General features: G+C 39.1%; 101 protein-coding genes, 2 tRNA genes, 9 pseudogenes and 3 other annotated features (1 of these 115 running past the window's edge). Of the genes and pseudogenes, 17 read left to right on the top strand and 95 right to left on the bottom strand.

The annotated features are described in order from the left end of the window. The 8 genes and pseudogenes from JCM9152_RS07140 to ilvD form a co-directional block, all read right to left on the bottom strand. A protein-coding gene (locus tag JCM9152_RS07140) for a tetratricopeptide repeat protein (protein WP_052015690.1) crosses the window boundary here: on the bottom strand, positions 1-885 show its 5' portion. Its footprint begins 147 nt before the window's first position; only the first 885 of its 1,032 coding nucleotides appear in the window; it begins with the start codon at positions 883-885; its stop codon lies beyond the left edge, outside the window. A gap of 250 nt (positions 886-1,135) precedes the next feature. Beyond that, positions 1,136-1,711 carry a 3-isopropylmalate dehydratase small subunit gene (leuD, locus tag JCM9152_RS07135; RefSeq protein ID WP_035342621.1) on the bottom strand — a complete coding sequence of 192 codons (576 nt, stop codon included), beginning with the start codon at positions 1,709-1,711 and terminating at the stop codon, positions 1,136-1,138. Between the two features lie 12 nt (positions 1,712-1,723). Then, a pseudogene (gene leuC / locus JCM9152_RS07130) lies at positions 1,724-3,141 on the bottom strand (3-isopropylmalate dehydratase large subunit). A gap of 84 nt (positions 3,142-3,225) precedes the next feature. Next, entirely contained in the window at positions 3,226-4,311 is a 1,086-nt protein-coding gene (gene leuB, locus JCM9152_RS07125; RefSeq protein WP_035342619.1) for a 3-isopropylmalate dehydrogenase, read from the bottom strand. Between the two features lie 207 nt (positions 4,312-4,518). Next, positions 4,519-5,520, bottom strand: a complete 1,002-nt coding sequence (gene ilvC / locus JCM9152_RS07120) for a ketol-acid reductoisomerase (RefSeq protein WP_035342617.1) — start codon at positions 5,518-5,520, stop codon at positions 4,519-4,521. Between the two features lie 59 nt (positions 5,521-5,579). Beyond that, entirely contained in the window at positions 5,580-6,101 is a 522-nt protein-coding gene (ilvN, locus tag JCM9152_RS07115) for an acetolactate synthase small subunit (protein WP_035342615.1), read from the bottom strand. Next, a complete protein-coding gene (ilvB, locus tag JCM9152_RS07110; protein ID WP_081727934.1) occupies positions 6,086-7,840 on the bottom strand; it encodes an acetolactate synthase large subunit in 1,755 nt (584 codons plus the stop codon). The genes ilvN and ilvB overlap by 16 nt, the downstream gene beginning before the upstream one ends. A 122-nt stretch (positions 7,841-7,962) precedes the next feature. Next, positions 7,963-8,215: a binding site (T-box leader), on the bottom strand. Between the two features lie 3 nt (positions 8,216-8,218). Beyond that, positions 8,219-9,885: pseudogene (gene ilvD / locus JCM9152_RS07105) on the bottom strand (dihydroxy-acid dehydratase). 305 nt (positions 9,886-10,190) lie between these two features. Between ilvD and JCM9152_RS07100 the strand changes: the two are divergent. Continuing rightward, complete coding sequence (locus JCM9152_RS07100) at positions 10,191-10,592, top strand: hypothetical protein (protein ID WP_035342613.1); 402 nt, start codon at positions 10,191-10,193, stop codon at positions 10,590-10,592. Between the two features lie 82 nt (positions 10,593-10,674). Here JCM9152_RS07100 and JCM9152_RS07095 read toward each other — a convergent pair whose 3' ends face one another. From JCM9152_RS07095 to JCM9152_RS07075, 5 genes are all read right to left on the bottom strand, one after another. Beyond that, on the bottom strand, positions 10,675-11,865 hold the full coding sequence (locus JCM9152_RS07095; protein WP_235715651.1) for a Ger(x)C family spore germination protein: 1,191 nt from the start codon (positions 11,863-11,865) through the stop codon (positions 10,675-10,677). A 16-nt stretch (positions 11,866-11,881) separates the two neighbouring features. Further along, positions 11,882-12,433, bottom strand: a complete 552-nt coding sequence (locus JCM9152_RS23650; protein WP_035342609.1) for a GerAB/ArcD/ProY family transporter — start codon at positions 12,431-12,433, stop codon at positions 11,882-11,884. After that, the gene (locus JCM9152_RS23645; RefSeq protein ID WP_035342606.1) at positions 12,430-12,984 is read right to left on the bottom strand and encodes a GerAB/ArcD/ProY family transporter; all 555 of its coding nucleotides are present in this window, start codon (positions 12,982-12,984) and stop codon (positions 12,430-12,432) included. The genes JCM9152_RS23650 and JCM9152_RS23645 overlap by 4 nt, the downstream gene beginning before the upstream one ends. After that, on the bottom strand, positions 12,971-14,578 hold the full coding sequence (locus JCM9152_RS07080) for a spore germination protein (protein WP_081727932.1): 1,608 nt from the start codon (positions 14,576-14,578) through the stop codon (positions 12,971-12,973). Before JCM9152_RS07080 ends, JCM9152_RS23645 begins: the two co-directional genes overlap by 14 nt. 495 nt (positions 14,579-15,073) lie before the next feature. Next, positions 15,074-15,481 carry a MerR family transcriptional regulator gene (locus tag JCM9152_RS07075; protein WP_035342604.1) on the bottom strand — a complete coding sequence of 136 codons (408 nt, stop codon included), beginning with the start codon at positions 15,479-15,481 and terminating at the stop codon, positions 15,074-15,076. Positions 15,482-15,614: 133 nt separating this feature from the next. Here JCM9152_RS07075 and mgrA point away from each other — a divergent pair, with 133 nt between their 5' ends. The 3 genes from mgrA to JCM9152_RS07060 all read left to right on the top strand — a co-directional run bounded on the left by mgrA (position 15,615) and on the right by JCM9152_RS07060 (position 18,161). Further along, entirely contained in the window at positions 15,615-16,610 is a 996-nt protein-coding gene (gene mgrA, locus JCM9152_RS07070) for an L-glyceraldehyde 3-phosphate reductase (RefSeq protein WP_035342602.1), read from the top strand. 377 nt (positions 16,611-16,987) lie between these two features. Beyond that, positions 16,988-17,188: a helix-turn-helix domain-containing protein gene (locus JCM9152_RS07065; protein WP_035342599.1), complete on the top strand. Its 201-nt coding sequence runs from the start codon at positions 16,988-16,990 to the stop codon at positions 17,186-17,188. A 406-nt stretch (positions 17,189-17,594) separates the two neighbouring features. Further along, complete coding sequence (locus tag JCM9152_RS07060; RefSeq protein ID WP_035342598.1) at positions 17,595-18,161, top strand: CBO0543 family protein; 567 nt, start codon at positions 17,595-17,597, stop codon at positions 18,159-18,161. 320 nt (positions 18,162-18,481) lie between these two features. On the opposite strand, the gene JCM9152_RS07055 is transcribed toward JCM9152_RS07060, so the two are convergent. From JCM9152_RS07055 to JCM9152_RS07010, 10 genes and pseudogenes are all read right to left on the bottom strand, one after another. Further along, a tRNA-Arg gene (locus JCM9152_RS07055) sits at positions 18,482-18,558 on the bottom strand. Between the two features lie 4 nt (positions 18,559-18,562). Then, a tRNA-Gly gene (locus tag JCM9152_RS07050) sits at positions 18,563-18,633 on the bottom strand. A gap of 339 nt (positions 18,634-18,972) precedes the next feature. Continuing rightward, a complete protein-coding gene (locus tag JCM9152_RS07045) occupies positions 18,973-19,482 on the bottom strand; it encodes a metallophosphoesterase family protein (RefSeq protein WP_035342596.1) in 510 nt (169 codons plus the stop codon). Between the two features lie 8 nt (positions 19,483-19,490). Beyond that, a complete protein-coding gene (locus JCM9152_RS07040; protein WP_035342594.1) occupies positions 19,491-20,093 on the bottom strand; it encodes an XTP/dITP diphosphatase in 603 nt (200 codons plus the stop codon). Positions 20,094-20,105: 12 nt separating this feature from the next. Beyond that, entirely contained in the window at positions 20,106-20,843 is a 738-nt protein-coding gene (gene rph, locus JCM9152_RS07035) for a ribonuclease PH (RefSeq protein WP_035342592.1), read from the bottom strand. A 144-nt stretch (positions 20,844-20,987) separates the two neighbouring features. Then, positions 20,988-22,067, bottom strand: coding sequence for a GerMN domain-containing protein (locus JCM9152_RS07030; RefSeq protein WP_052015686.1), 1,080 nt, complete (start codon positions 22,065-22,067; stop codon positions 20,988-20,990). A gap of 220 nt (positions 22,068-22,287) precedes the next feature. Next, positions 22,288-23,090 (bottom strand): annotated as a pseudogene (gene racE, locus JCM9152_RS07025) (glutamate racemase). A gap of 22 nt (positions 23,091-23,112) precedes the next feature. Continuing rightward, a complete protein-coding gene (locus JCM9152_RS07020; protein ID WP_235715649.1) occupies positions 23,113-23,547 on the bottom strand; it encodes a MarR family winged helix-turn-helix transcriptional regulator in 435 nt (144 codons plus the stop codon). 297 nt (positions 23,548-23,844) lie between these two features. Continuing rightward, positions 23,845-25,569, bottom strand: coding sequence for a phosphoenolpyruvate--protein phosphotransferase (gene ptsP, locus JCM9152_RS07015; protein ID WP_035342587.1), 1,725 nt, complete (start codon positions 25,567-25,569; stop codon positions 23,845-23,847). A gap of 3 nt (positions 25,570-25,572) precedes the next feature. After that, positions 25,573-25,836: a phosphocarrier protein HPr gene (locus tag JCM9152_RS07010; RefSeq protein WP_035342585.1), complete on the bottom strand. Its 264-nt coding sequence runs from the start codon at positions 25,834-25,836 to the stop codon at positions 25,573-25,575. 470 nt (positions 25,837-26,306) lie between these two features. Between JCM9152_RS07010 and JCM9152_RS07005 the strand changes: the two genes are divergently transcribed. Next, positions 26,307-26,531: a helix-turn-helix domain-containing protein gene (locus JCM9152_RS07005; protein ID WP_035342583.1), complete on the top strand. Its 225-nt coding sequence runs from the start codon at positions 26,307-26,309 to the stop codon at positions 26,529-26,531. Between the two features lie 135 nt (positions 26,532-26,666). Here the strand turns inward: JCM9152_RS07005 and sdhB are convergent, their stop codons facing one another. From sdhB to JCM9152_RS06985, 4 genes and pseudogenes are all read right to left on the bottom strand, one after another. Beyond that, positions 26,667-27,416, bottom strand: coding sequence for a succinate dehydrogenase iron-sulfur subunit (sdhB, locus tag JCM9152_RS07000; protein ID WP_035342581.1), 750 nt, complete (start codon positions 27,414-27,416; stop codon positions 26,667-26,669). Then, positions 27,413-29,182, bottom strand: a complete 1,770-nt coding sequence (gene sdhA, locus JCM9152_RS06995) for a succinate dehydrogenase flavoprotein subunit (RefSeq protein ID WP_035342580.1) — start codon at positions 29,180-29,182, stop codon at positions 27,413-27,415. The genes sdhB and sdhA overlap by 4 nt, the downstream gene beginning before the upstream one ends. Before the next feature lie 21 nt (positions 29,183-29,203). Then, positions 29,204-29,833, bottom strand: coding sequence for a succinate dehydrogenase cytochrome b558 subunit (locus JCM9152_RS06990; protein ID WP_035342578.1), 630 nt, complete (start codon positions 29,831-29,833; stop codon positions 29,204-29,206). A 295-nt stretch (positions 29,834-30,128) separates the two neighbouring features. After that, positions 30,129-31,477 (bottom strand): annotated as a pseudogene (locus JCM9152_RS06985) (TrkH family potassium uptake protein). Between the two features lie 121 nt (positions 31,478-31,598). Here JCM9152_RS06985 and JCM9152_RS06980 point away from each other — a divergent pair. After that, positions 31,599-31,979 (top strand): YslB family protein, encoded by a 381-nt coding sequence (locus tag JCM9152_RS06980; protein WP_035342575.1) that lies wholly within the window; start codon positions 31,599-31,601, stop codon positions 31,977-31,979. Between the two features lie 79 nt (positions 31,980-32,058). Here the strand turns inward: JCM9152_RS06980 and uvrC are convergent, their stop codons facing one another. The 10 genes from uvrC to JCM9152_RS06930 form a co-directional block, all read right to left on the bottom strand. Further along, positions 32,059-33,774, bottom strand: coding sequence for an excinuclease ABC subunit UvrC (gene uvrC / locus JCM9152_RS06975; protein ID WP_052015697.1), 1,716 nt, complete (start codon positions 33,772-33,774; stop codon positions 32,059-32,061). A 192-nt stretch (positions 33,775-33,966) separates the two neighbouring features. Beyond that, the gene (trxA, locus tag JCM9152_RS06970) at positions 33,967-34,281 is read right to left on the bottom strand and encodes a thioredoxin (protein ID WP_035342569.1); all 315 of its coding nucleotides are present in this window, start codon (positions 34,279-34,281) and stop codon (positions 33,967-33,969) included. A 201-nt stretch (positions 34,282-34,482) separates the two neighbouring features. After that, complete coding sequence (locus JCM9152_RS06965; protein WP_035342566.1) at positions 34,483-34,896, bottom strand: DUF350 domain-containing protein; 414 nt, start codon at positions 34,894-34,896, stop codon at positions 34,483-34,485. A 14-nt stretch (positions 34,897-34,910) separates the two neighbouring features. Beyond that, entirely contained in the window at positions 34,911-37,271 is a 2,361-nt protein-coding gene (locus JCM9152_RS06960) for an endonuclease MutS2 (protein WP_035342563.1), read from the bottom strand. A gap of 23 nt (positions 37,272-37,294) precedes the next feature. Continuing rightward, a complete protein-coding gene (polX, locus tag JCM9152_RS06955) occupies positions 37,295-39,010 on the bottom strand; it encodes a DNA polymerase/3'-5' exonuclease PolX (RefSeq protein WP_035342560.1) in 1,716 nt (571 codons plus the stop codon). A 168-nt stretch (positions 39,011-39,178) separates the two neighbouring features. Continuing rightward, entirely contained in the window at positions 39,179-39,718 is a 540-nt protein-coding gene (locus JCM9152_RS06950; RefSeq protein WP_035342557.1) for a CvpA family protein, read from the bottom strand. A gap of 1 nt (position 39,719) precedes the next feature. After that, a complete protein-coding gene (zapA, locus tag JCM9152_RS06945) occupies positions 39,720-39,995 on the bottom strand; it encodes a cell division protein ZapA (protein WP_035342554.1) in 276 nt (91 codons plus the stop codon). A 216-nt stretch (positions 39,996-40,211) separates the two neighbouring features. Then, positions 40,212-42,638 (bottom strand): phenylalanine--tRNA ligase subunit beta, encoded by a 2,427-nt coding sequence (gene pheT / locus JCM9152_RS06940; protein WP_035342551.1) that lies wholly within the window; start codon positions 42,636-42,638, stop codon positions 40,212-40,214. Between the two features lie 13 nt (positions 42,639-42,651). Next, positions 42,652-43,686, bottom strand: coding sequence for a phenylalanine--tRNA ligase subunit alpha (pheS, locus tag JCM9152_RS06935; protein ID WP_035342548.1), 1,035 nt, complete (start codon positions 43,684-43,686; stop codon positions 42,652-42,654). A 59-nt stretch (positions 43,687-43,745) separates the two neighbouring features. Further along, positions 43,746-43,959: a binding site (T-box leader), on the bottom strand. 58 nt (positions 43,960-44,017) lie between these two features. Further along, positions 44,018-44,773, bottom strand: a complete 756-nt coding sequence (locus JCM9152_RS06930; protein WP_035342545.1) for a TrmH family RNA methyltransferase — start codon at positions 44,771-44,773, stop codon at positions 44,018-44,020. Positions 44,774-44,893: 120 nt separating this feature from the next. On the opposite strand from JCM9152_RS06930, the gene sspI reads away from it, so the two are divergent. Then, complete coding sequence (gene sspI, locus JCM9152_RS06925; protein ID WP_035342542.1) at positions 44,894-45,100, top strand: small acid-soluble spore protein SspI; 207 nt, start codon at positions 44,894-44,896, stop codon at positions 45,098-45,100. A gap of 300 nt (positions 45,101-45,400) precedes the next feature. Here the strand turns inward: sspI and JCM9152_RS06920 are convergent, their stop codons facing one another. Beyond that, positions 45,401-46,477 (bottom strand): M42 family metallopeptidase, encoded by a 1,077-nt coding sequence (locus JCM9152_RS06920; RefSeq protein WP_035342539.1) that lies wholly within the window; start codon positions 46,475-46,477, stop codon positions 45,401-45,403. A 103-nt stretch (positions 46,478-46,580) separates the two neighbouring features. Then, positions 46,581-47,072: a dUTP diphosphatase gene (locus JCM9152_RS06915; protein ID WP_035342537.1), complete on the bottom strand. Its 492-nt coding sequence runs from the start codon at positions 47,070-47,072 to the stop codon at positions 46,581-46,583. A 123-nt stretch (positions 47,073-47,195) separates the two neighbouring features. Between JCM9152_RS06915 and JCM9152_RS06910 the strand changes: the two genes are divergently transcribed. Further along, the gene (locus tag JCM9152_RS06910; RefSeq protein WP_035342535.1) at positions 47,196-47,573 is read left to right on the top strand and encodes a hypothetical protein; all 378 of its coding nucleotides are present in this window, start codon (positions 47,196-47,198) and stop codon (positions 47,571-47,573) included. A gap of 126 nt (positions 47,574-47,699) precedes the next feature. On the opposite strand, the gene JCM9152_RS06905 is transcribed toward JCM9152_RS06910, so the two are convergent. The 33 genes and pseudogenes from JCM9152_RS06905 to dnaE form a co-directional block, all read right to left on the bottom strand. Beyond that, on the bottom strand, positions 47,700-48,269 hold the full coding sequence (locus tag JCM9152_RS06905) for a TVP38/TMEM64 family protein (RefSeq protein WP_035342532.1): 570 nt from the start codon (positions 48,267-48,269) through the stop codon (positions 47,700-47,702). A gap of 21 nt (positions 48,270-48,290) precedes the next feature. Next, on the bottom strand, positions 48,291-48,563 hold the full coding sequence (locus JCM9152_RS06900) for a DUF1294 domain-containing protein (RefSeq protein WP_035342529.1): 273 nt from the start codon (positions 48,561-48,563) through the stop codon (positions 48,291-48,293). Positions 48,564-48,733: 170 nt separating this feature from the next. Beyond that, on the bottom strand, positions 48,734-49,093 hold the full coding sequence (rplT, locus tag JCM9152_RS06895) for a 50S ribosomal protein L20 (protein ID WP_035342526.1): 360 nt from the start codon (positions 49,091-49,093) through the stop codon (positions 48,734-48,736). Between the two features lie 38 nt (positions 49,094-49,131). After that, positions 49,132-49,332 carry a 50S ribosomal protein L35 gene (gene rpmI, locus JCM9152_RS06890; RefSeq protein WP_035342523.1) on the bottom strand — a complete coding sequence of 67 codons (201 nt, stop codon included), beginning with the start codon at positions 49,330-49,332 and terminating at the stop codon, positions 49,132-49,134. Between the two features lie 35 nt (positions 49,333-49,367). Continuing rightward, positions 49,368-49,874, bottom strand: coding sequence for a translation initiation factor IF-3 (gene infC, locus JCM9152_RS06885; protein ID WP_035342520.1), 507 nt, complete (start codon positions 49,872-49,874; stop codon positions 49,368-49,370). A gap of 78 nt (positions 49,875-49,952) precedes the next feature. Then, positions 49,953-50,067 (bottom strand) — a sequence feature (ribosomal protein L20 leader region). A gap of 114 nt (positions 50,068-50,181) precedes the next feature. Beyond that, positions 50,182-52,113, bottom strand: a complete 1,932-nt coding sequence (gene thrS, locus JCM9152_RS06880) for a threonine--tRNA ligase (protein ID WP_035342517.1) — start codon at positions 52,111-52,113, stop codon at positions 50,182-50,184. A gap of 121 nt (positions 52,114-52,234) precedes the next feature. Continuing rightward, positions 52,235-52,396: a hypothetical protein gene (locus JCM9152_RS22585; RefSeq protein WP_156314983.1), complete on the bottom strand. Its 162-nt coding sequence runs from the start codon at positions 52,394-52,396 to the stop codon at positions 52,235-52,237. A gap of 108 nt (positions 52,397-52,504) precedes the next feature. Further along, positions 52,505-53,365, bottom strand: coding sequence for a putative sporulation protein YtxC (gene ytxC / locus JCM9152_RS06875; protein WP_035342687.1), 861 nt, complete (start codon positions 53,363-53,365; stop codon positions 52,505-52,507). Between the two features lie 271 nt (positions 53,366-53,636). Then, a complete protein-coding gene (mqnC, locus tag JCM9152_RS06870; protein WP_035342515.1) occupies positions 53,637-54,746 on the bottom strand; it encodes a cyclic dehypoxanthinyl futalosine synthase in 1,110 nt (369 codons plus the stop codon). A 95-nt stretch (positions 54,747-54,841) separates the two neighbouring features. Next, on the bottom strand, positions 54,842-55,777 hold the full coding sequence (gene dnaI, locus JCM9152_RS06865; RefSeq protein WP_035342512.1) for a primosomal protein DnaI: 936 nt from the start codon (positions 55,775-55,777) through the stop codon (positions 54,842-54,844). A gap of 12 nt (positions 55,778-55,789) precedes the next feature. Further along, positions 55,790-57,226 carry a replication initiation and membrane attachment family protein gene (locus tag JCM9152_RS06860; protein WP_035342685.1) on the bottom strand — a complete coding sequence of 479 codons (1,437 nt, stop codon included), beginning with the start codon at positions 57,224-57,226 and terminating at the stop codon, positions 55,790-55,792. 95 nt (positions 57,227-57,321) lie between these two features. Further along, on the bottom strand, positions 57,322-57,780 hold the full coding sequence (gene nrdR / locus JCM9152_RS06855; RefSeq protein ID WP_035342509.1) for a transcriptional regulator NrdR: 459 nt from the start codon (positions 57,778-57,780) through the stop codon (positions 57,322-57,324). A gap of 69 nt (positions 57,781-57,849) precedes the next feature. Continuing rightward, positions 57,850-58,251, bottom strand: a complete 402-nt coding sequence (locus tag JCM9152_RS06850) for a hypothetical protein (protein ID WP_035342506.1) — start codon at positions 58,249-58,251, stop codon at positions 57,850-57,852. Between the two features lie 256 nt (positions 58,252-58,507). Then, positions 58,508-58,888 (bottom strand): adenosylmethionine decarboxylase, encoded by a 381-nt coding sequence (gene speD / locus JCM9152_RS06845; RefSeq protein WP_035342503.1) that lies wholly within the window; start codon positions 58,886-58,888, stop codon positions 58,508-58,510. Positions 58,889-59,171: 283 nt separating this feature from the next. After that, on the bottom strand, positions 59,172-59,771 hold the full coding sequence (gene coaE / locus JCM9152_RS06840; RefSeq protein WP_035342500.1) for a dephospho-CoA kinase: 600 nt from the start codon (positions 59,769-59,771) through the stop codon (positions 59,172-59,174). 13 nt (positions 59,772-59,784) lie between these two features. After that, entirely contained in the window at positions 59,785-60,423 is a 639-nt protein-coding gene (gene ytaF / locus JCM9152_RS06835; RefSeq protein WP_035342497.1) for a sporulation membrane protein YtaF, read from the bottom strand. A gap of 62 nt (positions 60,424-60,485) precedes the next feature. Further along, a pseudogene (gene mutM, locus JCM9152_RS06830) lies at positions 60,486-61,309 on the bottom strand (DNA-formamidopyrimidine glycosylase). A gap of 12 nt (positions 61,310-61,321) precedes the next feature. After that, positions 61,322-63,949 (bottom strand): DNA polymerase I, encoded by a 2,628-nt coding sequence (polA, locus tag JCM9152_RS06825; protein WP_035342495.1) that lies wholly within the window; start codon positions 63,947-63,949, stop codon positions 61,322-61,324. A gap of 235 nt (positions 63,950-64,184) precedes the next feature. Beyond that, complete coding sequence (gene hflC / locus JCM9152_RS06820) at positions 64,185-65,120, bottom strand: protease modulator HflC (protein ID WP_035342492.1); 936 nt, start codon at positions 65,118-65,120, stop codon at positions 64,185-64,187. Continuing rightward, positions 65,113-66,075 carry an FtsH protease activity modulator HflK gene (gene hflK / locus JCM9152_RS06815; RefSeq protein ID WP_035342489.1) on the bottom strand — a complete coding sequence of 321 codons (963 nt, stop codon included), beginning with the start codon at positions 66,073-66,075 and terminating at the stop codon, positions 65,113-65,115. The genes hflC and hflK overlap by 8 nt, the downstream gene beginning before the upstream one ends. Positions 66,076-66,455: 380 nt before the next feature. After that, on the bottom strand, positions 66,456-68,219 hold the full coding sequence (gene pnpS, locus JCM9152_RS06810) for a two-component system histidine kinase PnpS (protein WP_035342486.1): 1,764 nt from the start codon (positions 68,217-68,219) through the stop codon (positions 66,456-66,458). After that, a complete protein-coding gene (locus JCM9152_RS06805) occupies positions 68,212-68,925 on the bottom strand; it encodes a response regulator transcription factor (RefSeq protein ID WP_035342483.1) in 714 nt (237 codons plus the stop codon). Before JCM9152_RS06805 ends, pnpS begins: the two co-directional genes overlap by 8 nt. A gap of 410 nt (positions 68,926-69,335) precedes the next feature. After that, on the bottom strand, positions 69,336-70,280 hold the full coding sequence (mdh, locus tag JCM9152_RS06800; RefSeq protein WP_035342480.1) for a malate dehydrogenase: 945 nt from the start codon (positions 70,278-70,280) through the stop codon (positions 69,336-69,338). Between the two features lie 379 nt (positions 70,281-70,659). After that, positions 70,660-71,928 carry an NADP-dependent isocitrate dehydrogenase gene (icd, locus tag JCM9152_RS06795; protein WP_035342477.1) on the bottom strand — a complete coding sequence of 423 codons (1,269 nt, stop codon included), beginning with the start codon at positions 71,926-71,928 and terminating at the stop codon, positions 70,660-70,662. 87 nt (positions 71,929-72,015) lie between these two features. Then, a pseudogene (gene citZ, locus JCM9152_RS06790) lies at positions 72,016-73,132 on the bottom strand (citrate synthase). Between the two features lie 194 nt (positions 73,133-73,326). Next, a complete protein-coding gene (locus JCM9152_RS06785) occupies positions 73,327-73,722 on the bottom strand; it encodes an FxsA family protein (RefSeq protein ID WP_035342474.1) in 396 nt (131 codons plus the stop codon). 133 nt (positions 73,723-73,855) lie between these two features. Then, a pseudogene (gene pyk / locus JCM9152_RS06780) lies at positions 73,856-75,607 on the bottom strand (pyruvate kinase). 177 nt (positions 75,608-75,784) lie between these two features. Next, a complete protein-coding gene (pfkA, locus tag JCM9152_RS06775; protein WP_035342471.1) occupies positions 75,785-76,744 on the bottom strand; it encodes a 6-phosphofructokinase in 960 nt (319 codons plus the stop codon). Between the two features lie 279 nt (positions 76,745-77,023). Further along, the gene (accA, locus tag JCM9152_RS06770) at positions 77,024-78,001 is read right to left on the bottom strand and encodes an acetyl-CoA carboxylase carboxyl transferase subunit alpha (RefSeq protein ID WP_035342469.1); all 978 of its coding nucleotides are present in this window, start codon (positions 77,999-78,001) and stop codon (positions 77,024-77,026) included. Next, positions 77,991-78,854, bottom strand: coding sequence for an acetyl-CoA carboxylase, carboxyltransferase subunit beta (gene accD, locus JCM9152_RS06765; protein ID WP_035342467.1), 864 nt, complete (start codon positions 78,852-78,854; stop codon positions 77,991-77,993). Before accD ends, accA begins: the two co-directional genes overlap by 11 nt. Before the next feature lie 44 nt (positions 78,855-78,898). Continuing rightward, complete coding sequence (locus JCM9152_RS06760; RefSeq protein ID WP_035342464.1) at positions 78,899-79,540, bottom strand: FadR/GntR family transcriptional regulator; 642 nt, start codon at positions 79,538-79,540, stop codon at positions 78,899-78,901. A gap of 17 nt (positions 79,541-79,557) precedes the next feature. After that, positions 79,558-80,799, bottom strand: coding sequence for an NAD(P)-dependent malic enzyme (locus tag JCM9152_RS06755; protein ID WP_035342462.1), 1,242 nt, complete (start codon positions 80,797-80,799; stop codon positions 79,558-79,560). A gap of 99 nt (positions 80,800-80,898) precedes the next feature. Further along, positions 80,899-84,234 carry a DNA polymerase III subunit alpha gene (dnaE, locus tag JCM9152_RS06750; protein WP_035342459.1) on the bottom strand — a complete coding sequence of 1,112 codons (3,336 nt, stop codon included), beginning with the start codon at positions 84,232-84,234 and terminating at the stop codon, positions 80,899-80,901. A 168-nt stretch (positions 84,235-84,402) separates the two neighbouring features. On the opposite strand from dnaE, the gene ytrH reads away from it, so the two are divergent. Beyond that, positions 84,403-84,750 (top strand): sporulation membrane protein YtrH, encoded by a 348-nt coding sequence (gene ytrH, locus JCM9152_RS06745; RefSeq protein ID WP_052015681.1) that lies wholly within the window; start codon positions 84,403-84,405, stop codon positions 84,748-84,750. Next, entirely contained in the window at positions 84,747-85,256 is a 510-nt protein-coding gene (ytrI, locus tag JCM9152_RS06740; RefSeq protein WP_035342457.1) for a sporulation membrane protein YtrI, read from the top strand. The genes ytrH and ytrI overlap by 4 nt, the downstream gene beginning before the upstream one ends. A gap of 28 nt (positions 85,257-85,284) precedes the next feature. Here the strand turns inward: ytrI and JCM9152_RS06735 are convergent, their stop codons facing one another. Then, positions 85,285-86,214, bottom strand: coding sequence for a DHH family phosphoesterase (locus JCM9152_RS06735; protein WP_035342455.1), 930 nt, complete (start codon positions 86,212-86,214; stop codon positions 85,285-85,287). Positions 86,215-86,323: 109 nt separating this feature from the next. On the opposite strand from JCM9152_RS06735, the gene JCM9152_RS06730 reads away from it, so the two are divergent. Continuing rightward, on the top strand, positions 86,324-86,605 hold the full coding sequence (locus tag JCM9152_RS06730; protein ID WP_035342453.1) for a YtpI family protein: 282 nt from the start codon (positions 86,324-86,326) through the stop codon (positions 86,603-86,605). A gap of 267 nt (positions 86,606-86,872) precedes the next feature. Here JCM9152_RS06730 and JCM9152_RS06725 read toward each other — a convergent pair whose 3' ends face one another. The 6 genes from JCM9152_RS06725 to JCM9152_RS06705 form a co-directional block, all read right to left on the bottom strand. Then, positions 86,873-88,180: a DRTGG domain-containing protein gene (locus tag JCM9152_RS06725; protein ID WP_035342451.1), complete on the bottom strand. Its 1,308-nt coding sequence runs from the start codon at positions 88,178-88,180 to the stop codon at positions 86,873-86,875. 316 nt (positions 88,181-88,496) lie between these two features. Beyond that, on the bottom strand, positions 88,497-89,180 hold the full coding sequence (locus tag JCM9152_RS06720; RefSeq protein WP_035342449.1) for a metal-dependent hydrolase: 684 nt from the start codon (positions 89,178-89,180) through the stop codon (positions 88,497-88,499). A gap of 361 nt (positions 89,181-89,541) precedes the next feature. After that, a complete protein-coding gene (locus tag JCM9152_RS06715) occupies positions 89,542-89,916 on the bottom strand; it encodes a hypothetical protein (RefSeq protein ID WP_035342447.1) in 375 nt (124 codons plus the stop codon). Between the two features lie 109 nt (positions 89,917-90,025). Beyond that, entirely contained in the window at positions 90,026-90,181 is a 156-nt protein-coding gene (locus JCM9152_RS22580; RefSeq protein WP_156314982.1) for a hypothetical protein, read from the bottom strand. A gap of 55 nt (positions 90,182-90,236) precedes the next feature. After that, complete coding sequence (gene argH, locus JCM9152_RS06710) at positions 90,237-91,625, bottom strand: argininosuccinate lyase (protein ID WP_035342441.1); 1,389 nt, start codon at positions 91,623-91,625, stop codon at positions 90,237-90,239. Continuing rightward, a complete protein-coding gene (locus JCM9152_RS06705) occupies positions 91,625-92,836 on the bottom strand; it encodes an argininosuccinate synthase (protein WP_035342439.1) in 1,212 nt (403 codons plus the stop codon). The genes argH and JCM9152_RS06705 overlap by 1 nt, the downstream gene beginning before the upstream one ends. A gap of 239 nt (positions 92,837-93,075) precedes the next feature. Between JCM9152_RS06705 and JCM9152_RS06700 the strand changes: the two genes are divergently transcribed. Beyond that, positions 93,076-93,372, top strand: a complete 297-nt coding sequence (locus JCM9152_RS06700; protein WP_035342437.1) for a hypothetical protein — start codon at positions 93,076-93,078, stop codon at positions 93,370-93,372. A gap of 81 nt (positions 93,373-93,453) precedes the next feature. On the opposite strand, the gene JCM9152_RS06695 is transcribed toward JCM9152_RS06700, so the two are convergent. The 7 genes from JCM9152_RS06695 to JCM9152_RS06665 form a co-directional block, all read right to left on the bottom strand. After that, positions 93,454-94,281: an EcsC family protein gene (locus tag JCM9152_RS06695; RefSeq protein ID WP_035342434.1), complete on the bottom strand. Its 828-nt coding sequence runs from the start codon at positions 94,279-94,281 to the stop codon at positions 93,454-93,456. A 7-nt stretch (positions 94,282-94,288) separates the two neighbouring features. Beyond that, positions 94,289-95,233 carry an HDIG domain-containing metalloprotein gene (locus JCM9152_RS06690; protein ID WP_035342431.1) on the bottom strand — a complete coding sequence of 315 codons (945 nt, stop codon included), beginning with the start codon at positions 95,231-95,233 and terminating at the stop codon, positions 94,289-94,291. A 123-nt stretch (positions 95,234-95,356) separates the two neighbouring features. After that, the gene (locus tag JCM9152_RS06685; protein ID WP_035342428.1) at positions 95,357-96,544 is read right to left on the bottom strand and encodes an acetate kinase; all 1,188 of its coding nucleotides are present in this window, start codon (positions 96,542-96,544) and stop codon (positions 95,357-95,359) included. A gap of 228 nt (positions 96,545-96,772) precedes the next feature. Beyond that, positions 96,773-97,753 (bottom strand): class I SAM-dependent methyltransferase, encoded by a 981-nt coding sequence (locus JCM9152_RS06680; protein ID WP_235715647.1) that lies wholly within the window; start codon positions 97,751-97,753, stop codon positions 96,773-96,775. Between the two features lie 223 nt (positions 97,754-97,976). Further along, positions 97,977-98,477, bottom strand: coding sequence for a thiol peroxidase (gene tpx / locus JCM9152_RS06675; protein ID WP_035342423.1), 501 nt, complete (start codon positions 98,475-98,477; stop codon positions 97,977-97,979). 341 nt (positions 98,478-98,818) lie between these two features. Continuing rightward, positions 98,819-99,268, bottom strand: a complete 450-nt coding sequence (ytfJ, locus tag JCM9152_RS06670; protein ID WP_035342421.1) for a GerW family sporulation protein — start codon at positions 99,266-99,268, stop codon at positions 98,819-98,821. A 15-nt stretch (positions 99,269-99,283) separates the two neighbouring features. After that, on the bottom strand, positions 99,284-99,943 hold the full coding sequence (locus JCM9152_RS06665) for a DUF2953 domain-containing protein (protein WP_035342418.1): 660 nt from the start codon (positions 99,941-99,943) through the stop codon (positions 99,284-99,286). Between the two features lie 172 nt (positions 99,944-100,115). On the opposite strand from JCM9152_RS06665, the gene JCM9152_RS06660 reads away from it, so the two are divergent. Further along, a complete protein-coding gene (locus JCM9152_RS06660) occupies positions 100,116-100,868 on the top strand; it encodes an NAD kinase (protein ID WP_439644197.1) in 753 nt (250 codons plus the stop codon). Positions 100,869-101,060: 192 nt separating this feature from the next. Here the strand turns inward: JCM9152_RS06660 and JCM9152_RS06655 are convergent, their stop codons facing one another. The 5 genes and pseudogenes from JCM9152_RS06655 to ezrA all read right to left on the bottom strand — a co-directional run bounded on the left by JCM9152_RS06655 (position 101,061) and on the right by ezrA (position 107,468). Beyond that, a complete protein-coding gene (locus tag JCM9152_RS06655; protein WP_035342413.1) occupies positions 101,061-102,659 on the bottom strand; it encodes an amidohydrolase in 1,599 nt (532 codons plus the stop codon). A gap of 224 nt (positions 102,660-102,883) precedes the next feature. Beyond that, the gene (locus tag JCM9152_RS06650) at positions 102,884-103,084 is read right to left on the bottom strand and encodes an alpha/beta-type small acid-soluble spore protein (RefSeq protein ID WP_035342410.1); all 201 of its coding nucleotides are present in this window, start codon (positions 103,082-103,084) and stop codon (positions 102,884-102,886) included. 95 nt (positions 103,085-103,179) lie between these two features. After that, positions 103,180-104,387, bottom strand: a pseudogene (thiI, locus tag JCM9152_RS06645) (tRNA uracil 4-sulfurtransferase ThiI). Beyond that, entirely contained in the window at positions 104,381-105,520 is a 1,140-nt protein-coding gene (locus JCM9152_RS06640) for a cysteine desulfurase family protein (protein WP_035342407.1), read from the bottom strand. The pseudogene thiI and the gene JCM9152_RS06640 overlap by 7 nt, the downstream one beginning before the upstream one ends. Before the next feature lie 262 nt (positions 105,521-105,782). Beyond that, complete coding sequence (gene ezrA, locus JCM9152_RS06635) at positions 105,783-107,468, bottom strand: septation ring formation regulator EzrA (protein ID WP_035342404.1); 1,686 nt, start codon at positions 107,466-107,468, stop codon at positions 105,783-105,785. A 187-nt stretch (positions 107,469-107,655) separates the two neighbouring features. On the opposite strand from ezrA, the gene hisJ reads away from it, so the two are divergent. Then, positions 107,656-108,492, top strand: coding sequence for a histidinol-phosphatase HisJ (hisJ, locus tag JCM9152_RS06630; protein ID WP_439644195.1), 837 nt, complete (start codon positions 107,656-107,658; stop codon positions 108,490-108,492). Here hisJ and refZ read toward each other — a convergent pair. Further along, positions 108,480-109,115, bottom strand: coding sequence for a forespore capture DNA-binding protein RefZ (gene refZ / locus JCM9152_RS06625; protein WP_035342401.1), 636 nt, complete (start codon positions 109,113-109,115; stop codon positions 108,480-108,482). The genes hisJ and refZ overlap by 13 nt on opposite strands. A gap of 163 nt (positions 109,116-109,278) precedes the next feature. On the opposite strand from refZ, the pseudogene JCM9152_RS06620 reads away from it, so the two are divergent. Further along, positions 109,279-109,769: pseudogene (locus JCM9152_RS06620) on the top strand (GAF domain-containing protein). Positions 109,770-109,869: 100 nt separating this feature from the next. Here JCM9152_RS06620 and JCM9152_RS06615 read toward each other — a convergent pair. Beyond that, positions 109,870-111,939 (bottom strand): diguanylate cyclase domain-containing protein, encoded by a 2,070-nt coding sequence (locus JCM9152_RS06615; protein WP_081727929.1) that lies wholly within the window; start codon positions 111,937-111,939, stop codon positions 109,870-109,872. After that, a complete protein-coding gene (locus JCM9152_RS06610; protein WP_035342398.1) occupies positions 111,932-112,117 on the bottom strand; it encodes a hypothetical protein in 186 nt (61 codons plus the stop codon). The genes JCM9152_RS06615 and JCM9152_RS06610 overlap by 8 nt, the downstream gene beginning before the upstream one ends. Positions 112,118-112,593: 476 nt before the next feature. On the opposite strand from JCM9152_RS06610, the gene rpsD reads away from it, so the two are divergent. Next, positions 112,594-113,196 carry a 30S ribosomal protein S4 gene (gene rpsD / locus JCM9152_RS06605; RefSeq protein ID WP_035342396.1) on the top strand — a complete coding sequence of 201 codons (603 nt, stop codon included), beginning with the start codon at positions 112,594-112,596 and terminating at the stop codon, positions 113,194-113,196. A 427-nt stretch (positions 113,197-113,623) separates the two neighbouring features. Further along, the gene (locus JCM9152_RS06600) at positions 113,624-113,800 is read left to right on the top strand and encodes a hypothetical protein (RefSeq protein ID WP_201768790.1); all 177 of its coding nucleotides are present in this window, start codon (positions 113,624-113,626) and stop codon (positions 113,798-113,800) included. Positions 113,801-114,251: 451 nt separating this feature from the next. Here JCM9152_RS06600 and JCM9152_RS06595 read toward each other — a convergent pair whose 3' ends face one another. After that, a complete protein-coding gene (locus tag JCM9152_RS06595) occupies positions 114,252-114,722 on the bottom strand; it encodes a DinB family protein (RefSeq protein WP_035342392.1) in 471 nt (156 codons plus the stop codon). Between the last annotated feature and the right edge of the window lie 621 nt (positions 114,723-115,343).

The raw sequence follows: 115,343 nt of genomic DNA, 5'->3' as shown, positions 1-115,343 counted from the left end.
CAAGCATAAAATACACATCCCCCAAAATAAATCCTCTTTTGGTTCAGGATAATGAGGATAAATCGCTAGCATATAAGTAACACATAGTTGCCTGGCAATCTCTAATAAAATAGGGTCTTCACTTTCAACTAACTGTTCTAATTTTTTGTCCACAGCTCTTTGAAACGTTTCTAATCCATCCTGGTCAATTTCACTTGGATTCACTTCAAGCGTCTGTGTTCCCTTTTTATATGTAACCTTTGTATGTAACCCCTTATCTCTTAACAATTGTAAAGCTAACGAGACAAGAACTGGATCATTGTTTTCTTTCTTTATGTATTCAATTAGCAGTGAAGTAGCATCTGGTGCATCCGATTCTCGTAGCATCGAAATCGCTGAAGCCTGAAGTTCAACCGATTCTGCAAAAAGCATAGGCTGAACCTTTTCTGAAATAGAATCCTCTTCCTTAACAGAAGGTGCCCATTCTCCGTCTTGAATCATTTGTCTACTAAAATGAAGCAATTGATAAAATGACTCCGCATACTGAGAAGGGAGCTTCTCCTCTGTTAAAACAGCTTCTAATAGCTGTACGACTTCATTGTAGTCGCCTAATTGAACGAGTAACGAGATATGAACTTGTAACACTTCATAATACTCACTCGCCCCTGCGTGTAATAATTGTTTAGAATGAATAAGTGCTTCCTGAAGTCTACCTAATTCAATTAAGCTGAGCATTTTACCAAAAATGACTTGTTGATTTTCGCTCTCATATAATTCAGCATCGACAAAATATTGAAGCGCCTTTTGTCCATCTTTATCTTTCAATGAGTCCATCCCTTTTTCAATTAACCGCTTAACTAAGCCAGGATACAATATAACATTGGCCTTTCTTTCTCGCTTATCCACTTTGGAACCGCTCCACTCTAAGAGATATGAATATATACCGCTCATGATTTTTTATTAGTTTATCAGCTACTCCTGCAAATCACAATGATAAATGACTTCTCATGTATTGTTCATCTTCCCCAAATACCGATTATTCAAACATAAAGCCGTTGCTATTGATTAAAGTAGCCGAACAATGAGCGAATTATGATAATAAAAAGAAAACCACTGAAAAGGGAAACCTCCCCAAATTCAGTGGCTTAAGTGTGAACTACTTAGCCTGCTCAAACGCTGTAATTTGTTCTTCATATTTTAAGGTTAATCCAATCTCATCCCAGCCGTTTAAAAGCATCTCTTTCCAATAAGGATCAATTTCAAATGACGCTTTCACATTTTCACCACTAATAGTCTGTTCTTTCAAGTCAATTGTTAATGTGAAACGATCTGATCCTTTCCTTAATAAATCATTAACCATTTCCTCATCTAATCGAATAGGTAGCATCCCATTTTTCACACAGTTATTATAGAAAATATCAGCAAAACTAGGGGCGATAACAACCTTAAAGCCATAGTCAGCTAATGCCCAAGGTGCATGTTCACGAGATGAACCACAACCAAAATTATGTGCGGCCACTAGAATACTAGCACCTTCAGTATGAGGTTGATTTAATTCAAACGTAGGGTCAGGTGAACCATCGTCCAAAAAGCGCCAATCATAAAATAAAAATTGGCCAAATCCTGTTCGTTCTACCCGTTTTAAAAATTGTTTCGGAATAATTTGATCCGTGTCGACGTTAACACGGTTCATCGTTGCGACAATTCCTTCATGCTTAATGATTGGTTCCATCAATTTCTCCTCCTATCGTGAAACCTTCTCTGATTTCCACTTACGAATATCAACAAAATGCCCAGCAATCGCTGCTGCCGCTGCCATTTCAGGACTAACTAAATGCGTACGAGCCCCTCTACCTTGACGCCCTTCAAAGTTTCGGTTAGACGTTGACGCACAACGCTCCCCTTCAGGGACAACGTCCGGATTCATACTTAAGCACATACTACAGCCAGAATGTCTCCATTCAAATCCTGCTTCAATAAATATTTGATCCAAGCCTTCTTCTTCCGCACGCTTTTTCACTTTTTGTGAGCCAGGAACAACAAGAGCTCGAACATTGTCAGCTACTTTATGACCTTTCACAATTTCTGCTGCCGCTCGAATATCGCTTAATCGCGAATTCTACATGACCCAATAAAAACATGCTCAATTTTGATATCTGATACACTCGTGCCTGACTTAAGATCCATATATTCAAGCGCCTGCTCAATCGCCCGTCGTTCAGAATCACTTTTCGCATCCTCTGGAAAAGGAACTGTTTGACTAACTCCTACACCTTGAGAAGGGTTTGTTCCCCATGTAACCATCGGTTCAATTTCTGATGCATCAATCGTAACGACACGGTCATAGGTCGCTCCCTCATCCGAAGCAAGCTCTTTCCATTCCGCAACAAGTGCATCATATTCTTCACCTTTTGGCACATATTGACGACCTTCTAAATAATCAAACGTCACTTGATCCGGACTGATTAACCCCGCTTTCGCTCCAGCTTCAATCGACATATTACAGATCGTCATCCGTTCTTCCATCGTTAAGCCTCGAATCGCTTCACCTGTAAATTCTGCGACTGATCCATTGCCGATATCAACACCAAACTTAGAAATAATAGCTAAAATAATATCCTTCGCAGAAAGGTGTGAATCTAGCTTACCGGTAACGCGAATTTCAAGTGTTTTAGGTTTCGATTGCCATATCGTTTGTGTTGCTAGAACATGCTCTACTTCACTTGTACCGATTCCAAACGCTAATGCTCCAAAGGCTCCATGTGTCGATGTATGACTATCACCACATACAATCGTTTTACCAGGCTGCGTCAATCCTAGCTCAGGTCCAATAACGTGAACAATTCCATTCTCTGGGTGCTCTAAATCAGCAAGCTCAATATTAAACTCTTCACAGTTCTTCTTCAATGTTTCCATTTGTGTACGCGCAATTTGGTCATTAATATCATAACGATTAACGGTTGGTACATTATGATCCATCGTCGCAAATGTACGATCAGGCCTGCGAACGGTACGATTTGCTAAACGTAGACCTTCAAATGCTTGTGGGGATGTGACTTCATGTACCATATGCAAATCAATATAGAGTAAGCTTGGCTTCCCCTCTTCTGTTAGTACTTCATGCTTATCCCAAATCTTTTCTATAATTGTCTTCGCCATTATCGATTCCCCCTATCTCTTCACTTTTCCCTTTTACAAAACCCGCTATGAAGGTTGAGATCATAACGGGCAATGCCTACTCATTCATTACTGAACCTTTGTACGTAATGCATCAATGACCTTTTTAGTCATTTCTGTTGTCGAGAGAGCAGTTTCTCGTTCATTTGTTAAATCGGCTGTACGGTACCCATCATTGAGTACTTGATTAATCGCATCTTGTAGTGCATTCGCTTCATCCTGCATACTAAAAGAATAAGCTAGCATGAGCGCAATCGATGACAAAGTTGCCAAAGGATTCGCACTATTTTGACCAGCAATGTCTGGAGCTGATCCGTGAATTGGTTCAAATAATCCCGGTCCTTCAGCACTTAAACTAGATGAAGGTAGCATCCCTAGCGAGCCTGTAATCATTGAAGCTTCATCGCTGAGTATATCGCCAAACATATTCTCCGTGACCATCACATCGAATTGACGAGGGTTACGCACTAGTTGCATAGCTGCGTTATCAACTAACATATGCGAGTAGTCGACATCTGGATAATCCTTTGCAACTTCATCAACCACTTCACGCCATAGTCGGCTTGATTCTAATACATTTGCCTTATCAACTGAAGTTAACAGCTTACGACGCTCCCTTGCTAGCTCAAAACCTTTTCTAACGATCCGTTCAATCTCAGAACGAGAATATTGAAGTGTATCGATTGCCACCGTATCACCAGCAACTTCCCTGCGCTCTCGTGGCTCACCAAAGTAAAGACCACCTGTTAGCTCCCTTACGATCATGACATCAACACCTTGGATAATATCATCCTTCAAAGGTGAAGACTCTGCTAAAGCATCAAAGATTGTAACTGGACGAAGGTTGGCAAATAGCTGAAGTTCCTTTCTAAGACCTAAAAGCCCCTTTTCTGGACGTTGATCACCTGGTAGCTGATCCCATTTCGGACCACCAACCGCTCCTAATAACACCGCATCACATTGCCGACAAGTCGCCAATGTTTCCTCTGTTAAAGGTGTTCCAAACTTATCAATGGAAGAACCACCAATTTCACCATATGCATATTCAAATCGATGGTCATATAGCTTCTCGATTTCCTTTAGAACTTGAACGGCAGCTTCACACACTTCTGGTCCAATACCATCACCAGGTAGAATCGCAATACGCTTTTCCATTCTTCTTTCATCCCCTAGACATTATTTACAAACTTATTTAGAGTACCTGACCCTGTTGCTGCTTCTTGAATAACCTCACTCTTACAGATTAACGCTTTAACGGTTAGAAGAGACACCAACAAGCTCAGGTATCATTTGCTCATTTTAGGAGAGGAGGCTGGAATTCCAGCCTCCAATCTGCATCCAGTTCAACTTCCAATTTTCCAATTAGATGTTGGACTTCGCTTTAACAAATGGCATCATTTCGCGTAGCTCACGACCAACTACTTCAAGTGGATGCTTGCTCTCAGCACGAGTAATAGCTGTAAATTCTGGACGATTCGCTTGGTTTTCTAGGATCCATCCTTTAGCAAACTTACCTGTTTGAATATCTTTAAGTACTTTACGCATGGCATCTTTTGTATCCTCTGTAATGATTTGAGGACCCGCTACGTAGTCACCCCATTGTGCTGTATCAGAAATCGAATAGCGCATTGTTTCTAATCCACCTTCGTACATAAGGTCAACAATAAGCTTTAGTTCATGTAGGCACTCAAAGTATGCAACTTCTGGCTGATATCCTGCTTCTACTAGTGTTTCAAACCCAGCTTTTACTAGGGCAGAAGCTCCACCACAAAGAACCGCTTGCTCTCCGAATAAGTCCGTTTCTGTTTCTTCTTGGAATGTTGTTTCAAGCACCCCTGCACGTGCAGAACCAATTTGCTTTGCATAAGCTAACGCGATATCTTTTGCTTGACCTGTTGCATCTTGGAATACAGCGATTAATCCTGGTACACCGCCACCTTCCTGGAACACACGACGAACGAGGTGACCTGGTCCTTTCGGTGCAGCAAGAAATACATCAACATTTTCAGGCGGTACGATTTGATTGAAGTGAATGTTAAATCCATGAGCGAATGCTAATACTTTTCCTTCGTTTAGCTCTGGCTCAATTTCATTTTTGTACACTGTTGGTTGAAGCTCATCTGGAAGTAGAACCATAATGACATCCGCCTTTGCAGCAGCTTCACGTACAGAGTATACATCAAAGCCATCATTCACTGCTTTATCCCAAGATTTCCCTGGGCGTAGACCGATGATGACATCTTGACCACTTTCACGCATATTTAATGAGTGGGCATGACCTTGTGAACCATATCCAATAACCGCAACTTTCTTTTCCTTTAATACTGCCTCATTTACATCTGAATTGTAATATACTTTTGCCATATTTACTCTCTCCTCTTTCATCAATGTTTTTTATATGAATTTTCAAAATTCAACAATAGTTAGTTAATCAGCGTTAATCGATGTGGATCAATAGATGGTTTCTTTGTGCTACGATTAAATGCTGTTATTCCTGTTCTCGCTAGCTCTTTAATGCCGTAAGGACGAATTAAATCAATAAATGCTTCGACCTTTTGGTGATCCCCTGTTATTTGAACCGTTAAGCTCTCTCGTCCGACATCAATTGTAGAAGCGCGGAACGTATTAACTAGAGCGACCACTTCCCCTCTTTGTTGCGGAGAAACAAGAATTTTAATTAAAGCGAGTTCACGAGCAACAATCGATTCATCGGTAATATCCTTTACCTTTAAAACATCAACTTGTTTATTTAATTGCTTAATCACTTGTTCCACATTTTGCATACTATCAACAGCTACAACAAATGTCATTCGTGACACAGCAGGATTTTCTGTCATACCGACCGTAATGCTTTCGATATTATAATGACGTCTTGCAAATAAACCTGTAATTCGGTTTAACACACCTGACGTATTATTAACCGTTGCTGTTATGATTCGTTGCATGGTTTAACCCCCTCCATTTGATGCTGCCCTTTTCCAGGAGAAATCATCGGATAAACATTCTCTTCTTTGGCAACACGAATGTCCATTAAGACTGGACCTGGATGTGCCATCATTTCTTCCAATGCGCTCTTCAAATCAGATAAGTGATCCACTCGCATTCCCTTAATGTCATAGGCTTCAGCTAATTTCGTAAAGTTAGGCTGAATTGGGAACAAAGAGTTTGAGTAGCGTTCACCGTGGAACAATTGCTGCCATTGTCGAACCATACCTAGTGATGCATTATTAACAATCACAATTTTCACCGGCAAATTTAGTTCTTGTAGGATTGATAATTCTTGAGCTGTCATCTGAAAACCGGCATCACCGAGAACAGCTACAACAGGCGACTTCGGCTCAGCAAATTGTGCCCCAATTGCTGCCGGGAAGCCAAAGCCCATCGTTCCAAGTCCACCTGATGTTACCCAACGATTTGGCTTATTAAAACGATAGAACTGAGCTGACCACATTTGATGTTGACCGACATCGGTCGTAACAATGGCATCACCATTTGTCACTTCATGAATCAATTCAATTAAATTCTGTGGCTTAATCGTTTCACCATCTTCCTCATACCATAGAGGAAATTCATTCTTCATTTCCGTTAGCTTAGCAATCCAAGCCGACGTATCACCTTGCTGACTCTCTTCTTCATTTAACATTTCAAGAGCCTGCTTCGCACACCCAACAACCGGAATTTCCGTCGGAATATTCTTGCCGATCTCAGCCGGATCAATGTCGATATGCGCAACTTTTGCATTTGGTGCGAAGAACTCTAAGTTCCCTGTTAAACGATCATCAAAGCGTGCACCTATATTAATAAGCAAATCGGATTCATGTATGGCCATATTGGCTGTGTACGTTCCGTGCATGCCTGCCATTCCTAAAAACAATTCATCATCTCCAGGGAAACCACCTAGACCAAGCAACGTGTTGACGACAGGAATTCGATATTTCTTCGCAAATGCATATAGCTCTTCAGCAGCATGAGCATGGAGAATACCTGCACCAGCTAAAATAACGGGCTTTTTCGCTTCTTTTAAAGAATCTATAACCTTTTTAATTTGCAGGCGATTCGGCACAATCGTCGGCTGATACCCAGGTAAATTCACTTCTTTATCATAATCAAACATTCCCGTTGTAAGCGACACGTCCTTTGGCAAATCAATCAGTACTGGACCTGGACGTCCTGTTGTAGCAATATGGAACGCTTCCTTAATTATTCGTGGTAATTCTTCAACATTACGCACTTGGAAGTTATGTTTCGTAATCGGCATCGTAATACCAATCATATCTGCTTCCTGGAAAGCATCTGTTCCAATCAATGTTGATGCAACCTGCCCTGTAATGACAACAAGTGGTAATGAATCCATCATCGCATCAGCAATCCCTGTTACAACATTCGTTGCACCTGGGCCAGACGTTACGACACAAACACCTGGCTTCCCAGATACTCGCGCGTACCCTTCAGCAGCATGGATCGCACCTTGCTCATGTCTTGCAAGCACATGATGGATACCGGTCTTATAAATCTCATCGTACGTCGGAAGAATAGCACCACCGGGATACCCGAAAATGACATCAACGCCTTCCCTTCTTAGTGCTTCAATGACCATCCCTGAACCTGATAGTTCACGTTGCATCTCTTCCTTTGATTGATGGTTCTGTTCGTTTTGCTCATTAGCCTTCCATTTCGTATTCATCGCTCATGCCTCCCTATTTGTATGATGTCATTCCCTATAGAGCTCACTTTTCGTATATTTAACTTCTGATTATACGAAAAAAACCTTCTCACCCCATATAAAGCCACTTACTACCTGTAGCTAAAAGGGGCGAAAAGATTTTCTTTCCACGGTACCACCCTTATTCATCAAACCATTCGTTTGATCTTATGGATAAGCTATAACTTATCACGTTTTGATAACGAGTGCTGTGTTACACCCGATTAACCCTACTAAAAAATGATTCAGGCTAATACTCCGAGGTGAGTTTCATTAGCAACGACAACACCGCTTCTCAGCATTTGCGGTTCTCTGTAGGAGTCTGTTACTAACTACTTTCCTCTTCTACGCTTTCATTCATTATATTTTCATCACTCCACCCGTGTTTGCAGATGTCACGAGCTTCGAATATCTTGCTAAATAACCTTTTTTCACTTTTGGTTCTGGCTCAACCCAATCTGTCTTGCGTTTTGCAAGCTCATCATCTGAAACAAGTAGTTCCAATGTACGGTTAGGTAAGTCTATCTTTATTTTATCACCATTTTCGACGAATGCAATAGGCCCGCCTTCAGCGGCTTCAGGTGAGATATGTCCAATCGAAACCCCTCTAGAAGCTCCAGAGAAACGACCATCTGTCAGTAGAGCAACGTCCTTACCAAGACCTCGTCCGACAATCGCCGACGTTGGGGCTAGCATTTCTGGCATTCCAGGTCCGCCTTTAGGTCCTTCATAGCGAATGACGACAACATGACCAGCCTTCACCGTTCCAGCATCAATTTCCTTCTGTGCTTCTTCTTGTGATTCAAAGACAATCGCTTCACCTTCAAATACGCTAATGGAAGGATCGACTGCTCCAACTTTAATTACTGCACCATCAGGTGCTAAGTTCCCATAAAGGATTGACAAGCCACCTACTGGACTATAAGGGTTATCTTTACGACGGATCACTTCATCGTTTGTTATTTCAGCATGCTTATGTGTATCATATAAGCTCTTTCCCGTTATCGTGATCCGATCTGGATTAATCGCTCCTTCAATCGAACAGAGCTCCTTAATAATAGCGCTGACGCCACCTGCATGATGGACATCATCCATTGAATAATCAGAAGCCGGGCTAATCTTACATAAATAAGGTACTCGCTCAGCTACTTCATTAATACGATTTAAATCGTAATCAATCTCCGCTTCATTGGCAATGGCTAACGTATGTAACACCGTATTCGTCGATCCACCCATTGCCATATCTAGTGCAAATGCATCGTCAATTGTATCTTTTGTTACGATATCGCGTGGACGGATATCTTTTTCAATTAGTGTCATTAAATGCTTAGCTGCGTCTTTAATAAGTTGATGACGACCTTCAGACGTTGCAACCATCGTCCCATTACCAGGTAACGCTAGTCCAAGCATTTCCATTAGAGAGTTCATTGAATTCGCCGTGAACATCCCCGAACAGGATCCACAGGTTGGACAGGCAGACTGCTCAATTTCAAGTAACTCTTCTCTCGTCATTTTCCCAGATGAAAAAGCACCGACGCTTCAAACACTGAAGCTAGTGATAAGCTTTTTCCATCCTTTGTACGACCTGCCTCCATCGGTCCACCTGACACAAATACAGATGGAACATTCGTCCGAACAGATGCCATTAGCATCCCTGGTGTAATCTTATCACAGTTCGGAATGAAAAATACGCCATCAAACCAGTGTGCGTTAATAACGGTTTCTGCGGCATCACAAATGATTTCACGACTCGGAAGTGAATAACGCATACCAATGTGCCCCATTGCAATTCCATCATCTACACCTATTGTATTAAATTCAAATGGAATACCACCCGCTTCACGAATAGCTTCCTTAGCGACTTCGGCAAACTTATTTAAATGCATATGACCAGGAATGATATCTATATATGAATTACAGACACCAATAAATGGCTTATCCATTTCATGCTCTTGTACTCCTGCTGCACGTAGTAAACTACGGTGTGGGGCACGATCAATCCCCTTTTTTATCATATCACTTCTCATTTTTTACTCGCTCCCTATTCGTTTGCTTTTTTATTATTTTTCTAACTATTGTAAGCATCCGAAACACTTAAAAGAGGATATAGAAATCGATCTCTAATAGTTGTTGTTTGAGGTTTATCATACGCTCATTCATGGTTATGGTCAACCACTTTTTCAAAAATAATTTGACTATTTTGATTAGTCTTCACTATTGAAAACGCTTACCACACTATCAGTTCGTCATTCAGGCTATCTAACTTCCACAAATTCCTATATGAAGCATATGGTTTTCATTTCTAGGACATGATATAGATGGGTGATGAAACATGTTAAAATTTATAAGAAGATATATAAAAAAACACAAATCTTTTCCATTCTTTAAAATAAACAAATCTCCACATCCCTTATTTGTCATTGTCGAAGAGCTTGAACATACGTGCCAAACAGAAGCCGAAAGAGTGCTCTACCAAAAACTGCGAATGCTGATGTACTACCCCACTCCTCAATATCGTATGAATCGATTTGTCGTCAATATCGCTCTTATTCCTTATCGTATTGCACTTATTGAACAAAAAAAAGGGCTGAATGAGAGAAGGATCATCAAAACTTTAAATCGAAAAGGATGGTCGGTCATTTTTTATCAACCACAGCAAATTTTACATGAGGAACACAAATATGTGAATCGCATCGTTGCATTAACAGAAGAACAAACACCACGAAGCTTATAACCAAGACTTTGCCTATCACGTCATTTAGTTAAAGCTACATGAATCTCGTTTACTCTGAAGATACATGTAGCTTTAGTATGATCTAAATAGCTCTTTTCCCTGCTCTCTCGATCCGAGTCGACAACGACACGTCTATATCCATGTCTGAAAACACCTGCTGCCAATTTTCTTTCGTTTTAATATAGTTATCCCAATATTTCGAATGATGACCTCTGACAACTTCACCGATACCAATAATGTCTGATCCATCTTCCTGTAATTTGTCTAGCAATTGGATCATTACCATTCTCCCCTCTTTGGAAAATTGTTCTTCAAGCTTGCGCATATCACTAGCGTTCATCTGCCGCTCCGTATTTGTTTTCTCTTCAAGCATTCCATAAATATTTACGTCTAAGTGTGCTTTTAATTCCCCACTAGAATTTTCAACTGTTATGTTTGATTCTCTTTTTTCTACTCGTACGATTCCCGTTTCATTATACTGTTCTGGTAATGGGATCGCAAAGCTATATCCCGACGGATTCTCTCCTCTCATCGCCATGAAAATACCAATTTCAATTGGTAGCGTTCTACCGACCATTCTATCCCCTTTAAAATAAGCAACACCTTCAAGTAATATGCTCTCACCTTTGACAACTTTAATATAAGGTAAGAAACCCTCTCTCCCTTTTCTTGAGCTCGCAATCCAAAAGTGACCGATATATTGCTTCGGAAGCTTTCCTAATCGAACCGCATTATCTAACGTTTGCGATAAAAACAATGAAGGGATCTGTGATACTGGAGGTGCTGCTTTCAACGTTTCCCCCGCATCATCTCCATTTACTAACAGCCAGGCTGTTCTTCTCACCTCATGATTACGATGAAGATAATCATTAATTTCTCCTAACCCTTTTCGTGCAATTTCTTCTGACATGATGACTAATTGCAAATGACCTAAATACAGTTTCTGTGATAATTCTTGCTGCAAATTATGCATCGCATCAGCTATCGTCTTACCTAACACTTCTACAACCCAAACCGTATCCTCCGATTCCAATTGATCACTCGCAATAGGACCTAATGGAATTCCACCAGGTAGCGCAATTTGCGTCGTCACTCGAATCATATCCTTGTCTGATGGAAACTCCTCCACATGTGTCGCTTGCGGTTTTAATAAGCGCTCATACTCTTCTCTTTCTAAATCTTCAACCAAATCAATCGCAATCCCTAATATATTGGCTCGATCCTCTATTTCAAAACGATCCCAACAGCCTGATAATAACATTAACAGACACATCAAAATCAAAACCCCTTTAAGAGCTTTCATTAACAGAATCACTTCCCTTCACCTTACGAACGAGTAAAAGAAACAAAGGATAACCGATAATTAAACACACACCAAAGCTAGAAACAAACGTAATAACCTCATACATGTCATAGACATCTTTTGGAAAAAAGGAAATGGCTAATATGACCCCAAAAAGGAGCGTTGCGACAATACGTTGTCTAAAACCATGAAAAAGCTCGGTAAAAGCTCGTACCGCAAAATAAAATGTAGAATATAAAGTTGTAAAAACCGCAAACATCCACGCAACGAGTAACAAAGCATCTAATCGTTGAAATACTTCTGCTGGTATTCGAACAAGCCTTCCTAATACTAAAATCGGCCACATCAAATTCTCCAATTCTTTACTTCCAAACACAGCTAACGTAAAGAACATCGCCAAAGTATAGAGAATGGTGACAATTATCCAACCAACAAAACTGGACAATACCGCCTTATTCGGTTGTCTCATGAACGGAATAACCATTGAGATAACAAAGAAATTAAGCAATACCTTTGTGACTATGACTCCACCTGTCATAAACCCCCCCATGACGTTTCATTCCCTAGAATCGGTTGGACGTAAATCCAATCAATCTCTCTTGTTGCTGCAAGCAATATAAAGGTTATTGGTGCAACCGTGAAAGCAATATAAAATAAATGAACATACGCAAATACATTCATTGAATGAAAGCTTGCTAACATACAGATGAAAGCAATCATCATCATCGGAACATAAATTGGTGTTTTAGGAAGAAGTGATCCAATGATCACCTCACCAAATTGACGTAATTCCAAGCCGGTTAAAATAATAAAAAACAAAATCATGATCATAATAAAGAAAGCTCCTAGCTTTTTACCAAGAATTTGTCTACTATAGCCTACAAAGGTTTTGTTATCGTAAACTTTCCCTAAATAAGCAATCGACATAACTCCAATGAGAGCGATCATCGAGCCAAATAAAGTGGCTGAAATCGAAGCTGTTTCTGCTTCAAGCGCTACAAAACGTGGGAAAGCTAACATCCCAACTCCGATATTCGTACTAACTAGAATAACCGTTAACTGTAAAACCGTTATTTCACGATTTTCCATTACGATTTCCCTCCTTTGGTAGCAAAGGTTCTTCTGGTTCTCGTTTCCCTCTAGGGTCAAGCCTTATGGTGTTATAGGAATGTAGTTCTTCAGGCCTTTTGCTTAGCCATCTTAATGGCATGCGAATAAAGGAATCACGTAAGCTTTGCCAATCGACCGGTGAAAAAGGGCTTAAATAAGGAACTCCGAACGATCGTAAACTAAGCATATGATTGAAAATAAGTAGCAGGGCACTTACTAATCCAAATAAGCCAAACATTCCTGAAAGTAATAAAATTGGAAACCTAAGCATCCGAAACGCAATCGCGACATTATAAGCTGGCGTAGCAAAGGAGCCGATTGTCGATAATGCAATGATTACGACTGTTACCGGTGAAGCAAAGCCAGCTTCAACAGCTGCTTGTCCAATGACGAGCACACCGACAATCGATATCGCTCCACCGACTTGTTGTGGCATCCTTACTGTCGCTTCACGAAGAATTTCCATCGCTATTTCCATTAGTAATACTTCTACAACGACAGGGAAGGGAATCCCCCCCCTACCACTCGTTACAGCGACTGCAAATTCCGCGGGAATTAACTCTGGATGAAAGGATAAGACGGCAACATATAATGAAGGGAACAAAAGGGAAGACCCTAAAGCCATCAAACGAATTATTCTCACAAGGCTGGACATCAAAGCACGTTCATTATAATCTTCCGATGTTTGAAAGAATTGATTGAACGTAGCTGGACAAATAAGCGTAAGAGGCGTCCCTTCAATCATGATGACGACTCGACCTTCCACTAAATTCCCGACGGCTTTGTCAGGTCGTTCTGTATATTGAATTTGGGGGAAAGGGGATCTTGGATTATCTTCAATCAGTTGCTCAATATAGCCAGTATCCAATATGCGATCAATATGAATATGTTGAAGTCGTTTCTCAACTTCCTCCACTAACTTCTCATTAGCAATGTGGTCAATATAACAAATAACAACAGTTGATTTAGTCACCTCGCCAATCTCTAGAGGCTTCACTCGAAATTCTTCAATCGGAAGGCGATTCCTCAACAAAGAAATATTTGTTTGCAGATGTTCGATGAAGCCATCCCTCGGCCCGCGAATGACCTGTTCACCTTGAGGTTGTTCAATCCCTCTTTTATCAACTTCCTTCGTCTCAAATAAGATCGCTTCACTAAATCCATCAACGATAACCGCGCACTTTCCTCTTAATACACCGTGTAATATGTCGTCAATATGAGTAACAATTTGTCCTTCTGTATGATAGATCACTTCTTCAAATAAAAATCTCTTTAATTCCTTATCTCTCCATTCAACATCCTTTGATTGTGAACGGATATAAATCATTGGCTTTAAAATAGTTTCATTAATGCTATCCTTATTAACTAAACTTCCAAAATAAAGAACAACGACCTTCCGATTATCTAATATTTTAATCTCACGCTCGTTATAATCATGATCGTCACCTATCACAGACTGGATGTCTTTGATGTTTTTCGATAAGGTAGGGTGGACGGGTCTATTAGGTTTATCTCCTTTGCCATTAAATGATGAATAGTTGACGGTTTTCCACTTCCTCTTTTTTCCAAACATATTAAAAACCCCTCATAAAACATAATCAATCATTTTTAAATCTATATAAAGAAATCAGTCGTATTTTGCTATAGTTTAGTTAAATTATGCGTGTTTTAAAAAATCTTTCAATATTGAACCATTATTTTAAAGTACTTACATAAAAAGGATATAAATGAAATCGTACATGAAGAAACGTTTGTTTAAGCAATCAACACAAAGTAAATGACAAAATAAAAATGGGTGTTTCAAAAGATCACAAAATGATCTTTGAGACACCCTCCTACACTTAATCAATCTTAATTTGCTTTTTTATTTAGTTTTTCAGAATCGTCAACATAGAAATTATTGCACCATCTTTAATGCTCTTCTAATATAATCTTGTTTTAATGTAATATTTTAATGAATGTTAGACAACCGTATCACGATACATGCTCTTCATCATTACAAATTAGTGTCCGTGAGAACGTGTAAAATATGGTTTAGTTTTGTCTCCGTTCATTCAAGGAAAGGTCTTTAGTTAAAGCTAATTAACTTTTTATTCTTATAAATCTCCTCTGTACCTGCTTCTACTGCTCTTTCAAAATACTCACATTTATAAAGAATGACTTCCATTGTTTTATTTAATTCTTCCAGCTGTGCTTTTGCAGCTGCTTTTCGTTCCAAAAACATGGTGTATCTTTTCTGTAATGTAGAATCTCCTTCTATGCTCCATCCAATAAATTCCTTTATTTCTTTAATAGGCATTCCTGTAACCTTTAGACATTGAATGATTTTGATTGCTTCGATATCAGAATCTTTAAATTTACGAACCCCCTTTTGAGAACGTTCAACAAAAGGAAGTAGACCTTCCTTGTCATAATAGCGAAGAGTATGTATCGTTATACCTAGTTTTTTGGCGACTTCACTAATGAGATACGTCATTTAAATCATTCCCTTTTTAAATATTTATTGATAATTTATTTTAACATACCTATTGACATAGAGTTAACTTTAGGATTTATGCTGTGAATATTGGATACGCACTCATTAAATAAACGAAAAAAGGGGTAAAATAATGATATATCAAGCAGCAAATAATCGTTATCAAGCTATGAAGTACAATCGAACAGGGAACTCAGGGTTAATGTTACCTGCATTATCATTAGGTTTGTGGCATAACTTTGGTGGTGTTGATTCATTTGAAAATAGTCGCAGTATGTTACGTCGTGCATTTGACTTAGGAATTACTCATTTTGACTTAGCCAATAATTATGGTCCACCACCAGGCTCTTCAGAAAAGATGTTAGGAGCGTTAATGAAATCAGACTTTGCTCCATATCGTGACGAATTAGTAATCTCTACTAAAGCTGGATATTATATGTGGGAAGGGCCTTATGGAGAATGGGGGTCAAAAAAATATTTAATAGCAAGCCTTGATCAGAGCTTAAAGAGAATGGGCTTAGATTATGTTGATATTTTCTATTCACATAGACCAGACCCTAGTACTCCTTTAGCAGAGACAATGGCTGCATTAGACCTTCTTGTTAAGCAAGGGAAGGCTTTATATGTAGGTATCTCAAATTATAGTCCGGAGCAATCAAAGGAAGCCATTAAAATGTTAAATGATTTGGGTACCCCACTGTTAATACATCAACCAAGATACTCTATGTTTGATCGTTGGATTGAAAATGGGTTACAAGATGTTTTATTAGAAAACGGAGTCGGTTCTATTGCATTTTGTCCGCTCGAACAAGGGTTATTGACGAATAAATATTTAAGTGGTATCCCAGTAAATTCAAGAGCAGCAAATAATCACTCCCCATTTTTATCTGAAGAAGGAATTACCGCTGAGAAACTTTCTAAAGTAGAACATCTAAATTCACTTGCAAAAGAAAGAGGACAAAGCCTAGCACAAATGGCATTAGCTTGGGTATTACGTCACGGAAAAGTTACTTCCGCATTAATTGGTGCTAGCCGCGTATCTCAAATTGAAGAGAATGTAAAAGCATTAGAACAGCTAGAATTTAGTGATGAAGAGTTAATGTTAATAGATGAGATATTATCCAAATAGCATATAAAACTCCAGTGGCCTTATCTTCGTCGAGAGTACTGTCCATATGATTCAAAAAAACCCTTCAATTATTTATTTGTATGAGGGGCTCTGCTTATTATATTAGTTAGTTGAGGTGAGTAGCAAATATTCACCTTCTTTCTTCATTCAATAAATGTCTTTAAAAGTTGTTATCCCCATAAGAAAGTTGGCCACTATTAATAATAGCTATTCTAGCCTGACTCAAAGTCCTCACTAATAAAAACAAATAGATATTCCAAAAATAAATCCCTTCATTTATATGAATTTCCGACGATATAATAAGTAACACATCCTTTCAAGGATAAAATTCCTGTGAAGATAGAATAATAAATTAAAAAGGAAAAGAAGGTCTTGACATGAAAGAAAAAATAAGGAAGTTAATTGATTCTGATACTAAATCCTACATCATAAGTAAGGAGACCGGTATTCAGCAAAGTACCATTTCAAGGTTAAGAAAAGGAAAGATTAAAATTGGAAGACTTACATTAGATACGGCTTTAAAACTTGTTGAGTTTTATGATCAACATAAAGATAATTCGAAGCCCCCACAAGCATGATGGCTTTCTATCAATCATTAGGTCTGTATTTCTTTCTTAGTTCTTCTAAGTCTTAGTAATAGCACTCGCAAAAAGAGAGCTATTTTTTTTGATATCAATATAGAACGTTTAACTGTCAATGAATTGCTACTCGTTCCCTCATATGACACTATCGATTTCATAACTTTTCTTATTGCTGGCAGAAAGCCGAAAATAAGAATCCCAGCGTTCAATTCTGCTAAAGCTTCGTTATATTGAGCAATGACTAACCCAGCACTATTTTCTTTTGGGTTCTCTCAAGTACTATCTGCGTTCATAGTTCATCTCCTTCAATGTTTTAAATGGATTACTATTTCCTATTTTAGTGTATTTTTTATAAATAATTCCTAATAATAAAAGCATCATTTAATGTTAGGAGTTATACTTGATGACTAATAAATTCAACCAAATAGGAGAACTGCAATTACAATACGCAAATGAACTTATGGAGTATTGGCAAACCTATAATCTCTTTTCTGGATTATGGTGGATAATCGTTTTCTTCAATTTATTGCTAATGTTTGTCTTTATTTTCCTAGTTGACAAAAATAGAATTACGCAAATGACACTCACTTTATTATTTAGTTTTATACTTATAGGAATTGCTAATGAAACGGGGAATTTCTTCGGAAAATGGAATTACCCTTATCAATTCATCCCATTCTTAGAAACCTTTAATGCTGTTGACTTTTTATCTGTACCAATCCTTATTGCATTGACTTATCAATATTTTTCAAAATGGATTTCTTTTTTAATAGCGAATATTATTCTTTCTGCATTTCTCGCTTTTATCGGTATACCTATCGCTGTTCGTTTAAACTTATATGTATTAGATGATTGGACTACATTCAATTCATTTATAGTCTTATTTGTAACGGCTTTTCTTGTTAAATCCATTTCTGATTATTTTAAGAATAAAAGTCAAAACTCCCTCGAAAAAGATACTGTACGATAAAGCTGCCAAACAAATAGAATACACACATAAGGGCATGTACTTAAAGAGGCAATAAATGAAGGGTTCATTGGATTTCACAGGTTTAGCTGTGACAACTGAAAAACGTTCAGAAAAACCTCTTAGTTTATACAGTTAGCAAACGAATGTTAGAAGAGTCGTATAGTCGGTTGGATCAAGGAATGATGACTTAATTTTTGTGTAAAAAAAGTTCAAAACCCCTTCCAATTCATTCAAACCTCAAAAAACAAAAACACCGCTAAGCGCCTATACATCAACGCTTTAACAGTGTTCCTAAAAAGTCTATTCTTATTTTAACTTAATGGCGTCCCAGGAGAGATTCGAACTCCCGACCGACGGCTTAGAAGGCCGTTGCTCTATCCTGCTGAGCTACTGGGACAAAAAGCGGGTGATGGGAATCGAACCCACGACATCAGCTTGGAAGGCTGAGGTTTTACCACTAAACTACACCCGCATATTATTTTGCTTTCTATCAATGGTTTTTCATGTCTCTTCCTCTGCTCGTAACGCTTTGATGTTAGCTGAGTCGAGACAACTGGCTGCTTTTTTCAATGGTGATTTGCTCGTGGCTGAGGTTTTACCACTAAACTACACCCACATATCACTTTCATTTTTTCAGCGACATCTATAAATATACAGACAGATCGCTAAAAAGTCAACCATATTTGTATTATTTTTGCGATTATTATGATGATAGAGAAGCTATATAGAGGAAGACCTTCTCTTATAGCTCTCTCCACTCCAATTTATATTAAGAGCATTGAAAAAGTTGATCTGTACTTTTTCACTGGCCTCATTTATAAACAGCTGTCAACTCTTCCACGATCTCACCATCATCCTGTTGATGGAAGGTGACTTTGCTTTCATCATTAGCAGATTCGAAAATCGCATATGTTCTCGTTCGTCTCCCAAGCGGTAGCTTAATACTACCTGGGTTAATATAAATGACCCCATTATGTTCAAACGACGTAGCAATATGAGTGTGACCAAAACAGGCTACATTGGCCCCTACCTCTTCTGCACGATAAGAAAGAGGATCGGTGGTCATTTTAACATTGTACAAATGACCGTGTGTCACATAAAAGAAGATCCCCTCCACCTCTTCTTGTATTTCATCTGGAAAGTCTGCTCCAAAGTCACAGTTTCCTTTCACTACTCTAGCTCCTGCAAGTGCAGAGTGCTCTAACTCTAGCTCTGAGTCACCACAATGGAAGATGATATCAACCTCTGTACGATGTCGATCAAGAATCTCTTTGACTTCATTCGTCCATCCGTGGCTATCACTTAAAATCAATGCTTTCATCTTTACACCTACTCTTTATTCCATTCATTTTCATGAGCAAACAATTGAGCGATAGCTTTTGCTCGATGACTTCGTTCGTTCTTTTCTTGTGGTGTCAACTCGGCCATTGTCCGTTGTAAATCAGGCACATAAAAAATAGGGTCATATCCAAACCCATACGTTCCCGACTTCTCCCGTGCAATATAGCCTTCACAAGCTCCTTCATATACTAATGTCTGTTCATTAGGTCTCGCTACGGCTATCGCGCAAAAGAAGCGAGCAGAACGATCTTCGCTTGGAACATCCTCTAATTCTTGAAGAACCTTTCTCATGTTCGCCTCATCATCTTTTTTCTCACCTGCATAACGAGCAGAATAAATTCCGGGACGGCCATCGAGCGCATCAATGATAAGTCCAGAATCATCAGCAATTACCATTCTACCTAATTCCTTGCTTAACGTTTCAGCTTTAATTGTAGCATTTTCTGCAAATGTTTGACCATCCTCCATAATATCTGCCATTTTTGAAAAGTCCTTTAATGAGCGCACAATCCATTTATCCGCTGAAAAAAGCTGTTTAAACTCATGCACCTTTCCCTCATTTAATGTCGCAATGATCACTTCTTGTTTCATCTAATATCTCCTTTATTTAAAACGTTCGGCTGTCTTCCCTAATGCTTCCTTTTGAAGCATCGCTAATTCGGTAATTCCATCTTCCGCAAGCTCAAGCATTTTATGTAATTGGTCCTTTGAATACGTTGCTTCTTCTCCTGTCCCTTGTAATTCAACAAATTCATAAGAGCCGGTCATAACAACGTTCATATCGACTTTTGCCGTTGAGTCCTCTTTGTAATTCAGATCAAGGATTTCCCCATGCTTTTCATCAATTCCAACTGAAATCGCAGCTAAATAATCAGTAATCGGCCATTCCTTTATTTTTTTGGCTGTAAATGCCTTTTCCATTGCCAGTGACAATGCAACGAATGCCCCTGTAATCGATGCCGTTCTCGTGCCACCGTCAGCTTGTATAACATCACAATCAATCCATACCGTTCGTTCTCCTAATTTGCTTAAGTCAATAACAGATCGTAACGCCCTACCAATTAATCGTTGGATCTCCATCGTCCTTCCAGATACCTTGCCCTTTGAGGATTCACGAATCGTTCGCTGTTCTGTTGCTCTCGGTAGCATGGAATATTCAGCTGTCACCCAACCCTTCCCTTGTCCACGTAAAAAGGGCGGAACACGGTCTTCAATACTTGCTGAACAAATAACCTTCGTATCACCCATTGAAATCAATACCGATCCCTCTGGGTGTTTGATGTAATTTGTCTCAATGACAACCTTTCGCAGCTCATTTATTTGTCTACCATCATTTCTCACAGCCGAACCTCCTATAAATTCAAACTCTTACCTAGTATGACATAATGGCAAAGAGGTGATTCAATCGAATCACCTTCACCTTATCCATTATTTCCTTTTTTTATTATAAAGTAGTTTACACACCTCGTCCAATATATCAACTGATTAATAAGCACCAATATTATATTGCTCAGGCCTTACTACTTCTTCAATCCATTGCCCAGATTCATTTAGAACCTCAGCATCTCCCTCTACCTCAATCGCGACTTTCTCAATACCTTCCTGCTCTGTTAACGTAAGAGCAAGCATATCGAGAACCGTAGCCGATACAGCAGTTGATTGTAGCTGACTCAAGATTCCTTCATTAAAATTTAATGTGACAACACCGTTTTGATATTGTGGCTCCTCTATTAGTTCAACACCTTGACGGAAATCGGTAAGTAAAGGTGTTTCAATGGAAGGGCCTTTTATCAATTGTGAGACAGCTGCTTCAATTGAATCCTCCTCCACCTTCACCCTTCTTGTCACTGGTACATAATAGGTGTTGTCCCCATTTTGGGCGAGGAAGTAAAGGGTTACCCCTTTACTATTCACCATATCCGCTAGACCACCTGTCTCAATATTAATTCCATTCTCACGACTAACGCCATCTCCAATCGGTGTACTGCCGACAGGCATTGTCTCTTGTAAGTAGCCATTCACCTTAATTTGCACTTTATCAACATTATCAAATTCTGTTAACGTCCACGTAATAGCTTGAAGAATTTGCTGCTCCATATCAGGGTTATACTCTTTAAATTCATTTGAGAAGTCAGCTATGGCTACTCCTTCTGCTAAATGTACATCAACCTCTGTTCCTGCTGGAATGACCGCACTAAAGCCACTTGGCAACATTTCAGTGATAGGACCACCATCAACTAAATATTCCAACGACTGCCTTAAGACACTTTCTGTCTTCGGTAAATCCATCGTTTGTGGCACAACCATGCCATTTGCATCGATCAAATAAAGCTTACGCTGTACTTGTTCAGCTGCTTCGTTTTCGTTCTCATTTTCGTTCCCTGATTCTTCATCACCTTCACCCATCTCAGGTTCTGATTCCTCTTGCCCCTCTTGATCAAGCTCACTATAATCAGTCGGTGGTGTATCCATTTCATCGACGACATCGTTCGCTCCAAATGAGCATGCCGCCATTACTAATATTAGTAAGATGCTACACATCCCTAAAAAGAACCGTTTTCGCATTGTTTTCCCTCCTAAGATAGTTTGTACTACATGTATACGAGCAAGCTCGTACTTTAGACCAAATTTTATAAGAAAAATCTAATAAACATTATGATCATCGGTCGATACATGCGATTAGAGGGAGGGGCGAATATTTAGAAATAACAAAACTTTAATTTCCATAACAAAAACGCTGCATGAGGATAAACTGATCCTCATGCAGCGATATATCGTTCATCTACTATTTTGAGCCAAGTACAATCGAATCGACGCGTTCGATATTTACCTCAAGCCATTGATTAGCCAACACTTTAAAACGTTCAGCACTACCTGTTGTAAGAAAATGATGAGTAGCGTACGCTCAGCCGTATAGAGCAAATTTTTATGATAGAGCAAACTACTAACCTCACGTGCTGTTTCATCACCAGATGAAATAATATGAACATCTTCACCAATCGATTGATGAATCACTTCTCGTAATAAAGGATAATGCGTACATCCTAAAATTAATGTATCAAACTCACGACCTTTTAATTCTTGTAATGTCTCATCAACCGTACGTTCTGCTTCTTCTCCAGAAAATACCCCTCTTTCTACTAAAGGTACAAAACTCGGACATGCTAGACTATCGATCGTAATCGTACTTTTAATCGAATGGAGAGCCATTTCATAAGCCCTACTCTTTATCGTGCCTTCTGTACCCAAAACAGCTACATGGTCATTTTTCGTCACCTTTAACGCACTAATTGCCCCAGGATGAACAACACCAATGACTGGAATCGACAGCTTTTGCTTCACTTCCTCTAGTACAACGGCCGCTGCTGTATTACAAGCAATGACAAGCATTTTCATCTTTTCAGCTTCAAGACGATGAATCATCTCCCATGTGAATGCACGAACTTCATCTGTCGTTCTCGGTCCATACGGACATCTCGCTGAGTCACCTATGTAAACAATCTCTTCCTTTGGCAATTGTCGCATGATTTCTTTCGCTACAGTTAAACCACCTAATCCTGAATCTATAACTCCAATCGGTCTTTCCAACGATCTTCCCTCAATTTCTATATTATCGTGATGCTTTCATTTTTTCGTGTAGGACATGTAAGCTCTTTTCTAAGAAGTCGACTTCATTTTGCGTAAATTGTGACAGTACAGTCTCTAAATAATCTTGCCTTTTTTTGATTACTTCCTTAATAATAACGCGACCCCGTTCTAAAAGGTGTATTCGAACAACTCGCCGATCCTGTGTGTCTTTCACTCGTTCAACAAGTTGGTTTTTTTCCATTCGGTCAATCAAATCAGTTGTCGTACTACAAGCTAAAAACATTTTTTGTGATAATTCACCAATCGTCATATCGCCGTATTCATTTAACCATTGTAGAGCGATAAATTGCGGTGGAGTAATAGGAAATTGCGTTAAGATTTCTCGACCTTTTTGTTTAACAATTTCAGAAACTCTACGTAATGAGCGTTCAATGTCCTCAATTTGACGATCGTCCACCTTACGCACCTCCTTCATAAATAACGAAGTCTCCGTGTAGGCAAGGATTACAAACCTTTTTTCAGCCTATCTTTCATTTTCGCTTTTTTTTCTCTTATTTTCAATAGATTTTTTTACGATAGTTTGAATCATTTTTGAACTTATGGAACCATTTAATTAATATGAAATAGGACCATGTTCTTCCCGTGAAGTTTTTTAAAGCACTTTAATGATGCATAAAAGAATCTTATACATTCTTAATTTTTTTCTAAAAAAGGGACAAAAGCTTTTCACTTTTGTCCCTTTTTTAATAATTTGTTATTTAACCGTTCCTAATAATTCATTGACCTTTTGTTCAACCTCATCGGCTGTATCTAAATAGAGCATATCATTAGCAAATGATTGTAAATCTGCTTTTGACAGCGTGAGAAGTTGACTTCTCGCTGGTAAAATAGACGTTGCGCTCATACTAAATTCATCTAGCCCTAAGCCTAATAGTAATGGAATCGCTACTTCATCACCAGCCATCTCGCCACACATCCCAGCCCATTTCCCGTGGTTATGAGCTGCGTCAATAACCATTTTTACTAAACGAAGAATTGCAGGGTGGTATGGTTGATACAAATAGGAAACACGTTCATTCATTCGATCAGCTGCCATCGTATATTGAATGAGATCATTCGTACCAATACTAAAGAAGTCGACCTCTTTCGCAAAAAGCTCAGCAGCGACAGCCGTTGATGGAATTTCTACCATCATACCGACTTCAATCTCTTCTGAAACTTGTATATTCTCAGAAATAAGCTTGTCTTTTTCTTCAGCGAGCATCGCTTTAGCTGCACGTAATTCCTCAAGCGTAGCAATCATCGGGAACATAATCTTCAAATTTCCAAATACACTTGCCCGCAACAAAGCTCGAAGCTGAGTACGGAAAATGTCTTTTTCTTCCAAGCAAAGTCGAATAGCACGGAAGCCAAGAAAAGGGTTCATTTCCTTTGGTAAATCTAAATAAGAAAGCTCTTTGTCACCGCCAATATCTAACGTACGGATGACAACAGGCTTACCTTCCATCTTTTCAACTACTTCTTTATATGCTTCGAATTGCTCTTCCTCTGTTGGAAGCTCAGTTCGATCCATATACAAAAATTCGGTACGATACAGACCAACACCTTCACCACCATTACGTAATACACCTTCGACATCATTAGGCGTTCCGATATTAGCAGCTAATTCGACATGCTGACCGTCCTTCGTTATTGTTGTTTCATTTACTAATTTAGCCCATTGCTCTTTCTGATTTATGAAGTCTTCTCGCTTCTTTTCATATTGACGAAGTTCATCATCAGTTGGATTCACAATAATGTCGCCATCAAGCCCATCAACAATGACAACGTCTCCTTGTGTCGCTTGTTCAGTAATAGACTTCGCTCCAACAACTGCCGGAATCTCTAATGAACGTGACATAATGGCTGAATGCGATGTACGACCACCGATATTCGTCGCAAATCCTTTAACAAATTCAGGGTTAAGCTGAGCTGTATCAGAAGGGGTTAAATCTTCTGCAATGATAATAGTTTCTTCAGCAATCGTTGCAAGTGATTGAACTTGAACGTCTAATAAAATTCCTAATACGCGCTTTGATACATCACGGATATCAGCAGCACGTTCCTTCATATATTCATTATCCATACCTTCAAACATTGTAACAAACATCGATGATACTTCATTCATCGCATATTCAGCGTTTTGCTTCTCTATCTGAATCTTCTCTTTCACCGCGTCAACAAGCTCTGGGTCACTCAGTACAAGAATATGTGCAGCAAAGATTTCAGCTTTATCAGGCCCTAGATCTTTCTCTGTCTTATCCTTAATAACCGTTAATTCAGCAATAGCTTGTTGCAACGCATCATCAAAACGTTGTACTTCCTCTTCTACGTTCTCAATTTGACGTAGATCAACTGATAGATCTGGTTCTTGGTGTATAAATGCCTTAGCAATCGCAACACCCGAAGATGCTGCGATGCCAGTTAGTTTTGCATGCATTTGCTATTCTCCTAACCCTTCCTTGATCACTTCTTCAATCGCTTGTAGTGCTTCCGCTTCATCTGAACCTTCAGCTTTAATGGTAACCTCTGCTCCTTGGCCAACTCCAAGAGACATTACACCCATAATGGACTTTAAATTTACAGATTTCCCTTTATATTCTAATGTAAGATCAGATGAGAATTGACCTGCCTTATTTACTAATTGTGTTGCTGGTCTAGCGTGAATTCCTGTTTCTGCTGTAATTTTAAAAGACTTTTCTGCCATCGTTAATCAACCTCTCTTTTTCATTTTTGTCATTTTCCTTAACAGTATGTGCAAATTGTTTAAAGTTCTCTCTCATTTCTTGATGAAAGGCCCACTTTAGTTTTGATCCTAAAAAATAGGCACAAGTAAGAATATGATGCATAAAGAGGGATACACTTATCCCGTTATTTGCTCATACACTGTCTCTTACTCATGCCTGATCTCATCAGTAACACGTAAATAAAGTGTAACCATCTATGTAGGTATAAAACCTTTTTGCACTACTATTAAAAGCGAATGTTAAAAGTAGTATAGCATAATAAAAAAATAAATTTCAACTGTTTCGCTTAAAATCAGTTGAATTTAGGCTACAAATATACATTTACGCACACGTCATATTTACTGGTGACATATACTATCGAGACTAAAACCCTTCAAATCGTGGGACTATACCCACATGCTCTCAGCCCGAGCAAGAAGGAGTGAACTCATTGAAAGGAGCAGAATTCGGACCTAAACCCTTGCTTACAAAAAGAGAACGCGAAGTATTCGAGCTGCTTGTCCAAGACAAGACAACAAGGGAAATCGCACAGCAACTCTTTATAAGTGAGAAAACAGTCAGAAATCACATATCAAATACAATGCAGAAGCTAGGAGTCAAGGGGCGCTCTCAAGCTGTTATTGAACTCATTCGACTAGGGGAACTTGAAATATAAGCACGATTCACCTTTCTCATTCTGTTTTAGTCATAACAGATACTCTCTCTACGAAGAGGAGTGTCTGTTTTTTCTTCATGTGAAAAGATGTCCCAACAGGCTAGTACATAACCTATTGAGACACCCTTTTAGCATTTATGCTCCAAAGAAATTCTTAAATGATTGGAGCGTCGTTGAACGGTTTAATGCCGCAATCGATGTTGTTAAAGGAATTCCCTTTGGACATGATTGAACACAGTTTTGTGAATTACCACAGTTTGCTAGTCCACCGTCCCCCATTATCGTTTCTAGTCGTTCCTCTTTATTCATCTCACCTGTTGGATGAGCATTAAACAGTCGAACTTGGGAAAGCGGAGCTGGTCCGATGAAATCAGACTTGCTATTAACGTTAGGACACGCTTCTAAGCAGACACCACATGTCATACATTTTGAAAGCTCATAAGCCCATTGGCGTTTAGACTCAGCCATACGTGGTCCTGGTCCAAGATCATACGTACCATCAATTGGAATCCACGCTTTTACTTTTTTCAAAGAATCAAACATTCTACTACGGTCGACCATTAAATCTCGAACAACCGGGAAAGTTTTCATTGGCTCTAAATGGATGGGTTGTGTTAATTGATCAACAAGCGCCGTACAGGATTGGCGCGGTTTTCCATTTATAACCATTGAACATGCTCCACAAACTTCCTCTAAGCAGTTCATATCCCAAGTAATCGGGGTAGTCTGTTCACCTTTCGTATTAACAGGATTACGACGGAACTCCATAAGCGCCGAAATAACATTCATATTCGGCCGATAAGGTACTTCAAATTCCTCTACATAAGGAGTGCTGTTTGGGTCATCTTGTCTCGTTACTTTAAAATGGATTGTTTTTTCACTCATGATTTAACAGCTCCTTGCTTCTTTTGAGAGTAGTCACGTTTTCGTGGCTCGATTAAAGATGTGTCCACTTCTTCATATGTGAATTCAGGATTTTTCGTCGTCGGATTAAATTTCGCCTTCGTTGTCTTTAAGAATTCTTCATCATTACGCTCTGGGAAGTCAGGCTTGTAATGAGCACCACGGCTTTCATTACGATTATAAGCTCCTAATGTAATCACTCGCCCAAGATTAAGCATTCCTTGTAATTGACGAGTAAAGGATGCACCTTGGTTACTCCATTTCGCTGTATCATTAATATTAATATTCTGATATCGCTCTAATAGCTCTTGAATCTTCTCATCGGTTTGTAGTAGTTTATCGTTGTAACGAACAACGGTTACATTATCTGTCATCCATTCACCTAATTCTTTATGAAGCATGTATGCATTTTCTGTTCCATCCATACTCATAATGTCATCAAAGGTTTGTTGTTCTTTCTTCACCTCATCTTCAAATAGCGATGATGGCATAGAGTCAGCGGACTTCTCTAAGCCGCTCATATATTCAACAGCTTTCGGTCCAGCGACCATTCCTCCGTAAATAGCAGACAATAACGAATTCGCCCCTAATCGGTTAGCACCATGTTGAGAATAATCACACTCACCAGCAGCAAATAGTCCAGGAATATTTGTCATTTGATCATAGTCAATCCACATTCCACCCATTGAATAGTGAACAGCAGGGAATATTTTCATCGGAACTTTACGTGGGTCATCTCCCATGAATTTTTCATAGATTTCAATAATTCCACCTAGCTTAATATCTAACTCTTTCGGATCTTTATGAGAAAGGTCTAGATATACCATGTTCTCACCATTTATACCTAGCTTCTGGTTGACACACACATCGAAGATCTCACGAGTTGCAATATCACGTGGCACGAGGTTTCCGTAAGCAGGATACTTCTCTTCTAAGAAATACCACGGCTTACCATCCTTATACGTCCATACTCGTCCACCTTCACCACGAGCAGACTCACTCATTAATCGAAGTTTATCATCACCAGGAATCGCAGTTGGATGAATTTGAATAAATTCTCCATTGGCGTAGTAGACACCTTGCTCATATAGCTTGGCAGCAGCATAACCCGTGTTAATAACCGAGTTTGTTGATTTACCAAATATAATGCCCGGTCCACCAGTCGCCATAATCACTGCATCAGCTACAAAACTACGAATTTCAGATGTCCGTAAATCTTGTGCTGTGATCCCGCGACAGACTTGGTCATCATCAATGACCGCTGAGAGAAATTCCCAACCTTCATACTTCGTTACTAATCCGCTCACTTCAAACCTTCGTACCTGTTCATCTAACGCGTATAATAGCTGTTGACCTGTTGTTGCACCTGCAAATGCCGTACGATGGTGCTGCGTTCCTCCAAAACGTCTAAAATCTAATAGCCCTTCTGGTGTCCGATTAAACATAACACCCATTCGATCCATTAGATGGATAATTCCTGGTGCTGCTTCTGTCATCGCTTTAACAGGAGGCTGGTTCGCTAAAAAGTCTCCTCCATAAACGGTATCATCAAAATGTTCATACGGTGAATCTCCTTCACCTTTTGTATTAACGGCTCCATTAATTCCACCCTGTGCACAGACCGAGTGTGAACGTTTAACGGGTACGAGCGAAAAAAGATCAACTGGCACTCCCTTTTCTGCCGCTTTGATTGTGGCCATTAAACCTGCCAATCCACCACCAACAACGATGATTCTCCCTTGACTCATGATTGACCCACTCCTTATCTCTTAAATGTTTGCTAAATCTGGATTAACGAACGCAAGAATTGCGCGAATACCGACAAATGTTAATGCGAAGAAAATCCCCATCGTCACATAAGTGGCAATTTTCTGTGAACGTGGAGTAACTGTGATTCCCCATGATACGGCAAAAGACCAAAGTCCGTTTGCAAAATGGAAGGTCGCAGCAAGTACTCCAACTATATAAAACGCAATCATAAACGGATTGCTAAAAATGTTCGCCATCATATCAAAGTTAACCTCTGCTCCAAGCGCTGCTTGAATTCTTGTTTCCCAAACATGCCATGTAATCCAAATAAGTAAAAACACACCAGACCACCGTTGAATACGGAACATCCAATTTCGGAAATAGCCATAATGTGAGGTGTTATTCTTCGCTTGAAATGCAATATAAACACCGTATATAGCATGATAAAGTAATGGTACGAAAATAACAAAGATTTCAAGAAAATAGCGAAATGGCAAATTCTCCATAAAATGTGCCGCTTGGTTAAACGCACTAGCACCTCGAGTTGCAAAATGATTAATAACAAAATGCTGAATTAAAAAGATACCGATCGGAATAACTCCAAGCAACGAATGAAGCTTACGATTAAAATACTCTCGATTACCTGACATACTTGATCCCCCAAAAATTCCTATCCATGTCGTATTATGTTTTGTTTTCTCTGATTTACTCTCCTATAAACCATACATATTATGAATCTAATCCGAGAAAACTGACAGGTTAATTGTACTCTTATCCCCGTCATTGGTCAAGAAAACGGATACAACTTTTCGACAATTTCGGTTCTTATGAATAGCAACATTCGTATACGATAAAAAGGCAAAACTTAAGGTCACTGAAAAAGTTTGGTTTTTACCTTTTTCGGTGACCTTATTCATTAGCAACAAGTTTGGGATGGGTTCTTTCTTATCCAATGATAATTCTTTCAGTAGGGTATTTATAATAACTCTTTTGTTCTTTTCTTCGGATGGAGAATAGAAAGGCAATTAATCCTACACGTCCAATAAACATGAGTACCATTAACACACCTTGGCTTGCAAAGGATAAATCTGCTGTAATACCCATAGATAAGCCACATGTTCCAAACGCAGATGCCGTCTCAAATATTATCGCCATTAAAGACAACCTCTCTGTCCCTTCAAATGCAACGATTAACGTCACTGCCGCAAACAACATCACGAGAAAAACAGATAACACGATAAAAGCCTTTTGCTTATCCTCAGGGTGAATTTGTCGTCCGAATACTTTCACATCTTCTTTCCCTTGCGCAAAGCTTCGGATCGTCAAAAACATGACTGCAATCGTCGTTGTGCGAATTCCTCCACCTACACTAGAAGGGCTTGCTCCAATAATCATTAAAAACGAAATAAATAGAAGAGTCGCCATATGTAATTCAGACACATCCATTGTCGCTAAACCACCACTACGAGCTGTAGCCGAATTAAATAACGCATTAAATAGCTGTTCATGCCATTGGAGACCTACATAATAATGACCACTTTCTAACGCCCAAATCCCTATCACACCAATCACAAAAACAGCAAAATAGGTAGCTGTCGTTATTTTTGTGAAGAGACTAAATTTAAAATTAGGGTTTTTATTTGACAAGTACTCACGTAATTCCATTAAGACAGGAAATCCAATTGCACCAGCAAATATGAGCAAAATGACGACAAGCTGGACGTAATAATCGTTAGCGAACGGGATCAAGGATTGCCCAGTAACGTCAAAACCCGCATTCGTAAATGCACTTAAACTGGCAAACGCGCTTGATAATAAGCTTCTGCTGCCGTATCGAAATACCGAAGAAAATAAGTCCCGAGTATGAGAGCTCCGACTAATTCAATGAGTAAAGCCACGACTAAAATCCCCCGCATTAAGCTGACTAATCCAGAGAAGCGATTTTGGTTTTGGTCTACCATGATCAGCATTCGTTGGGAGAAGTTAATCTTTCGTCCGAAAAGCATCCAAACAAACGTTCCCATTGTCATAATTCCAATTCCGCCAAGTTGAATCGCTAATGCAAGAAAAATAATTCCAACATAATTAAAGGTTTCAGATACATTAATAACCGTTAACCCAGTTACACTAACAGCACTGACAGAAGTAAACAAAGCCTCCGAATAAGAAAGCTCCACTCCTGGTAAATGGGAAATAGGCAAATACAATAAAATACTAAATAAAATCATTGCAACCACATAGGATATAAGAATGACACGAAACGGTGACAAGAATTGATTTAAACCTGACTTCATATTTTTTCCCTCCGTGAATATACGCGAATAAGTATAACACTTTAGAAAAAAGCACGCTAGAAATGCTAGAAAAATATTTCATTACAACATATAATAAAAAAGGAGAGAGGTGCTTATAAAGATGAATAATATAAATGAATTCGGATACGATTTAATTCGCAACGACGTGCTAAAGGATGTATTAGGAAAGGAGCACGATCACATTTTATATTGGATCGGGAAATCGTTGGCACGGAAGTATCCGTTATCGAGTTTAGAAGAGCTTCCTGAATTCTTTTTGAAGGCTAATTGGGGGAGTCTCACATTAGAAAAAGAAAAAAGAAATCATTACATATACCTTTTATCTGGAGAATGGATGGGCAAAGGTGATCAACGTTGCTATCAGCTTGAATCAGGGTTTCTAGCACAGCAATTCGAGTCATGGAAAAACCGTGGGGTTGGTGTCACTTCAAATGTGCACCGGTCAACAGTAACGTTTGATGTGCAAATTGACCGACTGTAAGTATGAACACTAGTTGGATATGAAATATACAAGGGAAACGTAATTATGCAAAAAGAACAACTATTCAGCTTAAGCCTTCTTAGTTGTTCTTTAATGCTTCTACAATTGCTTCAGCGACTGTAACAGGAATCGATAACGAGACGAATTCGTCTACGCTTGCTTCCTTCATTTTCTTCACGGAACCAAAATGTTTTAGTATCACTTTTTTTCGTTTTTCGCCTACACCCGGGATATCATCAAGTACAGATTGAAAGAGCGATTTTGACCGAGTTTGACGATGAAAACTAATCGCAAACCTGTGTACTTCATCCTGAATACGCTGTAATAAATAAAATTCATGGCTGTCTCTCTTTAGCTGAACAACCTCAGGTGGGTTCCCCATTAATAATTGCGATGTACGATGCTGCTCATCCTTTGCTAAACCACAAACAGGAATACTTAACCCTAATTCATCTTCAACGATTTCTTGAGCTGCGCTTATTTGACCTTTACCGCCATCAATGACAATGAGATCAGGCAACGGAAGTTCTTCTTTCAGCAATCGAACATAACGTCTTCTAACAACTTCCCTCATAGAACCGTAATCATCAGGTCCTTCCACCGTTTTAATTTTATATTTACGATAATCCTTACGGCTCGGCTTGCCATCTAGAAACGTAATCATCGCCGATACAGGATCAACACCTTGGATATTCGAGTTATCAAACGCTTCAATTCGATACGGTGTGGCAATGTTCAAGCGCTCTCCGAGTCTTTCTATCGCTTTAATCGTCCGTTCTTCGTTTCGTTCAATAAGGGAGAATTTCTCTTTTAAGGCAACAGTTGCGTTTTGATTCGCTAATTGTAGCAATTCTTTCTTTTTGCCTCGCTTTGGAACATGAACGGGTATCGACAGCAATTGTTCAAGTAATATCGTCTCCATTTCATCTGGTACTAATAGCTCAGCAGGCTTCAGATGCTCTTTCTTTAAGTAAAATTGGCCAATAAAAGTCATTAAATCATCATGAGCATCTTGGTAATAAGGAAAAATGGAAACATCTCTTTCGATTAGACGTCCTTGTCGAATGAAGAATACTTGGACACACATCCATCCCTTATCGTATGCAAAACCAAATACATCACGATCTAGCCGATCTGAAATCATCATTTTCTGTTTCTCCATTACCACTTCCATATGGCTAATCGTATCACGGAGCTCTTTCGCCCGTTCAAAGTCTAACTCCTCAGAGGCTTTTAACATTCGTGTCTGTAATTGCTCCTTCACCTCTTCATGTCCAGCTCGCAAAAACTTACTAATAGCCTGTACCATTTCTTGATTTTGCTCTTGAGATACGTCATAAACGCACGGTGCTAGACATTGACCAATATGATAATATAAACAAACCTTATCTGGAAGTGTCCGGCATTTTCTAAGGGGATAAATTCGATCTAATAGCTTCTTCGTTTCATTTGCAGCACCTGCATTCGGATAAGGACCGAAATATTTCCCACCATCTTTTTTAACTTTCCTTGTTATGATTAATCGTGGATGCTCTTCATTCGTTAGCTTTAAATAAGGGTAAGACTTATCATCTTTAAGCATGACATTATATTTCGGGTCATGCTTTTTAATTAAGTTCATCTCTAATATAAGTGCCTCAATATTAGAGGAGGTCACAATATATTCAAAATCAACAATTTCACTAACGAGCCGCTGTGTTTTCCCATCATGTGAGCCTGTAAAATACGATCGCACACGATTCTTTAACGATTTAGCCTTTCCAACATAAATGATCGTTCCTTGTCGATCCTTCATTAAATAACAGCCAGGTTCCCCAGGTAATACAGCCAGCTTCTCCTTTAACAAAACGACACCCCCTAAAAAACCGAGATTTCAAAGGGACTCTTTTCAAGTACCCTCTCAGTGGCCTCAGGTTTCATTCTTTCTATAAAAAACGTCTAAAAAGGGAAGCCCTTTTTAGACGCCTTACATCTCTTTCTCAAACAATTATGCATGCTTATTTAATAATTCTGCCAAAGCATCTTTCGGCTGAAAACCAACAACTTGATCGACAACTTCACCATCTTTGAAAACAAGAAGCGTTGGAATACTCATGACGTTATATTTACCAGCTGTTTCTTGGTTATCATCAACATTTAGTTTGACAATCTTCGCTTTATCACCCATTTCTGAATCAAGTTCTTCAAGTACGGGAGCAATCATCTTACAAGGTCCGCACCATGGAGCCCAAAAATCAGCAAGAACGACCCCTTCATTCGTTTCAGAAGAAAATGTTTGATCAGTCACATTTACAATAGCCATTATAATTATCCTCCTCATTGTGAATCTCATTTTTCATGACTAGTATATCATTAGCCATCGTGAAGCGCGAATATGTTGCTCAACTTTATTTTATGCTAATAAACTCAATTATAATAAAAATAAATAAGCTATCCCAGCTAAAATAAAAGCCGCACAACAAACATATAAAATTTTCATCAATGTCTCCATCATTATCCCCTTCTAACGAGCAATTATGCTAGCTCCAATCACATAAGACAACCCAATCGATAACAGCATTGCAATCAAGCCTACCGCTCGATTGTCTCGTTCAATCTCCTCATCTACCTTAAAGCTAGGCGTTAAAAACTCAAAGATAAAGTAACTAAAAAGCAGTAAAAGAAAACCAAATACTCCCCAGCCTAACATCGTAAATAGTGAATCTGAATGTTCAATCGAATGGCGAAAAATATTCACAACCCCAAACACTTTTCCGCCTGTTGCCATTGCAACCGCGATGTTCCCATTTTTTATTTCCTTCCAGTTATTATAACGGGTCACTAATTCAAATACACCTAAAAATAAAATAAGTGCTAAAACAGACACACTATAATAGGCTGCTGTTTGTACAAGCTCATATTCAAATAAGGCTTCCATATGCTCCTCCTCACTTATTTTAATTCAACAACTGTGTTACCGAGACCACCTTCATTCATTCCTCCATCTCGCTCACTTTTCACATGCGGGTGCTTCTTTAATAATTGTTTCACTCCTTTTCGTAAAGCACCGCTTCCTTTTCCGTGAATGATTGAGACTTGGTGATAGCCAGCAAGTATTGCGTCATCAATATACTTCTCAACCCTTCTCATCGCTTCATCGTATCGTTCACCACGTAAATCAAGCTCTGATTTCACATGATGGTCATTTCCCCGTAACATCGCCATTGGCTTTGTCTCTACTTGCTTGGGACGATCGATCAATTGAAGATCGTCGGCTTTCACCTTCATCTTCATAATCCCCATTTGAACTTGATATTCATCATCCGACGCTTTTTCCACAACAAAGCCTTTTTGACCAAAGCTTAATACTTTTACCTCATCACCAGCCTGTATAAATTGCTTTTTCTTTTGCGCTGCTTTTTTCACCTTTTTCTGTTTTGGTGTTAGCTTTGGCGACGCTAAATCTAGATGTTTTTTCGCATCAATAATTTGATGCTCTTTTACAGAGAGCCCTTGCTTCTGCATGTCTCTTAATTCTTCGATAATGACTTCAGCCTCTTCTTTAGCTTTCATGACGGCTTTCTCAGCTTTTTCCTCAGCCGCTTTGAACAAGCGTTCCTTTTGCTTCTCAAATGACTCTAATTCATTCTCAAGCTGCCGTCGAAGTTCATCAGCCTCTTGACGAATCTGCTCAGCCTCATCCCACTCCGATCGTGCCGAACGTTGACTTGTTTCAAGCGAGGCAATCATTGATTCAATTTGATTCGTCTCACTATCAATCTGTTCCTTTGCTCGTTCAATAATCCGTTCATCTAGTCCCAACCGTTGCGAAATCGCAAATGCATTACTTCTACCTGGAACACCAATAAGTAACCGATAGGTCGGTCTTAACGTCTCGACATTGAATTCTACACTTGCATTTATAACACCTTTGCGATTATAAGCATAGCCCTTTAACTCACTATAATGGGTTGTCGCAACCGTACAAGCTCCTTTTTTGTAGACATCATCCAAAATAGCGATAGCCAATGCCGCCCCTTCAGTCGGATCAGTTCCTGCACCAAGTTCATCAAATAAGACAAGGCTTTGAAAATCAACCTGATTCAAAATACCGACAATATTAGTCATATGTGAAGAGAACGTACTTAAGCTTTGCTCAATCGACTGTTCATCACCAATATCAGCAAATATTTTTTTAAAAACGGCTAATTCTGATTCTTCCTCTACTGGCACATGCAATCCAGATTGCGCCATTAATGTTAATAAACCTACCGTTTTTAATGTTACTGTTTTACCACCGGTATTCGGCCCCGTAATAATTAAGGAGCGGTACACTTCACCCAGCTCAATATCAATAGGTACCACTTCTTCATCCTCCAATAATGGATGACGAGCTTTTTTCATATTCATAGAGCCACGGTCATTTAAGATCGGTTTAGTCGCTCGAATTTGCTTTGCATAGCGTGCTTTGGCAAAAATGAAGTCAAGCTCACCTAAAATGGATACATTCTCTAACAATTCCTGAGCAACTTCTGCAACCTGTCCGGTTAATTCAGTTAAAATTCGTTCAATCTCACGTTCTTCCTTACTCTTCGCCTCTCGTAATTGGTTGTTAATCGTCACAACTGCTTGAGGCTCAATAAATAGCGTTGCCCCTGAAGCGGATTGATCATGAACAATCCCTCCAAATGAGCTACGATACTCCTGTTTAACCGGAATAACAAAACGATCATTCCGAATTGTAATAATAGCATCCGAAAGCATCTTTTGCATACTAGATGAACGAATCGTATTTTCTAATTTTGACCTGACCGCAGATTCATAGCTCTTCACTTGTTGTCGAATCGTACGCAACGTTGGACTAGCCGTATCTAGCACTCCACCGTGATCGTCAATACATTGTTTAATCGATTTTTCAATATCCGTTAAGGGAACTATTTGTTCGACATAGTCATACAATCGTGATAATGAGATTTCATCCTCTTCCACCATCTTTGAAATAAAATTTTTTAATCGACGACCACCATAAATCGTACTTGCTATTTCATTTAACTCTGAAGCTGACAGCACCCCACCGATCATCGCTCTCTTTGCATGTGCAGTTATATCAAAAATACCACCTAATGGTACTTGTCCCCTCAACCTTAAGACAGTAGCTCCTTCAGCCGTTTCCTGCTGCCACCTATTCATCTCTTCAAGGTCAAGAGACGGCGTTAAATGATGAAGCTTATTTCTCCCTAACGATGAGGAGACATGCTCACGTATTTGTTCCTTCATTTTCGTATATTCTAATACTCTTAATACCCGTTCCATTGTTTATCTCCTTTTTGTCGTTCTTAATCATGACGCTTTAAGAAGGCAGTCAATTCCTCTAAAGTCCACGTATTGATGACCGATTTAGGAGAAAGCATCGCTTTACGAGCTGTTCCTGTGCCAAAGCTCATTTCAGACAGCCCCTCCACTCGGTGAGCGTCCGTGTTAATGACTACGTTTACTCCTTCCTCGTCGGCCCTCTTTAGCCATCTTGCTGATAAGTCTAATCGGTATGGACTAGCATTTAATTCAAGAGCTGTATTCGTTTCCTTCGCCAATTGAATCAAGTGTTCGACATTGACATTGTACCCTTTCCTTCTTCCTAACACTCTTCCTGTCGGATGGGCGATTATGTCAACATGAGGATTATATAACGCCGTTTTCAAACGTTCCATTATCGTATGCTCATCCTGTTGAAATGAAGAATGAATCGATGCAATCACAAGATCTATTTCAGCTAGTATGTCGTCCTCATAATCCAACGTTCCATCTGGTAATATATCCATTTCAATTCCTGTTAAAATCGTTATATCATCATACTGTTTATTTAGATGACGAATACGTGCATGCTGCTCTTTTAACCGTTCAACCGTTAAGCCATTAGCCACTCTAAGAAACTTCGAATGATCGGTGATCGCGATATAGGAGTAGCCCATTTGTCTTGCCGATTCAACCATTTCTTCAATGGAATTCGCTCCATCACTCCACGTTGAGTGCATATGTAAATCTCCACGAATATCCTCATCCTGTAAGTAAGTTAGCTTTCCGGCTTGTGCTTTTTCAATTTCACCTTGATCTTCTCGTGCTTCTGGAGGGATATACTCTAATTGAAAATGAGCAAAGAAATCCTGCTCCGTTGAAAACGTATGAAGCTCTCCTGTTTCAATGTTCTCAACACCATATTCACTAATTTTTTCTCCACGCTTCTTCGCTAGTTGACGCATTTTCACATTATGATCTTTGGATCCAGTAAAATGGTGTAGCGTTGTTGCGAATTCTTCTTCACTCACGAGGCGAAAATCTATTGATACAGGATACGTTCCGGACACCTCAACGGAAACCTTCGTATCACCACTAGCGATCACATTCGAAATAAACGGTAACGATAGCAACTGCTCTTTCACTTGCTTAGGTGTTAATGTCGCAATGATAAAGTCTAAATCCTTCACATCTTCACGAAGGCGTCTAAAACTTCCTGCCCGAGAAAACCGCTTAATGGAATCTATTGAAGCTAATGCAGCTTCCACCTGCTCAATAACAGGAATCACAAAGGGAAGCGCTAGCCGTTCAGGCCGTGTACCAACTTCTTGAATCGCCGCTAAAATTTTCTCCTCTGTTTTCTTTCCAAATCCTGATAACTGTTGAACTTTCTCTTCTATACATGCTTGCTTTAACGTTTCTATATCTGTCACACCGAGCTCACGATACAGCTTCCCGATTTTCTTACCACCTAAGCCAGGTAAGCTTAAGAGAGCGATTAAGCCTGACGGTAACTCTGCCTTCAATTGCTCTAACAAACTAGATTGACCAGCTTCCTTTAGCTCTATGATGACCTCTGCCGTAGCTTTGCCTATTCCATTCAAAGTAGCAGGGTTATCAATTTCTGCCAATGTACGTTGTTCTGTCTCTAGTGCCTGAGCAGCTTTGCGGTATGCGGCAATTTTAAAAGCATTCTCACCTTTGATTTCTAAATAAATGGCAATATGCTCGAGTGTACGAATTGCATCTTTAATATTCATCTTCCACCGTCCCTTTCCATAGTTCCATCATACCGAGAATTATGACTAAAATGCAACAGAGTCCTCTTGCTATAGCGTCTATCAATCCTTATACCACTTCTTGAATCAAGCCTTCCCTATACGAAAAAATCTGACTCTATCTATTACGTTAGAGTCAGATTGCTATCATTATAGTACATTTCCTTCCCACAACCCTCTTATCCACTCAGACAAGAATGGTGTGTTCGTTAACATATTTTCAGCAACAATCGAACGCTGCAGGTGGTCTTGAACAATATCAATTGGTAGTAACGCCCCAACAATTAAGACAACAAAAATAATTAAATACACTTCAATGAAGCAAAAAATTCCACCTAATAGTTGATTGGCCGTTCGTAAAACTGGTATATGCGCTAAAAAATCTAGCATTGAGCCAATAATATGAAGGATGATTTTCGTTCCGAAGAAAAGAATAGCAAATGCGATCCCCGAATAATAGACACTCTCCGCATCGAACGTTTGAAAGATCATACCTACAGGGCTATCTGTTGAAAATTGTGGATAAGGAATCCAAAGTCGAATAAACGTCGCAAATTCACTAAAATATGAATAGGCTACATATAACGCAGCGACAAAGCTAATTAAATGAATGAGCTGTAAAATAAACCCCCGTCTTCGTCCAATAAAGAAACTACAAATCAATAAAAATATAATTAAAAAGCTAAGCATTTTACTCGTCTCCCGTCGTGCTCCGTTCGCTCTTTTGTTTTAATTGTTCTAATTCTTCTAACACTTTAAAATAATCATCCACGACATTCACCGCTGTCAAAACAGCTAATCGTGTTGTATCTAAGTAAGGGTTATGTTTTTTCACTTCTCGCATTTTCTGATCAACTGCTTTTGCAACTTCTTTTACATAGGCCGGAGACTCTTGACCGACAACCGTATACGGTTGACCATAAATTGAAACTGTGATCCGTTGTTTGTTGTCTTTTTGGTCAGACACAAATATAGCCTCCTATCTCCTCTAAGTGTAAAAATTCCAACTTCTATCTTAACATGAAGTCAACGTGTTGGAAATCCTTTTCTAAAAGTCCCACACATTCCGTTCTTTTTTCATTTTCAGTTTGAATTTTTTCGTTTGCATCCATCATTCATTCGATAGAAAAAAAGATGCTAAAAAGGAGACTATCCTTTTTTAGCATCTACCATTAATGATTGGCTAAGCTCTTAACGTTGCTCCCACTTGTTCTTCTAGTGCTGTCAAAACACGTTCATGAACGTTTGTGACGTCTTCATCCGTTAATGTTTGTTCCAAATCTAAATATGTTAATGAGAAGGCAAGCGATTTCTTGCCTGTTTCCATATGCTCTCCTTCATATAAGTCAAAGAGCTTTACAGACCTTAGTAACCGTCCACCAGTTTGCATAATAACGGCTTCAAGCTCTCCAGCTGAACGAGCTTCATCGACAACTAGAGCAATATCACGAACAATAGCAGGAAATCGTGGTAATTCCTCATAAATAATCGTTTCAGTCTCAAATGTCAGGAGCGCTTCTAGATTTAGCTGGTATACATACGTTTCCTTCAAACCAAGTTCCTTTTGCTTCGTTGGGTGTACTTGACCGATGAAACCTACTTCCTCATCATTTAATTTCACTACAGCCGTTCTACCTGGATGAAGATCCGGCAACTGCGCTTGTTCAAACGTAATCTCGCGCTCAAGCCCAAGTTCATGAAATAATCCCTCAAGAATTCCTTTTGCGACAAAGAAATCAACTGCCTTCCGCTCTCCTTGCCAAACATGTTCATGCCAAACCCCTGTTAAAGCGCCTGCAACCATTTCATGCTCACGTGGCTGCTTTGTTAACGCTTCTTCCTCGCTTAAGAAGATTGAGCCAATTTCATAAACATGAACATCTGTATTCTTTCGGTTCAAATTATAGCTCAGAACATCGAATAAATGAGGGATTAAGCTTGTTCTCATCGTACTACGATCTTCACTCATTGGCATCGATAAACGTACATCACGTAAATGACTTGATTGACCAGCAAACCCTTGAGCTTTTTCTGGACTTGTTAACGAATAAGTAATCACTTGCGACAACCCTGATTTCTCTAAATTTCTACGAACACGTCGACGCTTCTTTTGATAAGGAGACAATCCGCCTTGAGTCGTTGTTCCAATAGGTAATGTGGTCGGAATATGATCATAGCCATATAGGCGAGCAACCTCTTCAAACAGATCCTCTTCTATTTGAATATCTGCTCGTCTCGTTGGAGCCGTCACATACAAAACAGAACCGTCCTGCTCATGCGTAAACCCTAAACGCTCCATAAAGCTAATTACTGTCTCAATCGTCAGCTCCATACCAAGACGTTCATTTAATCGATTGAGATCTAGCTTAACCGTAGCGGGCTCTGCTTGAAGTTCATTTACTTCTACAACTCCTGAAACAATCGTTCCACCTGCAAGCTCTGCTATTAAACCGGCCGCTCGTTTTCCGGCTTCAAGGACACGAGTCGGGTCTACTCCTTTTTCAAAGCGAGCACTTGCTTCACTACGCAAGCCTAAATCTCGTGCTCCCTTTCGCACGGTGACAGGGTTAAAGTAAGCTGCCTCTAATAAAATCGTTGTTGTTCCTTCATGAACCTCAGAGTTAGCTCCGCCCATCACACCTGCAATTGCCACAGGCTCTTTCCCATTTGTAATAAGTAAGTGGTCACTCGTCAACGTCCGTTCTTCATCGTCTAGCGTTACGATTTTCTCCCCATCCTGGGCCCGTCGAACAACGACCTCACTTGAACCAAATCGATCAAAATCAAAGGCATGCAACGGCTGACCATACTCAAGCAACACATAATTCGTTACATCGACAACATTACTAATCGGACGAATTCCTGCAGCCATCAATCGATTTTGAAGCCACAATGGTGAAGGCCCCACCTTTACATCTTTAATCATGATCGCGCCGTAATAAGAGTTATCCTTAATTGAGTCAACATGCACAGAAATGTAATCAGCAGCTTGCTCGTCATTCGTATTCAATTGCACGTGCGGGAGCTTTACTTCTCTCCCATACAACGCGGCAACCTCATAAGCCACTCCAAGCATATTCAAACAATCTGAACGATTCGGAGTTAAGTCTAGCTCTAATACTTCATCATCTAAATTAAGAGCGGCCAATGCATCGCTACCTACCTCTACTTTATCACGAAACACATATATCCCTTCTTGGTACTCCTTCTGAACAAGCTTCCCTTCAATCCCTAATTCTTGCAAGGAACATATCATCCCCTGTGAAATCTCGCCGCGAAGCTTGGCTTTTTTTATTTTAAAATTGCCTGGTAAGACGGCACCAACTTTTGCTACCGCTACATGCTGACCAGCTGCTACATTCGGAGCACCACATACAATTTGTACAGGCTCTTCATCGCCAACATCAACAAGACAAACGTTCAACTTATCAGCATTCGGATGCTGTGAACATTCTTTAACATACCCGACAACAACATTTTTCACACCTTCGCTCAGCTTATGAACGAAGTCAATCTCTATTCCACCGCGTGTCATTTTTTCGGCGATATCACGTGCAGACAAATCTGACACATCGACGTAATCCTGTAACCATTTATAAGAAACAAGCATGATTTTTCCTCCTTTACGCTCGTGTAAATTGTTTTAAAAAGCGAACATCATTCGTGTAGAAGTGACGTATATCATCGATATCATATTTCAACATTGCTAAACGCTCTACACCCATCCCAAAAGCAAATCCGCTATATTTTGCTGGATCAAAGCCACTCATTTCTAGCACTCGAGGATGAACCATTCCAGAACCTAATACTTCAATCCATCCAGACTGCTTACATATTCGGCAACCTTCACCATTACATATCCCGCATGAAACATCAACTTCGACAGATGGCTCTGTAAACGGAAAGAAGCTTGGTCTTAAGCGAATCGAACGATCCTCACCGAAGAATGACTTCGCAAATGATTCTAGCACACCTTTTAAATCACTCATGCGAACCTTCTCATCGACATATAGGCCCTCAATTTGCATAAATTGGTGTGAATGAGTCGCGTCATCATCATCACGACGGAATACCTTCCCTGGACAAATAACTTTAACAGGTCCTTTTCCTTCATGCTGTTCCATCGTACGAGCTTGAACAGGTGACGTATGTGTTCGAAGAAGTAATTCCTCAGTGAAATAGAATGAATCCTGCATATCCCTTGCTGGATGGTCTTTCGGTAAATTCAATGCTTCGAAATTATAATAATCAACTTCTACCTCTGGGCCTTCGGCAACAGAGAAACCTAATCCGGTAAAAATATCTTCTAGCTCTTCCACGACATCCGTTAAAGGGTGTGACGTCCCTACTTGAGTAGGTCGTCCAGGTAACGTAACATCGATTGACTCTTCTGCCAGTTGCTTTTCGACCGCTTCTTGCTCAAGCTTTGCCTCTTTCGCTTCGACATGAGCTTTTATTTCATCACGTACTTCATTAGCCAATTGCCCGACTTTTGGTCGCTCTTCAGCTGATAACTTCCCCATACCTCTTAGTACTTCTGTAATAGGGCCTTTCTTTCCTAAATAAGAAACGCGAACATCCTGTAATGATTTCATATCCGAAGCTACTTCAATTTTCTCTAACGCTTCAGTCTTCAACGCCTCTAAACGTTCTCGCATCATACTTCCTCCTTATTCGTTTACAAATGTAAAATCAACACAAAAAACCCTCATCCCAATCAAGGGACGAAGGTTCGCGGTACCACCCTTATTGCTGTATAAAAAGAAACTCAACAGCATCTTCATTGAACTAACGGACTAAACCGGAACACCTTTTGAGTGTCTGCTCCAGAGTGAATTCAATCAAGCCATTCCAAAAAAGTGCTTCCAGTCTATGGCACCTTCTCCCTAATTGGCGGGTTTTGATCTACTACTCTCTTTCTTTGCATTTACATTATAAACATTTGTTTGTTTTACCATTATAGTGAAAGTTCCCGTTCGTTGCAACTGCTTATCGCCTTAAATGATATAAAAGAATCCCTGTCGCAATCGCTACATTTAACGATTCTGCCTTTCCGTAAATCGGTATATACACATTTTGATTCGTTTGTTTCAGTAGGTCTTGGTCGACTCCTTCACCTTCATTTCCGACAATTAAAGCAAAGGATTCTAGTGGTTCAATTGCCGTATAGGAGCTAGCGTTTTGCAAAGCAGTTCCGAGAATAGGGACTTTCACTTCCTTAAAGGCTCTCACCCATTCTGTCAGTGGTCCATGATAAATCGGAAGGTGAAATAACGAGCCTTGTGACGAGCGTAAGACCTTACTATTAAACGGATCAACACAGCCTTCACCTAAAATCACACCGGTCATTCCTGCTGCATCAGCAGTACGAATGATTGTTCCTAAATTGCCTGGATCTTGTATACGATCAACAAGTAAAAAACAACCATTCCTATTATCGATTTCTCCATCATTCGGTAGCTCACAGATCGCGATAACTCCTTGTGGTGTCATCGTATCAGATAATTCCTTTAAGACGGTTATATGCACCTCAATTCGTTCTGCATCATCCATTTTCCACTCGGCCGGCCACTCTCTTCCTTCTTCAAGAAGAATGTGCTGAACAACGACATTTGATTTTAACGCCTCTTCGATTAAGTGAAAGCCTTCAATGAGAAATTGATTGGCCTTTTCTCTACCCTTCCTTGAATGGAGCTTCTTCCATTGTTTTATTCGTTCATTTTTGACTGAATCAATCCGTTTCATATTGTTCTCCTTTAACCAATAACCGTTTCATTTATCATACCGATTTTTTTGCGGATAATCTAGTAGGAGTTGACGCATAATAACAGCATGAATAAGACTAATATATAGGAGTGATCAACAATGGGATTTAATTTACGTAGTGCTATTATGTCCAATATTAAGGGAAGTTCAGAACAAGATGTTGAGGCGACTATTACAGATGCGATTTCTCGCGGAGAAGAGAAGATGCTCCCAGGGCTTGGCGTGATGTTTGAAGTATATTGGCAGCAAGCATCTGAAGAGCAAAAAGACGCCATGTGTGAACAAATCAGCCAAGGTCTTCAATAAAATATCTCACCAGTAGAATAATCCCTGTGATGGAGCCTCGTTCCGCTATTTAACCATTTGCCTTTTGTTTTTCTCTTATTTTGGCGTATTAGCGGAATGGCTTCCATTCGTAGCGGTTATTACAATAGTTAATTGAAAAGTAAGGTTCTTCAATCAACTGTGTAACGTACGAAATCGACTTCACCCACAAATCCGCCTATACCCTCTTCGATTAAAGAAGAATACTTTCTTCTCTTTTAATATTTTTAAAAAGGGTGTCCAAAAATACCTTTTCGGACACCCTTCATAAGAAATGAATCCCTAATCAAACGTAATCGCTTTTACCGTATCATGATCAAGCTTTTTAATCACTTCGACTATAAGCTTCACCGCATTTTCGTAATCATCACGATGAAGAATAGCTGCATGGGAATGGATATACCGTGTTGCAACTGTAATGGATAAGGCCGGTACGCCATTAGCTGTTAAGTGAATGGCTCCTGAATCGGTTCCACCCCCGGACATTGCATCAAATTGATACGGGATCGATCGTTCATCGGCTATGTCCGTCACAAAATCTCGTAAGCCTTTATGGGAAATCATCGAAGCATCATATAAGACGATTTGTGGACCTTCTCCCATTTTGGCTAACGCTTCTTTTTCTGTTACACCTGGGGTATCTCCAGCAATTCCAACATCAACACCAAAAGCAATATCAGGCTCAATCAAATGTGCCGATGTACGCGCTCCTCGTAACCCGACTTCTTCTTGAACGGTACCAACTCCATAGACGACATTAGGGTGATTGACGCCTTTGAGCTCTCGTAACACATCAATTGCAATAGCACATCCAATGCGATTATCCCATGCTTTCGCCATTAAGTATTTTTCATTTTTCATCACTGTAAAGTCACAAACAGGAACGACCGAATCTCCTGGTCGAACACCAAAATCTAATGCTTCTTCCTTACTTGATGCACCAATATCAATAAACATATCCTTCTTATCGACTGGCTTCCTACGAGCTTCAGGAGGTAAAATATGTGGTGGCTTTGATCCAACAACACCTGGTACATTACCTTTGTTCGTCATAATCGTCACACGTTGGGCAAGCATAACCTGCTCCCACCATCCGCCGACTGTTTGGAAACGGAGAAAGCCTTTATCATCAATACTTGTCACCATAAAGCCAATTTCATCTAGGTGACCGGCAATCATAATTTTCGGGCCATTTTTATCACCTACTTTTTTCGCTACAAGACTTCCTAATCGATCCGTTGTTACTTCATCCGCATACGGAGCAATATGCTTTGTCATAACTTCGCGAACTTCCTTCTCATTTCCGGGTATTCCATTCGCATCCGTTAATTCTTTTAACATGTTTAATCGTACATCCATTATGTAAGCCTCCTTTTTTCAGTGGCCTTTCTTTAAGTTACTAGAAAGGACTTTTTCAGCTATCTTTTAAGTATACAGAAGCCTTTTTCAGACTACAAATCGTTTAATAACCTTCATCCTGTCTTTGATGATTCACTTTGTTCTTTTCTAAGTAAGCTTGCTCAATTTCAGCCATCGTAAAGCCTAGCGCCATCCCTAATGCTATATACGCCTCGAATAGCTCATTGTATGTATCAATATCCTTAATAGCCTCAAGCTGATGAGTTAATTTCATCACAGTGAGAAATCGCTCTGTTAACATGCCTTGATTAGCAGAAGCTGTATCATTCACTTTAACATCCGTATAGCTTAGAGCGAGTCCAATTGTTAATAAAAAGTGAACGCCATCAACATATTCTTCTAATATGACCTTCTGTTCAGAGGCACCCTTTCGACTCCAATATTTAAAGCATCTTGTTTCATTAGCCAACTCCCCTATTTCAACAAGAAAGGCAAGTAATTGCTCCTGGAATAAATCGCTCTCTACTAGCTGATGCTCCGCCATAATTCGGTCATTCAATTTCTTTTGAATGGCAAATAAAGTTTGAATATTCATCTGTTCTCTCCCTCCTTCCATTATTATAGCAGTTTTTTTCAAATAAAATGAAACCTCTAACTAGTTGATACGTATATGTAGGAAAGTGTACACTAATTGTATCGAAGACAAGGAGGAGTCTCTATGGTTTTTTTAGTTCGCTTCTTGATCCTTGCAGCTCTCATTATTTTAGCTTATACCGCCATTAAATATTTATTTCACCCCCGTCGCAAGCTTGAACAAGCACATGAGAAAAAACAATATTACTTTTATGATGATGAAAAAGATGTCAGGAAGAATTTCTTTATCACATATAAAGGCGTTATGTTTGAAGGAGAGAAATATTTAGGCACAACAGATGATGCATTTGATATTATCACCATCTATGTTTGGGTAAAGCAGCCAGAAAAGCTCGCAGGTTTAAAGAAAGAAGACTTTCAGTTCATTGCTGAAGACATTTACTTACGGTATCCAAGTGCCAAATTAGAATGGAAAAGTCCGATAAAAGAATTTTTGAAATAACTTGCTGTGATTCCGTCTTGCTAAGAAAAGGAGCGGAATCATACAGCATAGAAGGTCCCATCATATGTGTGAGACTAGGAAAGGTCAAAAGATAAAACACCAAAGGCTTCTCCTCAGGTGCTCATGCTATCGCTTCTGAAAAAACGTATCCCATGAAATGGTCGTTTCTTTCTTACGTAATGCAAGCATAATCAATACTAAAAATATGACGAACACAATCGTCCCAGCTAAAGGTAATTCATGAATCATATCACCAAATGCTGTATACACGATGGCAGGTGGCATACTTGCTAGAAAAGACCTTTCCGTATACTGCCTAAACGATGATGTCGTCTTAATTAAATAAAATGAAATAATGTGAAAATGCACAAATGGCATAATTCTCAAGACCATCAGCTGAGCTAAATTAAGCTGGTGCTTTCCCTTCAATACCTTCTCTTGCAATCGACTTAACCTTTGGCGAAACGACGGAAATAATCCAATCACACCATAGAATAAAATACTGACTAACGTTAAACCGACAATCGAATAAATCGACCCATAAAACGTCCCAAATAAATATCCACCTAATAAACACACAAGTAAAACCGGTACGAAAAACACTTGGCGGAACACGTGCAGAAGAATAAAAAAAAGCGGTGCTAACCAGCCTGATTGCTCTATCATTTGTAGCGATCTTTCTAAAAATTCTTCCATCCTACTCGCCTCCGCTCTATTCTATGCTTCAATGGACAGGAAAATGATGAAGATAACAATGATTTGAATGATTATAATAAACGGTAGCCCTACGACAAAACGACGCTTTTTTGTCTTATGCCGAAAGCTCTTCATCCCAAGCCAGATTCCCAGACTACCACCTAACCAAGCAAGTGTAAATAACGTTTTCTCAGATATTCGTCTTTCCCCTGTTTGAGCACGTTTTTTATCTACCTTCATCACAGCATACGAAACAACTGTCCAAAACGTGATATATAGCAATAGAGCTAACATCGGCCCATCCCCCTAGCTCAATTATTGAATAAGAAAAACGCGTTAGCATCTTTTCTTATCACCTACATCTTCCTCGACTCTTCCATAACATTCATATAAAAATGGTATCTTAAAAGGTTCTTACTTCAACCTTTCAAGACACCATTTAAAAGCTCATTCATTCGCTTTTATTAGCCATTCAAGCTCTGCTTTGCTTTTTCAGCAAGTTGGGCAAAAGCTTGTTCATCATTCACTGCAAGATCGGCTAAGATCTTACGGTTCACATTGATTTCAGCAAGCTTCAAACCATGCATGAATCGGCTATAAGAAAGACCATTCATACGTGCAGCTGCATTAATACGAGTGATCCAAAGCTTACGGAAATCACGTTTCTTTTGACGACGGTCACGGTATGCATAAAGCAATGACTTCATGACTTGACCTTGTGCTGACTTAAATAATGTATGTTTTGAACCGAAATATCCTTTAGCTAACTTTAAAACCTTCTTACGACGACGACGAGCGACATAACCGCCTTTTACTCTTGGCATCGACGTTCCCTCCTTCTTTCTATCTCAAATCAGATCAGTTATTTTTTGTACGTTAACATTGAACGAATACGTTTGAAGTCTCCAGAATGAACCATTCCAGCTTTACGAAGCTTACGCTTTTGCTTTTGTGATTTATTCTTGAATAAGTGACTTGTAAATGCGTGTGAACGCTTCAGCTTTCCAGATCCAGTCTTCTTAAAACGCTTAGCAGCGCCACGGTGAGTTTTCATTTTTGGCATAACTTAGGTCCTCCTTTAATCTTGTTTCTACTCTCCTATTTCGTTTCCGTCTTAGGAGCTAACATCAGAAACATACTTCTGCCTTCCATCTTAGGCATCGCCTCGATAACAGCAATATCTTCACATTCTTTTGCTAGACGCTCTAAAACTTTACGTCCAATTTGAGAATGGGTAATCGCACGACCACGGAACCGAATTGCTGCTTTTACCTTATCTCCCTTTTGAAGAAATTTACGAGCGTTACGAAGCTTCGTATTAAAGTCATTATCTTCAATTGTAGGGCTCAAGCGAACCTCTTTCACATTAATGACCTTTTGCTTTTTACGAGTTTCCTTATCTTTCTTTTGTTGTTCATAACGGAACTTTCCGTAATCCATGATTCGGCACACTGGTGGTTTCGCATTAGGCGCGACACAAACAAGGTCAAGATTAACATTTTGCGCCATCTCAAGCGCTTCTTGCTTCGACTTCACACCTATTTGATCACCATTCGCTCCAATAAGACGAACCTCACGCGCACGAATCCCTTCATTGACCAACATATTGTCCTTACTAATAATGAGCCACCTCCAAAGGATTTTGACAAACCAAAGCAACGATCATCTACCCATGTTCTCATGCAAAATAAAAAAGCGAGGGCATACTACGCCCCCACTTTGTCCATCTAACATGAAACGTTCATACCTGCCAACCGTTTGTCGATCAGGTGAGAAGCGGGCGCTTCTTCTTGCCTAGTTCGTAATGATTCAATTGATCACTGATATACTTTACCACACAATTGTATAGGTGTCAATGCATTTAGTAAACGACTATATTAGTGTACATGTTCAGTCATAGAAAATCAACCGTTTATTTTTTCACTTCTTTTGACAATTCGTTGATGAAAGCATCCAATGAAATTGATGTTGACTCCTTTTGACCATACTTACGTACATTCACTTCCGAAGCTTCCATTTCTTTATCACCAAGTACGAGCATGTAAGGGATCTTTTGCATTTGCGCTTCACGTATTTTATAGCCTAACTTCTCATCGCGCTCATCAATTTCAACACGCATTCCTGAAGCTTGTAGCTTCTCTTGAACACTCTTTGCATAATCCATATGCACATCGAGCGACACCGGAATAACTTGTACTTGTACAGGGGCTAACCAGGTTGGGAAGGCTCCTTTATACTCTTCTAACAAGAAGGCCACAAAGCGCTCCATCGTTGAAACAACTCCACGGTGTACAACGACTGGTCGGTGCTGCTTTCCATCCTCACCGACATACGTTAAATCGAAGCGTTCTGGTAGTAGGAAGTCTAATTGAACAGTCGATAGCGTCTCATCTTTTCCAAGAGCTGTACGTACTTGTACATCGAGCTTTGGACCGTAGAAAGCTGCTTCTCCCTCTGCTTCATAATAATCCACATCCCCAAGCTCATCCATCGCCTCTTTTAGCATCGATTGAGCCTTTTCCCACATCGCATCATCATCAAAATACTTTTCCTTATCATCTGGGTCACGATAAGATAGTCGGAATGAATAATGTTCTAACCCAAAATCTTTATATACTTCACGTATTAAATGTACAACTCGGATAAACTCCTCTTTTATTTGATCAGGTCGACAGAAGATATGAGCATCATTTAACGTCATTCCACGAACACGCTGTAAGCCAGAGACTGCCCCTGACATCTCATAACGATGCATCATACCAAGCTCAGCAATTCGTAAAGGCAATTGACGATAGCTTCTCATATCTTGTTTGTAGACCATCATATGGTGTGGGCAATTCATCGGACGAAGAACAAACTCTTCATTGTCACGCTCCATAACTGGAAACATATCATCCTGATAATGATCCCAATGTCCAGAAGTTTTATAGAGCTCTGAACTACCTAAAATCGGTGTATATACATGTTGATAACCGAGACGCTCCTCTTTATCAACAATGTAACGTTCAATAATTCGGCGGACAGTGGCTCCTTTAGGTAACCAAAGTGGTAAGCCTTGCCCCACTTTTTGTGAAAGGGCAAAGATACCAAGCTCCTTACCTAGCTTACGATGGTCACGTTCCTTCGCTTCTTCTAATAAGCGTAAATGCTCCTTTAACGCTTCCTTTGAGAAGAAAGCTGTTCCATATATCCGTTGAAGCATCTTATTGTTACTATCTCCACGCCAATACGCTCCTGCAAGACTGAGCAGCTTAAATTCTTTAATTTTATTCGTAGAAGGGATATGAACGCCTCGACATAGATCAAAGAATTCCCCTTGCTCATAAATCGTCAGCATATCTCCTTCTGGAATTGCTTCAATTAATTCAAGCTTGTACTCATCACCGATGTCTTGATAACGTTGAAGCGCTTCTTCACGAGTCACCTCAATCCGCTTCACTTCTAAATTTTCTGATATAATTTTCTTCATTTCCTTCTCGATCTTAGGTAAATCTTCTGGTGTTAACGATTGTGGTGAATCAATATCATAATAAAATCCGCCCTCGATAACAGGTCCAACTCCAAGCTTCACGTCTTTATATAACCTCTTAATCGCTTGAGCCATCACATGAGCCGTACTATGTCGAACGATTTCTAATGCGTCATCCGAATCAGGTGTAATAATCGCGAACTCACCATCTTCTATAATAGGCGTACGTAAATCAAGTAACTCGCCATTCACTTTCCCAGCGAGTGCTTTCTTTTTCAAACCTGGACTAATGGATGCCGCAATGTCTTCTGTCGTCGTACCACTAGCAAATTCCTTAACAGCTCCGTCTGGAAATGTCATTTTTATTTGACCCATAATAATCTACTCCTTTACCGTTCAATCTCATTTCGCCCACCTTTTTTAGGACAACGATTTTAGCATAAAAAAACACCCATCCCTCCAAAAAAGGGACGAGTGTGGTTTCGTGGTTCCACCCTTACTTCCCACTACGCTTTTCGTAGTGGCTCTGCGCAATAACGGTTGCGTTGCCGACATTTGATACTCCACAAATCTTGTGTTTCCCTAAGTAGTTCAGAGGTGGTAAGAATCTATCTCCTGGTAAGAAGCTTTCAGCAAGTACTTCTCTCTCTGTAAACATTCGTATAGATCTCATGTCCTCATCGTAACTTTTCCTTATCTAGATCTAGAATTTCTATTATGTAGTATTATAGGGAGCACAAACGAGAAAATCAAGTCTATTTCAAAATTAACGCCACTCTTTTTCATACATTTTAAGAGGATACACGTGTAATCGTTCTTGAAATATCGATTGAATCGACATGATGACGCCATGATCTGGGTCATCAGAAAAGATATGAACCGACTTTGGTAGCATACTTACAAGTGGACTAATGACCATTTCTTCTATTTCAACTTCTTGTTCAAATACGATATCATCATTCAAATAAAACATTAATTCATCGCGAGTCAGCTTGCGAAATTGTTCATCCAAAAATGTGAAGGATTCATTATGAATGAGATAAATGATTTCCATTTTCGCTTTATGATCCTGTACGTAATGTCGAAAGCCCTCTATCATATTCTGATACTCTTGCTCAAGCATGTATTCATCAATCGCTAATTCAACACAATCAATTAAACACTCTCCATACTCTCTCAATCGAAACGTGAGAAACGGCTCATAATAAAAATCCGTTTCTTCCTCTAGATGAGTAGCAAAAGCTTCATAAATGAGCGAGCGCCTATTCATTAAATCGTTTACTCTAGGCAGTTCCTTTCGATCTCCTTCTAAAATCGCATTGGCAATACTAACAATTTGTCGCTTCTCTTCTTCATCTTGGAAATAGAACATCGTTTCAATAATATCAAGCAACCACTCTTCCTCCTGAGAGTCAATGACATAATCTGTTAATATCGAAACAATAAATGGATGAAACGCTTCATAGAAATCGACGTCTTTTTGCTTGTACTCAATGAGAAGGGAGCATGTATCATCGATCATGATGGAACCTCCTAATCCAATCATTGAGAACTTTTGAAAATAATATTCAAATTGATCGTACAATGCTTTACAATCTTCCTCTTCTTCAAAATGAATAGCAATCAACACTTATTCCCCCTTACAATAGCTTTCAGACAGGCTCTACTCCCATCGTATGAAGGAGTAAGAAGGAACATGATAAGAAAATTTCATTTGACGCTTGAAATTTTGCCTACATAAGAAATAACACAAAAGAGGCTGGAACAATAAGTATTAAAAAAAATGAGAACCCAAACAAATACAGAGTAGAGCACACTCTCCGCTACGTCCTGTAAATGTTCGGATTCTCAACTAAACACTTTTGTTATGTCCCAGCCTCTTCTTTTTGCTTCAGTCACTAATTTTGCATCACAAAATCCTTATCGGCGGTCTCGTCTTCATGATACACTTTTAAAATGTTGTATCCTGTATCTCGTTGGGCTGGAATTTTACCAGCTTCACGAATTAATTGTAACGTTAAATTCGTATTTACTTTATGTGTCGCCCCTGCAGCAGATACAACATTTTCTTCCATCATCGTGCTACCGAAGTCATTACATCCATACTGCAACGACATTTTTCCAATTTCTGGACCCATCGTGACCCACGATGATTGGAAATTAGCGATGTTATCTAAAAACAGTCGCGATATCGCCACATTTTTCAAATAATCTCTAGGTGTTAGTTTCTTTGTCTTATACATTCCCGTATTCTCTGGCTGTAATAGCCATGAAATGAAAGCTGTAAAGCATTCCGTCTCATCTTGGGCATCACGAACACGTTGTAAATGGAGAGCTCTTTCTTCAAATGATTCTCCAAACCCTATAACCATTGTCGCTGTTCCATGCATCCCGACTCGTTTCGTCGCTTTCATCGCTTCAATCCATTGTTCCCAAGTAACCTTCAAACGACTAACACGTAAGCGAGTCTCTTCTGTTAGAATCTCAGCTCCTCCACCAGGCATACTGTCTAAGCCAGCTTCATGCAATTCACGTAATACATCTTCAACAGACATATTCGAAACCTCAGCGATTTTCCACACCTCAGCAGGGGAAAAGGAATGCATCCATATGTTGTAACGCTCCTTAATCTCCTTTAGTAAATTCGTATAATAGCTAAGTGGCAAGTCTGGGTTTGTTCCACCTTGCATTAAAATCTCCGTACCGCCGACCTCTAGTGTTTCCTCTATCTTCTTAAAAATCTCTTCATTATTTAATACATAGCCTTCTTTATGCCCTGGCGCACGATAAAACGCACAAAAACGGCAATACGTATCACAGAAATTCGTATAATTCACATTACGACCAATGACAAATGTTGCAACGGGATCAGGATGCCACTTTAACATAACCTGATTAGCTGCTTCCCCCATTTTTTCTACTTCATCACTTTCATATAAAGCAACCGCATCCTCCATCGATAAACGTTCACCATTGACCGCTCTTTCTAAAATTGCATCTATGCTCATGACGTAACCTCCGTACTCTAGCAATATATGAATTCATCGTATCATAGTTAAGCATGAACGGAAAGAGAAGAAGCTCGCAAAGGGAATAAGTTCCATTATAAGCGCTTGCGTCGATTTGTCCCTTCCACCTTTACAAATGAGGTAAAATGCTTAACTCGCTCCATAATCCTCTTTGCTTTCAGTTCTTCAATTCCACCCTTATCTGAATAGGATAAATGACGTTCTAATTCTTCATAGTCATAATTAGACGTAAATAAGGTAGGGAGCTTTTCAAGCATTCGATATTGCAAAATGACACCGAGTACATCATCTCGTACCCAAGCAGAAATTGTTTCAGCACCAATATCATCTAAAATTAATACGGGAGCTCTTTTGACAATATCTATTTTCTCTTGAAACGTTCCATCACCAATCGATTGCTTCATCTCTCGAAAAAAATCAGGTGTATAGACAAGAAATGAAGGTACGCCGCGATCCTTCAATTCGTTAGCAACAGCTCCCATTAAATACGTCTTACCAACACCAAATTTACCATAAAAATATAAGCCATGACCATCTTCCCCAGGATTAGCCTCTAGTGAAAAAGATAGTGCTAAACGACTTGCTTCTTCACGACTTGGTTCATGCTCTAACGTATCGAAAGTCGCTGAAAGAATTTCTTTTGGAACATAAAACGACTTAATCATCTCACGTTGCTTACGATCTTGTTCTGCTGCCATCTTCTTCTCACATGGATGATAGGACAGCTCAATTGATTGACGAACGACTGTTAGCTTAGGCTGATAGCCCTTCATCATATTGGGACAGGCTGATAGCCCTGGACATTCTCCGCAATGAGTACGTTCCTTTTTGTATTCATATAAATTCACGAGTGCTCGTTCAATCATATCTTCTGTAATAGTAGCTTCCTGCGCCTCTAGAGCTTGACGAACAATCGAATCTTTTACTAATGTATTTCTAGCCTCTTTTAATCGATCTTGAAGCTGCTTATTCTCAGTCCATTGTTTAAGGGATTTTTGAATCGATTCCATCGGTTTCCCCCCCTATTCCTTTCGTTTATTACGCTCTGCTAACAATTCAGCAAAGCTCTTCTCTTGCTTTTGTTCCCGTTCTGCTCTCGGTTTCAATGATTGTTCATTCGCATCATTTTTCTGGTTTTCTTGCTCTTCCAACAACCATTTAGGCAATTGATCTCGACGGCTATTCGTTTTTCTTTGGCCATTTGCACGTTTTGTAGTTGTTGAATGACTATTAGATTGCTTTTTCGTTTTTTCTTGCTCTTTTAAAGCAATCATCATCGCTTCTTTTACGGTTTGAACCTTTTTTCTTGACCAGTGCCCACCTATTTTATCAACTAGCGCCTTCGAAAGCTTCATATCCTGACTCCATAATATAAAATCTAGCAAGACGTTGACAACACCCGGATTTAACTTATGATCGAGCATTAATGATTCAATTATTTTCACATCAGCTAATGGTACCTTTGCTCCACCTGAACGGATTTCAAGCAATGAGAGTGGTGATGTATTTTCGTAAAATTGGATCGTACGCTCTTCCTCAGTTAGTGCTTGGCGCTTATTCATTGTTCGCTTATTCATTGGCTGTGTTCTTAATGCCAAACCCGGCGGCTCCGTACCATGCTCTACCTTATACCATTCTTGAGCTTTTTTTCGTAGTTCTTCTATATCTACATAGTCATCATGTAATAATGCTTGTAATAAAATGCTACTCATTTCTAACGGTTCAATGCGATAGACAAAGGCAAGTCGAACAATCGCTTGCCTGACATCAACCGTTAATATTTGATCTGCATTAATCGTTGACGTTAAGCTTTTTTCTAATAGCTCAAAATCAAAATCCTCACCATTCATTTTAAAGTCATTATGATCTTTCTTCGTAATGACCTCTTGACCTTCCTTCTTTTTGAGCTCATTACTATCCTCTGACTTCAAACTAGAGACCATCTCAGAGTGATGAATCGACGTAAACACTTCGTCAAAAGCGTAGGTCACATCTTGAAATTGCTGTGAATTTAACGTTTCAATAACAAAACGATCTCTTAGCTGACGATAATGTGTTTTACCTAGTCGATTAAATAAGTATACACTTAATACATCATTTTCAAAAAAAAGTTTAGGTGTCATAGGTGGCTGTATGTCATAAATGTATGTACCACCATTATCGTCTGTCGCTTTATGTGTCTTTAATAATCCAACTGCTTCTAACTTCTTTCTCTCCTCATAAATGATTTCAAGAGAGGTTCCAAGAACAATCATCAGTTGACGATGAGTATATTCCTTACTCCAGTATTGTTCTTTCTCTAAATGAGAGAGTAACGTCACATATAAACTATTGGCAATGGCACCTATAAGTGGTTGGTACAATAATGTTATCGTCTGTTTGTCTTCCTCTGTAATGTATTGTTCAATACGTACAGAGTATCGATCGACTGGTACAAGCTTCTTCCAATGCCATGTCATTCTCAAACCTCCCTTTCTCCCATCTTCAGTTAACTCGATTTTATCTCTTGAAAGAGTAAAAAGAGCTTGCAGCATGAATTGCTTTAAGCTCCTACTCAATCACTCTTATTCATTAATTCTGTCAATTCCTTGATAAATACATTAATATCTTTAAATTGTCGATAGACAGATGCAAAGCGGACATAGGCTACATCATCGACATCTGCTAGACGTTCCATTATAAGCTCCCCTACATCTTGACTGTGAACTTCGCTCTTCCCTAAGTTACGCAGTTCACGTTCGGCACTATTGACAATATCTTCGAGAGTCTCTAATGCAACAGGACGCTTCTCACAAGCTCTAATTAAACCTCTTAACAGCTTTTCGCGATTAAACTCTTGACGAGTCCCATCCTTCTTCACGACAATTAATGGCACCTCTTCAACCATTTCAAATGTTGTGAATCGATGATGGCATTTCTCACATTCTCGTCTACGTCTAATCGAGCGCCCTTCATGACTTGGGCGTGAATCTAAAACTCGTGTTCCATTGTATTGACAGGCTGGGCATATCATGAAATCATCTCCACTACTATCATAACATTGATCCTATCATATCTCATATCAATAGCGCCTGACAAGTCATTACAATAGTTCATTCCCTAAGCTCGAACCTATGTAAGTAAGCTCTCGATCAATCTTATTATAAACATCAACGACCACTTTACGGCTATGACCAAAATCGGTCGGCAAAACGGTATCGGTTGAACACGATAAATCTACTGCTGTCTTAAATGGTTTAACCGTAATGATTGTAAGCACCAACATTTTCCGCTTTCCCTTTTTCATGTTAGCCACAATTTCTCCACGTTCTACTTCAGATCTTGCAATTTCCCACCCCGACTGTATTAAAACGTTCTCAATCGTTTGCATCGCTTTATCTTTTGTCGTCTTATAATACCTAGTTTGTAGTTCCTTCAGTTCGTTACCTTCCGTCGTTTCTGTTCGAATACTAAAAAATCGTTTTATACTACTTAATGCTCCCATCTCATCTTCACCTTTCCACCTATTCTATTACTTCTATCATACCATAGAAACGATTCAAACTGTAAGAAAATCGCGTATCCTCTTTTGTTCCGTTATCTTTTATGAATATGTAACGAAAACGTAAGCTGGCTTCAAATATGCGATCAACCGTTTTCGTTGAGAGAAAAAGTGATTAACAGGGCTGTAGCTTCTTAAATATTTCAAAAGGGCTATAAGAATCCCAGTATGATAACAGAGACGCTCATAGCCCTTTCACTTATAGTGATTTAATCATTGATTTTTCAATTTTAACAGGGCCCATTCCTCTTGGAACCTCAATCACTTCACTTGTTGATGCTTGCAAGCAATCAGCAATGAAATCAGATGCAACAGTCGGATCAAGATCTCCACACGTATATACATCAATACTTGCATAACCATGTTCAGGAAAGCTATGGATTGTTAAATGTGACTCAGAAATAATCACAACCCCACTTACACCATGAGGCGCAAACTTATGAAAGGCAACCTCACGAACCTCAGCTCCGGCCTTTAATGCAGCATCTACAAAAACTTGCTCAATATAACTCATATTATTCAACTTATCTTCATCGCAGCCCCAGAGCTCCGCAATGACATGACGACCCATTGTGTCCATCAGTTGAATCCCCCTTTACAAAAAAGATCATGCCTTCTCAAGCATGTAGGAATGCTTAGTTACACGGGGGAAAGTTAGTCCAAAGAGGTCCTAACCCAGTATGCAAAAAATCACTCCTAATTTGCTGTAATTGAAGTTCACGAAAATCAGTATACTTTGTTTAGTTTATGATTGCAACTATATTTTTTACGATAATGATGATCTCAATCCACCTTCGAATGAGGGCACTAAAAAAGTGTGATTTTTACTTTGTCAGTGCCCTTTACAAACCTGTTACCTTCTTTCATTCAAAGAGAACATGCCAATTTTGTAAAATGGAAATAAGCTGATGATGGGTCTCAGCTAATGTACGTGTATTATCAATAATCGCATCTGCCCGTTCTTTTTTTTGTTCAAGAGACATTTGTGATTGAATTCTTTCCAACGCTTCTCGTTCACTTAGCTGATTTCGTTTCATTAATCGCTTTAGCTGAGTTTCTTGATCAACATATACGAGCAATACGTTATCTACTAAGTGAAATAGCTCACTTTCATATAATAATGGGATATCATATACAATCGTCGATCTTCCCGCTGCTAGTAGCTGTTCTTTTCTTTCATTCATCCGCTCTCGAATAAGTGGATGAATGAGATCATTAAGCTGTATTCTCTTCGTTGGATTAGCAAAAATGATCTGACCAAGCTGAGCACGATTTAACGTACCATTCTCAGCTAGAACAACCTCGCCGAACCTTTCAACAATTAAGCGCAATCCAACCGAATTTGGCTCAACGACTTCACGTGCAATCAAGTCAGCATCTATAATTGGAAGACCCAAACCTTGCATCATCTTACTGACGGTCGACTTCCCACTAGCAATTCCACCTGTTAACCCAATAAACATGACGTAACTCCTTTTACGTAAAGCTAAATACACCTATCATCATTAAAAGCGCACCTGGAATAAAGGCAAATCGCTTAATAAGTAATGAGCCAGAAAAGAACCGTCCACTCTTCATTCCTAGCGTAACAAAGAGTGCACTCATGACTGCTACACTAATCGCCATCCAAACAGGTGAAAATCCAATTAATGACGCTCCAATTCCCGCGCCAAAAGCATCAAGCGACAAAGCAATTCCTAACAGCATCGCTTCTCTTCCTGTAATCGTCCCAGAATTATCAATATCAGCAACCATTGGCTTTCGTAATATTTGAATAACAATTCCTAACATTTTAATTTCAAACTTAAAGACCCATTCTTCTTCTTTTGTTTTTTCTTTTGTTTCTGCTGGTTTATACGCTTGATAAATCGCCCATCCTCCAATAAAAAGGAGAATGACACCTCCTATTGCTTCAGCGACAGCTGTTGGTAAATATGAGAGGAGCCAACTTCCAAACAACATCGCTATAAGAATAGACGTCGCCGAGCAGCCTGCTATGAATAATAATGACCGCCAAGGCAATTTCATATTACGAAGGCCATATGTTAAACCGACACCAAAACTGTCGAGACTTACCGCAAAAGCAATGGTTAATAATGAAAGTACACCTATCATATTACATGCCCCTTCCATACAACGTTACGATAGTATATGGAAAGGACTCATCCAATGTACGATTATTTTTGACAGTTTACACAGTAATGCGTACCTCTACCGGCAACAACCTTTTTTGAAATGACTGTCCCACACGTGACGCAGGCTCATCTTTTCGACCATACACGGCAAGCTGTTGCTGGAACATGCCCATCTCACCTTGTCCATTGACATAGGACTTAATCGAACTCCCACCTAATTCAACAGCTTCCTTCAGCGTTTCAACGATCGCCTTATGTAACACTTGTAGCTCTTGCTCTTGAATCGATGATGCTAAGCGAGTCGGTAAAAGCTTGGCACGGAACAGTGCTTCGTCAACATAAATATTTCCAAGTCCAACGACAAGCTTTTGATCCAATAATACAGCTTTCACCGATCGGTTCGTTCGTTCGAATACAGACTTCATTAACTTAATTGTAAATTCATTCGAAAACGGTTCAACACCTAATTGAGACAGAGGAAGCTCCTCCTCTTCCTTACCCTTTTGAAAAATATGCATCGTCCCAAATTTGCGCACATCTTGATACCGCAGCTCCGTTCCATCTGTAAATGTAAACAAAACATGCGTATGTGGTTGAAGCTGATCACATTGCTCAAATAGCCCATAACGCCCTTCCATTCTTAAATGAGAGACCAAGCTTAACTCGTCTAATTGAAATATAAGAAATTTACCGCGACGGTGAATGTCTCGAACGGTCTGTCCGATTAATGCTTGGCTAAATCGCTCAGGATCAGCAGGCTTCTTAATAATATTCCCCCAATGAACGGTTACATGTGAGATTGTTTTGTTTAGCACAAGTTGTTTTAGCGTGCGTCGAACCGTTTCGACTTCTGGTAATTCTGGCATTCTCTTCTCTCCTTACTTTGCATCGTACCACGTATCGCCATATGAAATATCCACTTTCAAAGGTACATCAAGTGATACAGCTTGCTCCATTACTTCAGGAACTAGCTCCATCATCGAATCAAGCTCGTCTTCCGGTACCTCAAATATTAATTCATCATGAACTTGTAATAGCATTCGACTTTTCACTTGACGCTTTTCCATTTCCTTTGCCATCTGCACCATAGCTTTTTTGATAATGTCGGCGGCAGTCCCTTGAATAGGTGTATTCATCGCCGTACGTTCAGCAAAGCTTCTCTTATTGAAATTTCGACTTGTTAAGTCTGGTAAATATCGTCTTCGCTGGAGTAATGTCGATACGAATCCTTTTTCACGGGCATCTGCAACCGTCTGGTCCATATATTCCTTTACGTTCGGGTAACTGTTGAAATAGCGTTCAATAAATTCCGCAGCTTCTTTTCGGGTAATATTCAAGTTTTGCGATAGTCCATAATCACTTATTCCATATACAATTCCGAAATTGACGGCTTTGGCACTTCTTCGCATTTGTGATGTAACATCTTCTTCTTTAACATGAAAAACATCCATTGCTGTTTTCGTATGAATATCCATATTTTGATTAAATGCCTCGATTAGTTTTTCGTCACCAGCAATATGTGCCAGAACACGTAATTCAATTTGTGAATAGTCCGCTGCAACCATTTTCCAGCCATTTGTCGCTGGTACGAAGGCTTTACGAATTTTTCTTCCTTCTTCTAAGCGAATTGGTATATTTTGCAAATTAGGATCAGTGGAGCTTAAACGCCCGGTTTGCGTTAACGCTTGATTATACCTCGTATGAATTTTACTCGTATCCTTTTTAATAACCTTCGATAATCCTTCAATATAGGTTGATTTCAATTTTCCTAACTGACGATAATGAACAATATACTCGGCAATTTCATGTTCGACAGCCAATTTTTCAAGAACATCTGCTGAGGTTGAATAACCTGTTTTCGTCTTCTTTACAGGAGGTAATTCGAGCTTCACAAATAAAATCTCTCCTAATTGCTTCGGAGAATTAATATTAAATGACTCTCCAGCTAAGGAGTGAATGGTTTTCTCAAGCTCTGCTAAACGCTTTTCTAAATCCTCGCCCATCTTATTCAGCATATCTTGATCAACTTTCACACCGTGCTTCTCCATATGACCTAAAACGATTGAAAGTGGCATTTCAAGTTCGCGATAGAGCTTGTCCTGTTCATTCGTGACAAGTTCTTCTTCAAGCTCTGATTTCAAACGATAGACAGCCTCAGCCTTTCGGACAATATGTGTTGCAAGCTCTGTGTCTTCCGGTAGCTTTTGTTTTGCTCTTTTTCCATATACAACCTCATCCGCCTGAACAATTGTCATCCCTTTTCGACTCGCCACATCATGAATGTCATGAGAGGATAGCGAAGGGTCTAGTAAATAAGAAGCCATTTGGACATCAAAGTCCACACCATTCATAACAGCTCCCTTCCATGCTAGAGCAACGACACTCTTCTTCGCATCAAACACCCACTTCTTACAACGATCATCCTCTAACCACTCAAGAAATTCCTCTGATGCCAACGCATCTTCAGCCTTAATAAACAATCGCTTGTTTTTGTTTACGATGGCAACTCCATTTATTTCAGCTTGATGATAGTGCTCATCTAATACTTCTACTAAAACAGCTGATTCTACCCCAAGATCGGTTTTCTTCACTTCACGAACAATATCATAGTCTAACTCCTCTACTTCACCCTGTTCGACTTCGACATCTAGCTTCTCTAACAAAGAAGTAAATTCTAATTCCTTTAGTAAATGGACAACTTCATTCGTATCAAACTTGCCAAATTCATATTGATCTAAAGCTTCTTCAATAGGAACCTCTAAGAAAATGGTTGCTAATTCTTTACTCATTAACGCTTGTTCACGGTTTTCCTCTAAGCGTTCCTTCATTTTCTTGCCAGAAATCTCATCAATTGAATGAAGAACATTTTCCACCGTTCCATATTGCTTCAACAGCTTAAGGGCTGTCTTCTCACCGATTCCAGGAACGCCTGGTATATTATCAGAACTATCTCCCATTAATCCTTTCATGTCAATAATTTGTTCAGGTTTAATACCATACTTTTCTTCGATCATCCCTAGGTCATATGCTTCAACATTCGTAATTCCTTTTTTCGTTAATACGACTGTCACGTTATCATCTACTAATTGTAATAAATCTTTATCTCCGCTATATACTTTCACTTCCCACTTTTTTTCTCCAGCTTGTTTGGCTAACGTTCCGATAATATCGTCAGCCTCATATTGCTCCGCCTCATATCGCGAAATCTTATAAGCATCAAGTAGCTCCCTTACGAGAGGGAATTGCTCTGATAATTCTGGAGGGGTTTTCTGTCTTCCTCCTTTATACTCCTTATATGTCTTATGGCGAAATGTTGTTTTCCCTGCATCGAATGCTACAAGCATATGAGTCGGTTGTTCTTCTTCAATAATTTTCATTAACATCATTGCAAAGCCATATACCGCGTTTGTATAAACTCCTTTTTGGTTATTTAACAATGGCAACGCAAAAAAAGCACGATATGCAATACTATTTCCATCAATTAATACGAGTTTACTCACACTCATTGCCCCTCTCTAAACGTTCATTCTTCCCTTTATTGTATCATAGTTATTATATCTTATAGCACGGTTACACATTAAACGAAGAGAGAGAAAATCAGAAAGCAATGTTGCCTGTTTTGGAAAGCTTGATACGAGTGAAGCCATTGCTAATCAAATGAAAGGCACTGAAAAAGTACAAATCGACTTTTTCAGTGCCCTCGAAAATCACATATCATGATTTTCTCTCCATGAAACTCTTTTATTCAATATATCCTAATAGTAAGCGTGCATACGGAGAATCGGCAGGAAGAACGATAACTGTCTCATCATTAATCGTCGTTTCATAAGATTGTAACGTTCGGTATAACTGATAAAATTCAGTATCTTGGCCAAATGCGTCATTATAAATACTCGCCGCATCGGCTTCCCCTTCACCAATAATTTCATTAGCATCAGCATTGGCTGTCGCAATCATCTCTTGTACTTCTCGATCCGTCTCAGACTCGATTCGATTTGCTTCCGCTTCCCCTTGTGACAAATATTCTTGAGCTGTCGATTCACGTTCAGAAATCATCCGACGATAGACGGCTTCCTCATTTTCACTAGGTAAATCCGTACGTTTCATACGCACGTCTGTTATACTAATCCCGTAATTTGAACGTTCTAGCGCTTCATTCACACGATCACGTACAAGCTCATTAAAGCTTCCGCGCGACGATTTCTCTTCATTAATAATTTCATCAAAATCAAGCTGCCCTAGCTCTGCACGAATGGCAGAAAATATTTGCTCCCCCATAATAGCTTCTGCACGTTCAAGTGTAACCGCCGTCGAAATCATTGCTTGTGGGTCATCGACTCGCCAAACGACATAATGATCGGCTAACATTCGCTTTTTATCCCGTGTATTAATTTCAGCCGGAGGAATATCATAGATCATTTGATACTTTGGAACAGAAGTGACTGATTGAATAAATGGGATTTTGTAGCTTAAGCCTGGCTCCTCTTCAATACGTACCACTTCTCCAAACTGTCTTACAACTTTATACTCGCCTTGCTCGACAATAAATAAATTACTTATAATCGTCACAACAATCACAATAAGAAGAACTAATACTGCACCTAACTTTAAATAACGGCGCCATTCCTCGCCAGATCTCTTCTTTTCATTAAGGTCAACAATATTTTCATCACTCATTATTTGTGCCTCCTTCCGCAGCTGGTGCCTGTTGCTGCTGACGTTCAAGAGGACGAATAGGTAAGTAATTCACCGTATCATTTCCGTCCATGATGTAAATTTCAGTATCAGGTAACACTTGATCGAGTGTCTCTAAAATGAGTCGCTGTCGTGTAACTTCCGGATTAACGATATATTCATTATAAAGAGCATTAAACTTAGCAACATCACCACGAGCTGTTTCGATTCTTTCCGTTTTCGTTCCTTCAGCACGAGAAATGATTGCATCAATTTCCCCTTGCGCTTCATTCACTTCCTGATTCCGATATCGTTCAGCTTGGTTAATTCTCGTTAATCGCTCTTCGCGAGCATCGGTCACTTCTGTAAAAGCACGTCTTACTTCCTCAGTAGGTAGCTCAACATCTTGAAGTCTCACATCTTGAATACTAATACCAATATCATAAATTTCAAGTAAATCGACTAGGTTATCAAAAACCTCTGCCTCGATTTCTGGTCGTTGGTCTGTTAGTGCTTCGTCTACTGTCGAACTCCCTATGACACCACGTAATGAAGCAGATGTCGCATTATATAATAGATCCTCTGGTTCTTTTGTACTAAATAAATATTTTTCAGGATCGGTAATGCGCCATTGTACAGCCAAATCAGCAAATAGAATATTCTCATCTCCTGTGATCATCTTTGCCTCATCTGTAAATTCAATGACCTCACCGCCATCTTCCTCATAACCTACTTGCAAATTATACGTTCCACGTGACAAAATTTCGACCTTCTGAATCGGCCATGGTAATTTAAAATTTAGCCCAGGCTCTGTCACCGTATCCTCGACTTTACCAAATGTAATAACAGCTGCTTGCTCTGACTCATCAACGATATACCAGCCGGTCACTAAAAATAATACGAGTATAGCTGCTGCTATAGTGGACACAAAACCTACAATGATTTGCTTAACCGTCATCTAACCATCCTTTCTCTCTTCGTTTACCATTTTAATATACGTGCGACTATAATCATAGGTTTCAAACAATTATTCTTTTCTACTCTTTATTCTCATCTTATAGGGCGTGTTTGTTCACAAAGAGGAAAAACCACTCCTTTTTGAACAGCCTCTTATATGAATGAGTTCTAACAAAAAAATAGAACGAAAGCAACTGGGAAGCTTTCGTTCTTAATGGGGATATAAATCCTTTGCAGCAACTTGCTTCACAAAGGAAACTAACCGTTCATCTAACAGTATAACCCCTATATGTAAAATACAAATAAAGCTCATGTAAATTTTGTGTAAACTCATAACATGATTCGAAATAAAAATATGGCTTCAGACGTCTCATTTAAGAGTCATTCTCTCTTTCTGTTAAAAATAATCGAAAAGGTCGTTCCTTTTCCGAGCTCACTTTCCACATTGATTTTCCCTTCATGTGCTTCAACTAAATGCTTCACAATGGCAAGGCCTAAGCCAGTACCTCCCGAATGACGACTTCTAGCAGGATCCACTCGATAAAAGCGCTCAAAAATTCGCGGCAATACATCTTGACTAATTCCAACTCCTGTATCACTGACTCGAAGCTCAACTGCCTCTTCTGTACGATTAACCTTAACATTTATACTACCGCCGTTTGGTGTATACGTAATCGCATTATGAATTAAATTAATGATAATTTGCTTAATTCGCTCTGGGTCTCCTTCAAATTCACAATGCTGTTCACTTACAAATTGAAGATCAATCTCTTTTTCTTTTGCCTTTTCTCTTAGAAGCTGAGCCACATCATCAATAATGCTATTTAAATCGACATCTTGCCAATGTAACTGAAAGACATCTTTTTCAATTCGTGAAAGCTCCAATAAGTCATGAATAAGTCGTTGTAATCGGTCGCTTTCCTTATTAATAATATTCAAAAATTTAATCCGTAGTTCTTCGGATTCCATCGCACCATCTAGAAGTGTTTCTGTAAACCCTTTAATTGAAGTAACAGGAGTCTTTAATTCATGCGACACATTTGCGACAAAATCCTTTCTGATTTGCTCTAGCTTCTTCAACTCAGTAATATCATGTAAAACGAGAGCAATCCCCTTCAATCTCCCATGATTACTAATAATCGGTGCGCCATGAACATCAAAATGCCTCATCTCATACAAAACTGGAAAGCTTACTTGCTTGCTTTGCTTCTGTTCGGTAATAAAAATGTTTTGAATAACTCGAATTAATTCTTTATGCTTAATGACATCGTAATATAATTCATTTAACCATACATCGGTACGTTCCCCGAATATCTCATCACATGTCCGATTAATTAAGGAGATATCTCCCCTCATTCCGATTAACAATAAGCCACTACCCATATTTTCAATTAATGTTTCCATATGTTCTTTTTGTACTTGGTGCCGTCGTGTCAGCTGCTCTAAATTATATGCTAATACATTAATTGATTTAGTTAGTAAACCGATTTCATCGTGTTTACTTTCATATGTCCTCGCTTTAAAATTACCTTCAGCTAATTCAATCGCAACGTTCGTAGCATTTTCAACCGGCCTAATCATTTGATCAGCAATGCGATATGTAATATACACCATAACGAAAAAGGCAATTGTAAAGCACACAAAAATAATCGTCCAAATGGTTCGACTCATTCCATGAATATCACTTGTCGACAATCCTAATCGTACATAACCAGCGACATCATTATGCTCCCTAATTTCGACTGCATAATAAAGTAATTCATCTTGCACGGTATGACTAAAACGAATCTCTGTCCCTTCGTCACCAACTAACAAATCTTGAATTTCCGGCCTTCCCAAATGATTATCCATCATTTCAGGATCAGTAGCGGATTCACCTATTACTTCACCGTCTGGAAACATAATCGTTACACGAGCTTCAAGTTTATTCGAAATTTTCTCTGCCAAAGTCTGCGCTCTCTCTCGACTTAACGGTTCTTCTTCTAACATATAAGCAGCTAAGTGTGTTTCTTTTTCAATACGCTCCTTTACATGGTTCATATAATAATTTTCATATATTTGACCAATCACAAACGCCAAAGCTGCCAATACACATAAAATAACGAGTAAAACCGAAAATACGAGTTTATAGCGAAGCTTATGCATCTAGTTGTGGCTCCTCTAATTTATAGCCTAAGCCACGAATCGTTTTAATGTATATCGGTTTTTTCGTTGAAGGTTCAATCTTCTCACGTAAATGACTAATATGAACATCGACAATACGTGTATCACCAACAAATTCATAATTCCAAACAGCATTTAATAATTGATCTCGTGTCAAGACACGTCCCTTATGATTAAAAAGATATAGTAAAAGTTCAAATTCTTTTGGTGTTAGCTCTAATGATCTTTCCTTATAAAATACTTCATAGTTATCAGGGTACAGTTTGACATCACCACAAACTAAATAGTCGTCACTAGCCTCAGCTTCGTCAACGATTTTCGTTTGCGCTCTTCTTAATATCGCTCTTACTCTAGCAACGACTTCACGAGGGCTAAAAGGCTTTGTCATATAGTCGTCTGCTCCTAATTCTAGCCCTAACACCGTGTCAAATTCATCATCCTTTGCCGTAAGCATTAAGATCGGAATTTGTACCTTATTCTCTCTAAGCTGCTTACACACATCAAGACCATTCACCTCAGGTAACATTAAATCAAGCACCATCAAATGAAACGACTCAGCTTGAGCAATTTGCAATGCTTTAGCACCATCATTTGCCGTCACAACTTCATATCCAGCTTGCTCTAAATTAAATTGCAACAACGTTACAATCGATTCCTCATCGTCCACTACCAAAATACGCTGGCTCATACATTCTCCTCCAAACTCCAACAAACTAGATTGTAACGGTTAGTGATATCCCATTTTTTCTTCTCTATTTACCCATTATTTTACTACTTCTATGTAAAGAAAAGCAACCGTCTATCGTTTCCTAAAACGGTTGTTCTTCCTTATCTAGCTCCAGCAAACAGGCCGCCAACCCAATTGTTGTCCTATTCTTTTCCCCTCCTCCGCATAAAGAGTGAGCACTGAAAAAGTCCTTTCTAGTAACTCAAAGAAGAGTAATGGCTCAGCTCGTTGCGCGCCGTGCTATGAGAAACCCACTCATTGCAAGGCTTTCAAAATCGGGCAACGGCTACGCGCATTACTTAAAGGCCACTGAAAAAGTTAAAACCAAACTTTTTCAGTGGCCTTGCATAAAGCAAAGGGGGACAAGAAATTTACTCTTTCGGCAATGCCTTCATAACGTTCCGGACAGAATCAACTGATTTATCTAATGCCGCTTGTTCCTCTTCGGTTAAATCTAACTCAATCACCTTTTCTATTCCGTCCCCACCTAGAACAGTTGGTACACCTAAATACAAGTCTTCATAGCCATATTCACCTTCAAGATACGCAATCGTCGGTATGATACGCTTCTTATCCTTTAGAATAGCTTCAACCATCTGTGTCAGTGAAGCAGCTGGAGCGTAATAGGCACTTCCATTCCCTAACAAGCTCACAATCTCTCCGCCACCTTTACGTGTCCGTTCAACAATCGCATCCATTCGATCTTTTGAGATAAGCTTGTCGAGTGGGACTCCACCTGCAAAGGAATAACGAATAAGCGGAACCATATCATCACCATGACCACCTAGAACAAATCCCGTAATATCTTCAATCGAAACTTGTAATTCTTGTGCAACAAAAGTACGGAAACGAGCAGTATCTAGCACACCAGATTGTCCGATAACACGATTTTTCTGGAACCCAGATTCTTTATAGACTGTGTATGTCATCGCGTCAGCAGGATTTGTTAATACAATAATATAGCAGTTGGGTGAATACTTAACCACCTGCTTCGTAACGGACTTCATAATTCCGGCATTCGTACTAACAAGATCATCACGACTCATTCCCGGCTTCCTAGCAATACCTGCCGTTATAACGACAACATCTGAATCCTTCGTTTCTTCGTAGTTAGATGTCCCAATGATAATAGAATCCGTTCCTATAACAGGTGTTGACTCAAGCATATCTAATGCCTTTCCTTTTGTTGGATCTTCATTTTGCGGGATATCGACTAATACAACATCTCCTAATTCCTTTTGAGCCACCATCAATGCAGTAGTGGCTCCAGTAAATCCACCACCGATAACAGAGATCTTTCTACGTTTAATCGCCATGCTTTGTTCCACTCCCTATCATTAAATTAGAAAAACCACGTGTCAACGTCACTGAAAAAGTTTGGTTGTTAACTTTTTCGGTGACCTTTCAGTCTTTTCTTCCAAAAGGCGTATAACAGGTTTAGCGAACGCCTTCCTCATAATTTCCTTTCATCTAACTAGATCGAGACTCCCAGAGCATTATAGAAAAAGCATATACTTTTGTTTCTCCTATAGCTCTTCTGAAGAACTTTCCAAAGCAATCGAGCAAAAATTCTCCACTATTAACGTACGCATCCAAGGTGAAAAATTGCCTCATTTTTATGAAAGAAGCAGTTCCAAATGGGGATTTCCCAATTGGAACTGCCAAGCTTTTTAAGAGAGCTTTTCAAACACGCTCTTAAAGGTTTTTAATTAATTCATCAGCAAAGCCTGAGCATGATACTTCAGTCGCTCCATCCATTAAACGAGCGAAATCGTATGTGACAACTTTACTTCCGATTGTTTTATCCATTGAATCCATAATAAGATCAGCTGCTTCATTCCATCCTAAGTGACGAAGCATTAATTCCCCTGAAAGAAGAACAGATGAAGGGTTTACCTTATCTAACCCTGCGTACTTAGGTGCAGTACCATGAGTCGCTTCGAAAATAGCATGTCCAGTATCATAGTTAATATTAGCACCAGGTGCAATTCCAATTCCACCTACTTGAGCAGCAAGTGCATCAGAAATGTAGTCACCATTTAAGTTCATTGTTGCCACAACATCGAACTCTTTTGGACGAGTTAAGATTTGTTGCAAGAAAATATCAGCAATAGAATCTTTCACGATGATCTTACCTGCAGCTTCAGCTTCAGCTTGTGCTTTATCAGCCGCTTCACGACCTTCAGCCTCGACAATCTCATCATATTTAGCCCATGTAAATACTTTTTCACCAAATTCACGCTCAGCTACTTCATAACCCCAAGACTTAAATGCACCCTCAGTAAATTTCATAATGTTACCTTTGTGTACTAGTGTAACACTCTTACGTCCTTCATCAAGTGCATATTGAATAGCGGCTTTCACAAGACGCTCTGTTCCTTCTTTTGAAACTGGCTTAATACCAATACCAGACGTTTCAGGGAAACGGATTTTCGTAGCACCCATTTCATTTTGTAAGAATTCAATCACTTTCTTAGCTTCATCCGTACCTTCTTGGAATTCAATTCCTGCATAGATATCCTCAGAATTTTCACGGAAAATAACCATATTCGTATCCTCAGGACGTTTAACTGGTGAAGGAACACCTTGGAAATAACGTACTGGGCGTAAGCACGTATATAAATCTAACTCTTGACGTAAAGCAACATTTAATGAACGAATTCCACCACCAACAGGAGTTGTTAAAGGACCTTTAATTGCAATAATATATTCACGAACCGCTTCTAATGTTTCATCAGGTAACCAAGAACCCGTTTCGTTGAATGCTTTCTCACCAGCAAGAATTTCTTTCCACTCAATCTTCTTCTCACCGTTATATGCTTTCTCAACTGCTGCATCGATAACACGTGAAGCCGCTGCCCAAATGTCAGGACCTGTCCCATCTCCTTCAATAAATGGAATCACAGGATTATTTGGTACGTTTAACACACCATTATTTACTTTAATTACTTCTCCGTTTGCCATAATTACTTTCCCTCCTAATAATAATTAAACCTATCCAACTTTTAATCTATGTACAGAGGGAGACAATTGCTCCCTCTCCGTACTCCATTATGAACGTTGAGCCAGTGGTACATAACTTCTTTTTTCAGGGCCAACATATTCCGCACGCGGACGGATGAGACGATTATTGCTGTACTGTTCTAAAATGTGAGCCGTCCAACCAGACGTACGACTTACAGCAAAAATCGGTGTAAATAAATCACTCTTTATCCCTAAACTATGGTACACGCTTGCTGAGTAAAAGTCTACATTCGGCAGTAAACCTTTTTCAGTTGTAACCATTTCGTTAATCTTTGCTGACATTTCATACCACTTTGTTTCACCCGTAATTTCAGTGAGACGTCTTGACATTTCCTTCAAATGTTTAGCACGTGGATCACCATTTTTGTATACACGATGGCCAAAGCCATAATCTTCTCTTTATTATCTAGTGCTTTGCGTATATAAGGTTCCACATTCTCTACTTTTTCAATTTCCTTTAACATATTCATAACGCTTCATTCGCGCCACCATGCAAAGGTCCTTTAAGAGCACCAATTGCAGACGTGATACCTGAATACATATCAGATAAAGTCGCTACACAGACACGTGCAGTAAACGTGGATGCATTTAACTCATGGTCAGCATGTAGAACTAAAGCCTTGTTGAATGCATTAATCGAAATCTCGTTTGGCTCTTCACCAGTAAGCATATAAAGGAAATTAGCAGCAAATCCTAAATCCTTACGAGGTGCCACAGGTTCGAGACCGTCACGAACTCGAGAAAACGCTGTCACAATCGTAGGAATCTTTGCTTGAATCTTAATGGCCTTCAAACGGTTTGCTTCCTCATCCATTATATCAGCATCTTCATCGTAAAGAGCTAAGCTTGAAATAGCAGTACGCAAAGCTGCCATTGGATGAACCTTATCAATTGGATAAACCTTAAATTGATCAATTAGCTCTTGAGGAATAGGCGCATGGTTCCTTAATTCTGTTTGCAACTGACGCAATTCCTCTTCATTTGGTAAATGACCGTTCCATAATAAGAAGATAACCTCTTCAAAGCTAGCATTATCTGCTAAATCATCAATGTCATACCCTTGGTACGTTAAGACACTTTCGATAATCGAACTAACACTTGACGTCGTTGCTACAATACCCTCTAGACCACGAGTAGTACTCACGTAAACCTCTCCTTTTCTCCTTTGTTGTCTTAGCCTCCACACACTAGTAAATGCTTACATTTCTCATCATATTTACAATGGATTAAGCACCTTTTATGTACTAGAAATAACTCACATGTTCCATTATAACGATTATTCACTATTTTGTGAACGTTTTAGCTCAAACTATTTCTTTGAAGATTTAATTTTACTAATCACCTTCTAGTCATAATTATAAAATTCCCATTTTGGATCATCTTATGAATGATTCTTGTAAGGAAGGCCTTCACATAGCCTCTTGTTTTAGGTATAAGCAAGAAGAAACCAAATGCATCTGTTAAGAAACCAGGTGTTAACAACACGACTCCGCCTACTAAAATACAAAGGCCATCCAAAATCACATTATTAGGTAGCTGCCCTTGCTGCATTTGCAATTGTGCAACCTTCAGCGCCTGTAATCCCTCTCTTTTAGCTAACCATGCGCCTAAAACACCCGTCGAAATAATTAGTATAATCGTTGGCCATATTCCTAGTGCATATCCGGATAAAATTAATAGTCCCACTTCAAGTGCAGGTACTACAATTAAGAGTAAGATTAGAAATCGAAACATAAGCGTTCCCTTCTTTCATTTAGCGATATGTCCATTCTACCTCTAATTAGCCCTAAAATGGAAGAGAAGGTGCTCCAAAAAGGTTTCATTATAAACCTCATGGAACACCTCCTCCATCATAAGTCGTTATTTATTATAGTACACTCGTATGTCCGCGATAAATATCACCACGTGAGCTATCAACGGTAATTTCTTCTCCCTCTTCAAACAAGCCTAATGCTCCTTCAACTCCAACGATAACAGGAGTACTCAAATCGAGCCAACAACTGCCGCATGAGAAGTTAATCCACCTTCTTCGGTAATAACAGCTGCTGCTTTTTCAAATGCAGGAATCATGTCCTTATCTGTACTAAACGTAATAAGAATCGAATGTTCGGTTGTTTTTTCATTTGCTTCTTCTGCATTTCGAGCAATTACCACACGTCCCGCTGCTGTACGACGTCCTATACCTTGGCCTTTAGCAACAACTTCACCAATAAGGTGAACCTTCATAATATTCGTCGTTCCAGGCTCATTAATTGGAACTCCTGCTGTAATAACGACAAGATCACCTTGCTTGATTTCACCTGTGTTCATCGCAAAGTCAATCGTTGACTCAAACATTTCATCTGTAGAATCAGCCGATTTTCCAAGTACAGGCTTGACTCCCCATACAAGATTCAGCTTACGAATGACCTTGTCATTACTCGTTACTGCAATAATAGGAGACAACGGACGATATTTCGATACGATTCGTGCTGTATGGCCACTTTCTGTTGCGGTTAAAATCGCAGCAGCTGACAGGTTTGATGCGGTATGGGCAACTGATTGACCGATCGCACTCGTGATCGATGTTTGTGCTTCCTTTGTCTTCTTACGCAGAATTGCATCATAATTCAATGCGCTTTCTGTTCTAGTTGCAATATTGTTCATTGTTTCAACCGATTCAACTGGATAATCCCCCGCAGCCGTTTCACCTGAGAGCATAATTGCATCTGTACCATCAAAAATCGCATTAGCCACATCGCTTGCTTCTGCACGAGTTGGACGCGGATTGCGCTGCATTGAATCTAGCATTTGAGTTGCTGTAATAACAGGCTTTGCTACCGCATTACAGCGTTTGATGAGCTCTTTTTGAACTAATGGAACATCCTCAGCAGGGATTTCAACTCCAAGGTCTCCACGAGCCACCATTAATCCATCAGAGATTTCAAGGATCTCCTCGATATTATCGACACCCTCTTGATTTTCAATCTTAGATGATATGAATTTCACTACCACCATGTCCATCTAGAAGCTCACGAATTTCAAGAACATCGGATGCACGACGTACAAATGAAGCAGCAATAAAGTCGACACCTTGTTCTATACCAAATTTAATATCCGCAATGTCCTTTTCTGTAATCCCTGGTAAATTAACACTTACATTCGGTACATTAACTCCCTTTTTATTTTTTAATAGACCATCATTTAAAACCGTTGTCACAAGTTCATTTTCACGAACTTCCTTCACTTCAAGGCCGATTAAACCATCATCTAGTAAAATCTGAGAGCCTGGTTCGACATCTTGAACAAGCCCAGGGTAAGTAACAGAAATCTTATCTTTGTTCCCTACCACTTCTGTCATTGAAATAATCAACTCTTGTCCAGATACTAGTTCAGCTGCTCCACCTTCAAGTGTTTGTGTGCGAATTTCCGGACCTTTCGTATCAAGTAAAATTGCTACTTCTTTCCCCGTACGTTTCACGGCTTCACGAATGTTCTTAATTCGGTTACCATGCTCCTCGAAATCCCCATGCGAAAAATTAAGACGAGCCACATTCATTCCAGCTTGAATTAATTGTTCAAGCTTTTCTACTGATTCACTTACAGGTCCTATCGTACAAACAATCTTGGTTTTACGCATAATTGCCTCCCATTATCTTGTTCCTATTTTTTTATTCTAGAGGTTGTTCAAAAGGGCGTTTTTTCATTTTTGAATGACCTCGAAGCTTTGAGTGTAGTCGCTACATCTTTTTAAAGTCTTGTGGTGAGTACTTTTCTCGCCACAAGACGCGTAGCAAACGGAGCCATTCCACGCTCTCTATATTGATAATTCTTGAGATAAAGTGTACATTCCTAGGTCAATCGTATGCTTACGAGAAAGAGCTTCATCAATGTCATGATACACTAGCTCATTCTTCTCAATTCCTACAGTGATTCCTGCCTTACCAGTAAGTAAATGGTCAACCGCTTTCGCCCCGAGTCTACTCGCTAGCACGCGATCAAATGCTGTTGGAGAACCCCCACGCTGTATATGACCTAATACAGTCACACGCGTTTCTAAGTTCATTTCCTTCTTAATGCGCTCTCCAAATTCAAAGCCACTTCCTACACCTTCGGCTACAACGATAATACTATGCTTCTTACCACGGTCTTGTCCACGTTTCAAACGTGCAATTACGTCACTCATTTCATAATCTGCTTCTGGAATGACAATCGTTTCCGCACCATCGGCTAATCCTGACCACAATGCCAAATCACCGGCATGGCGTCCCATTACTTCAACTACGTATGTACGCTCGTGAGATGTAGCTGTATCACGAATTTTATCAATTGCATCAATGACTGTATTTAATGCTGTATCAAAACCAATTGTAAAATCAGTTCCTGGAATATCATTATCAATTGTACCTGGAACACCAATTGTTGGGAAGCCATGCTCTGTTAGTTTTTGTGCACCTCTAAATGACCCATCTCCGCCAATGACGACTAGACCTTCAATCCCAAATTTATTTAACTGTTCAATTCCTTTCTTCTGACCTTCAAGTGTCTTAAATTCTTCGGAACGAGCTGTATACAGCATCGTACCACCACGGTGAATAATATCACCAACTGAGCCTAATTCCATTTTTTTTATGTCACCAGCCATTAGGCCAGCATAACCATAATAAATCCCATATACCTCTAGGTTATGATAAATTCCTTTGCGAACAACTGCACGAATAGCAGCGTTCATTCCTGGCGAGTCACCACCACTTGTTAACACTCCAATTCTCTTCATATTCAAACAATCCTCCTCTAATCAATCATCATATATTGCGAAAAGTTCCACAATGCTGCATGCTTGTGTACTTTTACCCTCCATTTTATTACACGATAACTTAACAAAATCATATCATTTTATTCGTTCTAAAAACAGATCGGTTCAATATTACTATTGACATGAAACAGGAAGCTCAAACGTATCCCGTTTTTAAAAATAACACTTTCGTTGCACAAATACAATACAGAACCTACCAAATAGAAAAACTACACCCTATCGTGAGGATGTAGTTTTTCTTTAATTTATAGGCATGGTATCGGTTACACTAGAATATTGTCCAATTTTTTTGTATTTTTGATACCGCTGTTCAATGAGATCTTCTTCACTAAGATGGCTCAATACAGAAAGCGAGCGTTCAATCACTTCATCAATCGCTTCTGCTTGTTCTTTAACATGACGATGCGCGCCGCCCTTAACTTCACGTACAACTTCATCAATTACACCTAATTCTTTTAAGTCTGGAGCAGTGATCTTCATTGTCTCTGCAGCCTTTTGAGCGAGTGAGGCATCTTTCCATAGTAAAGCAGCCGCACCTTCAGGAGAAATGACGGAGTATGTTGAGTTCTCAAGCATATGCAAATGATTTCCTACGCCTAATGCTAATGCGCCTCCACTTCCACCTTCTCCAATAACAATACAAATAACAGGAACAGTTAAGCCTGCCATCTCTAGTAAGTTCCTAGCTATCGCTTCACTTTGTCCTCGTTCTTCAGCTGCCTTCCCGGGGTAAGCACCCTTCGTATCTATAAAACAAATAATTGGTCGTTTAAATTTATCAGCCTGTTTCATTAGTCGCAACGCTTTACGGTAGCCTTCTGGATGAGGCATGCCAAAATTGCGGTGAATATTTTCTTTTGTATCTTTACCGCGTTGGTGACCAATAACGGTAATAGGAGTCCCTTTATATTTCGCAATCCCTCCAACAATCGCTGCATCATCGCCATACAATCGATCTCCATGCATTTCAAGAAAATCAGTAAATAAGTGCTCAATATAATCAAGAGTCGTAGGGCGGTCGTTATGACGAGCAATTTGAACACGTTCCCAAGGTTGTAAATTGCCATAAATATCTTGCTCTAACTGTTGAAGTCTCTTTTCTAACTTTTTAATTTCATCTGTTAAATCGATTTCCTTTTCTTCTGTAAAGGAGCGAAGCTCGTTAATTTTATCTTTTAATTCAACAATCGGTTTCTCAAAGCCTAAATTAGTCGCCATTGGTTTCACCTCCTTGATGTATATCTAAAATCGTCGTTAATGTCTCTTTCATTTCATTTCGTGGAATAACCCGATCAAGCTGACCGTGCTTCAATAAAAATTCAGCTGTTTGAAAGTCCTCAGGTAACTCTTGTCGAATCGTTTGTTCGATAATTCTTCGCCCTGCAAATCCAATTAATGCTTTTGGTTCAGCAAAATTGTAGTCACCAAGTGAAGCAAAGCTAGCTGAAACCCCTCCTGTCGTAGGATGAGTCATAATCGAAATAAATAATCCACCTTGTCGGTTTAGCTTCTGTAACGCAGCACTCGTCTTAGCCATTTGCATTAAGCTTAAAACACCTTCTTGCATTCTTGCCCCACCTGAAGCAGAAAACAATATAAAAGGAATGCCTTTTTCAATCGCATCTTCAACAGCTCTTGTAATTTTTTCACCGACGACAGAACCCATACTTCCCATTCGAAAACGTGCATCCATTACGGCCATAACAGTAGGTAAACCATTGATCGTACCATAACCTGTTACAATCGCTTCATTCAATTCCGTTTTCTTGCGGTCTGATTCTAATTTTTTTTCATATGTTGGGAACTCTAATGGATTCTTACTAAGCATGTCCTTATTTGTCTCAACGAAAGACCCTTCGTCCATTAAACTAGCAATTCGCTCAGGCGCTGTCATTCGATGATGAAATCCACAAGAATGACAGACGAGTAAATTTTTTTTTAACTCCTTCGTATACATAATCGTCCGACATGAAGGACATTTTGTCATTAAGCCTTCAGGGACTTCTTGCTTTGCTCGCTCAGACGGAATCGTTGCATATTTACGCTTCTTTTTCAAAAAATCTTTAAGCATCTTTACACCTCACTGCTTCATCATTCTATATTCTCACATTTATATTAAAAAGGGCTTTTTTTTAAGTGCTCCTTTAGTATACGAACAGCCAATCCGTGATCTCCCTTCACCAAGGCGTGAATGATCTGTTTATGCTCAACATTATGCTTGACCGAATCAATGGTTTGAACAGCACGTGTCATAGCTGCTTTATTATACTGGACAAGTGAATCCCAAATGTTAGTCAAAAGACGGTTTTGACTATTCATAACAAGCTCTTTATGAAAGGCATAATCATCACTTGTCATCATCTCACTCTGCTCAGACGACTCAACTAATTGACTCAGTCTTTCAATCTGTTCTTGTCCCATTCGTTCACACGCCAATTTAAAAGCTTCAACTTCAACTATTCTCCTTGTTTCTGAAAGATCCTGCTTTGCTTTTTCATTTTTTAAAAGAAAAGATAATAATAACTCAACTAATCGATAGCTATTTGCCGATTTCATAAACGTTCCTTCACCACGACGCGTCTCAATAAACTCTAGTAATTCTAATGCCCTCAGCGCTTCTCTAACAGAAGATCTAGCAACCCCTAAACGCTCACTCAACTCACGTTCAGAGGGAAGCCGATCTCCTTCTGTAAGTCGATCAGCCTCGATGATATCTTGAATTTGTGTAATGATCTCTAAATAACGCTTTGACTGCATCGACAAGAACCCCTCGTTTAATTCATATCAGGCTTTATAGTAGCCATTTCCGCTGTTCTCTTTGCTACTTCTTTTGGATCAACGTGGACGGTGGCTACACCACTATCCATAGCTGCTTTAGCAACAGCAGCTGCAACAGCTGGTGACACACGTTTATCAAACGGTGCGGGAATGACATAATTAGAATCAAGCTCCCCTTCAATTAAGTTCGCAATTGCATAAACAGCCGCAGCCTTCATTTCTTCATTTATATCAGTTGCACGTACATCTATAGCTCCGCGAAATACACCTGGAAAAGCGAGAACATTATTAACTTGATTCGGATAGTCGGAACGACCTGTACCAATGACTTTTGCACCTGCTGCTAATGCGGCTTCAGGCGTAATTTCAGGGTTAGGATTCGCCATAGCAAAAATAATAGGCTCCGAATTCATTCGTTGAACCATTTCTTTTGTTAGCACTCCTTCAACTGAAACGCCTACAAAAATATCCGCTCCCTTCACGATCGAATCAAGCTTCCCTTTTTGCTGAGTAGGGTTTGTGAACGTTGCAACTTCTAACTTCTGCTTATTCATCCCCTCTTGACGGTTTGCGTAAATCGCTCCACGAGAATCACATAAAACCGTATGCTTAGCCCCCATACTTCTTAAAAGCTTGATGATGGCTATACCAGCAGCTCCAGCACCATTGACGACTATTTTCGCTGTCTCAAGATTTCTACCTGTCAGCTTACACGCATTTAGTAAACCCGCTAATGTCACAATTGCTGTTCCGTGCTGGTCATCATGAAAAACAGGAATATTCATTTCTTCCTTCAAACGTCTCTCAACTTCAAAGCAATGCGGCGCGGCAAAATCCTCTAAGTTAATTCCAGCAAATGTCGGCTCAAGCTGCTTCACAGTCATGACAATTTCTTCAACTTGCTTTGTCTTAATACATAACGGGAATGCATCAACACCAGCAAATGACTTAAACAAGACAGCTTTCCCTTCCATAACAGGTAAAGCAGCTTCAGGGCCAATATTCCCAAGACCAAGAACAGCTGTCCCATTACTTACCACTGCAACAAAATTCCCCTTCATCGTATATTCATAAACCTTTTCTCGATTTCGATAAATTTCTTCGCAAGGATCTGCAACACCAGGAGAATAGACTAAACTTAAATCATGTGCATTCTGTACTGGGACCTTTGCTTTTGCTTCTAATTTGCCACGGTTCTCTCGATGAATTTTCAAGGCTTCGTCTTTGAATGATGTCACAAGCGAACACTCCTTTTCTCATGATCGTCCATATTGGTCTGACCACCTCGAAAAACTTCCCTAATTATATATAAACTTTTCTCATTAGCCAAGTAACAATTATGACCGAATCTTAACATTATCTTTACCTAACAGTTGATAAAGAGCATGAAGACAAGCATCTGAAGGGTTTACTAAGTATTCCTTCGACAAATATTTTGTTTGATTTGTTTGTTCGTAATACAAAATAATCGGGATGTCTCCAGGATATTGTTTAATAATCCTTTTTAACATGTTTAACCTTTCTGGGTCAGTATCATTCATAATTCGTAAATAAAGTCGCTGACTCGCTTTCTCCCTCAACGTATCGACAGGATCAAGTTGTTCCACTACAAGTGATTTTCGTTGCTGAGAAAAATCTGTTCTGCCCTCAAGTACGTACATCTCCCCATCAATTATTAAATCTCGTACTTTTGACCACACCAGTGGAAAGAAAGTTGCATTGATTGTTCCTGTTTCATCGACAATAGCAGCAAATGCCATAGCATCGCCCTTTTTTGTCCGAATTCTCTTAATCGATTCAAGCTTCCCCGCTAGGATAACTGAGCCACCTTGCGTGAACGCTTCTTTAATTGTCACTCGACCAATAGAAGCCAGTTTCTCGCTATACTTCTCTAACGGGTGTCCAGATAAATAGAAGCCGAGCACTTCCTTTTCTAATTCCAATCGCTCATGCTCTGTAAATGGTTCTACCTGCTGATAGAGTGGAGCTTCCATATCTAACGTAAATAACCCTTCTGTCTCTTCTTGAAATTCCTTCACATTTTGAGCAAATTCAATAGAATCATCTACCGAAGCGAGTAACACGGCACGATCTTCATCCATATAATCCAAAGCGCCAGCTTTTATTAAAGATTCAAGTGCCTTCTTTGACAAGCTTGGATAAAGCTCAACCATTAATTGAAACAAGTCGTTTATCATCTTTTTGTTTCGAACAGTCATAATCGCTTTAGCAGCTTGAACACCAACATGGGAAATCGGTAATAATCCAAATCGAATCGATTGCTCCTCGATTGAAAATAACCACTCACTTTTTAACAAAGACGGCGGCCGTATGTCTAATCCTTTTTCCTTGCTTTCCTGAATGAAGCTATACAATTTATCTTGCTGATTCCAAGCTGAAGAAAGTAGAGCTGTATAGAAAGGTAACGGGTAATGTGCTTTCAAATAAGCAAGACGATAACTAATTAAACTATAGGCAACAGCATGACTTCTGTTAAATCCATAATCAGCAAAACGTTCAATCAAGCTGAATACATTAGCTGCTACTTCTTCTGAATACCCCTTTCTTACTGCCCCTTGAATAAACGTTATTCGTTGTTCTTCTAATTCATTCTTCTTCTTTTTACTAATCGCCCTTCTAAGTAGATCCGCTTCAGCTAGTGAAAAACCTGCTAATGTTGACGCCATTTGCATAATTTGTTCCTGATAGATAAGAACACCATATGTCTGTTCGAGTAACGGCTGTACATCTGAATGCGGGTACGTAACCTCTTCTTGCTTATATTTTCTCTTAATATACGTCTGTATATATTCCATTGGTCCCGGTCGATACAAAGCATTAACAGCAACAATGTCTTCAAATTCAGTTGGCTGTAGCGATGATAATACCCGTCTCATGCCATTAGATTCTAATTGAAAAACCCCCGTTGTATCAGCATCACTTAATAGTTGAAAGGTTTTTCGATCATTTAATGGAATTCGCTCGACATCAAGCCTTGTTCCCGTTTGTTGTTCAATATAATAGACAATACGTTCAAGTAATGTTAAATTACGAAGTCCTAAAAAATCAAATTTCAACAAACCTAATTGCTCGACTACGTCCATCGTTGCTTGAGTTAAAGAAACATTTGTTGTACCTGCTTGAAGAGCAAGTACATTTGTGAGTGGCTCAGCGCTTATGACAACACCAGCAGCATGAGTAGACGTATGTCGCGGCAGTCCTTCTAACTGTGTAGCAATTTCCCATAATTGCTTCGCCTCCTCCGACTTTGCAAGCAGTGACTTTAATTTCTCACTACTTTCCCACGCTTTATCCAAGGTCATCCCCGGTGATACTGGTATCTCTTTCAATAGCTGATTCATCACATAGGCTTGTACACCTAATACTTTAGCGACATCGCGTATGACCGCACGAGCCGCAAGTGTCCCAAATGTCAAAATATGAGCCACACGATCTCGCCCATATTTCTTTTGTACATACTCAATAACCTCATCGCGACGATGATCGGGAAAATCAATATCAATATCTGGCATCGAAACCCGTTCTGGGTTCAAGAATCGTTCGAACAACAAGTCGTATTGAAGCGGGTCCACATCTGTAATTTCTAATAAATATGCGACAAGCGAGCCTGCTGCTGATCCTCGGCCAGGACCTGTCATCATACCTTTTTCTTTTGCATAACGCATAAAATCCCAAACGATTAAAAAGTAATCGCTATATCCCATCTCAGAAATAACGGTAAGTTCTTTTTTTAGGCGCTGTTCTATTGCTGCTGTTACGTTCTCATAACGTTGCTTACATCCTTGCAAACAAAGCTCCTCTAACTGTTCATCTGCGCTTTTATACTCTGTTGGATAGGTTGGTAATTGGACCTTATTCAACTCTAGCTTGACATTACACACCTCAGCTAGGAGAGATGTATTTTCTAAAGCTTTCTCCCAACCACGAAAGTCTGCCGCCATTTCACTCGGATCCTTTAAATAATAATGGCGTTCTTGTGTGAGTAGCTCTGTTTCTTCTAATTTCTTTCCATCGCGAATCGCTCGTAACACATGGTATGCATGGACATCAGTTTTTTTTAAATAATAACACGGCTGTGCAGCTATTAAACGGATTCCTGTTTGATCTGAAATTGACTGTAAATGTTCAAGGTATTGATCATTCTGCCCTTCATTACAATGGATTTCAATAAATGTGTGACTAATCGCTCGTTTAGGAATCCATTCCTCCAACCAAATCATCGCTCTATTCCAATCACCCTTTCGAACAATATGAGTGATTGGACCATGTTCAAAAGGGATGACGACGACCACATTCTCTATTGAGCTTGTGAGCTCTTCTTTAGTTAAGAATCGATCCTCCCTTTCTTTATGGTGCCACTTGGAAGAAAGCAGCATTAATTGCTTATAGCCCTCATTGTTTTTCGCATATAATCGCATATTTTGAACTGAGCCAGCTTGAACTTGAACCGATATGTCCAATCCAATGATTGGCTTGATTCCTCGCTTTTTACATGCTTGATAGAAGGGAACAACACCATACAAAACATTTTTATCCGTTAATGCTAGCTGTTTATAGCCTAATACGTGAGCATGCTGTACAAGCTCTTCAATTCGATTTGTTGAAGAAAGAAGACTATATTCACTTAACACGTGAATCGGTACAACTTCCATTGTTCATCCTCCCCTTCTATTCAATGCTTGTCATAACTTTCATTCAATCTGACTATATATAGAAATAAGCTTTACCAACAGAATAGAAAAGCTACAACGCTGAACAGTCTTATTTAACACATACCTTCAACAAGCTTTGCTTTGTTAAGAATCATTTATGTAGAAAGGATGAGCCCTTTGCTAAATCGTGAGCTTCTCGCTACGTTAATCATTGATTTTTTCGTTGCCTTTGGTGTCATCATCGGCGGTGCACTCATTGGGGGAATCGGTGCATTTTTAATTGGCAAGCCACCACTCTCTGTCATTCATAATCTCGCAGGAAATTTAAAAATCTGGGCCATTGTCGCAGCTATAGGCGGTACATTTGACGCTATTTCAAGTATAGAGAGAGGGCTATTTGAAGGAATTCATGATGATATTGTCAAAACAGGCCTCATGATCTTTGCTGCATTATGCGGAGCTCAAACAGGTATAACCGTAATTCAATGGCTTGTTGGGGAGTCTGTTTCCTCATGAGAATCCCACCTTTGTATAAACGTACCACATTTCAACGTTTTCTCGCTGGATTAATGATCGGTGTACTTTGCGGGTGGTTTTTTTTTCTATTTCAATATGGACAACTTTATAATGCATTAATGATTCAGCTTTCCGAACAACGCTCGACAATTATTACATTAGAAGCTCGAATTGCCGAGCTGAATAGTGAACAAACAAAATTGAATGAAGAGAATCAAAAAAAATTGACGATTCAAACGATTGAGGTTGAATTAAAGAATGCTCGACGTTTACGATTGAATCAATTAACACAATTAGAGTTACGTACACAAATCATTGAAGAACTCCAACATTTAGAACGAGAAGACATTGAAACCGTTGCGAATATGAAGGATTTAATGATTCGTGCCCTTGAAAATAAAGTATTTAACGTTGACGATAATGAATTCCAAGTGGATGTACAAGAAATTTACCTTTTCACGACGTTACGTATTGAACTTACGGTCATACCAGCAGGTAGCTCATGATTACTTCGAAATCACGAGCTACTTATCGTCAACTGCTTCGGCTAACACGAATAAGCTTTTCTAAAATTTCATCCGTTTCATCCCATGAAAATGCTGTTGCCCCAGATGCTTTCGGATGCCCTCCACCATGATGGTCAACTGCAATATCATTAATCGTCGGCCCCTTTGATCTTAACCTCACTCTTATTCGATCCTCTTCTTCAACAAAGAAAACCCATGTTTTTAATCCTTCTACATCCGAGAATAGATTAACAAACTGTGAAGATTCATTGGACGTGACCTCAAATGATTTCAGGATGTCTTTTGTTAAATACATCGCACCAACACAGCCCTCGATCACTTTAAAGTTTTGCAAAATATACCCTTCTAGACGGAGCATTCGTAAGTCTTTCTTGTGTAGCTGTGAATAGAATTCATTTCGATCAAAAGGATACTCTAGCAAGACACTCGTTCTTCGTAGCGTATCTGATGTTGTATTATCAAAACGAAACCTTCCCGTATCACCAACAATCCCAGCATATAGTAATTTCGCTATCTCTTGATCAAACTCCCAATTTTGCTGAAGCATCCATTCAACAATCATCTCACAAGTTGAGCTGTACGTTGGATCCACCCAATCAATATCACCATAAGGCTCTTCGTTAGGGTGGTGGTCTATTTTTATTAAATACGAGCCTCTCTTAAACCTCGAGTCAGAAATACGTTCAACATTAGCGGTATCACAAACGATGACAGCAGCACCTTCGTACATGTCATCCTCCACTTTATCCATCTCGCCCAAAAAGCGTAACGACTCTTCTTCTTCACCTACTGCATAAACGTACTTTTCTGGGTATTGGTTTTGGATCGCCTTTTTCAAACCTATCTGTGCTCCAATTGCATCTGGATCAGGACGAACATGACGGTGAATGATGATCGTCTCGTATTTTTCTATTTTAGATTTGATCTCATTATTCATTAATTTCTCCTCTCCTCATTTCGTTCACGCTTCCTTCACTAGCATCTTTCACTTGTTAACGTTACAATAGATGACATAAGTGAATTTACTGTACGTGCAGGAGGAACGAATGGAAAAACTATTTATTATTATTATTGTCTTATCAGTCGTATTTTTCCTTTACAATAGGATCAAAGCATGGCGCCAATCAGAACCACTTTTAAAACGTATTTATCAATCCAAATCGACATTAAGCCTAGGGATTTTCTTAGCAGCATTTGGTGCTAATTTGTTAATATCACCGAGGAACACCATCGATTGGCTCGTTGGGATTGTTTTCCTCATTTTCGGTATTGCAAATCTCGTTTATGGCTTTAAAGCACGACGCCACTACGTCAACCAATTACCATAAGAAAAACGCGACAGCGTCTTTTCTTATTAGCGTTGTGCGGAGCCGTTACAACAGGATCAAGTTTTTATGAAAGTGGGATATTTTCATAAAACGCGTAACGAGCGACGCCAACGTTCTTCATTGAATGATCCCTCTTGCTTCTTCAGTTCTTCTCATATTTCTTCTCGAATTTTATATAAGATGCCCTTATACATACATAATGGCTGTATCCACTTCCAGCTCCTTTGATTCTTTGACATTTCCCATTTGCGCGCAAAAACAACTTGGTTAATCGATCAGTTGAGCCATCATAAGAGCTTTACCAACAATTTTCGTATCGTGATAAAGCTCAACGTCAATCTTTCCATGCTTCCGCCCCATCTCCAACACTTTCGGTTCAATTCGAAGCACACTTTCCATTTGTACAGGCTTTATAAAATACAATGTAATATTTTCAACGACTAAATCGCCTTTTTTATATGTACGGAGTACTCTTCTCCCTATTTCTGTTACTAGAATCGTAAATACACCGTAAGATATTGAACCTAATTGATTCGTCATCTGTGGTGTTACTTCACAAGTAAATTGAAACCGCTCTTCTGTAGAACAATCCTGTAATCTTCTTGTGACAATTTCTTCAATCGTTTCACCAACATGTGGCTGCCTTTGAACCATTTGTAGCGCCTTTAACACATCCTGCCTGCTTACGACACCAATAAGCTTCTTCGCTTGGTCAATGACAGGCAATAATTCAATTCCTTCCCATACTAATAAATGAGCGACAGTGGCAATTGATGTTCGTTCATTTACGGTAATCGGGGCAGTCGTCATCACTTTTTCAATTCTCGTTTTGGAGTCAACCCCTACTACATCCTTCGCCGCAATCATCCCTTGCACTTTCATCGATTCATTAATAACCGGGTATCGACTATGTCCTGTCTCTTTATTTAAATGATCCCATCGTTCAACCGTATCACCCGTTTTTAAATAATATGTATTGGCAAGCGGAATTAATATATCATCAACAAGGACAATTTCTTTCTTAATTAATTGATCGTAAATGGCTCGGTTAATCATCGCCGCAACCGTAAATGTGTCATAACTCGTTGAAATAATAGGCAACTCCTGTTCATCAGCCAGTCTAATAACTTCATCACTCGTAGAAAAGCCACCTGTGATTAATACGGCTGTTCCAGATTCAATCCCAACTTTATGTATTTCTTCACGATTACCGACAATCAGTAAATTCCCGACCTCCATATACCGCATCATCGCATCGACCTTCATAGCACCAATGACGAATCGATTTAATGTTTTATGTAAGCCTCGTCTACCTCCAAGCACTTGCCCTTCAACAATGTTAACGACCTCTGCATACGTTAACCGTTCAATATTTTCTTTACGCTTTTTCTCAATCCGAATCGTCCCAACCCGTTCGATTGTACTAACAATCCCCTGGTTTTCGGCTTCCTTAATAGCTCGATACGCGGTTCCTTCACTAACGATTAGAGCCTTAGCAATTGAACGAACAGAGATTTTTTCACCTATTCGCAGTTTCGTAATATAATTAATAATTTGTTCGTGCTTCGTAGCCACTTTTTTCCTCCACTTTTAACGACCTTTACTATGCTTAACCACCATAAGTATACGTGTTCTATCCCATTCGAGCAAGGACACTTATACGAACAGCGATCGTTTTAAAGACTTCATCGCTTTACGATATTGATTATAAGAGGTACAATCAGCAACTTTTCCTTCAGCTCACTGAAATGTTTTTAAGATCGCACCACCAGATTCTATTCTAGAACATTCTTTTTCTTTGAAAAAAGAGGTACCTCCCAAAAGAAGTACCTACATAGCACTGAAAAAAGTTTACTTTTTAACTGATCCGGTGCCCTCTTCCCTAATGCTTCTATAGTTCAATTCCTTCGCCAACCTTAAGAGCCAAACCTTTCTTTCCTGATAAATGCTCAGCGTACTCATTAGGATCTTGTTCAATAACCGGAAATGTATTGTAATGGATTGGAACAACCCGTTTCGCTTGTAGCCATTCTGCAGCCACTGCTGCGTCCTCAGGCCCCATCGTGAAATTATCTCCAATCGGTAAAAACGCCAGATCAATCGTATTCCGCTCCCCAATTAGCTTCATATCACTAAATAATGCAGTATCTCCAGCATGGAAAATCGTTTTCCCTTCAACTGTTAACAAAATTCCTGCTGGCATCCCTGTGTAAACAATTCTCTTGTCGTCTTCCTCGGTATAGGATGATCCGTGAAAAGCTTGTGTTAATTTAACTGTCCCAAATTCAAATGTATGCGAACCACCGATATGCATCGGATGGCACTTTACACCTTTCCAGCCTAGGTATGTTGCTAATTCAAACGGGGCAACAACTAACGCATCATTTCGTTTTGCTAACTGGACTGTATCACCTACATGGTCATTATGGCCATGGGTTAACAGAATAATATCCACTTCGAGTGAGTCAGCATTTAAATCCGTTAGACCATTACCAGTAATGAATGGATCAATAATAATTTTTGTTCCTTTTGTGTCAATGAAGACAACTGAATGTCCATGATAGCTTACGTTCATCTTTACACACTCCTTCTTGTAGTCTCCTTATCTTTTTCATTCGATATAAGATGTTCCATTCCCTTTTATTGAATCATCAAAACGTATACGTGTTAAGCTGTACTATATGAAAGTGTACGGCTTGTTAATACCAGTTGTTTCCGTCACGAATTCAACAGTTAAGACGAAACCTATAAGCGGCGATACATAATCGATCAAAGTCCTCATGCAATCGCTTCCTCTCCATCTCCTTTTCATTTTATCATATGATCAAGAGATAGCGGGAAATGAGCTCTCGATTTTTAAATAGCATATATGGACATGCTTAAGAGCACTAAAAAAGGTAAAAAACACTTTTTTAGCGCCCATCTTATTATCCATGCTACTCTTCTTCATTCCAAACCCAAGTAAATAACTGACCATCCTCATTCATATAGCGAATGTCTAACTTTGATAAACGAGAATATTCCACCTTCATATTGCTCACATACTCGTCAATCGATTGATTCTCGTTTATCTGCAAGAGCCTCACAATCTCTTCCACCTGCTCTTTTGCTTTATTTCCTTTTATCACTTGTGTACCTTTTTCGAATTCATATTTTCTCGGACTGTCATATTCCCATTCATACTGTTGACCATTCACGACAGCTGATATGCGAAGAGAATAAGCACTCATCAATTCTGTTCCACTAGCAGCTACATCCATTACTTTTAGTAAGCTTACCATAACAACGAAAACGATCATAAGCTTTTTCATCTCATCACCTCTTCATTAGAATGAGGCAATTTTTGGTATAATATACATTCATCCACACAAATATAAAAGGCCAAAGCAAGCACAGCATGCCAGCCTTAGACCTTGTTTGTTATTTATCACTTCTTTCAGATTGCTCATACGTCTTAGCTTCATCTAAGTGCCTTTGCTCATATGTACCACTACTATATGAGTCAAGCAACTGTTGATGGACAACATGCTCGCCTTGTTGATCATACAAACCATTCGTTAACTTATGCTCCTTCACAGCCTAAATACCTCCTTCTAGACTTCAATTTACAAGCCTAGTATGAGGCAATAACCTATGATTTATGTGAGTTCGCCAAAAGTTGCTCTGCCTTTTGTAAAGAAACTCGTACTTGTTCAAAGCCGGTACCGCCAGCGCTATTTCGGCGTGCAACAACAGTCTTTGGGTTAAGCACTTCATAAATATCCTTTTCAAAAAGTTCACTCGCGTCTTCGTAATCTGAGAACGGTAAATCTAGAAGGAAGACACCTTTTTGAATTGCAACTAATACAAGCTTTCCAACTACTTCATGAGCCTGACGGAAAGGCATTCCTTTTGTTGCTAAATAATCGGCTAACTCGGTTGCATTAGAGAAATCATGATGAACCGCCTTCTCCATCGTATCAACGTTCACCGTCATTGTTTCGATCATACCAGCAAAAATATTCAAAGAGCCTTTAACGGTTTCAACCGTATCAAACATTCCTTCTTTATCCTCTTGCATGTCCTTATTATACGCAAGAGGTAACCCTTTTAATGTCGTCAATAATGAGAACAAATGACCATATACTCGTCCTGTTTTTCCACGAATCAATTCAGCCATATCAGGATTCTTCTTTTGTGGCATAATACTGCTTCCAGTTGCAAATGAATCATCCATTTCAATGAATTGAAATTCTTGTGTAGACCATAAAATAAGTTCTTCACAAAGACGTGATAAATGCATCATAATCATTGAGGACGCATTTAGAAATTCAACAATAAAGTCTCGATCACTCACTGCATCTAGACTATTGTAGTAAATATCGTCAAACCCTAATAATTCAGCAGAATAGTGACGATCAATCGGAAATGTCGTTCCTGCAAGTGCACCAGCACCAAGAGGTGACACGTTCACTCGCTTCAAGCTATCCTCTAAACGCCCATAATCCCTTTCGAGCATCCAGAAATAAGCAAGCAAATGGTGAGCAAATGAGACCGGTTGAGCACGCTGCAAATGAGTATAACCAGGAATTAATGTTTCTACATGCTGATTTGCTTGCGTAACAAGAGCTTGCTGTAGTTTTTTTAGCCCATCCATTATTTCCTTCGTTTGGTTACGCAAATAGAGGTGCATATCTGTTGCCACCTGGTCATTTCGACTACGACCTGTATGAAGCTTTCCACCGACAGGACCAATTTCATCAATTAGATGCTTTTCTAAATTTAAGTGGATATCTTCCTGTTGTACAGAAAACTCTAGTTCACCCTTTGCTGCTTTTTCTCGAAGAGCTTGAAGGCCATTCTTAATTTGTTCAACCTCATCCTTTGGAAGAACACCACATTTACCAAGCATCGTTACGTGGGCAATACTTCCTTCTATGTCTTCATTCACTAATGCTTGATCAAAGCCGATCGATGCACCAAAGGCATCGACCCACTCCTCAGCTGTTTTCGTAAAGCGTCCACCCCAAAGCTTCGACACTATTGATTGACCTCCTTTTTCTCTTTATTGACTTTACTATTTACCTTCGTTGATAATCCCCATAATGAAATGAAACCAACTGCTGCACTGTGATCAAACTCATCGTCTGTCGAATACGTTGCAAGCTTCTCATTATATAAAGAATAAGGAGATTTACGTCCTTCCACAATCGCATGCCCTTTAAATAGCTTAACACGCACGACACCTGTTACTGTTTTTTGTGTTTCTAGTAAAAATGCTTGTAGAGCATCGCGAATCGGCGAGAACCAAAGACCATTATAAATAACCTCTGATAATTTCTGTGATACTACTGGTTTAAAATGAGCAACTTCCTTCGTCAATGTAATATCTTCAAGCTCTTTGTGTGCTTTAATTAATGTCATCGCACCAGGACACTCATATACTTCACGCGATTTAATCCCAACTAGACGATTCTCCACATGATCAATACGTCCAACACCATGCTTACCAGCAATTTGATTTAATTCAAGAATTAAATCATCTAGTTGATAGTTCGTTCCATTAATAGAAACAGGCACACCCTGTTCAAAGGCAAGTTCTACATATTCTGCTTCATTCGGTGTATCCTCAATCGCTGCCGTTAGTTCATATGCTCCTTCAGGAGGAGTTGCCCAAGGGTCCTCTAGAATTCCACACTCATTGGCACGCCCCCATAAGTTCTGGTCAACAGAGTATGGATTATCAAGATCAATCGGAATTGGCACATTATTCTTCTTGGCATATTCAATTTCCTCATCACGCGACCAGCCCCACTCGCGTACAGGAGCTAATACTTTCAAATCTGGATTAAGCGCTTGGATTGACACTTCAAAACGAACTTGATCATTCCCTTTTCCTGTGCACCCATGTGCAACCGCAGAAGCACCCGTTTGCTCAGCAATTTCAACGAGTTTCTTTGAAATAAGCGGACGCGATAAAGCTGAAACTAGTGGATATTTATCCTCATACATTGTATGAGCTTGTAGCGCTGGTAACACAAAATCTTCAGCAAATTCCTTCTTCGCATCAATTGAATATGATTCAATGGCACCAACATCAAGAGCTTTTTGCTTAACAAAATCTAAGTCTTTTCCTTCACCTACATCTAAACCAACTGCAATCACATCATATCCTTGATCTGCTAACCATTTAATCGCAACTGACGTATCTAAACCACCTGAATAAGCTAATACTACTTTTTCTTTACTCATCTTCTCATTCCCCCAGTGAATATTAATACTTAATATATTATTTTTATACATTTCTATTCAAAAAAAGAGTGCTTTTATTTAGCGCACTATTCATGCATAAATCTAACTGCATTTCTTATTAATATTCATTACTTTAACAGGCAACGTTCAATTTGGCAAGTGTTTATTGCATCTTTTTTGAATGATTTTATTTTCAAATATAGCAATCTTCGATATGATCAATGTCGGAGGTGATCTAATTGCATGTGAAATTTATATACGATCTACGGTTAGGAATAAGCGTCCCTCATATCGAACAAGAATGGGATCATTTAGATGAGCAGACGAAAGCAAACACGCTTAACAAATGGGAACAAATACGTGGTGCGATTCCGGATAGAGTCAAGCAAATGGAAAATCAAATTCAATCCGTTCATGCGCAACTTTCAAATGAAGAAGATTTCGAGAAATCCTGCCAACTGAATGAAGAAATGGCTGAACTCGCATCCATTATTAATGATCTCTGGATCTTATTTCGAGTAACGCCTTCCTTATAAGAATCAGATAACGAGGCTAGGGCATCATAATGTCTCCTAGCCTGAATTAATGGACGAGAACGATTAGAATGTTTCCTTTTATTACGTTATACGATCAGAGGCTAGATCTAATAGTCTCCTTTTCAAATAAAAATGTTGTCCAACCTCAATCACTTGTTTCGTTAACGCGTAATTCATTCCTGCTCCAACAACCACCCCGAATAATGGAACAAACTGTACAGTCTTTCTTCGTAAGATTGTAATGAGGAAGCTCTTTGCTAATTGAGGGGTAAATCGCTGTAACCACTCCTCTTGAATGATCGAGTCATCACCCTCATAGAAAATCGCTTGTTGATGAGCGAGACTTTCCTCTAATAGCTTGTCCCATTCTGACTTTTGGTATTTTTTCGGCAATGTCGCCAAATGGTAGAGCTTCAGCATAACCATCTGCTCCATAGGATGGTGACAATCATAACCATATACAAATGCTAGTTGCTGCAATGACCGCAATTGAATGGCCATCAAAGCAGGTAGATCAGCGGCAAGAAAGAATAGACCACCTAAGCCCGTTACACCTCCTTGACCTACCGACAAGAGCCTTTGTTTTGCCATAAGCTGATCAGCTAAATAATTCGCTTGTTCAATTGAAAGTTGCCTTAATGCTTCCGCACTTGAAATGGAAGGGTGAAAGATCCGTGCATGCGTATAGACACGTTTCTTCGTCTCTTCAAATGAACGACTATGTAGCAACCCAGCCTGCAAATGAACGAGGCAATTATCTAATAAAGAAAGCACTTGTCGCTTTCTTTTCTGATTTAATGATTTAAGCCATTTTTCTTGCCACTGATTGTACAAAATTCCAAGGTCAGATTGTTCTCTTTCAAAATAACGCCGTTCCCATTGTTCAAGCTCATCCCAGTGATGTTCCAATGTCCATCTACTCCCTTTCTTTTTTAGTATACACACGTCGTTTAAACAGTGGAGAATAGGTCCACTCTTCGACAGATTGCTCCTTCAACATCGACATGTTATTTAATTGGCAATTTAAATGTTTTAATAAAGAGAAGAAAATAGCTTCTTCTGTTTTAGGAGAAGCTGCACTTCCAAGACCTTGGCTCACTTCACCTAATTGACTTCCCATGCAATGTCTTACATGTGTGATCTCTGGATGATCTAAGTCAAGTCCGGCACTGTAGGCTGCCTGCGTGATCATGTCTAGGCTAACTGAAACATGACCGAAAAATTCCCCTTCCGATGATAGCTCTGGAGCTGTAGCATCTAAAAAGGATTTGGTCTTACCTATATCATGTAACAAACATGTCGTTATGACAACATCTTTATTTAAATTTGGATAAACCGGGAATAAGTGCCATGCACTCCTCGTTATTTCTACTACATGCTCAAGTAAGCCTGCATAATAGGCATGGTGATACATTTTCGCAGCTGGCATCGTTGTAAAACGTTCACGAAATGATTTCTTACCAAAGATTGTTTTAATCATTGTTCTAAGCACATCTGATTGTATTTCTTCCATATACAACCTCAATTCCTGCCACAAGTCCTCTCGATCGACACCATCTCGCGATAATAAGTCCGCAACTTTCACTTGATCTTCTTTCGTCACTAGGCGCATTCGCTGAATGGTTAATTGCTTCTGTCCGCGATACGAACCTACTGTCGCTTCAACCTTAACAACTGCATGTCGTTCAAATTGTTGAGCTTGTTCAGCAGTTACATCCCAAAGAATAGCTTGTATTCGCTGAAGGTTCCGTTCCAATACAAAGGTTGCATAATCACTCCCATTTGCAGCATGCTTCACTTCTCTTTCACGAATATAAAAGAAATGAACAATGACCTCTCCTTCATTCCAATTAGATATCATACTAACTCCCCCTTAAGTATGAATCAGCTTTTCCTTTCTATTGTATGTAAAAGTTTGCAAAGAAAGAAGGGGTTATATGAAGAGTATTCGTTCACTCTTTATATAACCCCTGATCAAAAATAATTACTGTGCTAATCGAACCGTATCGCGAGCAAGCATGACTTCTTCATTTGTTGGAATAATTAACACTTTAACCGGAGAGTGAGGATAATTCACAAATGCTTCCTGACCTCTCACTTGATTTAAAGCTGGGTCCCAATATACTCCCATAAACTCTAATCCCTTTAACACTTGTGCACGAATCACATCACTATTTTCACCAATTCCAGCTGTGAAAATAATTGCATCCACTCCACTCATTCGCGCAGCATACGAACCAATATATTTATGAATACGAGAAGTAAAAACATCTAAAGCTAATTGTGCACGTGCATTTCCTTCTTCCGCCTTATTCACAATATCACGTAAGTCACTAGAAAAACCAGAAACCCCTAACAGACCGCTTCGTTTGTTAAGTGTATCTAACACTTGATTTGCATCTTGATTCGTCTTCCCCATAATGTATGGAATAAGAGCAGGATCAATGTTCCCTGAACGAGTACCCATTGTTACTCCTGCAAGCGGAGTGAAACCCATTGATGTATCGATTGACTTACCACCCTCAATCGCGGCAATACTCGCACCGTTTCCTAAGTGACAAGATAATAAGCGTAGCTGTTCAATTGGTCTCCCTAACAACTCTGCTGCTCTGTTTGAGACGTATTTATGAGAAGTTCCATGGAAACCATATTTGCGAATTCCATACTCTTTATAATATTCATATGGCAAGCTGTAAAGGTAAGAAGATTCAGGCATTGTTTGATGGAACGCCGTATCAAACACAGCAACCGCCGGTACATTGGGTAGTACTTCTTTAAATGCTTTAATTCCGACAATATTGGCAGGATTGTGTAATGGAGCAAGCTCAGACACCTCTTCTATCCCTTGTAAGACTTCATCTGTAATTAAAACAGAATCGTTAAACTTCTCTCCTCCGTGGACGACACGATGCCCGATACCATCAATCTCATCTAATGATTGTATAATTCCAAGTGACGTTAATTTATCTAATAGAATTTTGACCGCTTCAGCGTGATCTGGAATATTTAGTGTATCTGATTTCTTTTCTTCATTTACTTCAATCGTAAATACTCCTTGGTCAAGCCCAATGCGTTCAACTAATCCTTTTGTCACAACTTCCTCTTCTGGCATTGTTAACAGTTGGAATTTTAAAGAAGAACTACCTGCGTTAATTGCTAAGATGTTTGACATTCTTTTAACCCGCTCCTTTGTTAATAGATCATCTTACATTTAAGCACCGAAACAAGCTTATTTCAAGTAAAAGTACCGATTTCTTTCCATATTCAAACAATTCAGAAATGAATACTCTTACAAAGAACAATTCGTAGCGTTTTCATTATTCACTTACATCCAGCTGGAGTGACGTTAGAATTTTTGTCTTTTGAAAATAGCCTAACCTTTTGGAGGTTAGGCTTATTTTTATAAGATTCCCAATTCGTCAGCAAACCATTTATTAATCCTCTGAATCATATCTGCTAACGCTTCTTTCTTTGAAAAAGAAGGTAATTCGGCTAGAAGTGCTTGACTCGGCGATTTAGTGCCGTTTCCTTTCTTTTGAATCACGAAAATACTTTTACCGAATTGTTCCGATGAAAACATCGATTGCGGTAATTGTAGCAACGATAAGATGTGAGCATGTTTTTTTAAATACTCATGTAATGCCTTTGATTGCTCACTTTCAAATATGAAATTCGGCACTAAGAAAAGAAGAAATCCACCGTCTTTCACTTGATTTAAGCCTTGCTCAACCATTAAATGATGGATATAAGAATGTCCTTCTTCCGCTTTTAACTCATAGTGACTGGCAACATCATCTTTAGGATAATAACCTACAGGGAGATCTGTCACAACAAAGTCGACTTTTGGGGTCGATAGTCGTTCAACACTGTCTTGATGATATAGGTTCACTTCATGCTGCTGTAAGTTTGCGCCAATGTACGCTAATTTTAATAACGTCTCATCCACTTCAAAGGCTTGTGCATCCAAAGGGACCTTCGATTGATTCAAGATCGTATACAGTAAATTACCAGACCCTACAGCCAAATCAAGGACCGTAGCCTTCTCCTTATCTCCAAGCAATTTATAAAATAAATAATGGACAAATACACTAACTGCCTCAGGTGTCATGGAATGATGTGGCTGCACCGCACCTTTCATTCCCTTCAATACAGCGAGCTGAAGCGCCTTCCGTACGTCCTCACGTTTATACTCTAATTTATCTACATTATTTAACAGCCGTTTTAACACCGCTTGATCATCATCTGAAATCGGTTGTACAATTTTATGTTGAAATAAATTCTCTCCTGCCTCTGCTAAACCTTCTAAATAAGTGTTCGTACCCTTTTTCTCTAAATAGAGCGCACACTTGTCAAAGTAATCATACAATTGTTCTACTACCATAGCACTCATCCCTACGTCTTTTCATTCTCTTACACACTAATCTATTTTTGGTCACTTTAAACATTGAGAAAGAGGCTGGGCAAAAAGTGGTTTACTAAATGAGAATCCGAACAAATACACATTGTGCAAATTGACCGTTCTCGAAATACCCTTTGCACATTGTTCAAATTCTCAGCTAAACACTTTCGTTATGTCCCAGCCTCTTCTCTGACAATCAATTCTTTTATTTTGCTGCTTTAGCAGCTTCAATTGCCGCCTCATAATCTGGATGATTTGTCGCTTCAGAAACATACTCTGCATACACAACCGTATCAGATGAATCAATAACAAACACCGATCTTGCTAACAATCGAAGCTCTTCGATCGCTACACCATAAGCCTGTCCAAAAGAAAGATCGCGATGATCAGATAACGTTTGTACATTTTCAATTCCTGCTGCTGCACACCAACGTTTTTGCGCAAATGGAAGATCAACACTTACCGTTAATACCTTCACATTATCTAACGAAGCTGCTTCTTCATTAAAACGGCGTGTTTGTTGGTCACATACACCCGTATCAATTGACGGAACGACACTAATCAACCTTACCGATCCTTTTGAATCCGCTAATGTTACTTCAGATAAATCATTTGCGAGCACCTTAAAATCTGGAGCCTTTTCCCCAACCTTTACTTCAGTGCCAAGCAGTGTAACTGGATTATTCTTAAACGTAATTTCTGCCATCATTCATCCTCCTCATTATTTATGTCACATCACTGCTATTGTACATGACCACCCTTAATATGGCAATTAATATGGACATTAACGAAGAAGGTTTTGAATGAGGTCACAGCCAGAAAGCTACCAAAACTTCTCGGAGTCCACTGAAAAGGACAAATTAACTTTTTCAGTACCTTTGATTTGACTAGTAATGGCTGCACTCATTGCTCACTTGATAGAGAAACCCACTCGTATCAAACTTTTCAAATAGGCAACGACTTTACACATTGCGAAAGGGCACTGAAAAAGTTAAAAACCAAACTTTTTCAGTGCCCTTCCTTCTCTTCTCAGAGTAGCTTTTAAACCTACATAGTTGTTTGTGGTGGCGGTGGTGGCGGTGTGTTCCCAGCTATATAAGGATCTCCTTTTTTCTGGTCCGACTGCCCGATCATATCTTGAATTTTATCAACAACTTGCGGTGCAAAATCGAGGAGTTTTTCGTATAAATGAGTATTGCTATCAAGGTGAACCATCTTCACACCTTTGCTATTCACAACAAGGAACGCAATTGGTGTAATGGAAACCCCACCACCACTTCCTCCTCCGAAAGGATGTTTATGTTCTTCATCATGATGATGATCAATGATAAACTCACTACCACCTGCCGCAAAGCCAAATCCAACCTTCGACACAGGCATGATGACACTACCATCCGGAGTTTCAACAGGATCTCCTACGATCGTATTTACGTCTACCATTTCCTTTAAATTTTCCATTGCCGTTTTCATTAAACCTTGAATCGGATGATCTCCCAACGTAATACCTCCCTATTAAATATTTTCCTCAACCGACTTCGCTTGCTGATTAGACGGTTTTCTTCGCCAATGCTTAACTAACATTAGGCCTGCAAGGATAGCTTGCCCGAGACGAAACGAAATCATGCAGGAAAGCTTCGTATGAGAATAAAATATTTGATAACGTGGCTCTACTGTCATTTGAGGAGTATCTTCAAGTCGAGTATAGTGTGAGATAACTCCAACAATAACACTCTTTAAAGACCATACAGCACCAGCTAATTGAGCTGTATGGGCCGCATCTTCGATACCAAGTGCGGAGTGCCATTTCAACTGTTTGACACGAACCTTTTTTAAGAAGCGACGGACGATCGTATGCAAGCCAACAACATGCTGCAAAAAATCACGAAATTTACGTAAATCTTCGATAAGACGTTTAGGTGTCAATACACCTTTTTTCTCCGACTGATTCATTGCAACCTTTTGCTTTTCTTCTACTTCTAAGGATAGTGTCTCCATATTGAATTTAATAACAGGAGCTGAAAATGAATATACTTTCATCCACCATATATAGACAGTTACCTCAAGCTGATCATCATCCATTTCATGATAATAGTGAATGTGAATTTTCAATTTCAATAAAAGCAGCAGTACAAACAGAACGATGCATCCACCAATTATATAAACCCAAACCACTTAGAACCCCCTTCTTTCCTCATGTTTCCATCTAGTTTCACCTTAATTTGACATCGATAAACGTGATACATTGTCATGAACCGTTCCTTGATTTAAACTAGAATCAACGAAACGATGAAGAAAGGACGATTTGATGCAGAAAATTTACCTTTTTTATAAGAAGACCAATGAAATGAATACATACTCTGAGCTTTTTCGATCTAAAGCGAAAGAACTTAATATTCCCATTGTAAATCATCTAGAAGATGCTACCATTATCGCTAGCATCGGAGGAGACAACGCCTTCCTCCAAGCAGCACAAAAGACCAACTTTAGCCCGCAGCATACGTATATCGGGATTACTCCTGATCTAACAACAGGCTTTTATACCGATTTCACGATGAATGATCTCGATCTCGCTTTTCAAATGATGTCAAAGGAACATCAAGCCGTACGAAGCAATCCGATTTTACAAGTTGTTATCAATGACGAAACTCCATTTTATTGCTTAAATGAATGTACGATCCGTTCTAATGTCATTAAAACCTTTGTCTTAGATGTCTATATTGATCAGTTTCATTTTGAAACCTTCCGTGGTGATGGAATGATTATATCAACCCCATCTGGAAGCACAGGATACAGTAAATCTGTTAGAGGAGCCATTATTGACCCAACTTTACCGTCGATTCAAGTAAGTGAAATTGCCTCCCTTAATAACAACCATTACCGGACGTTAGGGACGTCGTTTGTACTTAATGCAGACCGGACACTCACTCTAAAAGTTATCCAAGATGGAAACGACCATCCGATTATTGGTGTTGACAATGAAGCATTGAGCATTCGTCACGCTAAAGAAGTCTCACTCTCACTTGCTGACCATCAGATTCACATTCTTCAGAAAGATAATTATCATTTTTGGCGCAACGTTCAGCAAAATTTTTTCTAAGCTATGGTGTCCTGAGCCGTTACAGGTTGTTAAGCTTTTCTGAAAGTGAGGTTCTTTCAGAAAGTCATGTAACGAGCAAAGCCGGGGAATGAGGATCCGCTTGGCATGAGAATGGCTGTGTAGCGGCTTTTCTCAAATGCCTCGCCTCACAAAAAGGTCTAAAACGAATGAGTATCGTTTTAGACCTTTTTATCATGTAAACTCATAATGATACATCACTGTATTATCAACCACCGTCATCAAAACGGTCGTCGATAAGATTTCATCAGGAGCAATACGAAATAGATCCTGATCTAATACCGTGAAATCAGCGCTGTATCCTTCAGCAATAAAGCCTCGACTATGTTCTTTCCCAATTGCATAAGCACTGCCCTTCGTAAATAATTGAATCGCTTCAAAAGGGGACAACTTTTCATGTGGCAAATAGCCTTCATGCGTTTCATCCTGTTTTCGTCTTGTCACCGCTGCGTGAATACCTAATAAAGGATCAATCGGTTCAATTGGTGCATCAGAGCCACCTGCACACGCTAATCCAGCATTGAGTAATGTTTTCCATGCAAATGAATAAGCCATTCGATCCTGTCCAAGCCTCTCTATAACCCAAGGGAAATCAGAAATGACAAAGCGTGGTTGTATATCTAACGTTACGGGTAATGCTTTCATTCGCTCAACTAATGATTCACTAGCCACTTGCACATGAATAAGTCGATCTCTACCTTGATTAAGTGGATATTGTTCAATCACATCTAATGCCATCTCTAATGCCCCATCGCCTATTGTATGAATCGCAACAGGTTGCGAACATTCTCTAGCTAATTGAACGATCTTTTTTAGTGACTGTTCTGAATGAATCGCAACGCCAGAAGTCGACGGATCATCTGAATATGGCTTCTTTAAGAGAGCGGTGCGTCCACCTAGTGCTCCATCAGCAAATAACTTCACTGCACCTAATTCGATAAAAGGAGTCTGCTCCCCAAACAAATATTGCTTCTGCTTCATTTCATCTAATGCCTCATGATGTACGAGTAAATGCGCGCGGAATTTCTTGCGGTGCCCATCGATCACATTCATAAATTGTGTTAGTGTTCTCTCAAAGCCACCATAATAAGCTAAATCTTCTGTATGTCCTCCAACAAGTCCTTTGCTTAACAAATCGTCTACTGCTAACTCTAGTGCTTGACGAATATAAGCATCACTTACTTCCGGTATGACATCCTTCACAAGCTCAGTAGCTGCATCTAATAGATATCCTGTCGGTTCACCTTTATGATCTCGGACGATCACTCCTCCTTCAGGATCATGCGTTTCTAAATGTATCCCCGCTAATTCCAGCGCTCGACTATTCACTAACGCTGCATGACGACAAATTCTTGTTATATAGAGAGGGTGATTAGGGCAAATCTCATCAAGCTCATCACGATGTAAAATATTACGATCAACAAAATGATTCTCATTCCACCCTTCAGCTAATAGCCATTCTCCCTCTTGTAATGATGTAGCTTTTTCTTTTAACAGCCGCTTCATTTCTTGAGCAGAGGTAACAGCTGATAAATCCAAGCGAACCTTTGTTTCACCATGTCCAATCATATGTAAGTGACTATCAACAAAACCTGGATAAACATAGCCACCATTAACATCTATCACTTCATCCAACTGATCTTTAAATGCACGCTCAAGTTCACGTCTTGAACCTACCGCCACAACGGTCCCGTTTTCTACAAAGACCGCTTCAACCGTTTGGCCTTCTACCTTCATTGTATAGAAAGTACCATTACACCATAGCGTCCCCACCTCAATCACTCCTCCTTTTTTCTCTATATCGTGACAGAATCGATCAAAACTTGCAATTTAGAAGCGTTATTCGAATAAATAATCTTCTCTGAGATAGACAAATCAGCTTTTTGTCTACTCTTTATGAAAATAGATTTTTCAAACTGGCTACAATACGAAAAGAGTCGCCCTCTAAGGAGCAAATTCCTTAAAGCAGCGACTTCTTCCATCCATCATTTATTTAATTACTGTTGACCACCCATTTGTTGTTCTGCCATCTGAACAAGACGCTTAGTGATTTCACCACCTACAGAACCATTGGCACGTGAAGTTGCATCAGGTCCAAGTTGAACGCCAAATTCAGAAGCAATTTCATACTTCATTTGATCTAGTGCTTGTTGTACACCAGGTACGACAAGTTGGTTTGAGCTGTTATTGTTAGCCATGTCTCTCACCTCCTTTGTACTCATAGAATGAGTCGGAAGAAAGAAAAACATGCACAATGATTGTTGGTAATTGTTGAGAGTTACAAAACAATCAATTAAAATAATGAATCAATTGACTTTTGATCTCTCATTTCGCCACTAATAAGTATTTTCTCCGTACGATTAACAGCGTCTGCAACGTAGTGATCCATATGAACATATTGCTCAAATTTATGCGCTTGATCACGTCTAGGTTTTGTTTTAGGATCGTCCGGTAAGAAGATCGTACAACAATCCTCGTACGGCAAAATTGAAATATCATAAGTACCAATTTCTTTTGCGATATCCATCACTTCTAATTTATCCATCGTAATGAGTGGCCGTAATATCGGCAAATTAGTCACTTCGTTGATCGTATGAATACTATGCAACGTTTGACTTGCAACTTGACCTAAGCTCTCTCCTGTAGCGATAGCTAATATTTGTTCGTTATTTGCAATTTGTTCACTAATACGGAGCATCATTCGACGCATAATCGTCATTTGAAAATTACTCGGCACTTCCGCTCTAATATGCTTTTGCACTTCTGTAAAAGGGACAAGATGAATGGTTATTTCACCTCCAAATTTCGTTAACGTCCGAGCTAGGTCCAATACTTTTTGCTTCGCTCTTTCATTCGTATAAGGAGGACTATGAAAATGAATAGCCTCTAGCTTCGCTCCACGCTTCATTGTTAAGTATCCAGCAACCGGACTATCGATGCCACCAGATAGCATCATAAGCACCTTCCACTCGTTCCAACTGGCAATCCACCAGCACCAGAAAATGCACCAGCTGTAATATAAGTTGCTTGTTCCCGGACCTCAACATTAATATTTAAATCAGGGTTATGGACATCTACTGTTAAATCTTCTGTTTGTGATAAAACAAAGCCACCAATTTTATGATTCAACTCCTGAGAGGAGACAGGGAATGATTTATAAGCTCGTCTCGCAGAAATTTTAAACGTCTTTGTTGTTTCTTGATGTTCGTGAAAGACATGAAGTGCTCCTTCTTGTATAGCCTTCACATCATTTTCTACTTTTAACGCTAGACTAAAAGAATGGATACCAAAGATCGTTTTTAATGTTTCAATAATTGGTTCATGCTCCTGGCCATTTAAATGAATAATAATGCGGCCAAACGTCCGTTTCACCTTAACATTTTCAAACTTCCCCATCGCACTGCGAATGTTTTGAACTAATTGTTTCTCAAAAGAGGAACGGTTCTTCCCTCTTAAGGCTAGTTCTCCAAAGCGGACCAAAATATGATTATATATCATGATTGAGCTACCTCCATAAGTTCAGGAATTAACTGTCGAAATTCCATTAAAAATCGATCTAATTCTTCTTTTGTCGTTTCAACAGAAAAGCTTATCCGAATCGCACTTACTGTTCTCTCATGCGCTAAACCCATCGACTGCAACACATGACTAGGTTCACTTTCTTTCGATGAGCATGCCGACTTCGTTGAAACATAAATGTCTTTTTCAGCTAATGCTTGTACGACCACTTCTGGCTTAATACAAGGTAGCGACATATTGATAATATGTGGCGCTCCTTCAAGTGGACTATTTACGATTACACCTTCAATTTTTTTCAATTCTTTAATGACATAACCTTTAAGTGATTCAAGTCGTTTCAATTCACTGCCTCTCTCACCCATAAGTCGTAAAGCCTTGGCTAAAGCTACTGCTCCAGCTACATTTTCCGTTCCCGTTCGAACGTTAAATTCTTGATTTCCTCCATGCTGCAATGGCGAGATGTTCGTTCCTTTTCGCTTGTATAGAAAACCAGTCCCCTTTAGCCCATGAATTTTGTGCGCTGAACCTGTGCAAAGGTCAATATGTGCATCATTTAATGAGAGCGGGACTTTCGACAAGCCTTGAACATGATCAACATGAAACATCGCATTTGGCCAATCCATTAAACGTTTACCAATATCTTCAACAGGTTGAATTGCACCAATTTCATTATTAACATGGTGAACCGAGACGACAACTGTATCCGGACGAACGGCTGCCATGACAGACTCTACTGAAACAAGCCCTCTTGGATCAAGATCAATATATGTAACCTCGAATCCTTCCGCTTCTAGTGATTGACATGTCGCTAAAACAGATGCATGCTCAGCCGAAGTCGTCACGATATGCTTCCCCCGATGCTTTCTTGCCTTTGCTGCGCCTTTAATCGCTAAATTATTTCCTTCAGTTCCACCCGATGTAAAGATGATCTCATTCGATGAAACACCTAAATAAGCAGCTACTCGATTACGAGCTTCATTCAATAACCTTTCAGCTTCTACTCCTAACGTATGAAGGGAGGAAGGATTTCCAAAGAAGCCAAGAGATGCCTTCATATATGTTTCAACTACTGCTGGGTCTGGTCGAGTTGTTGCGCTATTATCTAAATAAATCATGATTTTCACCTCTTGAAACGTGTCGACATTTCACTATGTTAGCATAGGTATAGAAACTTAGACTAGTCTATTGTCTCCTTATTACATTTTAAAAACCCGTACATCTATATTTTTCGTTCTTCTATCCTACCTGTTACAGACGGAGCCAATACCATCCTATTTGATGAACTTCTACGGATTTATTCATACAATTCTAATGCCACAAGAAAAAGATGCCTCACATAAGAGAATTGTGGGCATCTTTCCTGTATCCTTCTTAGTATTAAGCGGAAATATGTTCTTCAACAATTGTGACAACGTTAGGCTCGAACTCTTCAACAGCACGTGCTGCACAATCAAGAGCCTCTTTATACTGAAATTGTCTAAACAATTGCTCAGCTTCCATTAATTGACCTTGAAGATCATCTGAGCGACTTCTAAATCGATTTCCATATTGAATCACTCGTTCACTTAATTGTGCTAAATGTACAAGATCATGCACTTCATTATGTGTCTCATCAATTAATTCATCGGCTTCCGATACGAGTTGATTCACATTCTCTAGTTCAAGCGGAACTTGATCTAATAACGCAAATGATTCACGTAGCTTCTGTTCAGCTACTTCTAACTTCTCAAGGCAAACAGTTGGTAGCCCGGGAATATTACTTCTCTGTACCAATCGTTTCGTATCAAAAAGCATAGCCCTTAAAGAAGTCAATCGTTCTTTAGACTGGTGTTCTTCCTCTCTCATAGAGAACATCGTTTCTTTCTCTTTCATAATTTCGTTCAATGCTTGCTCAATATCCTTTAACCAATTCATAATTAATTCTCTAATAGAAGTAAAGCTTTGCTTTTTGTTTTCAATTAAATCAATAATGACAACAAGCTGGCTCGATAAATCTTCAATTCGTTTTTGCATCTCTTTTTGCTGATTCAGACGTTCAATTGAGATCAGATAGCTTTCTTGAATCGATAAGGTTTCATTCAGAAGAGCCTCTACTTCTTTTTCACCTTTTTCAATGAATGTTTCCAAATCGGCCATCTTATTATAGACGATCGTCTTTGATTCCACTTCATATTCTAGAATTGAATATAGCTCTTCAAGTCTTTTTACTTCTTCCTCTACCGCTTCTTCAACACCATCAAACTCCAAAGCCACAACACGTTCTCTTAATTCCTGTATTCTCTTTTCAATTTCTTCTAATTGCTTAGGAATGGCAAACGACTCCAATTGATAGCCGTCCTTTTGCATATCCTCGATTCCTTTTCTTATTTCTTTAATCTCTCCAGGCAACACGACGTCGACCTGCACAAGAAGCTTAGGAAAATCCTCCATAAGCCACTCCAGCGTTTGCGTTAACTGTGCAGCGTCGGTTAAATACTCTCGTGCCTCTAAATAACTTCCATTTTCAGTTGCTTCTTCAAACGTCATCAACTCATTCTTAATTTCCTGTAATCGTTCATGAAAAAGAGGATAAGCTTCTACCAGTGCTCCTTTCTTTTCAGAAAGATGATGTTCTAACGTTTCATATCTTTGTTGAATCGAAGCTATTTCTGTTCGGTTTTGCTCCTCGCTCTCAATGAGCTTTTGAATATCGGCAAGCATAATCTTTAATTGCTCCTCAATTCCTGATAAGCGACTTTCTGTCATCACTAATAATTGCTTAGCTTTATTGTAACGATTTTTCGCAGCATATTCTTCAATATCGAACAGCTTCTCTTCAATATCAGGTAAGATGACGCCAACAATATCATCCCACTCCATTCGCCACGTTTCAAACTTCTCCTCCGTCTCTCCAGCCATCGTCAGTTTTTTAACTTTACCGATTTCATCTGGAATAGACCGATGCAAAATATCATTTTTCCAACTTTCTAATTTGTCAACCCGTTTATAAACTCGCTTTTTCATATAAGAGCTACCTACAAATAATAAAACCAAAATAATAAGAGCCAAATAAATTAAGTTCATACAAGACTCCTTCCATAACGATCAACGTCTAATTCTAAATTTATTTTAATGATTTCGAAAATATCGTATGTAAATTTAAAAAGGAGCTCGTTAAAGCTCTCCTCATTTTACTTCCATTATGATACCATGAAATTGCTAATTTTGTCCCATAATTTTAGACTCTATCTTTATGAGAGGTGAAAAGATAATGAATATACACGATGGACACGTCCATACCCCCTACTGCCCACACGGAACAAAAGATTCTCTAGCAGCCTATTGTGATGAAGCAATTCGGCTCGGTCGTTCAGGGATAACATTTGCTGAGCATGCCCCATTACCCACCTCCTTCATAGATCCTACTCCTGATCAGGATAGTGCTATGAAGCAATCTGAGCTACACACTTATATAGACGAGATTCAACAATTAAAAAAAGAATACCAAAACCATTTAGCCATTTATTTAGGTTTGGAAGTCGATTTTATTATTGGATTTGAAACAGAGACAAAAGCATTTTTAGAGGAGTATGGTCCTTATTTAGATGACAGCATTTTATCTGTTCATTTTATTCAAATCGGGGATCAATACGTTTGTCTTGATTACAGTCCAGATGCTTTTTCACTAATCTGTGATCAGCTAGGCTCTATTGATGCTGTACATCGTCTTTACTATAAGACTGTGTATGAATCGGTTTCAGCTGAATTAGGTACGTACAAACCACAACGGATTGGACATATGACATTAGTACAAAAATTTCATAAACGCTTCCGAACAAATACTTCGCACCTAAATCAGATTACAGCCATTTTAAATAAGATAAAGGCAAAGGGTTATATGCTTGATTACAATGGGGCTGGAGTTATCAAGCCGCTATGTAAAGAGCCGTACCCATATTCAACTGTGATCCATCAAGCCAAACAAATGAATATTCCACTCGTTTATGGGTCTGATGCACATCAAGTAAAAGAATTAAACAACGGCTATCATTCATTAGAATTTCATGAACATCTATTGACATCAGCAACCTTGAATCAAGGTCGGTAAGCAGAAGAATGAGATTCTGTAGAAGAACATAACCAACGTTTAATGACTCTCTTAATGTGTTCCAAGTAGCGTTCGATAAAGTGTGGTTCACTAGGATTCAATTGATACATTTCTTGGAAGTAATGAGGAGACATATAGGGCATTGTGATAAAAGAACGAATTTGGATCACGATGTACTGCACGGGTTGCTTTTGAAACTCTCCTCTTTTCATTCCTAGCTTCACTAAATTTTCTAATTGATACATCTCCTTTCGCAAATAAGTCGCCATAATTTCACGCACAAAGGTCGAATCATGCGTCAATTCGCGATGTACCATCCTTGCAATGAAAAGATGCTTCGTTTGATAAGCAAGTAATTGTCGAATTAATAAAAAAAGTCGTTCTTCTACCGACTCACATTCTCCTTCTAATGAACGATCGACAATTTCAATATATCCTTCGAAAAATGGTATACTCAATTGTTCAAACAACTCTTTCTTGCCACCAAAATGATAGGAAATCAGTGCCCCATTGACATTTGCCCGAGCAGCTATTTCTCTGACGGTTGTTCCATTAAATCCATTCATATGAAATAACCAAGTAGCTGCCTCTACAATCTTTTCCTTTGCCATCCCTCTTTGCATGATTTTCACCTCAGTGTAACCGTCTTTCAGTAATGTTTCGCTCTTTCTTCGTTGAGTCCTTTATCATCTCTTCGACATCGCCCATTTTTCATTTGACAAATTTCTTGCAACCTTTTCCTGTTCTTGATATACTTCATTTTCGAAAATAATGGAGGTTATGAGCATGTTTCAATCAATGACTTACAATGGCACATTAAGTGAGAGATATAGCCTAGTAACAAATCAATTAAAAGCTTTAATAGAAGATGAACATAATACGATTGCCAATTTAGCAAATGCAAGTTCATTGCTGTATCAATTTCTCCCTGACGTCAACTGGTTGGATTTTATCTTGTTGAGGACAAAGGGCTTGTGTTAGGCCCTTTCCAAGGAATGCCAGCATGTGTACGTATTCCATCCGGTAAAGGAGTCTGTGGAACCTCCCTTGAAAAGAAGAAAACGATACGAGTAAGTAACGTTCATGATTTTCCTGGACACATCGCTTGTGATGCTGCATCACAATCTGAAATCGTCATTCCTCTTTTTATAAACGGGCACATTTTTGCTGTACTTGATATCGATAGTCCCGAGCTAAACCGTTTTACAGAAGAAGAGCAAAATTACCTAGAACAGTTTGTGAACGAGTTAGCAAAAGGGATAGAATGTTCGAACTAGGAAACCATTGAAAAAGGTAAATTCAACCTAAACATTAGAATGAACACGAATAAAGGTATGGCTCGACATCTAGCATCAAGCCATACCTTTACATAATTGACTATTCATTAGTGACAAATTTATTCTTCCCCGTTTCCTTCGCTTCATATAATGATTGATCAGCCCGTTGAAATAGTTGATTTAAATTTGAAGAATCACTAGACTCACCCCAATACGAGATCCCTATTGAAACGGTAACAGATGGGTTCGATTCTTGCTTAATACGAAAGAGTATCTTTTCAGCTAGTTGACGACCGTCTTCTACGTATGTTTCTGGCAAATAGAGGGCAAGCTCCTCTCCTCCCCACCTTGCAGCAATACCTCGATCAATCGTCATATCTTTTAAAATAGTAGCTACTTGAATAATAACCTGATCACCAACCTGATGACCATACGTATCATTAATATGTTTAAAATCATCAATATCAATTAATAGAAAGGTTCCCTTTTGATCCTTCTCCATCGAGCTTTGAATTTGCTCATCTAAATAGTTTCGTGAGTAAAGCTCTGTTAAATGATCGGTTATAACAAGTCGCTCTAACTCTTCATGCAGCATCGAATTCGTCATCGCTAATGTCGAATGTCGAATCATAGATTGTAATAATTTAAAGTGTCCAAACGTAAAATGGTAAGGTTCTTGATGAAGAGCAATGACCATTCCTGTAAGTTTTTGATTATGGATCATCGGTACTGCCAATAACGATTGAAACCCAGGAATTCTCCCAATATCGTATAGCTCTAATTCACCAATATAAATAGGCTCCTTCTCCACTCTCATCTTAGCAAACAATGGTGACAGCTGTGAACTGATCAACTGTTCATGGAATAAGCAGGTACTCCCCTCCAACATACGTACTTCATTGTCGTCTTGAAACAAAATAAAACCCACTTCTTCTGCACCAAATGATTCTATTATTTGACTCGTCATATAATAAACGATGTCAGTAAGACGTCGGTGTTCATTTAACTGATGTGTTGTTTCATTAATGAGTTGTAAATCTTGGATAAGATGACGTGACTGTTGATACAGCTCCGCATTTTCTAACGCATTACCACCTGTATCTGCAAGCATTTGAATAAATTCAACCTCCCCTTTCGGAAGTTGGTAGGTATGTGGAGCTTTAATTTCCATCACTCCATATACACCTTGCTTCCCTCGGAGTGGAACAAATAACGTTAGCTTGTCTTTTCGTTTGACAATTTGGATTTCACCAGTCACATAAGCATGCTCTACTACTTTACTTCCTACTTCATTTCCATAAAGCAGTGGCTTAATGGGTATCCCATCCTTCCCTTTCGACTCTTGAGAAAGCAACAAATAGACGAGATAACCAGGGAATGCCTCGTGTATGGCTTCCACGATCTCATGTAACACGTCTTCACTCATCATCGTGGAATGGAATTTCTTCATAACTTGTAATAAAATTTCACGACGCTTGCTTTCATGCTTTCTTCGTTCATATACATATGATTTTTGTAGTAAAGGTATAAATGACTCAAACCACTGCTTATAATCGTCAAGGCTCGTATTGGTGTTTTCTACTACAACCGGAAAAAAGAATACTAGAATTAACTCTCCATTCAAGTAAACTGGATACATAATATAGGTCTTATCAGATGAAGCGAATAAAGCATCTCCATGAATGAAGCAACATGATTCATAGTTCGTTTGCTGAAGCGCAGCTCCAAATTCGCTCAATTCGATTATCGAAGGGATTGTCACATTAGACGTTAAGGCATACAGGTGATCATCTTGACGTTCATACACTAAAATAGATCGATTACAAGTCCTCTCATAGTAAGACGAAAAAGTATCGACTAATGAATGCAATTCGATGTCAAATTCGGAGTCCTTCAATAGTTCCACAACAGTAAAAGGCGAAAACAGCCTCTTTAGATCTTGATCATTAAACAACATCGCTAACCCTTTTATGAAAGAGCCCATATCTAGGCCGTTTGGGTTGTTCAGTGGTGTGACTATTCCTAAAAAAAGTTGATAACTAAAATGGCTAGTACGTATATTGGGCAACTTAGTCTTATTCATTTGAAAATAATCGTTACACTCGTACAAGCTCTGATATGGGTGAGATTCTACTAAAGACTTCGCCAACCCTAATTCTGTTTCAGACATTTCTCCCACATTTTCTAAAAACAAAAAAAGTTTGGTTCGATTCGGTTAAAAAAAATAATGCAGGCCATTTGACTTCAGTTTGTTCTTGATAAACGGTTGCAATCTCCTTTAACCGATTCTCATATTCCTTCAAAAGATTGTTATCGACAATTACATTCGCCACTTTTTTCATCACCACACAGCCTTCATCCCTTGTAGTAAATTCGACTTATCCGAGTGAACAAAAAACGCCAAAAATTAACTGAAACGACTTACAAAACAACCAAATATTAGAATTGAAACAAATAAACAATCAATGTATAGGACTTTATACATTCCTATTATAAAACAATTATGGTACGAAAACTATCCTATTTCTATATAATTTTTAAATTTTAAAATATTTCAAAAAAAACATTTATCTTGATGACAATCAATGATAAACGTTGACATACGAGTTTAAAATGAATATAATGTACTTTGTGTGAAATAAGACAGCCAGCGTAAGCATGCTTTGTTTTCATTTTGTTCCTCACAGCGGCTGATTCGGTTGAGGTGCATTGCGTAACTTCTAGCTGTCGAAGTGAAGATGCATGAAGACAAAATGAACACTGGATGAGATTACGAATACGGTTGTTATTTTGCAACATCAAAATAACAAGGAGGAGTCACATTATGGCTCGTTATACAGGTCCATCTTGGAAATTATCACGTCGTTTAGGAATCTCTTTAAGCGGCACAGGAAAAGAATTATCAAAGCGTCCGTATGCTCCAGGGCAACACGGTCCAAACCAACGTAAGAAGCTTTCTGAATATGGGTTACAACTTCAAGAAAAGCAAAAGCTTCGTCATATGTATGGAATGAATGAGCGTCAATTCCGTAACACTTTTGATTCTGCTGCTAAAATGGCAGGAATTCACGGTGAGAACTTCATGATTCTTCTTGAGTCTCGCTTAGACAACTTAGTGTACCGTATGGGTCTTGCTCGTACTCGTCGCGCAGCTCGCCAATTGGTGAACCACGGTCACATTACAGTTGATGGAAACCGCGTAGATATCCCATCTTACCGCGTTAAGCCAGGACAAGAAATCGGTGTACGTGAAAAGTCACGCAACCTAAACGTTATCAAAGAATCTCTTGAAGCAACAGATTTCGTTCCAGCTTACGTAACATTTGATGCTGAATCACTACAAGGTTCGTACACTCGTTACCCAGAGCGTTCTGAGCTTCCTGCTGAAATTACAGAAGCTCTTATCGTTGAGTTCTACTCTCGTTAATCTTTTTAGATTGCAGAGTAATGCACAAAAACCCCTTGAAATGTTGTTACATCAACGTTTCAAGGGGTTTTTATTTTTATCTACTTTGCAAAATGATGCAGGATAATGCACTAAATTTGGGACAACTGGGGCCAATTTGAGACCAAATAAATTACTGGCATGGGTGAAGGGATGGGAAGAAAAGAGCAGTACACTATTTGTGTTGTGAGCTGACTGATAAATATAGATGTAGTGGTCCATCTAATATTTGCAATATTAGCAGTTTTACAACTATTCACAAGGGAGAGGGAAATACGTAAACATGTAAGGTGTTTTGATGACAAATAGAAATAATAAATTCAGCGAAGGGAGTTTGATATTATGTCAAACATTAAACTAGTTTAAGATTTAAGAAATTACAATGAAGTTTTAAAGGATTTTGCTGTAGGTGATCCAGTTTTTTTTAACGAAAAATGGGCGAAGTAAATATGCCGTTGTTGAAGAATATGAGAAAAACCAAGCTACGATTAAATTGCTTTCAAAACTTATGGAAGCTGAAGAGGCAATTAAAACTGGGAATGAGTGGCTAACTGAAGAACAAGTTGAGGATGATCTTGGAGTTTAACCAATATGTATAAGTTTAGTATAAACCCTGTTGCTAAACGAGACTTGTATGAAATTAAGGAATATATCACCAAAAAACTTGACTAATTTTGGATGCAGAGGTGAACTCATTCTTCCTATTCTTACCTTGATTGGGACACATACACATACTCTAGGACTTACAAAGTTTTTTTAACGTACATAGGACGTTATTTATATACTAGTATCTATCAACAAATTGGAACTATTGTTAAAGATACTTTTCTCTGTTTATAAAAGCAAAATAGGCCTTATTTGTTGAACGAGAACTGCCATTTATAAAAGAATCATTTGTTACGCAGTCCAACGATACTGTGAATAGACTAAACCCATCTAAGAGACGATTGCATTAACTGTGATTGTCTTTTCGTATTAGACTTAAACTGTACAATAGAATAGGTGCATCACTATTGTGATAGCACCATTGTATAGTTTTAATCCCAGATACGGACCCTTGGAATATCTGCTGTTCTTAAATAATCTAATAGCTGACCAGTATGAACTGATTCGTGATAAGCAACACGTAAAAGCATGTCACCCAACTCTCTTATGTAACCTGATTCTGAGCGATCAATCTTAATGTTTATTAAATCTTCTTCTGAAAATGACTTAATTGTATCCATGAACTGATTTCGATAAGGTTCTGCAAATTCTAATTCAGCATTTACAGATGTTAAAGGAAGATTTTCGAAAGGTGAATCGAAAATGGATAAACTACCTTTATTTTTTATAGCTAGGTGATAATAATGTTCGCTTTCTAGTACGTGCCTAATCATTTCTAAGCAGCTCAATGCTTCACCATCTGGCTTCCAGTGGAGCTTTTCTTCTGGAATAGATGTCCAGACTTTTACGCTTCTTCTTCTAACTTCATTAAAATTTAAAATAATTAAATCAATTGAATTCATATTAATTCCTCCTTTGATTAAATACACTTTCTATTATACACGAATGAACGTTCGTGCCAATTAATTAGGAGGATTCTAAAAAAATTATTGTAGAGTTCAAATATACTCTTCAATAGAAATGATCTTCAACAATGGGGCGATTGCGGAAGACCATAAGCCTAATTCCCCATCAAAAATAAGAAGGATTTAGGTTTTTTCACTTTCCAAAGCCTTGACGTTACCCCATTGGTAAACTGTTTAGTAGCAACTGGTGAAAAAACGGCAGAAGTGGTACATTCTTATGTCTGTAATGATTATTAACATGGTACGGTTCACCGTGGATATTTAAGAAGGCAAAAAATAAGGTATTGGAGTCAAAAAATACCCAATATCTTTAAAGTAAGCTAATTCATATCACTGAATCATTCAAAATAAATAATTGCTACCGAAAACAGAAAAAAGTCTAGTATCTCTATATTTTTATCGAGGCATTAGACAAATTATCTACAACAATCGCGCCCTTTTATGGAGTAACTAACATTTAGACAAAATCATAAAATTACATAATTATTCATACCCACACACCCGTAAAACAACAGATATTTAAATATCCCACAATGTTAATTTCAGAGCATATTTTTT

The sequence above is a fragment of the Halalkalibacter hemicellulosilyticusJCM 9152 genome (assembly GCF_000513115.1).
GTDB classification, from domain to species: domain Bacteria; phylum Bacillota; class Bacilli; order Bacillales; family Bacillaceae_D; genus Halalkalibacter; species Halalkalibacter hemicellulosilyticus.
Note: the sequence above shows the minus strand (reverse complement) of the source record. Positions and strands in the feature narration are given on the sequence as shown.

Excerpts from the sequence above, each read along its gene's own strand:
- leuD (WP_035342621.1), bottom strand. The coding sequence starts at position 1,711 with ATGGAACCAATCATTAAGCATGAAGGAATTGTCGCAACGATGAACCGT.
- leuB (WP_035342619.1), bottom strand. The coding sequence starts at position 4,311 with ATGGAAAAGCGTATTGCGATTCTACCTGGTGATGGTATTGGACCAGAA.
- ilvC (WP_035342617.1), bottom strand. The coding sequence starts at position 5,520 with ATGGCAAAAGTATATTACAATTCAGATGTAAATGAGGCAGTATTAAAG.
- ilvN (WP_035342615.1), bottom strand. The coding sequence starts at position 6,101 with ATGCAACGAATCATAACAGCAACGGTTAATAATACGTCAGGTGTGTTA.
- ilvB (WP_081727934.1), bottom strand. The coding sequence starts at position 7,840 with ATGAATACGAAATGGAAGGCTAATGAGCAAAACGAACAGAACCATCAA.
- JCM9152_RS07100 (WP_035342613.1), top strand. The coding sequence starts at position 10,191 with ATGTTAAAATTTATAAGAAGATATATAAAAAAACACAAATCTTTTCCA.
- JCM9152_RS07095 (WP_235715651.1), bottom strand. The coding sequence starts at position 11,865 with ATGTGTCTGTTAATGTTATTATCAGGCTGTTGGGATCGTTTTGAAATA.
- JCM9152_RS23650 (WP_035342609.1), bottom strand. The coding sequence starts at position 12,433 with ATGACAGGTGGAGTCATAGTCACAAAGGTATTGCTTAATTTCTTTGTT.
- JCM9152_RS23645 (WP_035342606.1), bottom strand. The coding sequence starts at position 12,984 with ATGGAAAATCGTGAAATAACGGTTTTACAGTTAACGGTTATTCTAGTT.
- JCM9152_RS07080 (WP_081727932.1), bottom strand. The coding sequence starts at position 14,578 with ATGTTTGGAAAAAAGAGGAAGTGGAAAACCGTCAACTATTCATCATTT.
- JCM9152_RS07075 (WP_035342604.1), bottom strand. The coding sequence starts at position 15,481 with ATGACGTATCTCATTAGTGAAGTCGCCAAAAAACTAGGTATAACGATA.
- mgrA (WP_035342602.1), top strand. The coding sequence starts at position 15,615 with ATGATATATCAAGCAGCAAATAATCGTTATCAAGCTATGAAGTACAAT.
- JCM9152_RS07065 (WP_035342599.1), top strand. The coding sequence starts at position 16,988 with ATGAAAGAAAAAATAAGGAAGTTAATTGATTCTGATACTAAATCCTAC.
- JCM9152_RS07060 (WP_035342598.1), top strand. The coding sequence starts at position 17,595 with ATGACTAATAAATTCAACCAAATAGGAGAACTGCAATTACAATACGCA.
- JCM9152_RS07045 (WP_035342596.1), bottom strand. The coding sequence starts at position 19,482 with ATGAAAGCATTGATTTTAAGTGATAGCCACGGATGGACGAATGAAGTC.
- JCM9152_RS07040 (WP_035342594.1), bottom strand. The coding sequence starts at position 20,093 with ATGAAACAAGAAGTGATCATTGCGACATTAAATGAGGGAAAGGTGCAT.
- JCM9152_RS07030 (WP_052015686.1), bottom strand. The coding sequence starts at position 22,067 with ATGCGAAAACGGTTCTTTTTAGGGATGTGTAGCATCTTACTAATATTA.
- ptsP (WP_035342587.1), bottom strand. The coding sequence starts at position 25,569 with ATGCATGCAAAACTAACTGGCATCGCAGCATCTTCGGGTGTTGCGATT.
- JCM9152_RS07010 (WP_035342585.1), bottom strand. The coding sequence starts at position 25,836 with ATGGCAGAAAAGTCTTTTAAAATTACAGCAGAAACAGGAATTCACGCT.
- sdhB (WP_035342581.1), bottom strand. The coding sequence starts at position 27,416 with ATGAGTGAAAAAACAATCCATTTTAAAGTAACGAGACAAGATGACCCA.
- sdhA (WP_035342580.1), bottom strand. The coding sequence starts at position 29,182 with ATGAGTCAAGGGAGAATCATCGTTGTTGGTGGTGGATTGGCAGGTTTA.
- JCM9152_RS06990 (WP_035342578.1), bottom strand. The coding sequence starts at position 29,833 with ATGTCAGGTAATCGAGAGTATTTTAATCGTAAGCTTCATTCGTTGCTT.
- JCM9152_RS06980 (WP_035342575.1), top strand. The coding sequence starts at position 31,599 with ATGAATAATATAAATGAATTCGGATACGATTTAATTCGCAACGACGTG.
- uvrC (WP_052015697.1), bottom strand. The coding sequence starts at position 33,774 with ATGAAGGATCGACAAGGAACGATCATTTATGTTGGAAAGGCTAAATCG.
- trxA (WP_035342569.1), bottom strand. The coding sequence starts at position 34,281 with ATGGCTATTGTAAATGTGACTGATCAAACATTTTCTTCTGAAACGAAT.
- JCM9152_RS06965 (WP_035342566.1), bottom strand. The coding sequence starts at position 34,896 with ATGGAAGCCTTATTTGAATATGAGCTTGTACAAACAGCAGCCTATTAT.
- JCM9152_RS06960 (WP_035342563.1), bottom strand. The coding sequence starts at position 37,271 with ATGGAACGGGTATTAAGAGTATTAGAATATACGAAAATGAAGGAACAA.
- polX (WP_035342560.1), bottom strand. The coding sequence starts at position 39,010 with ATGAATATTAAAGATGCAATTCGTACACTCGAGCATATTGCCATTTAT.
- JCM9152_RS06950 (WP_035342557.1), bottom strand. The coding sequence starts at position 39,718 with ATGCTTAGCTTTTTAATTATATTTTTATTGATTTGTAGTTTCTTTATT.
- pheT (WP_035342551.1), bottom strand. The coding sequence starts at position 42,638 with ATGCTTGTTTCTTATAAATGGTTACAGGATTACGTCGATGTGTCAGAT.
- pheS (WP_035342548.1), bottom strand. The coding sequence starts at position 43,686 with ATGCGAGAACGTTTAGAGGCGTTGAAGACTGAAGCGTTAGAGAAAATT.
- JCM9152_RS06930 (WP_035342545.1), bottom strand. The coding sequence starts at position 44,773 with ATGAAACGGATTGATTCAGTCAAAAATGAACGAATAAAACAATGGAAG.
- sspI (WP_035342542.1), top strand. The coding sequence starts at position 44,894 with ATGGGATTTAATTTACGTAGTGCTATTATGTCCAATATTAAGGGAAGT.
- JCM9152_RS06920 (WP_035342539.1), bottom strand. The coding sequence starts at position 46,477 with ATGGATGTACGATTAAACATGTTAAAAGAATTAACGGATGCGAATGGA.
- JCM9152_RS06915 (WP_035342537.1), bottom strand. The coding sequence starts at position 47,072 with ATGAATATTCAAACTTTATTTGCCATTCAAAAGAAATTGAATGACCGA.
- JCM9152_RS06910 (WP_035342535.1), top strand. The coding sequence starts at position 47,196 with ATGGTTTTTTTAGTTCGCTTCTTGATCCTTGCAGCTCTCATTATTTTA.
- JCM9152_RS06905 (WP_035342532.1), bottom strand. The coding sequence starts at position 48,269 with ATGGAAGAATTTTTAGAAAGATCGCTACAAATGATAGAGCAATCAGGC.
- JCM9152_RS06900 (WP_035342529.1), bottom strand. The coding sequence starts at position 48,563 with ATGTTAGCTCTATTGCTATATATCACGTTTTGGACAGTTGTTTCGTAT.
- rplT (WP_035342526.1), bottom strand. The coding sequence starts at position 49,093 with ATGCCAAGAGTAAAAGGCGGTTATGTCGCTCGTCGTCGTCGTAAGAAG.
- rpmI (WP_035342523.1), bottom strand. The coding sequence starts at position 49,332 with ATGCCAAAAATGAAAACTCACCGTGGCGCTGCTAAGCGTTTTAAGAAG.
- infC (WP_035342520.1), bottom strand. The coding sequence starts at position 49,874 with ATGTTGGTCAATGAAGGGATTCGTGCGCGTGAGGTTCGTCTTATTGGA.
- thrS (WP_035342517.1), bottom strand. The coding sequence starts at position 52,113 with ATGGGTCAAATAAAAATGACATTTCCAGACGGAGCTGTTAAGGAATTT.
- JCM9152_RS22585 (WP_156314983.1), bottom strand. The coding sequence starts at position 52,396 with ATGTTTACAGAGAGAGAAGTACTTGCTGAAAGCTTCTTACCAGGAGAT.
- mqnC (WP_035342515.1), bottom strand. The coding sequence starts at position 54,746 with ATGAGCATAGATGCAATTTTAGAAAGAGCGGTCAATGGTGAACGTTTA.
- dnaI (WP_035342512.1), bottom strand. The coding sequence starts at position 55,777 with ATGGAATCGATTCAAAAATCCCTTAAACAATGGACTGAGAATAAGCAG.
- JCM9152_RS06860 (WP_035342685.1), bottom strand. The coding sequence starts at position 57,226 with ATGACATGGCATTGGAAGAAGCTTGTACCAGTCGATCGATACTCTGTA.
- nrdR (WP_035342509.1), bottom strand. The coding sequence starts at position 57,780 with ATGATATGCCCAGCCTGTCAATACAATGGAACACGAGTTTTAGATTCA.
- JCM9152_RS06850 (WP_035342506.1), bottom strand. The coding sequence starts at position 58,251 with ATGGGAGCATTAAGTAGTATAAAACGATTTTTTAGTATTCGAACAGAA.
- speD (WP_035342503.1), bottom strand. The coding sequence starts at position 58,888 with ATGGACACAATGGGTCGTCATGTCATTGCGGAGCTCTGGGGCTGCGAT.
- coaE (WP_035342500.1), bottom strand. The coding sequence starts at position 59,771 with ATGTTTATTGGGTTAACAGGTGGAATTGCTAGTGGGAAGTCGACCGTC.
- ytaF (WP_035342497.1), bottom strand. The coding sequence starts at position 60,423 with ATGATAGGTGTACTTTCATTATTAACCATTGCTTTTGCGGTAAGTCTC.
- polA (WP_035342495.1), bottom strand. The coding sequence starts at position 63,949 with ATGAGTGTGAGTAAACTCGTATTAATTGATGGAAATAGTATTGCATAT.
- hflC (WP_035342492.1), bottom strand. The coding sequence starts at position 65,120 with ATGAGTGATGAAAATATTGTTGACCTTAATGAAAAGAAGAGATCTGGC.
- hflK (WP_035342489.1), bottom strand. The coding sequence starts at position 66,075 with ATGACGGTTAAGCAAATCATTGTAGGTTTTGTGTCCACTATAGCAGCA.
- pnpS (WP_035342486.1), bottom strand. The coding sequence starts at position 68,219 with ATGCATAAGCTTCGCTATAAACTCGTATTTTCGGTTTTACTCGTTATT.
- JCM9152_RS06805 (WP_035342483.1), bottom strand. The coding sequence starts at position 68,925 with ATGAGCCAGCGTATTTTGGTAGTGGACGATGAGGAATCGATTGTAACG.
- mdh (WP_035342480.1), bottom strand. The coding sequence starts at position 70,280 with ATGGCGATTAAACGTAGAAAGATCTCTGTTATCGGTGGTGGATTTACT.
- icd (WP_035342477.1), bottom strand. The coding sequence starts at position 71,928 with ATGGCAAACGGAGAAGTAATTAAAGTAAATAATGGTGTGTTAAACGTA.
- JCM9152_RS06785 (WP_035342474.1), bottom strand. The coding sequence starts at position 73,722 with ATGTTTCGATTTCTAATCTTACTCTTAATTGTAGTACCTGCACTTGAA.
- pfkA (WP_035342471.1), bottom strand. The coding sequence starts at position 76,744 with ATGAAGAGAATTGGAGTGTTAACAAGTGGTGGTGACTCGCCAGGAATG.
- accA (WP_035342469.1), bottom strand. The coding sequence starts at position 78,001 with ATGGCGACTAATTTAGGCTTTGAGAAACCGATTGTTGAATTAAAAGAT.
- accD (WP_035342467.1), bottom strand. The coding sequence starts at position 78,854 with ATGCTTAAAGATTTTTTGAAAAAGAAGCGTAAATATGCAACGATTCCG.
- JCM9152_RS06760 (WP_035342464.1), bottom strand. The coding sequence starts at position 79,540 with ATGCAGTCAAAGCGTTATTTAGAGATCATTACACAAATTCAAGATATC.
- dnaE (WP_035342459.1), bottom strand. The coding sequence starts at position 84,234 with ATGGAAGTTGTACCGATTCACGTGTTAAGTGAATATAGTCTTCTTTCT.
- ytrH (WP_052015681.1), top strand. The coding sequence starts at position 84,403 with ATGAGCCCTTTGCTAAATCGTGAGCTTCTCGCTACGTTAATCATTGAT.
- ytrI (WP_035342457.1), top strand. The coding sequence starts at position 84,747 with ATGAGAATCCCACCTTTGTATAAACGTACCACATTTCAACGTTTTCTC.
- JCM9152_RS06735 (WP_035342455.1), bottom strand. The coding sequence starts at position 86,214 with ATGAATAATGAGATCAAATCTAAAATAGAAAAATACGAGACGATCATC.
- JCM9152_RS06730 (WP_035342453.1), top strand. The coding sequence starts at position 86,324 with ATGGAAAAACTATTTATTATTATTATTGTCTTATCAGTCGTATTTTTC.
- JCM9152_RS06720 (WP_035342449.1), bottom strand. The coding sequence starts at position 89,180 with ATGAACGTAAGCTATCATGGACATTCAGTTGTCTTCATTGACACAAAA.
- JCM9152_RS06715 (WP_035342447.1), bottom strand. The coding sequence starts at position 89,916 with ATGAAAAAGCTTATGATCGTTTTCGTTGTTATGGTAAGCTTACTAAAA.
- JCM9152_RS06705 (WP_035342439.1), bottom strand. The coding sequence starts at position 92,836 with ATGAGTAAAGAAAAAGTAGTATTAGCTTATTCAGGTGGTTTAGATACG.
- JCM9152_RS06690 (WP_035342431.1), bottom strand. The coding sequence starts at position 95,233 with ATGATATCTAATTGGAATGAAGGAGAGGTCATTGTTCATTTCTTTTAT.
- JCM9152_RS06685 (WP_035342428.1), bottom strand. The coding sequence starts at position 96,544 with ATGTCAAACATCTTAGCAATTAACGCAGGTAGTTCTTCTTTAAAATTC.
- JCM9152_RS06680 (WP_235715647.1), bottom strand. The coding sequence starts at position 97,753 with ATGGTAGTAGAACAATTGTATGATTACTTTGACAAGTGTGCGCTCTAT.
- tpx (WP_035342423.1), bottom strand. The coding sequence starts at position 98,477 with ATGGCAGAAATTACGTTTAAGAATAATCCAGTTACACTGCTTGGCACT.
- JCM9152_RS06660 (WP_439644197.1), top strand. The coding sequence starts at position 100,116 with ATGAATACATACTCTGAGCTTTTTCGATCTAAAGCGAAAGAACTTAAT.
- JCM9152_RS06650 (WP_035342410.1), bottom strand. The coding sequence starts at position 103,084 with ATGGCTAACAATAACAGCTCAAACCAACTTGTCGTACCTGGTGTACAA.
- JCM9152_RS06640 (WP_035342407.1), bottom strand. The coding sequence starts at position 105,520 with ATGATTTATTTAGATAATAGCGCAACAACTCGACCAGACCCAGCAGTA.
- ezrA (WP_035342404.1), bottom strand. The coding sequence starts at position 107,468 with ATGAACTTAATTTATTTGGCTCTTATTATTTTGGTTTTATTATTTGTA.
- hisJ (WP_439644195.1), top strand. The coding sequence starts at position 107,656 with ATGAATATACACGATGGACACGTCCATACCCCCTACTGCCCACACGGA.
- refZ (WP_035342401.1), bottom strand. The coding sequence starts at position 109,115 with ATGCAAAGAGGGATGGCAAAGGAAAAGATTGTAGAGGCAGCTACTTGG.
- JCM9152_RS06615 (WP_081727929.1), bottom strand. The coding sequence starts at position 111,939 with ATGTCTGAAACAGAATTAGGGTTGGCGAAGTCTTTAGTAGAATCTCAC.
- rpsD (WP_035342396.1), top strand. The coding sequence starts at position 112,594 with ATGGCTCGTTATACAGGTCCATCTTGGAAATTATCACGTCGTTTAGGA.
- JCM9152_RS06595 (WP_035342392.1), bottom strand. The coding sequence starts at position 114,722 with ATGAATTCAATTGATTTAATTATTTTAAATTTTAATGAAGTTAGAAGA.